This is a genomic window from Salinibacillus kushneri, from assembly GCF_900111405.1.
GTDB classification, from domain to species: domain Bacteria; phylum Bacillota; class Bacilli; order Bacillales; family Alkalibacillaceae; genus Salinibacillus; species Salinibacillus kushneri.
In genome coordinates this window covers 57,646-149,804 of the sequence record NZ_FOHJ01000008.1, presented here as the reverse complement: position 1 = coordinate 149,804, position 92,159 = coordinate 57,646, and the positions used below count along the sequence as shown (strand labels likewise).

The 92,159-nt window shown below is 35.9% G+C and carries 89 protein-coding genes, 3 pseudogenes and 1 other annotated feature; of the genes and pseudogenes, 75 read left to right on the top strand and 17 right to left on the bottom strand.

Annotation, left to right across the window (positions count from 1 at the left end):
• On the top strand, nucleotides 1-326 hold a 326-nt coding region (locus BMX63_RS12675; protein WP_143060161.1), incomplete at its 5' end, for an IS3 family transposase.
• 392 nt (nucleotides 327-718) lie between these two features.
• Here BMX63_RS12675 and BMX63_RS12670 read toward each other — a convergent pair.
• A pseudogene (locus BMX63_RS12670) lies at nucleotides 719-1,622 on the bottom strand (LysR family transcriptional regulator).
• Nucleotides 1,623-1,751: 129 nt separating this feature from the next.
• Here BMX63_RS12670 and BMX63_RS12665 point away from each other — a divergent pair.
• Together BMX63_RS12665 and BMX63_RS12660 are read left to right on the top strand one after the other, a co-directional pair.
• Nucleotides 1,752-2,262: pseudogene (locus BMX63_RS12665) on the top strand (flavodoxin family protein).
• 689 nt (nucleotides 2,263-2,951) lie between these two features.
• The gene (locus tag BMX63_RS12660) at nucleotides 2,952-4,961 is read left to right on the top strand and encodes a methyl-accepting chemotaxis protein (protein WP_093136272.1); all 2,010 of its coding nucleotides are present in this window, start codon (nucleotides 2,952-2,954) and stop codon (nucleotides 4,959-4,961) included.
• A gap of 774 nt (nucleotides 4,962-5,735) precedes the next feature.
• On the opposite strand, the gene BMX63_RS12655 is transcribed toward BMX63_RS12660, so the two are convergent.
• The gene (locus BMX63_RS12655; RefSeq protein ID WP_093136269.1) at nucleotides 5,736-8,882 is read right to left on the bottom strand and encodes a transglycosylase domain-containing protein; all 3,147 of its coding nucleotides are present in this window, start codon (nucleotides 8,880-8,882) and stop codon (nucleotides 5,736-5,738) included.
• Between the two features lie 438 nt (nucleotides 8,883-9,320).
• Nucleotides 9,321-9,534 (top strand) — a binding site (T-box leader).
• A 187-nt stretch (nucleotides 9,535-9,721) separates the two neighbouring features.
• Here BMX63_RS12655 and tyrS point away from each other — a divergent pair.
• From tyrS to BMX63_RS12640, 3 genes are all read left to right on the top strand, one after another.
• On the top strand, nucleotides 9,722-10,993 hold the full coding sequence (gene tyrS / locus BMX63_RS12650; RefSeq protein ID WP_093136267.1) for a tyrosine--tRNA ligase: 1,272 nt from the start codon (nucleotides 9,722-9,724) through the stop codon (nucleotides 10,991-10,993).
• A gap of 162 nt (nucleotides 10,994-11,155) precedes the next feature.
• Nucleotides 11,156-12,613: a zinc ribbon domain-containing protein gene (locus tag BMX63_RS12645; RefSeq protein ID WP_177167304.1), complete on the top strand. Its 1,458-nt coding sequence runs from the start codon at nucleotides 11,156-11,158 to the stop codon at nucleotides 12,611-12,613.
• 28 nt (nucleotides 12,614-12,641) lie between these two features.
• Entirely contained in the window at nucleotides 12,642-13,445 is an 804-nt protein-coding gene (locus BMX63_RS12640; protein ID WP_177167303.1) for a zinc ribbon domain-containing protein, read from the top strand.
• 173 nt (nucleotides 13,446-13,618) lie between these two features.
• Here BMX63_RS12640 and BMX63_RS12635 read toward each other — a convergent pair whose 3' ends face one another.
• Nucleotides 13,619-14,800 carry a CynX/NimT family MFS transporter gene (locus BMX63_RS12635; protein ID WP_093136259.1) on the bottom strand — a complete coding sequence of 394 codons (1,182 nt, stop codon included), beginning with the start codon at nucleotides 14,798-14,800 and terminating at the stop codon, nucleotides 13,619-13,621.
• Between the two features lie 522 nt (nucleotides 14,801-15,322).
• On the opposite strand from BMX63_RS12635, the pseudogene BMX63_RS12630 reads away from it, so the two are divergent.
• From BMX63_RS12630 to BMX63_RS12620, 3 genes and pseudogenes are all read left to right on the top strand, one after another.
• Nucleotides 15,323-15,493: pseudogene (locus BMX63_RS12630) on the top strand (helix-turn-helix transcriptional regulator); the annotation flags it as partial.
• Nucleotides 15,494-15,527: 34 nt separating this feature from the next.
• Nucleotides 15,528-15,845 carry a hypothetical protein gene (locus BMX63_RS12625; RefSeq protein ID WP_342732897.1) on the top strand — a complete coding sequence of 106 codons (318 nt, stop codon included), beginning with the start codon at nucleotides 15,528-15,530 and terminating at the stop codon, nucleotides 15,843-15,845.
• A gap of 381 nt (nucleotides 15,846-16,226) precedes the next feature.
• Complete coding sequence (locus BMX63_RS12620; protein WP_093136254.1) at nucleotides 16,227-17,189, top strand: tRNA dihydrouridine synthase; 963 nt, start codon at nucleotides 16,227-16,229, stop codon at nucleotides 17,187-17,189.
• 204 nt (nucleotides 17,190-17,393) lie between these two features.
• Here the strand turns inward: BMX63_RS12620 and BMX63_RS18860 are convergent, their stop codons facing one another.
• On the bottom strand, nucleotides 17,394-17,762 hold the full coding sequence (locus BMX63_RS18860) for a VOC family protein (RefSeq protein ID WP_177167302.1): 369 nt from the start codon (nucleotides 17,760-17,762) through the stop codon (nucleotides 17,394-17,396).
• Between the two features lie 386 nt (nucleotides 17,763-18,148).
• Between BMX63_RS18860 and BMX63_RS12605 the strand changes: the two genes are divergently transcribed.
• The 3 genes from BMX63_RS12605 to BMX63_RS12595 all read left to right on the top strand — a co-directional run bounded on the left by BMX63_RS12605 (nucleotide 18,149) and on the right by BMX63_RS12595 (nucleotide 20,720).
• Nucleotides 18,149-18,463: a tetratricopeptide repeat protein gene (locus BMX63_RS12605; protein WP_093136246.1), complete on the top strand. Its 315-nt coding sequence runs from the start codon at nucleotides 18,149-18,151 to the stop codon at nucleotides 18,461-18,463.
• A gap of 398 nt (nucleotides 18,464-18,861) precedes the next feature.
• Nucleotides 18,862-19,470, top strand: coding sequence for an ArsR/SmtB family transcription factor (locus BMX63_RS12600; protein ID WP_093136243.1), 609 nt, complete (start codon nucleotides 18,862-18,864; stop codon nucleotides 19,468-19,470).
• Entirely contained in the window at nucleotides 19,470-20,720 is a 1,251-nt protein-coding gene (locus tag BMX63_RS12595; protein ID WP_245732827.1) for an MFS transporter, read from the top strand. Before BMX63_RS12600 ends, BMX63_RS12595 begins: the two co-directional genes overlap by 1 nt.
• Nucleotides 20,721-21,063: 343 nt before the next feature.
• Here BMX63_RS12595 and BMX63_RS18110 read toward each other — a convergent pair whose 3' ends face one another.
• Nucleotides 21,064-21,210, bottom strand: coding sequence for a hypothetical protein (locus BMX63_RS18110; RefSeq protein WP_177167300.1), 147 nt, complete (start codon nucleotides 21,208-21,210; stop codon nucleotides 21,064-21,066).
• 95 nt (nucleotides 21,211-21,305) lie between these two features.
• The gene (locus BMX63_RS12590) at nucleotides 21,306-21,491 is read right to left on the bottom strand and encodes a hypothetical protein (protein ID WP_093136241.1); all 186 of its coding nucleotides are present in this window, start codon (nucleotides 21,489-21,491) and stop codon (nucleotides 21,306-21,308) included.
• 675 nt (nucleotides 21,492-22,166) lie between these two features.
• Between BMX63_RS12590 and BMX63_RS18105 the strand changes: the two genes are divergently transcribed.
• The 6 genes from BMX63_RS18105 (at nucleotide 22,167) to BMX63_RS12560 (ending at nucleotide 27,269) form a co-directional block, all read left to right on the top strand.
• The gene (locus tag BMX63_RS18105; RefSeq protein WP_093136239.1) at nucleotides 22,167-22,475 is read left to right on the top strand and encodes a hypothetical protein; all 309 of its coding nucleotides are present in this window, start codon (nucleotides 22,167-22,169) and stop codon (nucleotides 22,473-22,475) included.
• Nucleotides 22,476-22,569: 94 nt separating this feature from the next.
• A complete protein-coding gene (locus BMX63_RS12580; RefSeq protein WP_177167299.1) occupies nucleotides 22,570-24,429 on the top strand; it encodes an NACHT domain-containing protein in 1,860 nt (619 codons plus the stop codon).
• A gap of 161 nt (nucleotides 24,430-24,590) precedes the next feature.
• Nucleotides 24,591-24,788 (top strand): hypothetical protein, encoded by a 198-nt coding sequence (locus BMX63_RS12575; RefSeq protein WP_093136234.1) that lies wholly within the window; start codon nucleotides 24,591-24,593, stop codon nucleotides 24,786-24,788.
• Nucleotides 24,788-24,973, top strand: coding sequence for an antitoxin VbhA family protein (locus tag BMX63_RS12570; RefSeq protein ID WP_093136231.1), 186 nt, complete (start codon nucleotides 24,788-24,790; stop codon nucleotides 24,971-24,973). The genes BMX63_RS12575 and BMX63_RS12570 overlap by 1 nt, the downstream gene beginning before the upstream one ends.
• Before the next feature lie 443 nt (nucleotides 24,974-25,416).
• Nucleotides 25,417-25,884, top strand: a complete 468-nt coding sequence (locus BMX63_RS12565) for a hypothetical protein (protein WP_220083832.1) — start codon at nucleotides 25,417-25,419, stop codon at nucleotides 25,882-25,884.
• Between the two features lie 788 nt (nucleotides 25,885-26,672).
• A complete protein-coding gene (locus BMX63_RS12560) occupies nucleotides 26,673-27,269 on the top strand; it encodes a DUF1062 domain-containing protein (RefSeq protein WP_093136226.1) in 597 nt (198 codons plus the stop codon).
• A gap of 433 nt (nucleotides 27,270-27,702) precedes the next feature.
• Here BMX63_RS12560 and rpsD read toward each other — a convergent pair whose 3' ends face one another.
• The gene (gene rpsD, locus BMX63_RS12555) at nucleotides 27,703-28,305 is read right to left on the bottom strand and encodes a 30S ribosomal protein S4 (RefSeq protein ID WP_093136224.1); all 603 of its coding nucleotides are present in this window, start codon (nucleotides 28,303-28,305) and stop codon (nucleotides 27,703-27,705) included.
• Between the two features lie 355 nt (nucleotides 28,306-28,660).
• Here rpsD and BMX63_RS12550 point away from each other — a divergent pair, with 355 nt between their 5' ends.
• A complete protein-coding gene (locus BMX63_RS12550) occupies nucleotides 28,661-30,550 on the top strand; it encodes a sensor domain-containing diguanylate cyclase (protein WP_093136221.1) in 1,890 nt (629 codons plus the stop codon).
• A gap of 40 nt (nucleotides 30,551-30,590) precedes the next feature.
• Here the strand turns inward: BMX63_RS12550 and BMX63_RS12545 are convergent, their stop codons facing one another.
• Complete coding sequence (locus BMX63_RS12545; RefSeq protein ID WP_093136218.1) at nucleotides 30,591-31,070, bottom strand: GAF domain-containing protein; 480 nt, start codon at nucleotides 31,068-31,070, stop codon at nucleotides 30,591-30,593.
• Nucleotides 31,071-31,186: 116 nt separating this feature from the next.
• On the opposite strand from BMX63_RS12545, the gene refZ reads away from it, so the two are divergent.
• From refZ to BMX63_RS12500, 9 genes are all read left to right on the top strand, one after another.
• Complete coding sequence (gene refZ, locus BMX63_RS12540) at nucleotides 31,187-31,804, top strand: forespore capture DNA-binding protein RefZ (RefSeq protein ID WP_093136215.1); 618 nt, start codon at nucleotides 31,187-31,189, stop codon at nucleotides 31,802-31,804.
• 223 nt (nucleotides 31,805-32,027) lie between these two features.
• Nucleotides 32,028-33,734: a septation ring formation regulator EzrA gene (gene ezrA, locus BMX63_RS12535; RefSeq protein WP_177167297.1), complete on the top strand. Its 1,707-nt coding sequence runs from the start codon at nucleotides 32,028-32,030 to the stop codon at nucleotides 33,732-33,734.
• The gene (locus tag BMX63_RS12530) at nucleotides 33,731-34,042 is read left to right on the top strand and encodes a hypothetical protein (protein ID WP_177167296.1); all 312 of its coding nucleotides are present in this window, start codon (nucleotides 33,731-33,733) and stop codon (nucleotides 34,040-34,042) included. The genes ezrA and BMX63_RS12530 overlap by 4 nt, the downstream gene beginning before the upstream one ends.
• Before the next feature lie 245 nt (nucleotides 34,043-34,287).
• The gene (locus tag BMX63_RS12525; protein WP_093136206.1) at nucleotides 34,288-35,427 is read left to right on the top strand and encodes a cysteine desulfurase family protein; all 1,140 of its coding nucleotides are present in this window, start codon (nucleotides 34,288-34,290) and stop codon (nucleotides 35,425-35,427) included.
• A 5-nt stretch (nucleotides 35,428-35,432) separates the two neighbouring features.
• Nucleotides 35,433-36,635 carry a tRNA uracil 4-sulfurtransferase ThiI gene (thiI, locus tag BMX63_RS12520; RefSeq protein WP_093136203.1) on the top strand — a complete coding sequence of 401 codons (1,203 nt, stop codon included), beginning with the start codon at nucleotides 35,433-35,435 and terminating at the stop codon, nucleotides 36,633-36,635.
• Between the two features lie 121 nt (nucleotides 36,636-36,756).
• Nucleotides 36,757-36,969, top strand: a complete 213-nt coding sequence (locus BMX63_RS12515; RefSeq protein WP_093136201.1) for an alpha/beta-type small acid-soluble spore protein — start codon at nucleotides 36,757-36,759, stop codon at nucleotides 36,967-36,969.
• Nucleotides 36,970-37,225: 256 nt separating this feature from the next.
• Nucleotides 37,226-38,830 carry an amidohydrolase gene (locus BMX63_RS12510; protein WP_093136198.1) on the top strand — a complete coding sequence of 535 codons (1,605 nt, stop codon included), beginning with the start codon at nucleotides 37,226-37,228 and terminating at the stop codon, nucleotides 38,828-38,830.
• A 425-nt stretch (nucleotides 38,831-39,255) separates the two neighbouring features.
• Nucleotides 39,256-39,693, top strand: coding sequence for a GNAT family N-acetyltransferase (locus BMX63_RS12505; RefSeq protein ID WP_093136195.1), 438 nt, complete (start codon nucleotides 39,256-39,258; stop codon nucleotides 39,691-39,693).
• Between the two features lie 128 nt (nucleotides 39,694-39,821).
• Nucleotides 39,822-40,589: a class I SAM-dependent methyltransferase gene (locus BMX63_RS12500; RefSeq protein ID WP_093136191.1), complete on the top strand. Its 768-nt coding sequence runs from the start codon at nucleotides 39,822-39,824 to the stop codon at nucleotides 40,587-40,589.
• Nucleotides 40,590-40,593: 4 nt separating this feature from the next.
• Here the strand turns inward: BMX63_RS12500 and BMX63_RS18100 are convergent, their stop codons facing one another.
• On the bottom strand, nucleotides 40,594-40,755 hold the full coding sequence (locus BMX63_RS18100) for a hypothetical protein (RefSeq protein ID WP_177167295.1): 162 nt from the start codon (nucleotides 40,753-40,755) through the stop codon (nucleotides 40,594-40,596).
• A 564-nt stretch (nucleotides 40,756-41,319) separates the two neighbouring features.
• On the opposite strand from BMX63_RS18100, the gene BMX63_RS12495 reads away from it, so the two are divergent.
• From BMX63_RS12495 to BMX63_RS12470, 7 genes are all read left to right on the top strand, one after another.
• Entirely contained in the window at nucleotides 41,320-41,883 is a 564-nt protein-coding gene (locus BMX63_RS12495) for a hypothetical protein (protein ID WP_093136189.1), read from the top strand.
• Nucleotides 41,884-42,197: 314 nt separating this feature from the next.
• Nucleotides 42,198-42,665, top strand: a complete 468-nt coding sequence (locus tag BMX63_RS12490; protein WP_093136186.1) for a hypothetical protein — start codon at nucleotides 42,198-42,200, stop codon at nucleotides 42,663-42,665.
• A 181-nt stretch (nucleotides 42,666-42,846) separates the two neighbouring features.
• A complete protein-coding gene (locus BMX63_RS18770) occupies nucleotides 42,847-43,035 on the top strand; it encodes a hypothetical protein (RefSeq protein ID WP_342732875.1) in 189 nt (62 codons plus the stop codon).
• Complete coding sequence (locus BMX63_RS18765; protein ID WP_342732872.1) at nucleotides 43,026-43,301, top strand: GNAT family N-acetyltransferase; 276 nt, start codon at nucleotides 43,026-43,028, stop codon at nucleotides 43,299-43,301. The genes BMX63_RS18770 and BMX63_RS18765 overlap by 10 nt, the downstream gene beginning before the upstream one ends.
• A gap of 127 nt (nucleotides 43,302-43,428) precedes the next feature.
• On the top strand, nucleotides 43,429-43,680 hold the full coding sequence (locus tag BMX63_RS12480) for a hypothetical protein (RefSeq protein WP_093136184.1): 252 nt from the start codon (nucleotides 43,429-43,431) through the stop codon (nucleotides 43,678-43,680).
• Entirely contained in the window at nucleotides 43,681-43,956 is a 276-nt protein-coding gene (locus BMX63_RS12475) for a type II toxin-antitoxin system RelE/ParE family toxin (RefSeq protein WP_093136181.1), read from the top strand.
• A 196-nt stretch (nucleotides 43,957-44,152) separates the two neighbouring features.
• Nucleotides 44,153-44,701 (top strand): hypothetical protein, encoded by a 549-nt coding sequence (locus tag BMX63_RS12470; protein WP_093136178.1) that lies wholly within the window; start codon nucleotides 44,153-44,155, stop codon nucleotides 44,699-44,701.
• Nucleotides 44,702-44,943: 242 nt separating this feature from the next.
• Here BMX63_RS12470 and BMX63_RS18095 read toward each other — a convergent pair whose 3' ends face one another.
• Both BMX63_RS18095 and BMX63_RS12465 read right to left on the bottom strand, forming a co-directional pair.
• Nucleotides 44,944-45,270: a diacylglycerol kinase catalytic domain-containing protein gene (locus tag BMX63_RS18095; protein ID WP_177167294.1), complete on the bottom strand. Its 327-nt coding sequence runs from the start codon at nucleotides 45,268-45,270 to the stop codon at nucleotides 44,944-44,946.
• Nucleotides 45,267-45,524: a diacylglycerol kinase catalytic domain-containing protein gene (locus BMX63_RS12465; protein ID WP_093136175.1), complete on the bottom strand. Its 258-nt coding sequence runs from the start codon at nucleotides 45,522-45,524 to the stop codon at nucleotides 45,267-45,269. The genes BMX63_RS18095 and BMX63_RS12465 overlap by 4 nt, the downstream gene beginning before the upstream one ends.
• 139 nt (nucleotides 45,525-45,663) lie before the next feature.
• Here BMX63_RS12465 and BMX63_RS12460 point away from each other — a divergent pair, with 139 nt between their 5' ends.
• The 8 genes from BMX63_RS12460 (at nucleotide 45,664) to ald (ending at nucleotide 52,493) form a co-directional block, all read left to right on the top strand.
• Nucleotides 45,664-46,269 carry a DUF2953 domain-containing protein gene (locus BMX63_RS12460; RefSeq protein ID WP_177167293.1) on the top strand — a complete coding sequence of 202 codons (606 nt, stop codon included), beginning with the start codon at nucleotides 45,664-45,666 and terminating at the stop codon, nucleotides 46,267-46,269.
• Between the two features lie 40 nt (nucleotides 46,270-46,309).
• Nucleotides 46,310-46,876, top strand: coding sequence for a GerW family sporulation protein (gene ytfJ, locus BMX63_RS12455; protein WP_093136170.1), 567 nt, complete (start codon nucleotides 46,310-46,312; stop codon nucleotides 46,874-46,876).
• 74 nt (nucleotides 46,877-46,950) lie between these two features.
• Complete coding sequence (tpx, locus tag BMX63_RS12450) at nucleotides 46,951-47,445, top strand: thiol peroxidase (RefSeq protein WP_093136167.1); 495 nt, start codon at nucleotides 46,951-46,953, stop codon at nucleotides 47,443-47,445.
• Between the two features lie 83 nt (nucleotides 47,446-47,528).
• Complete coding sequence (locus tag BMX63_RS12445; protein ID WP_093136164.1) at nucleotides 47,529-48,515, top strand: class I SAM-dependent methyltransferase; 987 nt, start codon at nucleotides 47,529-47,531, stop codon at nucleotides 48,513-48,515.
• 180 nt (nucleotides 48,516-48,695) lie between these two features.
• Nucleotides 48,696-49,886 (top strand): acetate kinase, encoded by a 1,191-nt coding sequence (locus tag BMX63_RS12440; RefSeq protein WP_093136161.1) that lies wholly within the window; start codon nucleotides 48,696-48,698, stop codon nucleotides 49,884-49,886.
• 310 nt (nucleotides 49,887-50,196) lie between these two features.
• On the top strand, nucleotides 50,197-50,346 hold the full coding sequence (locus tag BMX63_RS18090) for a hypothetical protein (RefSeq protein ID WP_177167292.1): 150 nt from the start codon (nucleotides 50,197-50,199) through the stop codon (nucleotides 50,344-50,346).
• A 129-nt stretch (nucleotides 50,347-50,475) separates the two neighbouring features.
• Nucleotides 50,476-51,240, top strand: coding sequence for an SDR family oxidoreductase (locus BMX63_RS12435; protein WP_342732858.1), 765 nt, complete (start codon nucleotides 50,476-50,478; stop codon nucleotides 51,238-51,240).
• 137 nt (nucleotides 51,241-51,377) lie between these two features.
• Nucleotides 51,378-52,493 (top strand): alanine dehydrogenase, encoded by a 1,116-nt coding sequence (gene ald, locus BMX63_RS12430; protein ID WP_093136284.1) that lies wholly within the window; start codon nucleotides 51,378-51,380, stop codon nucleotides 52,491-52,493.
• Between the two features lie 73 nt (nucleotides 52,494-52,566).
• On the opposite strand, the gene BMX63_RS12425 is transcribed toward ald, so the two are convergent.
• A complete protein-coding gene (locus BMX63_RS12425) occupies nucleotides 52,567-53,664 on the bottom strand; it encodes a M24 family metallopeptidase (RefSeq protein WP_093136156.1) in 1,098 nt (365 codons plus the stop codon).
• A 207-nt stretch (nucleotides 53,665-53,871) separates the two neighbouring features.
• Here BMX63_RS12425 and BMX63_RS12420 point away from each other — a divergent pair, with 207 nt between their 5' ends.
• From BMX63_RS12420 to BMX63_RS12385, 8 genes are all read left to right on the top strand, one after another.
• Entirely contained in the window at nucleotides 53,872-54,381 is a 510-nt protein-coding gene (locus BMX63_RS12420; RefSeq protein ID WP_093136153.1) for a DUF4178 domain-containing protein, read from the top strand.
• Between the two features lie 31 nt (nucleotides 54,382-54,412).
• Nucleotides 54,413-55,084 (top strand): PspA/IM30 family protein, encoded by a 672-nt coding sequence (locus tag BMX63_RS12415; protein ID WP_093136150.1) that lies wholly within the window; start codon nucleotides 54,413-54,415, stop codon nucleotides 55,082-55,084.
• Between the two features lie 147 nt (nucleotides 55,085-55,231).
• Nucleotides 55,232-55,867 carry a DUF4247 domain-containing protein gene (locus BMX63_RS12410; protein WP_093136147.1) on the top strand — a complete coding sequence of 212 codons (636 nt, stop codon included), beginning with the start codon at nucleotides 55,232-55,234 and terminating at the stop codon, nucleotides 55,865-55,867.
• Between the two features lie 18 nt (nucleotides 55,868-55,885).
• On the top strand, nucleotides 55,886-56,278 hold the full coding sequence (locus tag BMX63_RS12405) for a DUF350 domain-containing protein (RefSeq protein WP_093136144.1): 393 nt from the start codon (nucleotides 55,886-55,888) through the stop codon (nucleotides 56,276-56,278).
• A gap of 40 nt (nucleotides 56,279-56,318) precedes the next feature.
• Nucleotides 56,319-57,836 carry a polyamine aminopropyltransferase gene (locus tag BMX63_RS12400; protein ID WP_093136282.1) on the top strand — a complete coding sequence of 506 codons (1,518 nt, stop codon included), beginning with the start codon at nucleotides 56,319-56,321 and terminating at the stop codon, nucleotides 57,834-57,836.
• Nucleotides 57,837-57,877: 41 nt separating this feature from the next.
• Nucleotides 57,878-58,558, top strand: coding sequence for a metal-dependent hydrolase (locus BMX63_RS12395; protein WP_093136142.1), 681 nt, complete (start codon nucleotides 57,878-57,880; stop codon nucleotides 58,556-58,558).
• A 132-nt stretch (nucleotides 58,559-58,690) separates the two neighbouring features.
• Nucleotides 58,691-58,921: a hypothetical protein gene (locus BMX63_RS12390; protein ID WP_425441487.1), complete on the top strand. Its 231-nt coding sequence runs from the start codon at nucleotides 58,691-58,693 to the stop codon at nucleotides 58,919-58,921.
• Nucleotides 58,922-58,991: 70 nt separating this feature from the next.
• The gene (locus BMX63_RS12385; protein ID WP_093136139.1) at nucleotides 58,992-60,302 is read left to right on the top strand and encodes a DRTGG domain-containing protein; all 1,311 of its coding nucleotides are present in this window, start codon (nucleotides 58,992-58,994) and stop codon (nucleotides 60,300-60,302) included.
• 175 nt (nucleotides 60,303-60,477) lie between these two features.
• Here the strand turns inward: BMX63_RS12385 and BMX63_RS12380 are convergent, their stop codons facing one another.
• A complete protein-coding gene (locus BMX63_RS12380; protein ID WP_093136136.1) occupies nucleotides 60,478-60,777 on the bottom strand; it encodes a YtpI family protein in 300 nt (99 codons plus the stop codon).
• A gap of 157 nt (nucleotides 60,778-60,934) precedes the next feature.
• Here BMX63_RS12380 and BMX63_RS12375 point away from each other — a divergent pair, with 157 nt between their 5' ends.
• Nucleotides 60,935-61,894 (top strand): DHH family phosphoesterase, encoded by a 960-nt coding sequence (locus tag BMX63_RS12375; protein WP_093136134.1) that lies wholly within the window; start codon nucleotides 60,935-60,937, stop codon nucleotides 61,892-61,894.
• Nucleotides 61,895-61,967: 73 nt separating this feature from the next.
• On the opposite strand, the gene BMX63_RS12370 is transcribed toward BMX63_RS12375, so the two are convergent.
• From BMX63_RS12370 to ytrH, 3 genes are all read right to left on the bottom strand, one after another.
• Complete coding sequence (locus BMX63_RS12370) at nucleotides 61,968-62,150, bottom strand: YtzJ family protein (RefSeq protein ID WP_093136131.1); 183 nt, start codon at nucleotides 62,148-62,150, stop codon at nucleotides 61,968-61,970.
• 134 nt (nucleotides 62,151-62,284) lie between these two features.
• The gene (gene ytrI, locus BMX63_RS12365; RefSeq protein ID WP_093136128.1) at nucleotides 62,285-62,791 is read right to left on the bottom strand and encodes a sporulation membrane protein YtrI; all 507 of its coding nucleotides are present in this window, start codon (nucleotides 62,789-62,791) and stop codon (nucleotides 62,285-62,287) included.
• Nucleotides 62,791-63,123 carry a sporulation membrane protein YtrH gene (ytrH, locus tag BMX63_RS12360; protein ID WP_093136125.1) on the bottom strand — a complete coding sequence of 111 codons (333 nt, stop codon included), beginning with the start codon at nucleotides 63,121-63,123 and terminating at the stop codon, nucleotides 62,791-62,793. Before ytrH ends, ytrI begins: the two co-directional genes overlap by 1 nt.
• Nucleotides 63,124-63,270: 147 nt before the next feature.
• Here ytrH and dnaE point away from each other — a divergent pair, with 147 nt between their 5' ends.
• The 8 genes from dnaE to BMX63_RS12320 all read left to right on the top strand — a co-directional run bounded on the left by dnaE (nucleotide 63,271) and on the right by BMX63_RS12320 (nucleotide 74,247).
• Nucleotides 63,271-66,624, top strand: coding sequence for a DNA polymerase III subunit alpha (dnaE, locus tag BMX63_RS12355; RefSeq protein ID WP_093136122.1), 3,354 nt, complete (start codon nucleotides 63,271-63,273; stop codon nucleotides 66,622-66,624).
• A gap of 165 nt (nucleotides 66,625-66,789) precedes the next feature.
• Nucleotides 66,790-67,992, top strand: coding sequence for an NADP-dependent malic enzyme (gene ystJ / locus BMX63_RS12350; protein WP_177167305.1), 1,203 nt, complete (start codon nucleotides 66,790-66,792; stop codon nucleotides 67,990-67,992).
• Between the two features lie 40 nt (nucleotides 67,993-68,032).
• The gene (locus BMX63_RS12345; protein ID WP_093136117.1) at nucleotides 68,033-68,647 is read left to right on the top strand and encodes a FadR/GntR family transcriptional regulator; all 615 of its coding nucleotides are present in this window, start codon (nucleotides 68,033-68,035) and stop codon (nucleotides 68,645-68,647) included.
• 219 nt (nucleotides 68,648-68,866) lie between these two features.
• Nucleotides 68,867-69,727, top strand: a complete 861-nt coding sequence (gene accD / locus BMX63_RS12340) for an acetyl-CoA carboxylase, carboxyltransferase subunit beta (RefSeq protein WP_093136114.1) — start codon at nucleotides 68,867-68,869, stop codon at nucleotides 69,725-69,727.
• The gene (gene accA / locus BMX63_RS12335; RefSeq protein ID WP_093136112.1) at nucleotides 69,724-70,686 is read left to right on the top strand and encodes an acetyl-CoA carboxylase carboxyl transferase subunit alpha; all 963 of its coding nucleotides are present in this window, start codon (nucleotides 69,724-69,726) and stop codon (nucleotides 70,684-70,686) included. The genes accD and accA overlap by 4 nt, the downstream gene beginning before the upstream one ends.
• 338 nt (nucleotides 70,687-71,024) lie before the next feature.
• Nucleotides 71,025-71,984 (top strand): 6-phosphofructokinase, encoded by a 960-nt coding sequence (gene pfkA / locus BMX63_RS12330; protein ID WP_093136109.1) that lies wholly within the window; start codon nucleotides 71,025-71,027, stop codon nucleotides 71,982-71,984.
• Between the two features lie 43 nt (nucleotides 71,985-72,027).
• Nucleotides 72,028-73,788, top strand: a complete 1,761-nt coding sequence (pyk, locus tag BMX63_RS12325) for a pyruvate kinase (RefSeq protein WP_093136107.1) — start codon at nucleotides 72,028-72,030, stop codon at nucleotides 73,786-73,788.
• A gap of 60 nt (nucleotides 73,789-73,848) precedes the next feature.
• Nucleotides 73,849-74,247 (top strand): FxsA family protein, encoded by a 399-nt coding sequence (locus BMX63_RS12320; protein ID WP_093136277.1) that lies wholly within the window; start codon nucleotides 73,849-73,851, stop codon nucleotides 74,245-74,247.
• 63 nt (nucleotides 74,248-74,310) lie between these two features.
• Here the strand turns inward: BMX63_RS12320 and ytvI are convergent, their stop codons facing one another.
• The gene (gene ytvI, locus BMX63_RS12315; RefSeq protein ID WP_093136104.1) at nucleotides 74,311-75,420 is read right to left on the bottom strand and encodes a sporulation integral membrane protein YtvI; all 1,110 of its coding nucleotides are present in this window, start codon (nucleotides 75,418-75,420) and stop codon (nucleotides 74,311-74,313) included.
• Nucleotides 75,421-75,534: 114 nt separating this feature from the next.
• On the opposite strand from ytvI, the gene BMX63_RS12310 reads away from it, so the two are divergent.
• The 15 genes from BMX63_RS12310 to speD all read left to right on the top strand — a co-directional run bounded on the left by BMX63_RS12310 (nucleotide 75,535) and on the right by speD (nucleotide 92,052).
• Entirely contained in the window at nucleotides 75,535-76,008 is a 474-nt protein-coding gene (locus tag BMX63_RS12310) for a DUF441 domain-containing protein (RefSeq protein ID WP_093136101.1), read from the top strand.
• A 377-nt stretch (nucleotides 76,009-76,385) separates the two neighbouring features.
• Nucleotides 76,386-77,501, top strand: a complete 1,116-nt coding sequence (citZ, locus tag BMX63_RS12305; protein ID WP_093136098.1) for a citrate synthase — start codon at nucleotides 76,386-76,388, stop codon at nucleotides 77,499-77,501.
• A 226-nt stretch (nucleotides 77,502-77,727) separates the two neighbouring features.
• On the top strand, nucleotides 77,728-78,993 hold the full coding sequence (gene icd, locus BMX63_RS12300) for an NADP-dependent isocitrate dehydrogenase (protein WP_093136095.1): 1,266 nt from the start codon (nucleotides 77,728-77,730) through the stop codon (nucleotides 78,991-78,993).
• A 26-nt stretch (nucleotides 78,994-79,019) separates the two neighbouring features.
• The gene (mdh, locus tag BMX63_RS12295) at nucleotides 79,020-79,958 is read left to right on the top strand and encodes a malate dehydrogenase (protein WP_093136092.1); all 939 of its coding nucleotides are present in this window, start codon (nucleotides 79,020-79,022) and stop codon (nucleotides 79,956-79,958) included.
• A gap of 85 nt (nucleotides 79,959-80,043) precedes the next feature.
• The gene (locus BMX63_RS12290) at nucleotides 80,044-80,520 is read left to right on the top strand and encodes a MaoC/PaaZ C-terminal domain-containing protein (protein ID WP_093136088.1); all 477 of its coding nucleotides are present in this window, start codon (nucleotides 80,044-80,046) and stop codon (nucleotides 80,518-80,520) included.
• A 110-nt stretch (nucleotides 80,521-80,630) separates the two neighbouring features.
• Nucleotides 80,631-81,326 (top strand): response regulator transcription factor, encoded by a 696-nt coding sequence (locus tag BMX63_RS12285; RefSeq protein ID WP_093136085.1) that lies wholly within the window; start codon nucleotides 80,631-80,633, stop codon nucleotides 81,324-81,326.
• Nucleotides 81,327-83,081, top strand: coding sequence for a two-component system histidine kinase PnpS (pnpS, locus tag BMX63_RS12280; RefSeq protein WP_093136082.1), 1,755 nt, complete (start codon nucleotides 81,327-81,329; stop codon nucleotides 83,079-83,081).
• 176 nt (nucleotides 83,082-83,257) lie between these two features.
• Nucleotides 83,258-84,256 carry an FtsH protease activity modulator HflK gene (hflK, locus tag BMX63_RS12275; RefSeq protein WP_093136079.1) on the top strand — a complete coding sequence of 333 codons (999 nt, stop codon included), beginning with the start codon at nucleotides 83,258-83,260 and terminating at the stop codon, nucleotides 84,254-84,256.
• Nucleotides 84,249-85,178: a protease modulator HflC gene (hflC, locus tag BMX63_RS12270; RefSeq protein ID WP_093136076.1), complete on the top strand. Its 930-nt coding sequence runs from the start codon at nucleotides 84,249-84,251 to the stop codon at nucleotides 85,176-85,178. Before hflK ends, hflC begins: the two co-directional genes overlap by 8 nt.
• Nucleotides 85,179-85,271: 93 nt before the next feature.
• On the top strand, nucleotides 85,272-87,911 hold the full coding sequence (gene polA / locus BMX63_RS12265; RefSeq protein WP_093136073.1) for a DNA polymerase I: 2,640 nt from the start codon (nucleotides 85,272-85,274) through the stop codon (nucleotides 87,909-87,911).
• Nucleotides 87,912-87,928: 17 nt separating this feature from the next.
• Nucleotides 87,929-88,759 (top strand): DNA-formamidopyrimidine glycosylase, encoded by an 831-nt coding sequence (gene mutM / locus BMX63_RS12260; RefSeq protein ID WP_093136070.1) that lies wholly within the window; start codon nucleotides 87,929-87,931, stop codon nucleotides 88,757-88,759.
• Between the two features lie 71 nt (nucleotides 88,760-88,830).
• Complete coding sequence (gene ytaF / locus BMX63_RS12255) at nucleotides 88,831-89,466, top strand: sporulation membrane protein YtaF (protein ID WP_093136067.1); 636 nt, start codon at nucleotides 88,831-88,833, stop codon at nucleotides 89,464-89,466.
• Between the two features lie 17 nt (nucleotides 89,467-89,483).
• Nucleotides 89,484-90,092 (top strand): dephospho-CoA kinase, encoded by a 609-nt coding sequence (gene coaE, locus BMX63_RS12250; RefSeq protein WP_093136064.1) that lies wholly within the window; start codon nucleotides 89,484-89,486, stop codon nucleotides 90,090-90,092.
• 211 nt (nucleotides 90,093-90,303) lie between these two features.
• Nucleotides 90,304-91,344 (top strand): glyceraldehyde-3-phosphate dehydrogenase, encoded by a 1,041-nt coding sequence (locus BMX63_RS12245; protein ID WP_093136062.1) that lies wholly within the window; start codon nucleotides 90,304-90,306, stop codon nucleotides 91,342-91,344.
• Between the two features lie 333 nt (nucleotides 91,345-91,677).
• Nucleotides 91,678-92,052 (top strand): adenosylmethionine decarboxylase, encoded by a 375-nt coding sequence (speD, locus tag BMX63_RS12240; protein ID WP_093136058.1) that lies wholly within the window; start codon nucleotides 91,678-91,680, stop codon nucleotides 92,050-92,052.
• The last annotated feature ends 107 nt before the right edge of the window (nucleotides 92,053-92,159 follow it).

The window sequence follows — 92,159 nt, the reverse complement described above, 5'->3', positions numbered from 1 at the left end:
CAAAAGATTGCCCCTATCGAACTACTATACACTCTGATCAAGGCTGGGGTTATCAAATGAAGAGGTATGTAAAGAAACTAAAAGATAATGGTATCTTTCAAAGTATGTCCCGAAAAGGAAACTGTCTAGATAATTCACCAATGGAGAATTTCTTTGGGCTAATGAAACAGGAAATGTATTACGGTAAAGTTTATAAATCATTTGAAGAGCTTAAGCAAGCAGTAACTGATTATATTTTTTACTATAACAATGAACGGATAAAAGCAAAATTGACTGGCATGAGCCCGGTGGAATACCGTCTGCATACCAGTCAACTAGCTGCTTAAATATTTTGGTCTAACTTTTAGGGTTCAGCACAATCTAAGACATCTTTTTTGTCATTCATACTGATACACCTCTTATATTTTTAGATTTGTATGTAACAGTATATGACAGGAATTTTAGAAAGAGTAGTCTATAAATAATTTATCATTAGTAGTATAATATAAGTAGAGAGAATGATGTGGCACGACCATTACCTTTTTACGTTTTAATAAGTATGGTTGCTGGGGATTTTATGGAAAGTATTATATTCAAAGAGTTGAGTTATTCCACAAACGGGGGCGTTTGTGGAATAAGAAACTAAACAAAAGGCATGGAAAAATTTCTTTCCATGCTTTTTTCAATACGAAATACCCTACGATTTCTCTTTGTATGTTTTCATCGGACCCTTTTAAACTTAAGATATATCTTTATCTTTTAACATTTGACGTGATAAATCTATAAATGATTGTAAAGGAATACTCATTGATTTGTCTTTGTGCCAGGCAATTTGTGTGAAAATAGGAGGGGTATAATGTTTCCAATTGAGGGCTTTTAATCTACCTGATTCAATTTCATCTTTCACGACCATAGAGGGTAATTTTGCTATGCCCATTCCCGTTAAAACGCATTGCTTAATGGCTTCTATACTAACAAACTCGATTTTATTGGAAGGAAATATTTCTGATTCACGTAGGGTGTTTTCAAAAATTGTACGGTATGAACAGCCTTTCTCAGTTAATAAAAGTGTTTCATCTTTTAAATCTTGAGGATTCACTTCAGGTTTATTGGCCAATCGATGATTAGGTGATGCGACAATCTTCATTTTATCTTTTACCAAAGCTTCTACTTCTAATGAATCCTTATACCGGACTTCATCCATAATGAAAGCAACATCCAGGTTTCCTTTAAGCAATTGTTCTTTAGCCATTTCATCTGAATGAGCAGGTTTAAATATTAATTTCACATTAGGAAATTGGTTTTGGAATTCCTTCAGTAACGGAGGAAGCCTATATGTACATTGACTTTCTTGTGCCCCAATCACTAGTGTACCAGATGGTTCATCCCCCCCCTGTTGCTATTAATCTTGCTTCGTCAGTTAAGGCTAATAACCTATCTGCATATGATTTGAATTGCTCGCCCGCATCCGTTAAATATAATTTCTTTCCCAATCTTTCAAATAACTTAGTATCAAGTTCATCTTCAAGAGATTTAATTTTAGCCGTGACACTAGATTGTGCAAAATTTAAGATTTTTGCTGTTTGAGTAAAATTCAAATTTTCCGCAGCTGTTTTAAAGGTTAGTAACTGTTTTGTATCCATATTTACCCCCCCATAATCGATTTTTTCGATTGAATGCATCAAATTATTCGTCTTTATTAATTGATATATACATTTTATGATAATTACAACCTTTAAATCAAGGTAATAAAATAGTAAGGAGTGTTTAAAGTGAGTATAGCAGTTGTTTACGGGGGAACACGTGAAAATGGAAACACCGAGATACTTACCGAACATGCCATTAAGGGGATTCAAGTAGAAAAAATTTATTTAAAGGATTTTTATATACGTCCAATCGAGGACTTACGACATGATAAAGAAGGTTTTAAGGATGATCATGATGATTACAATTCAGTTATCAAACGATTAATGGTCCATGACACCATCATTTTCTCCACCCCTATATATTGGTTTGGTATGACAGGGCAAATGAAAAATTTCATTGATAGGTGGTCACAAACATTCAGGGATTCAAATGCGATCTAAAACTGCCTTCGTAATAGCTGTAGGTGGAGATAACCCACATATTAAAGGGCTACCCCTAATCCAGCAATTTCAATATATCTTTGAATTTGCAGGTGTTTCATTTGAAGGATATGTAATTGGGGAAGGTAATAAACCCGGGGAAATACGACATGATAAGCAGGCGTTACACTTGGCAAATAAACTTTTGTATGATTAATTTTTCTCCTGTTTTGGGTATGTTAATCGATTATTACTCCGCGGATGTAGGATTTGTTATAGTAGGCATTTTAATGATTAATGGCCTATTATTATTTGGAATAATAATAGGTTTAAGGAAAACAAATTTAGTATTAACTAAGATAAAGTGAGATTAACATCCAAAGAAGCCATTCAAAAACTTCATAAATATGGTATTGAAAATAACGTGATGCTAACTGCTAACAAGAGAGAATAAAAAAATCTAAAACCATGTTGGTGTTGGTACAAGAGAAGATATCCTATTTTTACCTAGTGATATAATCTAACAGTAACACCAAAAAGAAATGTTATTAACAAATTCACATCACTCCTTGGAACGGATGTAAATAGAAGATTTGAAGATATGTGCGGGGATGATAAAAGTTTCGATATAATAGAAAACAGTCCTTCCATATTTAATGGTACAAATAGATTATTACTGATAAAAAATTATGATATATTCACATAGCTACAATGTGACAATTATGTGACGAAATATCAAGAATCATTGAAAAATGCTGAAAATTATCGTATTTTTGTTTGTAAATCAAAAGTCACACTACAAAAGGACCAATAAAATACGTTGTAGTCGGTTGTGAAGGGAAAGGTGATGTAAAAAAGGTAGTTAAAATTGGCAATAGACATTCTAATGAAATGAGGTCGTAGAACATGAAATTAAACAAAATTTTTAAGAAACGAAAGAAGACCATCCAAACACGTATTCTTTTTCCTTTTCTTTTACTTATTATTATAGCTGGGGGAATAATCGCTTTTGTCAGTTATACTTACAGCGTGAAGAATACAACGAATGAGCTGACTAAAAATGTAGAGAGCCAAGTAGGAGGTTTAAATGATACCTTTACCTTATTTTTTGAAAACATTGATAGCTCATTAACCAGGTTAACTTCTAATGAACTAATAACCCATTATCAAAAGGATAATTCAGATGCATTATTTCAATATTTAAAAGAGACCGCAGATTCGAATGATTATATAAAAAGTTTGTATACAGGATTTGATGAAACCGGTAATGTTGTTATTTATCCAAAAGCTGATTTAAGTGAAGATTTTAACGCAAAAGAAAGACCTTGGTATCAAAAAGCTGTAGAAGCCAAGAATTCAACCATTTGGACAGAACCTTATGTTGACGAGGCAACGAATGAGACAGTTGTTACAGCTGCAAAGGCGTATTATAGAAACGATGAATTACAAGGCGTTGTTGGAATTGATTTATCCATAAATTCGTTACTTGAGATGCTAAATAAAACAAAAATTGGCGATACAGGGTATGCGGTTTTGTTTGACCAATCAGGGAGCTTTTTGGCACATCCAGATAAAAGTTACATAGGGAAAGATCAATCTAATCGAAATTACTATCAAAAAATTACGGAGTCGGGAAAGCAAGGAACGTTTGATTATCAGTCTGAGGGACAGAATAAAATCATGGGTTTTGCTAAAAACGATACAACTGGATGGGTAATCGGTGGAACAGTTAACAAGGCAGAGTTTGAAAATAAGGCAAAAGGCATATTAATCCCAATATCCATTACGCTTGTAGTTGTATTAGCTTTAGCAGTAATTATTTCGTTAATCACAACACGTAAAATTACTAAACCAATTTTTGTTGTACTTGAAAGAATGAAGTCTATTGCTAATGGTGATTTAAGTCAGGAACCGCTTCAAACCAAATCAAATGATGAAGTCGGTCAGCTCGTTTCGGCAACAAATACCATGAACAATAGTATGAGGGATTTACTGCAACAAATTAACGACGTTTCCGAAACTGTAAGTAATCAAAGTGAGGAATTAAATAAGTCTGCTAATGAAGTGATGCAAGGTTCTGAGCAGATTGCTAGTACGATGCAAGAGATTTCTTCTGGAACGGAATCTCAAGCTAATAATGCAAGTGAATTGTCCTCAAATGCTCAAACATTTACCGAAAATGTACAAGAAGCAAATTCAAAAGGAGAACTTATTTATCAAAAATCTCATAATGTACTGCAACTAACAGATAAAGGAAGTCAACTTATGAACACATCTGTCAACCAAATGGACTTTATCGATCAGATGGTTCAAGATACAGTCAAGAAAGTAAAAGAACTGGACGAGCAATCCAAAGATATTTCAAAATTAGTGAATGTAATCGAGGATATTGCGGACCAAACCAGTCTGTTGGCTATTAATGCAGCAATAGAAGCTGCCCGTGCTGGGGAGCAGGGTAAAGGTTTTGCTGTTGTAGCTGATAGCGTGAAAAATCTTGCTGAACAAGTAGCCAATTCTGTATCGGATATTACCGGAATCGTTGAGAACATCCAAAAAGAGACAAACACCGTTGTCAATGCATTAGAGAATGGTTATTCCGAAGTGGAAAAAGGTACGGAGCAAGTTCAAACAACTGGTGAAACCTTCGATCAAATCAATAGTGCTGTTCAACAAATGGCTAATGACATTGAAACGGTAACACAATATCTATCAACAATGTCGTCTACGAGCCAAGAAATGTCTGGTTCTATTGATGAGATCGCATCAGCATCAGAAGAAGCATCAGCAGGTATAGAGCAAACATCAGCATCTACACAACAAACGAATAGCTCTATGGAAGAAGTTGCTTCAAGTTCAGAAGAGCTAGCCAAACTAGCAGAAAGATTAAATGGTTTAGTACGAAAATTCAGCTTATAAATGTGTGAAAAGATAGTTAGGAATCCCTAGGCTATCTTCGGGGTTGGGAAATAACAAAAACGATCAACTCCAAAGGAGAACAATGAACGATTTTAGAGGAGGAACGATATGTACACTCCTCATAAAATGTATGTATATCGGGTGATGTAAAGGCCTTGTAGCTTTCCTTGTCCTGCATAGGTCAGACCCAGCACTGAAAAGCGGAGGCGACCGTTTAGGCCCGACAGCATAGGCAGAATTTACGGAGTGACATCCTTTTGGTCACGTAGTGGATTCTGCTTAGTCTGTTTTGGACCTGGGAGTGGAAACTAGACTAAAATGTAGCGATTTATCATGAACGAAACTAGCCGCAATTTCGTAGATTAATTTGGTAAGAATGTTTATTAATGGAAAATTCCGTCTGTAGTTATCGATATCTACCTGCAGTAAAAGGAGCGTTAGAAACGACGAAACGATCTATCACAAAATAAATTCAAGCTAGATCGTGAAAGGCATAAAATCTGTTATACAAAAAGTATTTTCGATTATTATCCAGAGGAAAAGAAAGTGGAAAAGCAATCCATGCAGTAGCAGGAGAATTTGGTTTTATTTTGGCAATTACGCTGGAGGTAGAAGATATTTCAACAGAATAACTTCCAATAGATACCTTAAAATGAAGTAGAATAATGTGGGAGCCTTGACAGTTTCGTTCCTATCAGGAGACTCAGTCCTAACCCGCGGCAGGCGAAGTGTTATTTTAGGGGGTTCTCTACAAGCGGAGTGAGCTATTATAGCTCACTCCTCTTCTGTCTCATTTGTTCCATTGTCTTCCTCATCCGAAGAATTGATTTTCGTTTCAATCGTTATGGTTTGACCTTTGCTCTCATCATTGTCTGTATCAACAGGTATAACGGTATATGAATAAGACTGGTTTGGTTTAATATTTTTATCTACAAATGAATTACTATTGATGTTCTTTCCAACGACTTTTGATCCCCGTAAAACTTTCACATGTGAGAACTCATCAGAATTTGGTTTATTCCAGGTCAATCGTACACCATCCTTAATTGCTGAAGCGGATAAGTCCTTTAGACTTAAGGAATTTTTATGAATTTCTCCATGTATAGCTGTTTCAGATAATGATGATTCTCGTCCGTAATAATCAATAGCGGTAACATAATAAGCCTGATTATTATTTGGCAGCGTGAATTTAGTATTTTTGGTATTTCCGATGGTTTCACCAGGCTCACCTGGTTCGTTGGCCATATGAACACGATACCCTATCACATCTTTATCAGATGGAGCATTCCAAGTTAGCGTTTTTCCGGATATTGAGACATTTGATGGTGAAGAAGGTGCCTTCCCATCATCCGGAAGCTCCTCGATTTCTGGAATTTGAATCTTCGACCATTTTTCATTATCAGGTATAATTTTTTTAAGGTTCTCTACATCATCCCAACCTTGTTCTTCCAGATATTCAGGATTTAACATAAATCCTTCCTCCGTAAATTCTTCCGGTGTCCCTTCAACAGCAGGATAGAACTTATTATCAACTTTGACATAATCGCCTTTTATTAAGCTATTGTCTTCCTCTGATGGTACATATTTTGCATTAAATATATCTGTTGTAACCAATCCTGCTTCTTTACAGGCTTCACTTGGGAGTAAACCTGATACAGCACAAACACTTCTTGTAACAATTCCTCCGGGATTATCAAACTTTTGTTCCGGTGCCATTATATCAGGGCGAATTTTTGTTGCTGCATTAACGAGTTCTCCCCAGAAGCGAATATTTCTGTTACTATAGCTTAATCCAGAACCCGTATTATAATTTAAATGGATGAGGCGATCAGGATCACTGTTTTTATTGTCACTAGGATGTCCATACCCATCACCATCTCCATCTTTATCATAGGTATCATAACCGATCCATGTGCCAATCGTTACATTCGGATTTGTTGCAACAAACCATGCATCCTGTATATTTTCGGTTGAACCTGTTTTACCTGCCCAATCAACACTTGGATTGTTTAATATACTGTTCACATAGGTTGCTGTCCCTGAAGAAATAACGTCTCTCATTAAATCAAGTGTTAAATAGGATGTTTGCGGACTGAACACTTCCTGTTCTTCTGTTTCATGTTCATAAAGAATTTCTCCATCCTTTGTTTCAATCTTTTCAATCATGTAGGCATCCACAAATTTCCCCATATTGCCAAAGGTAGCAAAGGCATTCACATTTTCTTCCACAGAGACACCGTATGACATACTGCCAATGGACATAGACGGATTTTCGTAGTCACTGGTTCGCTCATTATCAATAAGAGTCGTGTACCCCATGCGATCCAAATAGGTTGCAGGAGGTGGTTGATCTCCAAGCATTTTTTTGTAAATTCTTGCTGCTGGAATATTTAAGGATTTCGCAAGTGCTGTACGCGCATCTGTAATCCCTGATTCAGAGCTGGCTACATAGTTGCTTGGATACCAGCCGTTTTTACCTTTTACATCCAGGACAGGACTCGCTGGCTGAATAATTCCTTTTTCCATCGCCGGTGCATAATCTAATAAAGGCTTCATTGTACTTCCATTCGGTCGTGCCCTATCAAACGCGTGGTTATTTTGATTTTCTTTATAATTCTGTCCACCGACAAAAGAAAGAATTTTTCCAGTCTTATTTTCTAGTAACACAGCACCTGGCTGTACTTGAATTTCCTTCTCTTCCTTTTCTCCCGTTTCAGGGTTTTCAACGATTACTGTTTGGGATGGTTTAAAGTGTTCATATTTCTTAGCCAGTTTTTGATGTGCATCATAAATTTCTTTATCGATGGTGGTATGAATTTTATAGCCATTTTGCTGTAAATTGCGCTTAGCAATTATATTATATTCTTCTCGAAGCTTATCGTTGTTCTCCAGATCCTCTTTTGTATAACCATCTTGTTCAGCTAAATGTTCAGCTACAATACTGGATGCCTTTTGTTCAATTTCAAAGGTTAAATATGGATAATTCTGAATCGGAGAAGGTTTTGGTTCAATAAAGTCTTTAGTTAAATCGTAGTTGAGTGCATCTTCATACTGTTTATCATTTATATAGCCATTTTCGTGCATCCGGTCTAATACAGTTTTCATTCTGTTAAAGCCAGGTTCTAAGCCTTCTTTACTTTTTATCTCCCCACCATTTGTAAATGGTGCATAACCAAATGGACTTTGGGGTAATCCAGCTATGAATGCTGCTTGAGGAATATTTAAGTCTTTGGCATCAACACCAAAAATTCCTTGTGCAGCTGTTTGAATACCGGCAATATTGCGTCCTGAAGAATCACGTCCATAAGGGACTACGTTTAAATAAGCTTCTAAAATTTCCTCTTTCTTAAAAAAGTTTTCCAGTCTTAAAGCAAGAAGTAGTTCCTTTGCTTTACGTTCGAAAGATACCTCATTGGTTAATATTTGATTTTTAATAAGTTGTTGCGTCAAGGTACTTCCGCCTGACTGTGTTTCAGAATTTGTGAATTCTTGAAATAAAGCTCTTAATATAGCTTTCGGTACCACACCTTTATGGTTGTAAAACAATTCGTCTTCCGTAGCAATTACAGCATTAATGGCATGTTCGGATACATTTTCAATATCAACTTCTTCACGATGTAAATTAGCCCGCAATTCGCCTAAATGTTTATTATTAGAAAAATAAAGGTCCGTTGTTTCCTCATAGTTATAAATATTCTGTCTCATGTCGGCATAGCTGCGAATGGGCTCTTCTTTTACTAATGAAGCAAAATACCCAACACCAATGCCTCCAACAAAAAATGCACCGATTAAACCTAACACTAAAAAGATAAGAATTATATTCCAAGTTACATCACTAGTGATACGCGAAAACTTCTGTAGTTTTCCAGTCTGCCACCATGATTTCACATTATGTACAAATTGGCGAAGCTTCTCGTTCATAATATACCCCCTAAAAATACCATCAATATTATATCATAATGTTGCAATCAAAAGGGAGGAAAATGTGCTGGTTTTGTCGATTTCCAGGGTCAGATTCAGCTTAAAAATGAAATGGTTTAACAGTAAGCAGATGATCGGATTCTGTCCAGTAAAGAAGGATAGGAGAAAGTCCATATGAAGCAAACTTTGTTCCCTTGTTCTTAATTATAATATTTGTGAATAAATAGCATTTTACTATTTACAATTCCTTGATTATAAGCATAAGGTTATTACGAAAGTTAGGTTTAATAGGTCATTTGTTAACAGCCGGGTCTAATGAAATTTGGAAAACTACATAGAATCATAGCTGCAGAATCCTGTTTTGTAAGCATTCTTTATTTTTATACTTGCGTTATTCTTTTTTTTGTGCTATATATTAATAATTAACAACAATAAAATCGTAATGCTGAGAAAGGATGCAGTAGTGGTCTGTTTACTGTTTTAGAGAGCTGGCGGTTGGTGGAAGTCAGTACAGGACAGATTGACGAATTACGTCTGGGAGCAATTTCTGTTTATAGCAGAAACGGTTCACCAAACCGTTATGAATTGGAAAGCGGCAGTTTATATATTTGACTGCAATCAGGGTGGTACCGCGGGTGACCTCGTCCCTATCATTTAGATAGGAACGAGGTTTTTTTATGGTATAGGAAATGAGATTATGAGAGCTCTGTGGATAAAAATTCAGAAATGATTTTGTCCAGCTCCTGCGCGTAGTGACTTGCGTGACTTCCTTCACCTTCATATGTCGCTAAACAGAATTGTTTCATTGAATCTGAAAAAATTGAAGAGGAGGATACATCGTGGATATTATACAGGATCTAAAAGATAGAGGGCTTGTGAATCAAATAACCGATGAAGAAGGATTAAAAAAGCATTTAGAGGAGAACACCATAACCTTATACTGTGGCTTTGATCCCACAGCGGACAGTCTTCATATTGGACACCTTGTTCCATTATTAATGCTGAAAAGATTTCAGAGGGCGGGGCATCGTCCTATAGCACTTGTAGGTGGCGGAACAGGAATGATTGGAGACCCAAGCGGACGAAATACCGAAAGACAGCTAAACGAGGAAAACACAGTAAGAGCATGGAGTGAAGGTCTTAAAAACCAGGTGGCCGGGGTGTTAAATACGAATGAAGAGGAAGCTGATGTCATACCGGCTGATAACTATGACTGGTTATCCAGCATGAATATTATTGAGTTCTTACGGGATATTGGAAAGCATTTTGGGGTTAATTATATGCTTGCAAAGGATTCGGTTGAATCAAGAATTGAAAACGGCATTTCTTTTACTGAATTTAGTTACATGATCCTTCAATCTCTTGACTTTTTAAACTTATATAAAGATAAAGGCTGTACCTTGCAAATTGGCGGTAGTGATCAATGGGGCAATATTACAGCAGGATTAGAATTAATCCGTCGTACATCAGAGGAAGGAGAGGACGCAAAGGCGTTTGGATTAACCGTTCCGCTTATTACAAAAGCAGATGGAACGAAATTCGGGAAAACAGCAGGTGGGGCTGTATGGTTAGACCCGGAAAAAACATCTCCTTATGAATTCTACCAATTTTGGATTAATACAGATGATCGTGATGTTATAAAATTTATCAAGTACTTTACATTTTTAGAAAAAGATGAAGTAGCTGTGCTTGAGAAAGAGGTTGAAACACAGCCTGAGAAACGTATTGCCCAAACGAGATTAGCAGAAGAAATGACAATACTCATTCACGGTAAAGAGGCTTTAGCACAGGCTCAAAAAATCTCAAAAGCTCTATTCAGCGGTGATATCGCCTCGCTTAACGGGACTGAAATTGAACAAGGCTTTAAAGATGTACCATCCTTTACGCTTAATGAACAGGAAAAAGGCCTTATTGATTTATTGGTAGAGGCAAAAATATCATCATCGAAACGCCAGGCACGTGAGGATATTGGAAATGGGGCCATTTATATTAATGGCGAACGTCAAAAGGACCTTAAATACACGATTACAGATACAGACAAAATTGATGATAAATTTACCGTTATAAGAAGAGGGAAGAAGAAATACTTCTTAATTCGTCATAGCTCATAATGTACAAGGAAGTTATTCCATTGGGATAACTTCCTTTTTTAATGGTTAATCGACTTGTCAAAATAAATCCTGATTTTTTGACAATTTTTGATGAATTCATGGGTATTTTGTAATATAATTGTAAAGTTACATGAAATTTTAAGAAAAGGAGTGAAAAAATGGATGGGATACTGTAAAGAATGTGGGCATCCTTTGAAAGCTGATGCTCGATTTTGTTCTGAATGTGGCACAGAGGTTTCTGCTTCTCAACCTGCATATGATTTTCCCCAACAGAACAAAAAATCAATCCAATCTCAAAGTAAACCTAAGAAACCATGGACCAAAAGGCAAAAATTAGTTTCTCTGGGTATAGGGATTGTTGTGTTACTTCTGGTTATTGGATATCAGGCAGGAACAGCATTAACCGATAAGGATAGGTTGATTGAGAAATTTGATGAAGCCATTAGTGAACAAGACCAAAGTCAACTGGCAAAATTACTTTATAGTAACGATTCCGAGCTATCTATTACAGAAGAGAATGTTGAACCGCTCATGACCTATTTTAGTGAAAATCCAGATTATCACGAATCAGTTATTCATTCTTTAAAAGAACAAGCAGAAGCCTTAAATCAGGGACAGGATGAGCAAGGTCATAATGGTGTTTTTAAATTAGAACAGAATGGAAAAACTGCATTTCTATTTGATCGCTATGAAATTACCATTACACCATTCTATTTTACTGTTGCTACAAACTTAGTCGATACAGCTATTTATTTAGAAGATGAAGAGGTTGCCATGTCGGATTCAGATAACTTTGAACAGGAAGTTGGTCCTGTATTACCCGGTATATATCAATTAAAAGCTGAGTATGAAAATGATTTTGTCCAATTGGAAAATAGTAATCAAATCGAACTCATAAATGTGTCTGATCAAAATTTATATACTGAAGTCTATTTAGAAGCTGGGGATGTTTATTTAAATACTGGCTATGATCAATTAGCTTCTCAGGTAAATTATTATATTAATGAAGAAGAGATAGAATCTAGTGAAGACGGCGCGCAATTTGGCCCTATATCATTAAATGGTTCAGCAACAGCCCACGCAGAACTTGAGTTTCCCTGGGGTAAAGTAGAGACGGAAAAAGCTAAAATTGATAAAAAAACGATTAATCTAGCAGTGGATTCACCTTTTTCCGAAGACGTAAAAACAGATATGATGAATGCTATTCACACATATGCGCAAGATAGAGCAAAAGCTTATCGTGAATTAGATGAATCAAATTTTTCCCATATATCAAATAATCTATTAGAAGTCCATACTGAGGAAATCTCCGATATGAAAGAAGATGAAGTAGAGTGGATAGGGACTTACCAAAAGTCCTCGTTTGATTTAGACAGTTTTGACATACAGTATACGGACAATACTTATACGGCCTCTGTAGAAGCACGTTTGCAATACGATTCTACTACCGCAAATACCAATGAGGAAGAAGTTGAAACAGAGGAAACGGAATATGATAGGGGATATGAACTCATCTATGATGAGGAAAATGATGAATGGATAGTGAATGATTACTATAACTTATTTTGGGGATTTAGTGCTGATAATGTAAAAGAACTGACCCCTTCAGAAGAAGAATAAGAAATAAATTTATAAAGGAGAGATGGTTATGCACTGCCCACAATGTGGCACACCAAATGATCAGGATGCGAAATTTTGTATAAGCTGTGGAACCAAGTTGGAGCAAGCAGCAATGAATATTGAGAGGAATTCACAAGAGGATACATATCCACAAGAAGAACCAAACATACAAACACAAGCGAACACGCAATCTAATCAATATGTAACACAAGGAAAAGAAATTGGAAGAAATTATTTACATTTCATTCCAGATGCTATAAAACATCCTTTCGAAACGAGTAAAAAAGTTCATGAGTCCGATCAAGTAAATGCCATCATTACTGTCATTCTATTCGCTTTATTATTACCGTTATATTTTTACACTGCAACCAATAAAATGACCGGTGGGTATATTCAGGTTCCATTTTTTGATGTTGTTCTGAAACCATTTTTAATATTGCTAATCTTTTTTGCGGCATTAATAGCAGTTATATTTGCCATTTCTAAACTCATGAAAGTAGAATTACCATTTTTGAAAGTTTTGACACAATTTGGAACCTTAATGGTAGTACCAACTGCTTTGTTACTACTTTCTTTATTATTCCTTTTATTATCTATTAATATGTTTAGTACGATTATATTATTTTTATCACTTGCATTGTTCAGTATTTCAATGACGGCTACATTATTTACGGTTAAATCATACCAATATGAAGAAGGTGGACTTGATGTAGTTTATGGAATTTTACTCACGAATATCGCGGTTGTCATCATAATGATGATTATAGGCGATAGTATTATAGGAAATCTTATGGAACAGTTAAATGGTGGTCCGAGCTTTTATGGATTTTAAATCTTATTAAATATGGATAATTAAATGGTTAAAAGAACAGGAGCTCTTTATAGCTTCTGTTCTTTTATTTTTTCTTAAAAGTAATAGGAAATTAGGCAAGCAACACGTGATACGGATGAACTGGTTAAATCCATATACATTGTTGGGAAGGATAAACTCTTGCTCGATTAGAGCTAAACATACTTATCTCTTCCTGCCCCGATTCCGAATCCAGTTAAAACGAGTACAACTATTAACATCACAAGTAATGGGACCGTCCATGTTTTGGTAATATCAAACAGTAATCCGATAAGCAAAGGCCCTATCGCTGCAAGTAAATAACCAAAGGATTGTGCCATTCCGGATAGGTTTGCAGCTTGTTTAGCATCAATGCTACGCATACCTAGAAAGGCTAAAGCAAGACTAATACAGGCTCCTAAGGCAAAACCAATTAATGTAACCGAAATAATAGTTATGAATAATGATCCATCAAATAGTAATCCACCGTAACCTAATAGCCCCAATAATCCAATTCCAATGCTAATTCCTTGTTGATTGTTAAATCGGCTGGCTAAAATCGGTGTATAAAATGTTACAGGTAAACTAATAAATTGCATATATGACAAAAGCCAGCCAGCTGTTTCAATTGAAATGCCTGAGTGGTGCAGCAATTCTGGTAACCAGGAGATGGTGACATAAAAAAGAAATGATTGAAGTCCCATAAATAAGGTTACCTGCCAAGCCATAGCAGATCGAAATAATTGACTACTATTGGTCTCAAAATATTGTTGGTCGGGTGTGTCATTATTTTTGTGATTAATGATTACCCAAATGGTAATTCCGATTAGAGCAAACAAAGCCCAAATAAGTAATGACATTTGCCATCCAAGTGCTGTAGCTAACGGAACACTTAAGCCAGAAGCAATTGCGGCAAATACAGACATAATCGTTGTATAAGCTCCTGTCATTAGTCCAACTTTATCAGGAAATTTTTCTTTGATTACACCAGGTAATAAAACATTACAGACAGCAATACCTAAGCCGACAAACGTTGTTCCAATATATAATGCTGGAACCAAAGCTAGTGAACGAATACCAATACCTGATAGTAATAAGATTAATCCCAATAATAACGCTTTTTCATTGCCCAATCGATTGGCTATTTTGGGAGCAACTGGAGACATGATCGCAAAGGCAAGCAGTGGGAGGCTTGTAATAAGTCCTGTATTCCAATTCGCTAGACCAATATCATCACGAATAGTCCCCATTAAAGGTCCGACAGAAGTTATCGCAGGTCTTAGGTTAATGGCTATCAATACAATGCCCGTCAGCAGCAGGATGGTTGATAAGGTTGATTTACTGTTCATGTGTTTCATAAAAGAATCTCCTTTTAAATGGTGTTTTGCAATTATAATGAATAGGATTCACCTGATTTTGGACAAATAGCAATAGATTCTAGCTATAATTAAGCTTAGTAAAGTGATAGCAATATTTGGTGTTATTCCAATCCACCCAGCTTTTCCATGTCAGATAAAATCGTAAATAAATCCTTTAACACAACTCTAATGGGGGAAATAAAAAGCCCTGAATTTCATTGTATATCTGGAAATTCAGGGCTTTTAAATAATGAGGTTGGGCACAATCTCATTAACGAGTTTAGTAATCAGTTATTATAACCCTTGATATAAGAGTTAGAGGTTATTTTCCAAAAATTCACCTGATTTTGGCCCCAATTGATACAGATGTTTGAAATCTTTGCCAAAAAATTTTCTGTTATTCATTATACAGCAAGGATTCTAAAAAATCATTTATCTTAAATAAGCTGATTATATTGTATCACAACGTTGGATGTATTTAGTCTAATACTGTATTAAACACAGTGTAAGAAAAATGAGGTGATTAATTTGGGGGATGTTTTGCAATCACTCGAACTAAGACGTGGAGTGCTGACTTTGGGCGTGCTAAGCAAACGGAAGCAACCGCAATATGGGTACTCTCTAGTTCAAAGCTTAGATAAATATGGACTGAAAATCGACCAAAGCACGCTTTATCCACTACTACGTCGATTATGAAACTTTTACGTAAAGGACTGGAGTGAGGTTTATGAAAAGGAATGTGCGTCTTTCTGAGAAAATATTACTCGCTGGTTATGCTTTTATACTGCTATTCATGATTGTACAAGATTGGGTTCCGCTGGGTAGTCTTAACGATATTGCAGCTACTAATTCTGCTAAATCATCCCAAGAAATACGGGTTGTTACCCTGATTGGCGTGGGTCAAATTGTGCTCTTGATCCGAGTAAAGATATCCCATTTGGGTAAGGATTTGGTTAATCGTTCACCCAACTTGTATTTTTACAGGAGCCCTGTTTGCATGGTGAATTCCTTATTTTTGGGGAATTGGGGCAGAGGAACAGGTTGAAAGCTATAATGAAATGTTTGGGAACACACATGCCTTCTTGCCTGTCATGAACGGAATCGTACCAAATACCCTTCATACAATTTTCCATTTGGCACTTCTTAGTTGTATTATTTTAACGGTTTATATTTGTTTTACCATGCGTGGTGAGAGGAAGGAGATTAGAAAGTAAGATTGAATAGCGAGTGGTTCGTTATATAATGTTATCCGGCACCTGTCACTTCCCGGTTTTGGGCGAATATGATTCGACTGATTTCGGGAAGTGACAGGTACCGGTTTCTTATGATATAAATGTAAAATAAGCAGAGATACCTTTGCTTTTTATTTTTGGGTTCACATCAGGTTTGTCCTGATGCCCCGTATCATGAGAGGATTTGAAATTCTATGACAGATAATTTTTGGCGCGATTTACCACGACCGTTTTTTATACTAGCACCAATGGAAGAAGTGACGGATGTTGTGTTTCGACATGTCGTAAGTGATGCTGCGAGACCTGATGTGTTTTTTACAGAATTTACAAACACGGAAAGTTATTGTCATCCAAAAGGGCAGCATAGTGTGCGTGGGCGTTTGACTTTTACAGAAGATGAACAACCAATTGTAGCCCATATATGGGGGGATAAACCCGAATATTTTCGGCAAATGAGTATTGGAATGGCGAAAGAAGGTTTTAGCGGTGTGGATATTAATATGGGTTGTCCTGTACCTAATGTGGTTTCAAATGGGAAGGGGTGCGGTCTGATTCGTCGTCCAGAAGTTGCTGCAGAGCTCATACAAGCAGCAAAAGCGGGAGGATTGCCTGTAAGTGTGAAGACAAGGATTGGTTACACGAAAGTAGACGAATGGCGTGACTGGCTTACACACCTATTGAAGCAAGACATCGTTAATCTATCTATTCATCTACGTACCAAAAAGGAAATGAGTGATGTGGACGCTCATTGGGAACTGATTCCGGAGATCAAGAAGCTTCGTGATGAGGTGGCACCTGATACACTTTTGACGATTAATGGCGATATTCCGGATCGTCAAACTGGCTTGGAACTCGCTCATAGATACGGTGTTGATGGGGTTATGATTGGACGGGGTATTTTTAAAAATCCATTCGCCTTTGAAAAGGAGTCGAAAGACCATGGTAGTAAGGAATTGCTTAATCTTTTAAGGTTACACCTTGACCTATATGATCAATATTCAGAAGAACTTGAAACCCGTCCATTTACATCTCTTCAGCGTTTCTTTAAGATATATGTCCGTGAGTTTCCAGGGGCAAGTCAATTAAGAAATCAATTGATGAACACAAAGTCAACAGATGAAGTGCGTGAAATGCTAGATAACTTTGGGGGAAATTGATAGTACTATAAATGAAAAAGTTGTGCTTGAAGTGCTTAAGGCAATAGGTGATTGGGAGAAGCTGACGGGTGCTTAAAAGTGACCGTCTTTCTTTTTTGACTGATACCTTGCAGCTTGATGAATATACACGTACTTAAGTCTTAGTAGACCATTAATACTCAATAAAAAAGCCGGCTATTACCAGCTCTATTAAGTAAAAATGAGTTATACAATTGTATCCCAATTTGGATTCCAAACTACTTCCCATAAGTGACCATCTGGGTCTTGGAAGTGACCAGAGTATCCACCCCAAAAAGTATCATGAGTGGGATTGGTTATAGTTGCTTCTGCCTGTTTTGCCTGAACCATCACTTTATCGACTTCGGCATTCCTATTACCGTTGTGTCCTAAACGATCCATAATCTCCTCAATGTCCACTTCAGCTTCAGCAAGAAGGGAAGTCTGTGTATGACGGAGAGAGTAGGGTTTATATTTCTTTGCCTCTAATCCTGAAAATTTTAATATTCTTTTCATCCTAGTTCCTACAAGCTTTGTTAGGATTGGATAACCTGGATACTTAACGGTACAAACCAAGAGCAAAATGAAGCTTTAGAAATGATAGATGATCTTTTAAATTATACATTTGAAAAAACGATTGTGGGTACTTTAATTCTTAATAAACTAGAGATTTTATATTCAAAAGATGACTATGAACTTATGCAGCATGTTATAGATGAGTATAAAAGTCTTTTTTCACTTCTAAATGAAACTAAATTGAAAACCAAATTTTTCTTAATTGAAGGGAATATGCATTCAGTTTAGAAAACTTCAGTTACTCTAAAAAATCCTATGAAAAAAGTGCTTTTTATGGTAGCCAATTATCAAGAACTACAAAAGATTATTTGTATGCTTTATCGTTTCTGGGCACATTCTGTTTAAGTTTGGGACAATTGGATGAATCTATATCAAATTATTCCCGAGTGATAAAGCTTGCTGAAGAAACTAATATGTTAGACATAAAAGCCTCTTCTCTTATGGGCAAAGGTAAAGTTCTATTTAAAAAAGAGCTTTATAACGAAAGCCTTTTATTAACTCAAGAGTCTTACGAAATTTTCTTAAGTATCGGCAGTGATGATTACCATTTACTTTTGCATAATATTGCATCTATAAAAATGAAGATTGGTGATATCAGAGAAAGTCTGAAATTTTTTAATAAGTGTTTAGAATATTATGAAAAGCATGATATGTACTTTAACAAAGCCTCATTACAAGTCATGAACTATACAAAAAACTAGGAGTCCAAGATAAATTAGATATAATAACCATTTATTTGAAGAAAAATAATAACAAAGAAATGATACATTTTTGGATTTAAGTAGTTTCTTCAGAATTTTTTGGTGTGGGATCATTTAAATCAGCTAATTTTTTAACTATGATCCCCCACATTGAGTATTAAACAAGTAAAGATAATAAGACCTAGAAAAACTTTTTTCATCATATTGCCCCCTTCATCATTTAAAAATATTTACTTAACCTTACAATAAATCCCTGTGTCAATATAGAGGTAAATAACTATTTACCCAGGTAAATGAACCTAAATACCTAAATTACGTTCTATCTTCTACTATTGCATTATTTCTTTTTTTTGGTATAGTTAGTTAAAAATATTTAACTGGTTAAAAAGGAGAATTTCATGAAACAAAAACCTATTTCGACAATTACTTCATATGAACAATTAAAAATTATTAGTGATCCCTTACGCATTAAAATTTTGAGTTATTTGATTGAAAAACCCCATACTGGTCATCAATTAGCTGAAAACCTCAATTTATCAAGAGCTAAAATACTTTACCATTTAAGGGAACTTGAAAAATATGAATTTATTAAACTAGTCAAAAAAATTGAAAGAGGAGGAAATATTCTTAAGTACTATCAAGCTATTGCAAAAGGTTTTATTCCTGATGACTCACTTTTAGTTTTCAGTGAGTCAGAAGAGGCTACCAGGCAATCTTACTTAGAAGTTCTTGACAGAGCTAAATCTAGGGTTATAACTGCTCCTAGTTCTTCTTTCTCTCCAGAGTCGGCAGATGTGGAAAAATGGAATAGTTTATCACTCCAACAGGAAGTATCTGTTAGCAAAGAAAAATTCTTAGAATTTGCTAATAAGTATAGAGAGTTAATTAATGAGCTTTCTTGTAATAACGAAACCAAAGATAAAGACGATAAAGATAAGTATTATATTATGACTACTGCTTTTAAGATAGATGAATTCTTATTTTCTAATTCAGAGGAGGATAAATAGTGGAGTTTGATGCCGTTAAGGTAAAGAAACAAGAAGAGAAAAAAAGTATCCAATTACTAAAAAATAAATCTTTCCTTTTCTTATGGCTTTCAAGTACATTCTCATTCCTTGCTTTGTCTACATACTTATTCACAGAACAATGGTATATTATCACAGTTCTGGATCAAGAAGCTGCTCTCGGTATTGTAATGATGATTACAATGATCCCTCGTGTAATCCTTATGACTGTAGGTGGGGTATGGGCTGATAGAATTAAAAGATCAAAAATCATGATAGTCTCAAGTTTAATTCGATGTTTACTAGTATTAGCTATGGTCCTCTTTTTACAGTTAGATTGGTTGCTACTGTGGCCATTAATTATGTTCGCATTTTCATTTGGTGTAGTTGATGCATTCTTCTCTCCTGCAAACACTTCACTTACACCTATGGTAGTTTCAAAAGAAGACTTAACCAGAGCTAATTCCTTCATACAGAGTTCAAATCAAAGTGCAATGTTTTTGGGTCCAATGATTGGGGGGTGGATTTTAACAATAGGCACTTTTAATATTCTATTTTTAACAATTTCTCTTTTCTTGTTTTTAACTTTCATATTCTCATTATTTATAAATGAAAATGAAAATGAAACTAATAATAGTGATGATTCTACATTTATTCAACTTAAAGAAGGATTTTCTTACGTATTAGAAATGCCTTTTTTGAAAAATATTATTTTTCTTTTGATTGTTATTAACTTTTTCTTTTTCGGACCTTTATTAATGGGAATTCCACTCCTTGTAGAAAATGTTATACAAGGAGAAGCATTAGATTTAAGTTTCTTACAAAGCTCATACCAAGGAGGAATGTTATTTGGGGCAATTTTAGTAGGAATCTTAAATTTGAACAGAAATAGGGGTCATATTATACTTTATGTAATTGGTTGCGTAGGGTTCTTACTATCTTTCCTAGGTTATATACCTAATATTTGGACCGGAATAATTCTTCTTTTACTAATGGGAATTTCTTCTTCATTTATAAATGTATTACTAATTTCATCCATACAAGAAAAAACTCATGTTGATAAAATTGGAAGAGTTATGAGTCTCGTTAATGCTTCTTCAAATGGATTAGTTCCATTATCATATGCATTTGTCTCTTTATCATTATACTTTACCCTTTCAATATCAACGATTATGCTATTATGCGGAATTGTTATATTAATTATCTCAATGCTTTATATAGTAAATAAAAATCCTATAAAGCAGAGCAGTTAAATCATCTTATCAATCTTCTCGGTATATTCTTGAAGCTCTCTTTCTTCAGCTTTATCAGATTCAGATTTTTCTAAGAGAACCATAGGGATATGACAACAATAATAACTAACTAACTAATCCTATCCATTTCTTTTCTTACTTAAACCTCATTAAACCTCATTAAACCTCAACTTGCTACTGCTATAAATTTGGTTATTAACTACAACCACAATGACTAGATGGACCAATTGGTGAGCCACAAGAGTTACATGTTTTCTTTCTAGGCATATCCTTAGTTTTTTGCGCTTGAATTTCTCTATTTCTTTTCCTTGCTTCTGAATTTGCCTGTAGTCTTATGTATTTATTATCTTTTTGCTTCTTTTTTCCTTTTCTCTTCATTCTCTTTATTTAATTCATTCCGTTGTTTTCCCTGTTTTTTATATTTAGATTCTAGAATTCCTACTCGACGTGTGTTTTTTCTTCTTTTGGTTTTTGGCGTTTTTTTCTTCAATAAGAAGTTGCTTTTTCTTTAAACGTTTCTTGTCTTCATCAATATTAAATTTTTTATATTTACCTCTATATTTTTCTTAATATTATCTTGAGATTTTAAAAATTTGTTACTTCATTGAAGGTAGTAAAGAGGTCAATTTCGTAGGTTCTTGTTACGATAAGTGAGTTGTGAGTTAAATCATTTAGAATAATTTGTACTTCTCCATTCCCTAAGAACCAACTAATTTCACCCTTACAAAATTGATTATTTTCAACCACGAATACGGTTTGTCCTTTTTGCATACAATCACCTTCCTTCAATAACTATTATCAGAATAACACTAAATAATGGAAAGTATTCTAGAAGCAAACAATGAGATAAACGCTTTTAAATTCTTAAATAAAACAAGCCAAACCAATTGAATAAAAGAAAGATAAAGTGTTGAAAACAAGCTGTATTTTTTGTAATTATGTTCAATTATAAGGGAGTAACGTAGAAGAAAGACGAAAAACATTGTCATTTATATGCTGTACAATGATATTACGCAATAGAAGCTGATAGTCAACAATATGGCGCGATTGCGGACAGCTTATAAGCCTAATCCCTTGGTAAAATAGGAGGATTAGGCTTTTTCAATTCAATATCTCTAAAGAGTTTTTCTATGGTAAATGCGTTGACAATAAGTGGGAAACCCGTGGAACTAATGGTAAAGGTGGTACATTCTTGTGGCTATAATCACATTATTCAATTAAACAACTTATTTTGAACAATAAGAAGTACTATAATTACAACATTATATTTTGTTCATTTTATGTGTACCCTAAAAGGATATTTAATATAGTATACTTTATATATTATTATAAATAGCTGTTTTTAGGATATTTGGGAGGTAGTTCAATGGAAATTTACTTTATGAAAATGCTTACGGATTTTTGTATGAGCTTGAAAGCATACTACGCCATACCATATTCCAAACAATGAAACAAGAATATGGTGTTGATTGGTTTATTAAAGCGCCTTTAACCATGAATTATAAATCATATACTAAGGGTTTTTCTTCTTTCCATTTCCATGAATTAATCTCTCTTTTAATAGGATATCCCTGCCTAACGAATAAATTTACTTTACAAGTAATTATACAGTTACAAGAGACAATTCCTATCAGAAATAAGATAGCTCATTGTAAAATTATAACTTATCATGATTATGAAAAACTACAAGAAGTAAATAAGTTGGTACGTGATACAATTGAATATTGCGATAGGATAGAGCCACCTCTTTCATAAAATACTCTGTCATAAAATAGAGTAACTTCTTTTTGTCTTAATATTCAAAAACAGGTATAATCAGTAGAGTATAAAATATATGGGTGGGAATAAAATGAATGATTTGGATTTTAATAAAATTATTAGTGACTTAGTGCAGAAAAATATTAAAAGCATAGGTAATAATGTATTTAATAAAAGCAAGGATGTTTATCAAAATTTTATAACACAATCTAGCATTGCATTTAAAAATTATCTTGAGTTTTCTGTAAAAAAGTATAGTTATATTAAAACTATTCTTTACAAGGACTCGCCGGTTTTTCTTTATGATTTTTATGTACATACAAATTTGAAGTATAAAAACGAAATTTTGAAGGTAGAAAATATTGATGAACTTCTTGATGAAAATAGATTTTTAGTGATCACCGGTACGGCAGGCGCAGGAAAGTCTACATTAATGAAATTTTTATTTTTAAATACTATTAAAACAAAATACAGTATACCCCTCTTTATTGAACTTAGAAACTTTAATAATTCAGACTTGAGTTTTGAAGATTCTATATATAATATTTTAAAAACAAGTGGGTTTGATTTAGAGAAAAAATTTTTTTTAGAGGCACTAAAAAGTGGTAAGTTCACCTTTTTCTTTGATGGCTTTGATGAGTTAGACTATCACGTAAAAGATAGAATAACTAAAGAATTACATGATTTATGTGACGAATATCATGAAAATAACTTTATAGTTTCATCCAGACCAGATAGTTCATTTATTTCTTGGAATTATTTTAGTGAAATGAAAATATTACCTTTAAATAAAGAGCAGTCTATTCAATTAGTTTCAAAACTAGATTATGATAAAAAAACAAAAGACAAATTTATTAGCGAATTAGGTATCAAATTATACAAGGAACACTCATCATTTGTATCAAATCCCTTATTATTAACAATTATGCTTATGACGTATAATCAATTTGCTGAAATTCCTGATAAAATGCATTTATTTTATGAGCAAGCCTTTGACACACTTTATAGCAAGCATGATGCAACAAAAACAGGATATAAACGACTAATGAATAGCAGGTTGGCAAAAGATGATTTCGAAAAAGTTTTATCCTGTTTTTCCTGTATTAGTTATTTAAAAGGAGACTATAGTTTTGATATATCCAAACTAAATAATTATTTGTCACAAGCTAAGGAAATAACAGGAATAGAATTTGATCAACAAGGATATATAACTGATTTGACTAAATCGGTTTGTTTATTACTTAAAGATGGATTCATCTATACCTTTAGTCATAAAACATTTCAGGAATACTTTACCGCAAAATTTATAATATCATTGGAAGATGAAGTATTGAATAGTTTCTCGTCAGAAGTTCTAAAAAAGTCGAATACTGATAAGGTATTGGAATTAATGTTTGATTTAAATCAAGATAAAGTTGAAAAAAATTTTATCATTCCAATTTTAGAAGAGATTGAAAGAGATTTTGACTATAAAAATAATACTAAGTTGGAAAATTACAGAAATTATTTAATGCTTATTTTTAAAAGCTTTGATGTTCACCTGTACCCTATATCTCCAGAGGATGATAGTAAGGTATCATTAAGTTTTATTGACAATAAAGAAAGTAACTATGATAAAGCAAGAAGCTTTAAGAATGCATTGGAGTTTATATATAAGCAATATCCTGATATAAGTTTAAGAATTAACAAGTCAAATAATGAAAACACTAATAAATATGCTACTCCAAATAATTATATTATTGAAAAGTATAAAGAATATATTATTGAATCTGAAGGACCAATTACTACTTACGACATTGGAATATTGAAGTACGATGAAGTATTTTATGACCTATTTAGTGAGTCCGATGGTCTTGCTATTCCTTTTTACAAATCAATGGAGTATTTAACAATAATTAAAAGCCAACTTAATAAAAAGAAAGTTGATATAATAGAGTTATTGAAAAAGTAAATAAGAATTTAAAACACTAAATGAGGAAGTTGGCAAAATGGTCATAAATAATTTGTTTAGGGGATTGAGTATGGCACACATAAAAGGTTATCATCAGTTAAAGGATTGGCAGAAAGATATGTTCAATGTTCGATACTATATACAAAAGGCACTTAATGAGCATGGAAGAAGATTTTAGAAAAAAATATACAGAAGAACATATAAAAGAAGTAAAGTCAATTGAGCTTGGTAATTTAAGAGTTTATTTTGATAATGAGGAATGGTTCAAGTATTCGAAAGATGGATCCTGGAAAAGAATTATGAATATAGATAAAGCATTTGGAAAAACAAAAGCGATATATGAACAGGAGGTTGAATAATGACAAGAAGAGGTGAACCGATAACAGATCCCGACAAATTAGAAAAGGCTTTTCAATACGCAAAACATGATTTAGAAATTGAAGGGTTTACACTAACAAAAGAAGATGAAAAAAACATGAAGGCTGTAGCCAGTGGAGAAATGACAAGGGAAGAACTTATTGAGAAGTTAAAAAGGGGTGAATAAGATGACAGAGCTTTCTATAACGCTATCCAGTATTGCAATTGGACTTAATCTTATCACAATAACACTTTTAATAAATTTAATCAGGAAAGTTAATAACTGATAAGCAAAGGCTATATATAGCATATTTCAATGTTTGCAATTAAGAAAACCTTTTTTGTTAAAAAAAGAATCCAACTTCTGAATAAGAGAAGTTGGATTCTAAACACCAATAGGAGGTTGAGGGGATTCCCCCCTCAACCTCTATAATCACTATTAGTATAACACATATATCTAATGATTATTAGTGAAAGGTTGTAAATATGCTTAAAAGAATGAACGATATCCATAAGTATCTTCGAAAAGATGGACTCGTAATACTTAGAAATTACAGATATGACTTTGTGAATATAGAAACTACTGGGATTATGAAGGGAGGATCTATTTCAATATCTTCATACTACTTTGTGTTTATAACAGAATTAGAGTCCCCTTACACAGTTTATGTAAATATTGTACCTAATGAAATTCTAAACCCCATTCAGATTTCCTATCACCATAACTGCCATTTCCGTTATTTGAATTTAAGTAAGTTAGATGGTTGCCCACTTAATGTACATGAAAACTTACTCATTAAAATGGATAAGGGAGAAGTATACGCAACAATTTTTAATCAAAGTTACTATGATAATTACAATAAAAAGCAAGTTAATCTTAAATATATTAAGTATTTGTTATTCGTTAAACCCAGATATTATAATTGTCGCCATGAGCTATTACCACCCAACTTTTCAATACAATTAGACTTAATAAAAAAAGCATTCTTGTTAGAAAAAGAATATGATGAAAATTTGTTTGACGTTGTATGCAATTTGGAAGCGGAATTGGAAGCTATAACAAATAAGATGCAATATACTCCATTTATTGATGAGTGATTTCATTAATAAAGATGCTCATGTTTTGCTCATGTTTACACTTTATATCAGCGTTTTACGGGCGGCATGATGTGATAAGCCGTCCAAACCCTTGATATATAAGGGTTTTATATCAATTTTCTAACAAAATGTTAACATCAGGTATATAAAAAAGGCTTCTCATTAGTTGATTAAACTTTTGAGAAGCCTTTTTCTTTTGCTCATGTTAGAGGTGATGCATAGTAATAATAATCAATAAATGATCTACTCCATGATTTATTTTTATTGGCCCGATTGTTGAAATCAATCACCTATAAGTAAAACTCTTTACTCTAAATACTTTCTTTTACAAAAGGTGTTGCACAGTATTGGTCTACTACGTAATAAAAGAGTTATCCCATAGTTCGTTTGTTAAAGGTTAAAATGTAAATTTTAGTTGGGGGAGGAGTATTCTTCGGTTATAAATATCGACTTGGTAATTCGCAGTAAGTTTTGGTGATACTTATGGTATTGATATAAAGTATAATAATGGTATACTAATAATATAGGAGAAATATGGAAGGTGGAACTGGATTTGCCAACATACCTGTAATGGCCTAGCAACTAACTAAATAGTACATTTCTTTTTTGAACATTATTGTTCAATGACGGGAGAAGTGTGCCTATTTTTAGCCATTACAGGGAACGCAAGATAGTCAGTTGTTTTACTTCCAGCGGGATACCTGTAAGGTATTCCGCTTTTTTAATGGGAAATCTTTCTCCATCAACCGTTTTTTGCGTTCCTCTGAATAAATAGGAGGAACTGGTGTATGAGTTGTAATAATTTATTCACTTACGAGATCATTGCTCAGGAAACACCTTATATAAAACGAAATTGTAGTAAATGTAAAACGAACACAGAATTTTATTGTAGTGAGAAATTCAGGGTAAATGCGAATCAGAAAATAGTTGATATTTGGCTTATTTATAACTGTATACGTTGTGAGGGAACTTGGAATTACCCTATTTTATCGAGAGTAAATATTAATAAAATTGACTCTATGCTAATTCAAAAGTTTATGAATAATGATAAAGAGACAATCTGGTACTATGCTTTTCAAATCAATAAGTTAAGAAAACTATGTAATGATGTAAATACAGATATACGATACGAGTTAAGAAAAGAAAGGCTCGATTCACAATCTAACGAGGTTACTATTAAACTTTGCTATAAATATGATTTTGGTCTTAGAATAGATAAACTAATAGCAGAAATCTTTGGCATTTCAAGGTCAAAAGTAAATAAATTGTCTCAGAATGGGACTATTTTACTAAATCCAAACATGAATATGAAGAGTAAAGTTATAGATAATTTACAAATTACAGTCATAGATGATTGGTACAAAGTTGATGCTTTGACAACATAGTCCATTATCATTGTTATTTGAAGAAACTAATAGCAAAAATAAGGTGTTCTCTAAGGGGGGATTAGCCCGTTAAGAGTTTAGCATTGCGCAAGTAGATCATATTGGGCAAATTGTATCCCTAAGTAAAATGCAAGGAGCTTGGGCAGGGATTAAAGGCCAAATTCCCCGCTAAAACATGGAGGGAATTAGGTTTTTTTATCCTTCATTTATTTTAAATATTACCCCATTAGTAAATGAAGTGGCAATCACTGGTAAGAAAAGCTATGTTTGTTTTTCTTTCTATTCCTCTCCCATGCTTGTATTTTTTTGGCCCCAAATCAGTGCATTAACTTGCGTGATTTTGCAAACTGAATAAAAACAAAAAAACCTTAAAACGTTGACATAGCAACATTTTAAGGTTTTTTTGCGTGTGTTAACCTGCAAACTATATAGATTAACGAGAGTAGAACTCAACGATAAGTGCTTCGTTGATTTCAGATGGCAATTCGGAGCGCTCAGGATAGCGGTTATAAGTTCCTTCGAGTTTATCTTCATTGAAAGAAAGATATTCAGGAACAAAAGTGTTTACTTCCAGAGCTTCTTCAATGATCGCTAAGTTTTGAGATTTTTCACGAACGCCGATTACTTGACCTGGCTTTACACGGTAGGATGGAATATCTACACGTCCACCATCCACTGTGATGTGACCATGGTTTACTAATTGACGGGCTTGACTGCGAGTACGAGCCAATCCTAGACGATATACAAGGTTATCAAGGCGAGATTCTAGAAGAATCATGAAGTTTTCACCATGAACACCTTTCATTTTACCAGCTTGATCAAAAATACTGCGGAATTGACGTTCATTCAATCCATACATGAAACGAAGCTTTTGTTTTTCTTGTTGTTGCAATCCATATTCAGATTGCTTTTTACGTTGGTTTGGACCATGTTGACCTGGTGCGTATGGTCGCTTTTCTAATTCTTTACCTGTACCGCTCAAAGAAATGCCATATCTACGAGACTTTTTCCAAGTTGGACCTGTGTATCTAGACACTGGACATTCTCCTTTATATTTAAATTTGCATAAAATAAAAACTGTGTCCCTGCACGATGCTCATTTTGTTTTCATGTACCTTCGCCCCAGCAGCCGAGAGTTACGCGATACACCTCTTAGAATAGAGGAACAAAATGATAACAACGCTGGTTCACCTAAGCTACCTTTTATTTTACACAAAGAGTATTATAGAATTTATTTACAAATAAGTCAAGTTCATTCGTTATGATTCCATTTGCAACAACAATTTTTTAGTTTTTTAGAATGATTTTGAACTTTTTTCATTTTTTATCACGGGAATATGTTAAAATACAAATAGGTAATTTCTCCTAATAAAAAAGTTCAGGTGATAAATATGACAGGGGTGCAAACTGTCGAACAATTAAGAACAGTACTTAAAGAAAAATTTTACGATGTGATGATTTTTAAACCAAATCAATCTTTTGAAGGGTTTATTTCTAATATTTCAAATCAATTAAAAGAGATAATGGGAGTGAAACTAAGTAAAATTTATCTTTTGAATGAGTCGACGCAACATTATCAGTTGTTTTCAACTCAATCGGACTACCCTGTGAAAAAGGTGGCTTATACTGCACAGGAATTCGAGAAGTTAATCCAGGAGAACGGTACAGATTATCCTAATGGAGATGACCTGTTTTTTAAACCGGTAAGCTGTACTTCAACTGTTCTTATCCCTTTACATATGGAAAAAGAAAATGATGGCTTTATATTATTCCTGCTGGACGAAGAGACGCCGTATCATCATTCCTTTTTCAACGAAACAGTTGAACAAACGAGTAAAATCATTCAAAAAATGAACGAGTATTTTCAATCTATAAATGAAGAAACAAAGTATGAACGCTTATATCAAGTGACATCTAAATTCTATTCCACGATGAATATCGAGGATGTTCTTCGAGAAGTGATTCGTACGTTAAAGGATTTATACACAAAGCTTGATTTTCATTTGCTCTTAACTCAGGACAACCTGCAAATAGAAGATTTACCTATTAATGAACTTCCCTATGATAAGCACGAAAAAGACGCAGGTACTACCGCGTTTCTGACAGGACAAATACAGTTTGAAGATATGTCGGATCATATTTCATCCTTATATGCACCTTTAGTCGGCAGACAGGGAACATATGGAGTTTTACAAGTTTTAAAACCGAAGCACTTATTCTTTCAGGAAAATGATATTGAATTCATTTCCATTCTTGCGAAGACAGCTGGTAATGCTCTGGAAAATGCACAGCTGCATCAGCAATCCCGAAGACATATCACCGATTTGCAATTAATTAACCAATCATCGCAAACCTTAAACTCAAAACAGACCTTATCAGATACTTTTTCCTATTTAGAAGACCTAATGATGAGTACGTTTAAGGCTGAGGAAGTCGGGTTTATTCTTTACGATGAAAAACAGCAGGACTGGAACAAATATAGGGTTTTAAATGAAAGCACTTCCTTCTTTTTTACTGAAGAAGGAGAATGGTTTCTTTCATTTCTAAATAAGAAGATCGAACAAAAGGTTTATACTATTTTTATTGGGGATTTTAACAATAATGATGCAGATATGGATATTCCATATAAGTCGGTTATGGCAGTGCCAATGATTCATGATGAAAAAGTAATCGGCTTAGTTATGGTATTACATCCAAATGAATACTTTTTTTCCTTTGAAACCTACAAACTTCTCCAATCCCTTGTTCAGCATTCAGCGCTAACGGTAGTCAATTATAGACTTAAAGAGGAATTAGAACAATTGGTTCGCACGGACTATTTAACAAAACTGTATTCACGAAATTACTTAGATAAAATGATGAATAAACATTTAGAAGTTGGCAAACAAGGAACCTTCTTGCTTATTGACATTGATAATTTTAAACAGATTAATGATGAATATGGGCATGATGTAGGAGATGAAATCATCTGTCAGGTAGCAGAAATCATTAGAGCAAATATTCGAAGCCATGATGTCGCGGCAAGATGGGGAGGAGAAGAATTAGCGATTTATTTACCAAATACTACGATGGTGTTAGGTCAGCATGTAGCAGAACGATTAGTCAAAACAGTATCTGAAAAAACCCAGCCTAAAGTTACCATTTCCTGCGGTGTTTCTTATTGGGGCGAAAAATTTCACGGAAAATCGAAGAGTCTTTTCCTAAGAGCGGACCAAGCATTATATATAGCCAAAAAGCAAGGGAAAAACCGTGTTGTAAAACAAACCGAAATCATCATTTAATTAATGACGATTTCGGTTTGCAACAATACTAGCTAATGTTTTAAAGATGTTCACTAAGAATTTTGGCAAAAGCTTCTAAGTTTTCCTGATCGATTTCATCGAAGCGACTTAGGTTAGGGCTGTCAATATCCAATACACCAATGATTTGACCATCTTGATAAATAGGTGTTACGATTTCTGATTGACTAGCTGCATCACAAGCTATATGTCCAGGAAATTCATTAACATTTTCCACTCGAATCGTCTGTTTTTCTTTTAGAGCGGTTCCACAGACACCATTACCATATTTGATCCGAACACAGGCAGGAAGCCCTTGGAAAGGTGCTAAAACAAGTTCTCCATTTTTGTACAAATAAAATCCTACCCAATTCACATCATCTAAAAATTGGTAGAGGAGAGCTGATGCGTTGGCTAAGTTTGCAGTAATATCTGGTTCATCTTCAATTAAAGCTTTCAATTGCTTATTGACAAGCTCATAATCTTTCTCTTTTTGTCCTGAATAGTCTTCAGCTTGAAACAACACGAATACCTCCTAAAAATTTTGTTATTTGAATATGGATTCTGTCGGAATTTCTTGTAAACTCATAAAAGGAAAACCCCAATTAAGAAAGAAAAAAGTAAATAGGGGGGAAACGAATGAGTCAAAGAACAAAAGATAAGGTTGCTAATGCAGCAGTGCACTTATTTTACCTAAAAGGATTTCATGGTACTTCCGTTCGTGATATAGCATCAAACGCTAAGGTTAATGTTTCAATGATTAGCTATTATTTTAAAAATAAACAAGGTTTACTGGAGTATTTAATCATTGAATACTACGAAACGTATTTAGAAAAATTAGAAGCTGCACAGAAAGAAATGGATTCAACAGAAAATCCTAAAAATCAAATGAATCAATTAATAGATACTATTATACATTACAAACATGAGAATCATCAATTTACAGGTTTTATTCAGAGAGAACTTTCTAAAGACAATGTTTTAGTAAGAGAGCTGCTGGTCACTTATTTAGCTAAAGAAAAATTTATACTTGAGGAAGGGTTTTACCGGCTTATAAACTCATCTTCCCACTCAACTATTGAAAAAGAAATGTTATTCTTTCAATTCTACGGTCTCCTTCATATCCCTTTTAATATGTCATATGAATGGAAAAACATTGTAGGAATGAACCGTTCAACGGATCTCTATATAGAAACCTATAAACGTTCAATTAAAAACTGGATCGATACACTCATTGGATCTGAAAAGGCCCAGTGAGTGTCTTTTTTTATAATTATATTTCGACACCTTTCGAAAAAAAGTGTTTATTTTTAATAGAAGAGATAATTTTTATATAATAATTAAAGAAAATAGGATTTATGGCAAAGAAATTTGAAAAAATTTAGCAAAAATAGGCGAAGACATGATATTATAGTAACAACACAAATTTTAACCGGAACGGTAATTTAGGGAATGTGGAAATGAGATGGGAGGCTTTTTAATGGAATACATCATTGGAGCCATGCTTTTATTCATCATATTCATTATAATAGGTCTCATCCTGCGAAAAAAAGTCTATGACCGTGTTGATGATTTAGAAGAATGGAAATTGGCGGTTATGAATAAAGATGTAACAGATGAATTATCCAAAATAAAAGACTTGAACCTGTCGGGGGAAACGCAAACACGTTTTGAAAAGTGGCGTTCTGACTGGGATCATATTGTGACAAGAAAAATGCCTGACCTGGAAGAGGAATTATTTGATGCTGAAGAAGCCGCCGACCGGTATTTATTTCGAAAGGCAAAGCGGATATTAGACCATATCCATCAAACTTTAGAAAACATTGAAACATCTATTGACCATATGTTTAACGAGGTTGAGGAATTAATCAGTTCTAAAGAAGATAGTCATAAATTGGTGGAAGAGGTCCGGCCGCGTATTAAGGAAACGAGAAAATATCTTTTACAAAATCGCTACCAATTTGGGAAAGCAGATATCGTTTTTGATGTAGAATTAGATGAAATTGAAGAGGAAATTGCACAATTTGACGAATTAACGGTTGATGGAAATTACATAGAAGCCCAAAGTTTAGTACAGCAGGTAAGTGAACGTTTAGATCGTCTTAATGAAAAAATGCAGGAATTTCCTACCCTATACCATGCTTGCAAAATAAAGCTTCCCCAGCAATTAGATGAATTAACGAGTGGCTTAAAGGAAATGAAAAGCTTTGGTCACGACCTTCAACATTATGGTTATGAAAACGAAATTCAAAACTACCAGGAACGTCTTCTCTTACTTATTGACCGATTAAACAAAGGCAATCTTGAAGATGTGAATCTGGAAATTGTTGAAGTAGAAGAGCGAATCCAGGAGATTTATGACCAATTAGAACAGGAAGCATTAGCGAAGCAATTTACCGAGAAAAAAATAAAAGTGATGGAAAATGAACTATTCCAGATGGACAAAGATTTTCAGGACATGAAATCAGAAGTGAAAACACTTCAGGAAAATTATGAATTTAATGAGGAAGATCAGGAAACATTACTTTCCCTGGAAAATCAAATGAATCAGCTTAAGCTTTTGGCTGATAAAATTTACAGTGAAACTGAAAAAGATAAAAAACATTATGCGAACATTCGTGGAGACCTCGAAAACTGGCTGTCACAATGGGAAAATCTTAGACAGGAGCATGAGGGATTTGTAGAAAGAATTAATTCTCTAATGCAGGATGAACTTGAAGCTAACCAGCAAATTAATCTTTTGCTTGGAGCAATGGGACAAATTCGAAAAAGCTTACAAAAGAGTAATCTTCCTGGTGTGCCTGAATATATCTACGAGGCTATGAATGAAGTGATTACTACCATTGATCAAACTTCAAATCAATTATCTCAGCACCCGTTAAATATGGAGAAAATTAACCATTTATTAGCCAAAGCTGAAAAAGATATAGAAATGGTTAAAGAACAAACCGATTATTTAATTGAACAAGCAACATTATCTGAGTATGTCATCCAATATGCGAATCGATACAGAAGTCAATATCCATTACTTGCGGCAAAGTTATCGGAAGCTGAATCAGCTTTTCGTAATTGGGATTATGAAGTTGCACTGGAAACAGCCTCTACTGCACTAGAAGAGATTGAGCCAGGTGCTTTAAGACGATTAGAAGGCTTTTTGAATGATGATTATATGGTTTCAAGGACTTGAATAAAATGAGAAATGCACTGATATATTTATTAGCTGTTTTTGCTGCAGGTATTTGGGGACTCATCATTTTTCTAGTGTTTACTACAAATGGAGAGCATCCCAATCACTATGCCGTATTACATGAGACAATAACCGTTGAAAGCCAAGAGAAAAAGGTGATTACTGAGTATTCTCGATCTGTTTTTCAAGAATCGGATAAAGAGTCATCCTCAGCTGAGCAACGGTATATGTTAACAGACAGCTGGGTCGCTGACCATTCATTGGATCAAACAGTATCTATCGATGATTTATTGAAAAAGTTGGAATAAGAAGATAATTAAGAAGCTGTCCGTTAGTAAAGAGGGCAGCTTCTCTTTTGGGTAGAAAGATGGCTCTTCCTCTTTTTCTGCAGCTCTTAGTCCCAGACAGACATTAACGACTCCCTGACGAATAGCGAGGTACTTCGTATAATCAGATTGCGCAGTCGGGCCTGATCAGTCGCCTTCGCTTTTCTATTTCACTAACATATGGTATGATTAATGATTGCAAATTTGGTATAAAGGAGAAATGGCTCATGATTTATTTAGATAATAGTGCCACGACAAGCCCTTATCCAGAAGTTTTGGAGAGCTTTCAAAAGGTATCTGAAACCTACTATGGGAACCCTTCTTCCATTCATCAATTTGGTGGTGAGGCTGAGAAATTATTGAAAACTTCTAAAAAACAGGCCGCCGATCTGTTAAAAGTGGATGACGAGGAAATTTTCTTTACTTCAGGTGGAACAGAGAGTAATAATACAGCTATAAAAGGGATTGCCTTGCAGCACCAAAACCGGGGGCGTCATATTATTACTTCTCAAATTGAACATCCCTCTGTTCTTGAAGCATGCGCTGCTCTCGAAACACTGGGTTTTCGTGTCACTTATCTTCCTGTAAATCATGAGGGTAAGATAGATCTCGATGTGTTAGAGAAATCAATAGATAATGAAACCATATTAATTTCGATTATGCATGTGAATAATGAACTAGGTACGATTCAGCCAATAACAGAAATTGCTGATATAGCTGCGAAGTACCCGAAACTATTTTTCCATGTCGATCATGTGCAGGGTTTAGGAAAAATACCTTTAGATATGTCCCATCCTGGTATTAATTTATGCTCAATATCGAGTCATAAAATTCATGGATTAAAAGGGACTGGGGCATTATATATCCAAAAAGGAACAACCCTTTTCCCCCTTTTACATGGTGGCGGACAGGAATCTGCTAATCGGCCTGGCACAGAAAATCTGGCAGGAATTGTTGCCATGGTCAAAGCTTTGAGATTGACAATGGAAAAGCAAAAACAGTCCTTTGACCATTTGACAAACATGGCTAACATCATACGTACAGCTTTAGAGAAAGACGACCGTGTTGTTGTGAATTCACCAGAAGATGGAGCACCACATATTTTAAACTTTTCTGTACCGAATTATAAACCTGAAGTAGTGATCCATGCTTTGGGTAAGGAAAATATTTTCATTTCTACAAAATCTGCCTGTTCTTCAAAGCACTCGGACGAAAGTGCTGTTCTGGCAGCTTGTGGATGGGGAGAGGACCGTTCCCACTTTGGACTGAGGATTAGTCTTTCCTATCAAAATACAGAAGAGGAAGTTCGTGAATTTAGTAAGGTATTTATTCGTGTTTTAGATGAACTAAATGACGTAATGGGGTAGATAACATGCAATATGATCATATCGTCATTCGTTATGGCGAATTATCATTAAAAGGAAAAAACAAAAAACAATTTATTGCACAGTTAAGAGAAAATTTAAAGCATAAGCTAAAACCGTTTTCTAATGTACAGTTGATTCAATCACGTGACCGGATGTATATCAAATTAAATGGTCAGGATCACCAGCCAGTTATAGAAAAGTGTCAGGATGTATTTGGCATTCAGTCTTTAAATCTTGCCATTCGTGTAGAAAATTCAGTTGATAAAATCAAAGAAGGAGCCTTATGGGCATTAAAGGCAGAAGAACAAGTTAAAACATTTAAATTAACAACAAAACGCCCAAATAAAAGTTTTGAAATCGGCTCACAGGAAATGAACCAGATTCTGGGGGGGCACCTTTTATCCAATACTGAGGGGATAACAGTAGATGTTCATAACCCGGATGTTGAAATCCGTGTGGAAATTCGTCATGATGCTACGTATATCATGGCAGGTAAGATCTCTGCATCTGGCGGTTTACCTGTTGGTACTACAGGTAAAACTCTCTTATTACTTTCAGGCGGAATTGATAGCCCTGTTGCAGGTTATCTTGCCATGAAAAGAGGAGTTCAAGTTGAAGCGATTCATTTTCACTCTCCTCCTTATACAAGTGATCGAGCGAAGCAGAAGGTTTTAGATTTAGCTCAAGAATTAACAAAATATGGGCATGAAATTCGTGTACATGTTGTTCCTTTTACTGAGCTACAGCAAAAAATATTCCGGGAAGTTCCTGAAAATTATGGAATGACCATTATGCGCAGACAGATGCTAAGAGTTAGTGAGCGCCTGGCTGAACGGGAAAATATCCTTTCTTTAACTACTGGTGAAAGTCTAGGACAGGTAGCCAGTCAAACAATGGAAAGCATGAATTCCATTAATGAAGTTACCAATTATCCAGTTATTCGACCTTTAGTTGCTATGGATAAAGTGGATATTATTGACATTTCAAGGAAGATTGGGACGTATGAAACCTCCATTCTTCCTTATGAAGATTGTTGTACGATTTTTGTTCCAAAACAGCCGAAAACGAGACCAAGTCGGGAAAAAATTCATCAATTTGAGGATCATGTTGACTTTAGTGAAGAAATTGATAAAGCTTTAGATGGGATTGAAACCATCACCATAACAGAACATGATTTAACTAAATCAGAATTTGAAGATTTATTATAAGTATACGAAACACCCTTTCTGACTGTGGTTAGGGCTAATAAGAAACAAATACCAATAAATTTTTTGCATGATGTTCACCTTCTCTTCACACCATAATGAGTGACAAGGAGGTGATTACATCATGGCAAATAACAATAGCCAAAACTCAAACCAACTTGTTGTACCTGGCGCTGAACAAGCACTTAACCAAATGAAAACAGAGATTGCACAAGAGTTTGGTGTTCAATTAGGAGCTGATACAACTTCTCGTGCAAATGGTTCTGTTGGTGGTGAAATCACAAAGCGTCTTGTAAGTGTAGCTCAACAGCAATTCAGCGGACAACAGCCACAATAAAATATGATATAGCTTGGAAAAGGGCAGGTTTAACTGCCCTTTTCTTTTGTCTTTACTTAAAACATTGACTGTGTTAAAGCTTACTTCTACCAAGGAGCGGAAAGCGAGCGCACTGGAGTGGAAATCAACATCTATGTTTAACAGAGTCAAAACGTTAAGTATATTTGCGGTAAGACCTATTCATTTACTATACTTTAGGAAATGTTTACATTTTCAGACTAGCCAAAATAAAGGAAATCTTAGAGGAGAGATAAGCATGGGGAAATTGTGGTACGGTGGTACAATTTATACAATGCATAAACCTGGAGAAACCGTTGAAGCTGTTTTTACGGAAAATGGAAGGATTACAGATGTCGGTACGAAAGCGTTTCTTGAAAAGCAATATCAAGATAAAATAGATGGGATATACGACTTAGACGGGAATGTAATGTATCCTGGTTTTACCGACAGTCATTTACATATCATCGGATATGGAGAACGATTAATGAAATTAGATTTAACCTATACCAAATCGCCTGAAGAAGTTTTAGATTTAGTGGAAAAGGCATCAAAAGAAATTCCGGAAGATCAATGGTTAATCGGTGAAGGATTTAATGAAAACAGTTGGGATAATCCTCGTATCATTCATCGAAATGAATTAGATAAAATTTGTCCAGATCGCCCGGTTATGCTAACACGTATATGCCGACACGCTATTATTGCCAATACGAAAGCGTTAGAAATAGCTGGAATCACACCTGAAACACAATCACCAGATGGTGGAGTTATTGATCGGGATGACCATGGCATTATGACTGGATTTTTTAAGGATACGGCTCAAGAGTTGATAAAGAGTCAAATTCCTGAAGTTACAACTCAATACTTGGATAAGGCAATTCACTTGGCAGTAGATGATTTAGTAAGGCATGGAATTGTAGGTGGACATAGTGAAGATTTAAATTACTATGGTGGTTTTAAACGAACCTATGACTCATTTACGAGAACAATTGATGGAAGGAAGCACAAGTTTCGTGCTCATTTACTTGTACATAATGGTGTTATTGAAGAGATGGATCGTCATCATTTGGGGTTTAAGCAAGGTACAGATTGGATTGAGTTAGGCGCGATGAAAATATTTGCTGACGGTGCCTTTGGTGGGAGAACTGCCTTGTTGTCAGAACCTTATGCAGACCAGGAAAATGAATATGGAGTGCAAGTTCAATCTGAAGAAGAGATGAAACAATTAATGAAAAAGGCAAGAACGCGGAATATGCCAGTAGCTGTTCATGCTATTGGTGACCAGGCAGTGGAAATGGTTGTGGATATGATTGAGCAATTCCCGCCTGCTGAAGGGATTCGTGATCGAATTATACATGCTCAGTTAACGAATTCTTCTTTAATCGAACGAATGTCTAAATTACAAATTATCATTGATATTCAACCGACTTTTGTTTCATCTGATTTCCCCTGGGTTCTGGAAAGGATTGGGGATGAGAGAGAACCTTATGCTTACGCCTGGAAATCCTTTTTAGATGCTAAAATCGTTTGTGCAGGAGGCTCGGATGCGCCTATTGAAGAGATCAATCCTCTACAGGGAATTGCCTCAGCAGTAAATCGAATGTCCTTCTTAGATGGTAAGTCTTATGGTAAAGAGCAGCGTCTAACACCATTTGAAGCGGTATCCTTATATACAACAGGTGCAGCCTACGCAATTGGAAAAGAGGATAAACATGGCAAAATTGAACCTGGTTATGCAGCAGATTTCACGGTCCTGAATCAAGATTTATTTTCTATCGACCGAAGGGAAATTCCAAATGCCGAGGTCCAGCAAACGATTATTGATGAAACGATTGTTTATAATCGGGAATGGAGTCGATCGTAAAAGAAAAATAAAAAGGCTGTTGTCTAAAAGGAAGTAGTTCCGTTTCGGTGGAAAAACATACGAAATAGCATACTCAATAACAGACCAAGTCGCATATGATTTGGTCTGTTATTTTTTCCTTATCTATCAATGTTTATTGGATATTAACACTTTAATTAGCATACAACAGCGCAACCCTAATAGCATAATGTCAATAGCTGTTGTCAATGTGCTATTTCCTATGTAAATTTGAATGTTATTTGCGATGCTGATTTTTTAACCAAGAGGGTAATTGTTAATTTATGTTAAAATAAATGTAGAGTTTGTGAAAGAACATACTTAAACTACCGAAGCATAATGTTGAAAAAGGAATCCCATATTTACATAAAAGTGTATTGAATATATGTGTAATATTCTAAAAGTTATTGGAAGGGTTGAGTTGAGAAATGGACATAAGAAAACCAAATGAGGTAGAAATTGAAAAGATAATAGCACTTTCTCCACAAGCGATATTTGAGGGAACTTTAGGTGAAGCAGAACCAACGATTGAAAAAGCAAAACAACTGGTAGAACCTCTTTTGAAGAAGGGGAGTTATTATTTAATTTCAACTGAAAACAGTGTACTAACGGGTTGGATTCTTATAGGAGGAAGCAAAGACCAGTTTTCAGGTAAGGCACTCGGATTTATTTATGAATTATTTGTTTTAGAGGAATACAGAGGTAAAGGTATTTCAAAACAATTGATTAAAACAGGTGTTGAACAATTGAAACAAGAAGGATACTCCGAAATTCGTTTAAGCGTATTTGATGGAAATCAAGCAATTAAGATATATGAAAGTCTGGGCTTTAAAAACAGGACAATTACTATGAGTATTTCATTATAAATAATCTTCTTTCATTAACGGGGGCTTTAGTGGAACAAGTAGCTCCTCCTGTTGAAGTAACGAGGCAGTATCCTTCAATAAGGATTACTTGTTGAACTAAATAAAAAAATTGGCAAAGGAAGATTTTAATGGGGAATTTATTCAGTAATGTTGCTAAAGAATTTAGCAAATACCGTGGTGGATATCCAATAAAGTTTTATAAAAAATTGCAGGAAGAATTCGGGGTAGCTCTTCAAAATCAAAAGGTATTAGATATTGCTACTTCTAATGGTTTGGTAGCTACCGATTTAGCAAACGAAGGGTGCTATGTTACTGGATTGGATAATTCATTAGAGCTTTTAAATGAGGCAGAAAAAAGGAACAACCAGAGATTAAAAATTGATTACGTACTTGGTGATGTTACAAAATTACCTTTTAACAATGAAACATTTGATGTCATTACAGCGGTTCATTGTTGGAAGGTCTTACCTACGGAAATAGCAAGCAGCGAAGCCTTACGAGTTTTAAAAGATAGCGGGAAATTTATTATAGCTCAATTTGACCAACTTCCCATTGGGAATAATATAGTATCTGAAACAGAAAAACTTGTTTCTAAATATAATGGTAAGTTTAAAGGGCAAAGTAATTTTGGCTTTTATCCAGAATGGATAGAGGAGATTTACGAAGTCGGTTTTTCGAATATCGAAACCTTTACATTCGATATATTAATTACCTTTACCCACGAGGAATGGAGAGGTCGAATGAGAACTTCGACAGAAATAGGTGGAAGTTTGTCTAAGGAAGAAATACTGCAATTCGATAATGAGTTAGATAAAATTTTAAAAAGTAAATTTTCAGGAGAAAAATTGGAAATACCTCACCGAATGTTCTCTATTATTTGTGAGAAAAAAGGTTAGGTTTTTATGTGTAATTGTGAAGAAACAAAATGGTTAAGGAACCCTTTTTATCTAAGAATTGAACAACTGGTGCTTGATAATGCCAGGTTGATTCTAGTACGACAGGAGGTCGTACTTCAGTATTATTTTCAATCTCGATTAACAGTGAAGCAATATCTCTAGCCATCCAAGGTATGCGGTACTTTAAAACTAGTTTTATAAGGCTTCTTCTTATCTAGAAAACCTTGAATCTGACTTTCTCCTTTAGCTATATCCAGACCTACTACTGGATTCATTGCTTATCTCCTCCTAAGAAGTATTTGCCGGTACCCCCTAACCTTCTTGTAGTATCACAGCTTCGCTTGTTATATGGGATCTTAGTCCCAACCAGCCTCAATCATGTTTCTACAAGTAGGGGGCGAACAGTTTAGTTGACGGGATCTATCTCCCACGGGCAGGGATGTTCTAGCCCGGCTACAATGTAAATGATAAGACCAAATAAGATAAGGTCAACCAGTAATTTCTGGCTAACCTTATAATACGAACGAGGCAGGATAGTTGAACAAGGAATCATTGGAATTAGTAAAGAATTAGGTTCGAAACTTTGTATAATCAAAAAAATAGAGAGGTTATCAGATGAAAAAGGTCACATTTCTCTCTTTTATATAATTGCTCTTGAACTAACAGTCAAGTTAATTACATTGGGAGGGGTATTATTAAGAAACAAATTTTTATTGTTCTATTCATATTTTTGGTTTTTATAATTGCTATAAATATGATTACAGATGAGGAATCAATTGAGGAACCAATTGATTTAGAAAAAAATGATGAAAAAGAAATTACACCAGAACCAAAGTACAACGAAGTTGAAATAGTGATTGATACAGATATTTATTCAAACTATTTCAATAATGAACACAATGATGAAACAATTGAGAATGTAATAGAGCTAATTGAAAGAGCTGCTAAATCAGTAAGTCCATCAGGAGAAGTGAAAATTCCAAAAGACAAAAACCTCAACTCTTTCTTTACTTATAGTAATGATGAACTGTTAGGTTTGTTTCAGAAAAACAACGATAATAGCCAAGGAGAACTTATTATGGTTGTAGCAGATAAACCTTTTGCTCTACAACAAGCAGCAGATTTAATCGAAGATGAACAAATTGATAAAGATCTTAACTATCTTGCTGATGAACTATTTAAAATTGAATTTTACCAAATAAGTGACTTCGCTGAATTCAGTACAGCTTATGAAAAGTACGTTGATATTCAAAAGAAGATTTTGAAAATATACTATACTATTGAGTATATGTGAATTTTAATATCACCTAATGAGCTAGGTCTAAGAAATGTGAAGTTTTTTCACTTAGAGTAATGCGTACTTTTTAACAATAAAAATTCAAGTTAGGAGGTTCCTTATGGAAGGAATAATTAACTTATTCTTAGGAGTCGGCATAGTATTTTTAATAATATTTTTGTTTGCGGTATTTTCCAGTGTTAAAAATAGAAAGTAGTTACTTTTTTGGTTGTTAAGCTAACGGGTGCGTATCTACAACAAACAAGATACGCTTTTTAACTAACGAGCAGTAGAGTTTAATAAGGAATATAAGAAGTAAAGGAGGGGAGAAAATGTTATTATTTTTACTCTTTTATATTTTTGTTATCCCAATCTGTACCTTATTGCATGAGATAGGACATGGGATTGGTGTTATCTCTACTTCAGAATCTCATGCACATGTTTACTTAGGAAACAGAAATGAGGAGAATAAAGAAAATATCAGATTAGGAAGACTTCATTTTCATATTTATTGGTCATATATAGGTTTCGTTGATTGGGAAGGAAAATTAAATAAACGACAAAGAGCCTCTGCTTTGGCTGGTGGACCAATAATGTCTTTATTACTTATATTTTTATTCGGGTTGATAGCAATGCTAGTACCACAAGGTGATTTGCGTTCGTTTCTTTGGGGAGCAACTATATTTAACTGTTTAAATTTCGTTGCAACTATAATCCCTATCACCTACCCTAGATGGATGGGGGCATATAACGGTCATCCATCTGATGGTTTGTTACTGTTGCGATTGTTAAGAAGTTAAAGATTGTCATACCATCTTATTGCGTTATTGGGGGACTTACTGTAAAAGTGATTTACAAAAAGGGGGGGATTTGAAAGACGAAATTACAATGAAATACATTTTTGTGTCTCTTCTCTCATTGTTGACTTTAAGAAAGTTAAAAATAGTGGAGAAAATCGAATGACGTAAGGGGGAAAGAAAATTGGTTAGATTAGATAAAATGAACTCAAGTGAATTTAAACAGTATCTTGAATATGCTATTAGACACTATGCTGGTGAACACGTTAAAGCTGGAAATTGGAATGAAAAAAATCGATTAGTAAGGCGACCAATGAGTTTGAAAAGCTTTTACCCGAAGGAGAAAAAACTGTTAATAATAAGTTGTTCATAATTCGAGATGGAGACCAAGAAGTGGGCATGATTTGGCTTGCTCAACGGTCAAATGAAAAAGGATTTATTTGCGATGTAAACATCTGGGAAGGTAATCAAGGGCGTGGCTATGGGAAACAAGCAATGAAAGAACTTGAACTGGTTGCAAAGAAATTAGGTTTAAAAAGTATAGGGCTTCACGTTTTTGGTCATAACCAAATCGCACGGGGGTTATATGAAAAACTTGGATACATAGAAACAGATATTTTAATGGAGAAGAAGATTTAACGTTATTTCTTCTTCAACTAAAGGGGTGCTTTAGTGTAATTTTCAATCTAAAATGTTGCTTTCTGTGTATGTTAAATTTGTTGTATAATTAGGCTAGAGGTTTTTGGAATGGAGGTAGAATAGGAGTATGAGAAAACTTGATGGATATGAAGCAGAGCTGATAAAAGGTCTTATTCATGAAGGAGAGTCAGTTATAGAGATAGACGGTAGAAAATATCATTTAACTTTAATCGAAGAGCCAGAAACTACAGTACAAGAAGATGTTGACACTGATCCAGAATTGAAACAAAAATTACTTCAAGCAAAAAAGGATATATTAGATGGTAAAGTTTATTCAACTGATGAAGTATTAGAGATGATTGATCAAGGTGAAATATAAATGGTTATAAAATGGACCAATCAAGCATTAGGAGGGTTTCGTAATATTCAAAGTCATCACTTTACTTTTCAGGAGACAAAGGAATATAAGAGAAATTTAGTAAAAAAGATTGAAGAAAAGATTGCGCTTTTTGGTACTAGTATCCCAGCAGATAAGCCAGAATGGGAAGGCAGTTATAAGATAATTATCGATAAATATATTATTTACTATTCGCTATCTGATAACCGAACAACATGTTATATAGAATATTTTAAGCACTCAAGACAACAGCGTTAGCTAGGAATGACATTAAGTAATTTAAAAATGTCTTTTCTAGCTTATTTTTATATCGCTTCTTTCACTAACGGGTGCTTATCTACAACAAACAAGATACGCTTTTTCACTAACGAGCAGGTTAGTGAAAGAAAACTACTTGCAGAAAATTGAAACAAATTATTACCCTATTTCGTATGAATTATAAGGAGGGTGGTAAATGAAAAATTTTAAACGAATGTTGCCTTTATTTCTTTTGGTAGCGCTTTTGTTCGTAACAGCTTGCTCTAGCGATACAGGTTCAAATTCCACACCTAAAGACAAAAACATATCAACTTTAAAAACCGTTTTAGAACATACTTTTACAGGACCTGACGAAAAACTAAATGAATTGTTAGTTCCAGAAAACGTCCAAAACATTGGAGATGATGGTGAGGAAGTAAAAACTGAGGAGCCGAACGAATTAGAAAAATATGTAGAAGAACTATATAAACCTCTCTTTACAGAAGATATGTTCAATGAATACGTAGGAACTTATGCACTTTCATACAACATAACTGAAAATCAAATGAAAGTGAATGACATTACAGTAGAACAGAGTGAAACCAACAAAAACATCTATGATTTTACTGCAAAAGTAGAGTACCAAGGAACTGAGACAAAAGTGTATGACGTAGAAGGTCAAGCTAATTTTTCAGATGAAGGAAAAATTAGTGAATTAAAATTTTACACTGATAACGGTTTATCCGAAGCGCTTATCGGAAATTAGCACAGTATATTATCCCATCTTATTAAACTAACGGGTGCTTTAGTTTAACAGGAAAAAAATATATAAACGCTTGGGCATTAAAATTGATATGCTCCCCTTTGGGTAAACAGATTAAAAAATAAAAATCCAAGCGTTTTTGTTTGTTATTTGTACTGTTATTTATGGTGATAAACATAGTGTGTTTTAGTATGTTATTTCACCTGTTATTTTAGATTTTCTCCAAGGTATCGGAGCTACTTAGTCTAAAAGATTGTTGTTTTAAAAGACTCTGTTAAACATAGATGTTGATTTCCTCTAGTGTGCTCGCTTTCCGCGGGCGGTCTGGGAGCCCACTCGCTATACGTCTGCGGGATCTCCAGTATACCGCTCTCCCGGAAGGTTTCAAGGAATTGATTGTCGATTAATACATTTAAAACGAATGATTTAATGATTGATGAGCGTATGCTTAATTCGTTTAAACAGAAAAATTGTGATTCGTTATCGTTTACTGACACATTGAGAATCGGAAATCTTCGTACCTCTAAATCCTCATTCATGATGATAGGAATCATTTTATCAAAGGAATTCAATTCAAAATCACAATAAAGACCCGCCTCCGCATCGTTCTTAATCCCATATATAAACAATCCTGTCGAAAGCCGGTTTTACGAACAGCTTGTAAAAAAGCTCCGTCACCTCCAACACTTATCACAATGTTAGCATCCTTAGAATCACTTACAATGGAAAACCCCTTTTCTTTAGCGATATCAATAAGTGGACGCAGTTGCTTTTCAGTTGCTTCGTCTTTGGAATAAAACAAGTAGATATGGTTTCGAGCGTTCATTAGAAATCCCCCTTTTTTCACCGTTTCATAAATTCTCTTTCCTTCATCATACACCATTTCATCAGATTGAGCCTAAAATAAAAGGGACAAAAGTTTAAATTAACCTGGATTGGAAAAGAATAGTAAAGAGGTGAGTATGGTGAACTGGTGGGCCCTAATCCTAATTATCCTGGCAATTTTGATTTTACTCATTATGTCTTTGTTGTGTACAAGACTTTACATATCCGTTACCTATACCCATAAGCAGGATAAAGACTATTTAAACATCCATTTGCAAATATGGAAGTTCATCCGTATTCATCGTGAAATGTTACTGGAAGATATGAATCAAAGCAAAGCTATGCCATCTTTTCCGGACGAAAAACAGAATGGGGAGAGAAAAGGGTTTTTTAATCGTTTCTTACAGGCAAAAAACGGTTTTCATACCATACAGCAGTTGTTTCCTGTCATAAAAAACTTCGTAAGCAAAATAAAAGTTTCTAATTTTTATTGGGATACCCAAATAGGAATTGAAAATGATGCCAGTTTCACCGGAATGATTTCAGGCCTATTATGGAGTGTGAAAGGAAGTTTAACAGGTATAATGAACCAGCATATGAGAGTATCAACTCCCCTGCAAATTTATATTCAGCCAAACTTCCAACGAGACATGATCTATACACACCTTGAGTGCATGTTTTCATTTAGAATTGGGCAAGCTATGTACGCCATCCTGAAAATTGCTCGGAAACTAAAATCAGAGTGAAAAATGAAGGGAAAAGAATAGGTAAGAAAGGAGTCCAAATATGTCAGAACATCCAATTCAAGGCCTTATGACAACAGCGATGGAAAATTTAAAAGAGATGGTTGATGTAAACACCATCATTGGAGATCCTATACAAACGCCTGATGGAAAGACGGTCATCTTACCCGTTTCAAAGGTTGGATTTGGTTTTGCTGCAGGTGGAAGTGAATTTAATTCCAAGCAACAAAAATCTCAAGCTGATTCCGAGGATGAGAGTGACAGTGAAAGTGGTAGCAGTGGAAGTCTTCCGTTTGGTGGTGGAAGTGGTGGAGGTGTTTCGATTACGCCGATTGCTTTTGTTATTGTAAATGAAAATGGAGCGCAAATGGTACATTTAGATCAGCAAACTCACCTTTATGAACGAATTCTTGATTTAGCTCCACAAGCTGTCGATAAAATTCAAAGTTTATTAAAGTCCCAAATAAACGCTTTCGATGGTGATAAGAAAAAAGGAGACAAAAAGAAGGAGCAGGACAATAAGCAAAAAGATGAGCAACAAAAGAAACAAAGTGACGATGAAAATAAAAAGGAAGAGGGAAGCGATCAAACTCCTCCAGATACATTATAGGTTTATGATTAGACAAATGAACATCATGCCTTCATAATATTGATAGAGATATTTTTAAAGAGGAGGAGAGCTGGATGCCAAATATTACTTTTCAGAATAATCCTGTAACACTCATTGGTGAGGAAGTAAAGGCAGGAGATCAAGCTCCTGATTTTACGGTTTTAAGCAATGACCTGGAGGAGAAATCATTAAAAGACTTCGCAGGAAAAAAACTAATTACGACTGTTCCATCCCTGGATACAGGCGTATGTGATGCAGAAATCCGCCGTTTTAATGAAGAGGCAAATAATCTTGAAGATGTCACAATTCTTACGGTAAGTATGGATCTTCCATTTGCACAAAAACGCTGGTGTGGAGCAGCCGGAGTTGAAAATGTCGTAACTTTATCTGATCATCGTGATGCATCGTTAGGTCAAGCCTATGGTGTATTAATCGAAGAGCTGCGTTTATTGGCTAGGGCGGTATTTGTAGTTAACGAAAACAATGAAGTTACATACGTAGAATATGTATCTGAGGCAACGAACCATCCTGACTATGAGTCCGCTTTAAAAGCAGCCAAAGAAGCATAAGTAAAAATGACTCCCGGCTCTAAAAAGGCCGGGAGTTGGTCTGTCATCATACATAGAATTAGAAGTGAATTGAGGGATAGGATATGGATCAGGAAAAAGTAGAGAAATTATTTGCATGGTTTGACGAAACGACAACAATCATTGAAAAAGAAGAGAAAGTTCCTTATTTAGATGGTTTAGTAGAAGCATGCGGACTATTATTTAGTGAAGGTGTTGCAGATGAGATTGAGGAGCCACTAAAGCAAACTTTACTTAATCAAATCAAAGCAGCAAATTTAAATGAATATTCAAAAGAGGAAATTAGAAAGGCATTACAATTGGCGATATTAAAAGGAATGAAAGGAGCTACTCAACAGCAGCATTATATTACACCTGATGCAGTAGCTATTTTTATGGGTTATCTTGTTACTAAATTTATGGGCAATAAAAAAGAACTGCGAATTTTTGACCCTGCCTGTGGAAGTGGTAATTTGCTTACAGGTGTTATCAATCAGCTTTCACAAAAGATAGAGGCATACGGAAGTGAAGTTGATCCTACACTAGTCGAGCTTGCTTATATGAACGCAAATTTACAAGAGCATGAAATTGAGCTTTTTCATCAGGATAGCCTAAGAGACTTATTACTTGAACCTGTTGATGTGGTTGTATCTGATTTGCCTGTGGGCTATTACCCTGATGATGAGAATGCCAAATCCTATCAATTAAGTGCTGAGGGTGAACAGCATTCTTATGCTCATCATCTTTTTATTGAACAAGCCTTACACTATACTTTAGCAGGTGGACATCTCTTTTTATTAATACCTAATTTCTTGTTTGATAGTGATCAATCAGATAAACTGCATGAATTCTTAAACGAACACGCTCATATTCAAGGGATTTTACAACTACCTTTATCCATGTTCACAAATGAAAAGAATGCTAAAAGTATTTTTATCCTGCAGAAGAAAGGAATTCAAACATCTAATCCGGACAAAGTATTAATGGCTCAACTTCCATCATTTAAAGATGTACATGCGATGGACAAAACGTTGAATGAAATTGACCAATGGTTCAAAAATGACAGAAAATAAAAACATTCGGGTGAAAGCGTACTCAACAAAAGTTCTTCCTTGTGCTTAAGATTTCAGTATTTTAAAGTATGTATGGTAGATAAGTATATTAAATCTTCTGTTTAACGCGACCTTGTCAATGGAAGGAAGTTAAATGGGATGGTAATATTGACTTTTTAAATACAAGGGGAGTTGAGTACTGTGAATAAAGTGTTAGCTATTAATGCTGGCAGCTCTTCGTTAAAGTTTCAATTAATCGAAATGCCAGATGAAAACGTGTTAACAAAAGGTCTTGTGGAGAGAATCGGATTAAATGATTCCGTCTTCACAATTGAAGTAGATGGTAATAAGAATACTGAAACAAAGGATATCGCTAATCATGAAGTAGCGGTTAAAATACTATTAGAGAAACTCCTTAATACAGGTGTCATTCAATCCTATGACGAAATTCAAGCGATTGGACACCGCGTTGTACATGGGGGAGAGAAATTTAGTGATTCAGTATTGATTACGGATGAGGTTTTACAAGAGATTGAAGATGTATCAGAATTAGCTCCACTTCATAATCCGGCTAATTTAGTGGGAATAAGGGCTTTCCAGGAAATTTTACCAGAGACACCTGCTGTTGCAGTCTTTGATACAGCTTTCCATCAAACAATGCCTGAGCAATCTTACTTATATAGCTTACCTTATGAATATTATGAAAAATATGGAATTCGTAAATATGGTTTCCATGGTACATCCCATAAATACGTATCCCAAAGGGCGTCAGAGCTATTAAATATACCACTGGAAAACCTTCGCCTAATTTCCTGTCACTTAGGAAATGGTGCAAGCATAGCTGCTATCGAGGGTGGAAAATCCATCGATACATCTATGGGCTTCACACCATTAGCGGGTGTAACAATGGGTACACGTTCAGGTAATATTGACCCAGCTCTTATCCCATTTATTATGGAAAAAACAGGTAAGAGTGCTGATGAGGTTATCAATGTGTTAAATAAAGAAAGTGGTATGTTAGCTTTATCAGGATTTTCCAGTGACTTAAGAGATATTGAAGAAAAGGAAAAAGAAGGAGACCGTCGTGCCGGTTTAGCTCTTGATGTTTTTGCTGGTCGTATCCATAAATACCTTGGCTCCTATGCAGCAAGAATGTCTGGTGTAGATGCTATTATATTTACTGCTGGAGTTGGTGAAAATAGTACAACCATTCGCGAACGTGTCTTAAAGGGATTAGAATTTATGGGTGTTTATTGGGATTCAAAATTAAACAATGTGCGCGGGAAGGAAACATTTGTTAGTTATCCCCATTCTCCTGTAAAAGTTATTGTAATTCCTACCAATGAAGAGGTAATGATTGCCCGAGATACGGTTCGTTTGACAAACATTTAAGTTTCCTTACACCATAAACTTATTTCTCAGGAAATAAAACCAAAGAGTTTTAAAAAGGGATGGCTTACGTTGTGTAGGCCATTCCTTTTTATAGTATTAGAACAAAATAAAGCGGGAGCTCAGTGGATAAAATTGCAGGAAAGGCCAATGGTCTGATTAGTTTATTCATCTACAACCACCTACCTCATTTGTTTATTATCCTCCATGCAAAAAATTTTTAATGCTAACGTGGTTATAAATGGTCTGACAGAAAATGGGCTGATAGTTCTGGGTATGTTTATGAAAGGCTAAGGATAAAGGAGGTGGGAAGATGGACCAAAAAAGGGGCAGAGAAATCCAAAATGAAAAGCTTGTAACCAAACAAATAACAGAGAGCTATCAAAGTGGTTTTTTGGAACCGGAAATGGATAAACGAGCTAACGAGACACGTGAATCACAAAAGCGTACAGATCGTTTCTAACTGGTTTTAGACCGTGTACTTCCTTGTGATAAACAAGGAGGTGCACTTATTTTTCTATCTCTTATTAATGATGGTAAAATAAGAATATAAAGATGAATTTTGGAAATTGCGATTAAGGAAATATGGAGGATGAATATGAGACATGCCATTATCACAGCGGGAACAAAGGGATTAGGGAAAAAAGTAACCGAATCCCTTTTAGAAAAGGGGTACTCAGTAACGGCCACTTATCGCAGCGATAAAGCAAAAGCTGATGAATTAGCTGACCAATATAAATCCTGCCAGGACCGTCTGCAAATAGTACAAGCCGATGTTCAGGACCCAGATCAATTATCCCGAATTGTTAAGTGTGCTATGGAACGCTTTGGACGAATTGATTTGCTTATTAATAATGCAGGTCCTTATATTTTTGAACGAAAAAAGTTAGCAGATTATGAAATGGAAGAATGGAATCAAATGATAAGAGGGAATCTTGATGCTGTCTTTTACCTATTAAAACAAGTATTGCCAATTATGAGAGACCAGCATTTTGGGCGTATTATTAATTATGGATTTCAAGGAGCAGCAGATGCACCAGGATGGATTTACAGGTCTGCTTTTAGTGCTGCAAAAGTAGGACTTGTTTCCTTAACTAAAACAATTGCATATGAAGAAGCTGAACACGGAATTACATCAAATATGGTATGTCCAGGCAACATCACTGGAAAAATGAAAGAAGCTAGTATATCTGAAAGTCGGGAGTCTTTTGATGAGAACACACCGATTGGACGTTCGGGAACGGGTGAAGATATAGCCAGAACCATTTTATTTTTGTGTGAAGATTCTTCTGATATGATTACGGGTTCTATTGTGGATGTGAACGGTGGAATGGACGTTATTCATCGTCATTTATAATCTATTTATTTTTGCAGAAGAAACTGATAGACTATATATAATGTAAGGGCTTACACAAATTATTATATGTTAAGAAACAGGCCATTATGGTAAGCTAGAATGAAATAGAAGTAAGGCAAGGAGGAATGAAGGTAAATATGAAAATTGCAGTACCAAAAGAAATAAAAAATAATGAAAATCGCGTAGCCTTAACTCCAGCCGGTGTATTAGCATTACGAGATGCTGGACATCAAGTGTACATTGAAACCAATGCCGGTATGGGATCAGGTTTTACCGATGAAGAGTATGAAAAAGCAGGAGCTACCATTGTTCCGAATGCGGAAGAAGCATGGAATAAAGAAATGGTCATGAAAGTAAAAGAACCATTACCAGAAGAATATGGGTATTTTTATGAAGGCTTAATTTTATTTACATATCTTCACTTGGCTGCTGAGCCTGAATTAACAAAAGCTTTAATTGATAGTAAGGTAGTGGGAATCGCTTATGAAACGGTTCAAACAAAAAATGGTTCATTGCCTCTTCTCACACCAATGAGTGAAGTAGCAGGGAGAATGGCAGCCCAGAGTGGTGTTCAGTTTTTAGAAAAGTCCAAAGGCGGAAAGGGAATTCTGTTAGGCGGAGTTCCAGGAGTAAGCCGTGGAAAGGTGACAATTATCGGTGGTGGCGTCGTGGGAACAAATGCTGCGAAAATTTCCATTGGCTTAGGTGCAGATGTCACCATTGTTGATTTAAACCCAGAGCGTCTGCGTGAATTGGATGATATTTTTGGTAACTCGGTTCATACCTTAATGTCTAATCCACTGAATATTAAAGAAGCTGTTACTCAGTCAGATTTAGTGATTAGTTCAGTTTTAATCCCGGGCGCCAAAGCACCTCAATTAATTACAGAAGACATGGTTAAATCTATGACGGATGGATCTGTGATTGTAGATGTTGCCATTGATCAGGGAGGAAATGCAGAAACCTCTGATCGAATTACGACACATGATGACCCGACTTTTGTAAAACATGGTGTTTTACATTATACAGTGGCCAATATGCCAGGTGCAGTACCAAGGACTTCTACCATAGCATTAACCAATGTTACAGTTCCTTATGCACTACAAATTGCAAATAAAGGTTATGACCAGGCTTGTAACGATAATCAGGCCTTACTAAAAGGAATTAACACGCTTAAAGGTTATGTAACTTATGAGGCTGTAGCAGAAGCTCACCAATTAGAATACTCACATACTGATAATTTATTAAAATAAGGTCATGTTAATGTGCTAAAGGGGCTGACACCAAAAGAGTGAATCTTTTTGATGTCAGCCCCAAACTTAGTTACTAACCGATAATTTGTAATTCCTTAGGATAGGATGTGAGAATTTCTGGTCCCTTATTGGTCATGAAAATATCATCTTCTATTCGGACACCACCGACCTCAGGAATATAAATACCTGGTTCGATGGTAAAACACATGCCTTCTTCCAATGGAAGAGAATTGTTTCCGCTCATTGATGGATATTCATGAACATCAATTCCTAATCCATGACCGATACGGTGCATGAAATACTCTCCAAACCCTGCTTGATCAATCAAATTTCTCGCTGTCTTATCTAGTTCTCCTACCGGCTTTCCAACTTTACAGGCTTCAATCGCTGCTTTTTCTGCCTTTAACACCGTATTGTATATTTCCTCTTGTTTAGGGGTTATGTGCTTGTAAGCGACAGTTCTTGTGATATCAGAGCAGTACCCTTCATACACAACACCCAGATCAAATAAAACAAAATCACCAGGTTGAACGGTATTTCTGGCTGGGTTTCCATGAGGGGATGAAGTTTTATCACCTGTCAGGACAAGTGTGGAAAAGGACATTTCCCTCACACCTTCACGTTTCAAGGCATATTCAATATCTGCAACAATTTCCATTTCCGTTTTTCCTTCTTCAATGGCTTGAATACCGGTTTTTACGCCAAAATCAGCTAGCTGTGCAGCTTGTTTTAACAAATTCAGTTCCTTTTGATCCTTAATCACTCGTAGTTGATTAAGAAGCTCTGAAACATCTGTAATCTCAGAGTCAGGGAAAGATTGTCTGATTATTTCCCCGCGAGACAATGATAAGTCTCCCTTTTCAACAGCCATTTGACCTGGAACTTGTTTTGTATCTTCTACATATTTTTTAAAGAGTGTCCAAGGATTTGTATCATCGTTATATGATAATAAATCTCCAGACCATCCGGCTCTTTTTGCATCCTCTTCTTCCATCTTAGGTAGAATAAGTAAAGCATTTCCCTTTCTATCCACATATATGGCGACTAACCTTTCATGTGGGTCCGTTAAGTAATTAGAAAAATAATAAATATTAGCCTTTGATGTAATCAACGCACTCTCAATTTGATGCTGTTTCATTTGATTCAATAGATGATTGATTCTATTATTCATTATATATCCTCCTTCTAATTAGACTTTATCAATGATTAAAATAAAAATAAAGTAACCCTGTTAGCCCATCCTGGAATTTTGTTTTGTGATGATTTCGTTTTCCATGTAAAAAAATTAGTTAAGTTGAAACCTATTTATGGCTAAAATCGTACTACAAATATAAAATTCAATAAGACCCCCTTACCACAGCAAAGCGAGGTGAACGATTTGGGCATCTTTTCAAAACTCTTTGGAAAGAAGGATCAAAAACCAGAAATTAAGCAAAGAACCGTCCTAAATATGGAAGTGGGTGATATTGTTTCTTATGATCTTACAGATTATGAGGTTGTAGGAAAAATTGAATATCGTGATTCCGGATTCAAATGGACGGTATATCAACTTCTCCAGGGAAGAAATTATATTTGGTTGTCTGCTGAAATGGATGATGAATTAGAAGTAGGAGTATATAAAAAGATTCAGTTTCCTGTTTCAGATCCTTATCCTGAAACTCTAGAGTATGAAGGGGCTACTTATCACTTAAAGGAAGATGGCCACGCACAAGTCTCAGGTTTTGGAAGAAGTGAGTCATTGAGTGGTCTTAATGTACATTATGCAGACTATATTGATGAGCATGAGGAAAATTTTTTAAGTGTAGAAAATTGGGGATCAGAAGTAGAAGTGAGTAAGGGCTATCCAATAAAGGAATATGAAATAAAAATCATAGCAGGTTCATATTAGCAAGCTTTATAAAATAAAGGAGGATTTTAGAATGTTTAAATTTTTTAAGCGCATGAAAACCGTTGTTAGTTCGGAGCTGAATTCTATGCTGGATAAGGCAGAAGATCCAGTTAAGATGCTGGATCAATTTATGAGAGATATGGAAGAGGATATTCGGGAATCTGAAAGTGCTATTGCTAAGCAAATTGCAAATGAGAAGATGTTAAAAAGAAAATATGATGATGCTCAAGCTATGGTGGATAAACGTCAAGATCAAGCCGAGACAGCTATTGAAGCAGGAAATGATGATCTGGCACGTCGAGCACTTGAGGATAAGAAGAACCATGAACAGCAGGCTGAACAATTGAAGGCTTCCTGGGAACGAGCAAAACAAGATTCAGAAAATCTCCGTTCCAAGCTTGACGAGATGAAGAATGAATATCGTGAAATGAAGCTTAAAAAAGATACACTGAAAGCTCGCGCAGAATCAGCTAAAACCCGTACGAAAATGAATCGAACGATGTCTTCAATTGGTAATGATGAGTCCAAGCAAGGATTTGAGCGAATGGAAGAAAAGGTTTTGAAATATGAAGCTGAAGCAGAAACTAGCGAGGACTTATCCTCTGAGAGCCGTTCACTGGATGACGAATTTAATGAGCTTGAGAAATCCAGTAATGTAGATGATGAATTATCTGATTTGAAAAAGAAATTAGGTAAAGAATAGACTATTTAAAAACGAATAGCCATGACTACCTGAAGGTGGTCTGGCTATTCTGTTATCTTTATGGTACTTTCTAAATAGATACATTTTTACATAAACACGATTCATAAAAACATCAATTTGAGCTTTCTGTGGGAAGGAGGGGATGTTTTGAAGCGATATGTCTTTTTATTCATGTTTGGACTCCTGTTTCTTTCCGGATGCGGTGGCTTTGGATCTGAACGGGGGATGTCCGGGTCTAATCTGGACCCTGAATCAAAAGAACAGGTTACCGAAAATATAGAAGGACAAACCTATTCAACCATCGAAAATTTATTAGAGGATAATTTTACATTAGTTGACGTCATTTCGGAAGGAACGAATGAAACCACAAGAATCTATGGAACAAGACAGTTTTCGCTGGATGAGCTTGCAAATTTACTCGAACAAGGAACAAATCCCGAAGAAGTAAGTGACGTTCAAAATCAAAAACAAGTATTGATTTACTCCGATGATATTTTAACGTTACAAATGGATGAAAATGAAGATGGTTTACTCCTTATTGAATTGGCAACAACAGAATTTGTAAGGAATCATTATTCTCCTAACTATTTCAACGGCTTTTTTGCATTATGGTTACTTGATGATGTATTAGATGTTGACGATTGGGCAAAGAAACGGTCGAATCGCTGTGCAGGCGGAGATTGTTATGGTGGTTACATGAATACCCAAAAATATCGTTCCGGAAGTGCTGGATCATTTCGAGGGTTTTCTTCTAGAGGAGGAGGACCTGGTGTAGGTAAATAAAAGGAGGAGAGTTATAACATGGGTCCATTTTTATACACATTTTTATATTTTGTGATTGCGATATTGGTAGTTATCGTAGGATTAGTTATTTTTGAACTGGTAACGAAATACAAGGACTGGGAAGAAATACAGCAGGGAAATACAGCAGTAGCTTTAGCGATTTCAGGTAAAATCATTGGAATCTGTATCATTTTAGCCTTTGCCATTTATCACAGTATTAATATAGCGGAAACCGTAATATGGGGAGCATTTGGTGTGCTGCTGCAACTAATTGCTTACTTTGTTTTTGAAGGATTAACCAGAAAGTTTTCTGTTGAAGAGAAACTGAAAGAAGGCAACCTGGCTGTAGGTATTGTTTCTTTAGCTGTATCTATTGGACTTGGATTTACTATCGGAGCGTCGATTACATAATAGAGTGGTGTAACTATTGAATGCAGAACAGAAAAGTAAAATGATCTATTGGGCATCAGGTATTGTTTCGATTTGCGGTATTATTTTCGAAGTCATATTTGGTGCCTTAGGTTCTTATATATTAGGCGACGGTGTAAAGCAATACACCCTTACGATTTCGTTGTTTTTAACGGGTATGGGAATTGGAGCAAGTTTGAGTGAAAAAGTAACGACAAATTTAATTATCTCCTTTGTATGGATTGAATTTATGGTCGCCATCTTTGGAGGTTTTTCCAGTTTTACCATGTTTGGTGTTACAGCCTTTTTGCCAGCTGGTACGGAGTCTCTTTATTTGTATATGATAACCCTTATTGTAGGGGGATTAACAGGAGTTGAACTGCCTGTCTTAATTCGAAAGGCAAATAATTTAGGGGTTACATTAAATAAGAGTACGGCACGAGTATTATTTTCCGATTATGCAGGTGGGCTTATCGGCGGGCTCTTATTTGTTTTTTTGCTGCGTCCTGAGTTAGGGATGGTCAAAAGCGCCTTTTTTGTGGGCTGTATCAACTTAAGTGTAGCTTTATATATTCTCTGGCTGTTTAGGGATGAAATACAGGACTGGAAGAAACATGGATTAGTCGGGGTTATAATCGGTATATTTCTTGTAGCTGGATTGTTTTTGGGTGAAAAGATAGCCTTTTCGTTTGAACAACAAATGTATAAAGATCCTATTATTTATATGGAAGATACCCAATACCAAAAGATTGTATTAACGAAGGAAAAGGGCGATACCCGATTATATTTAGATGGCGGCTTACAGTTTAGTTCAACAGATGAATATCGTTATCATGAAGTTCTTGTTCACCCTGTTATGTCTCAAGTAGAAAGTCACGATCGCATTCTGGTTTTAGGCGGTGGAGACGGCTTAGCAATAAGAGAGCTATTAAAGTATGAAGATACAGGTGAAATCACGCTGGTAGATTTGGATCCTGCCGTAGTAGAATTAGCCAGCAAAAGCTATCACTTAGTGAAGTTAAATGAAGGTGCTTTACAGGATGAAAAGGTGAATATCAAACACCAGGACGCGTTTGAATACCTTGAAGGTTCAAACCAGTTTTATGATGTCATTCTGGTAGATTTACCTGATCCCAACAATGAAAGCTTAAACAAATTATATACAAAGGAATTTTACTCTCTTGTACGGAACCATTTAAAGCCTGATGGCGCTATGATGGTACAATCAACAAGTCCGGTTTTCGCTCCACAAGTTTATTGGACGATTTCTGAAACTATTTCAGATACAGGGCTTAATGTAGAAAACTTTCATGTTGATGTGCCGAGCTTTGGAAATTGGGGATTTGTGATGGCAAGCTGTGAAAATATTGATGTAAATCAATTGGAAGTAAAAGCAGAAACTCGCTTTTTGACAACGGACATGCTTTTAAGTCTTACCGAATTTGGCAAGGATGAGGATAGTGAAATTGTCGAAAATGGACACGTAATTCCTATTGAACCCAATACCCTAATAAACCCTCATCTACTTGAAAAATATGAGGAGGCATGGATAAACTATTAATAGGGTATAGGTTTATATAATTAAAGAGGAGGAATGGTAAAATGAAAATTTCTTATCATGGACATTCAGTAGTAAAACTGGAAATTGGGAGTCAGACGATTCTAATTGATCCATTCATCTCAGGAAATGAACAATGTGATTTAAACGCAGATAGCGTGAACACTGATGTAATCTTATTGACACACGGGCATAATGATCATGTAGGGGATACAGTTTCCATTGCAAAACGTAATAATGCTTTAGTGGTAGCTCCGGTTGAACTGGCCGACTACTTAAGCTCACAGGGTTTAAACACACATCCTATTAATTTAGGAGGCAGTCAATCATTTGATTTTGGCACTATTAAATTAACTAAAGCTTTCCATAGCTCGAGTTATACAGATGAAAATGGTACAGTCCATTACACCGGAATGCCTGCCGGGATCTTATTATTTGCAGAAGGAAAAACCATCTATCATGCCGGGGATACGGGCTTATTTTCTGATTTGAAATTGATTGGTGAACAAAATAACATCGATTTAGCCTTTTTGCCAATTGGAGATAATTTTACAATGGGACCTGATGATGCAGCTATTGCATCCGAGTGGGTTCAGGCCAAACAAGTAGTCCCTGTCCATTACAATACTTTTCCTGTAATTCAACAAGATCCAAACGCTTTTGTAGAAAAATTGAAGCAAGGTACCGGAAAGGTAATGCATGCAGGAGATTCATTAGAACTCTAAAAGACAAGATTGAAGGATTTTTCCCTTGCTTTGGCAAGGGGATTTTTTGTGCAACCATAGGCCAACCTTCCTATACATTTACATAAGTACTTGTACATATAATGATAAAAACGATATGAGGGAGTGATGGATGTGATGAAGCGAAATGCCTTATTAAAATTGCTTATTGCCTGCTATTTTTTATATTTAGCATTGCCTTCAATACGAGAGATGACTACGTCGGCCAGTTCATTATTTTGGGCAGCCTGGATTGTATTTTTTGTGCTTGTCGCAGGTGCTAACTTGGGGGTTCTATTAGATATTAAATCAGGAAAATCCGTAGAACATAGTGAAAATAAAAGAATTTTTGTAAAACAAAATTGAAGGTGACAACTTTCACAGGTATAATATTACTAGACATGTAAATTGATATCGAAAGTTTGGTGAACCCCACATGGCGACTAAACACGAGCAAATATTAGAGTATATCGAATCATTATCCATTGGCAGTAAAATATCTGTAAGAAGAATTGCTAAGGAATTGAATGTAAGTGAAGGTACGGCCTATCGTGCGATTAAAGAAGCAGAAAACATTGGCTATGTAAGTACCATTGAACGTGTTGGAACCATACGAATTGAAACAAAAAAGAAAGATAACATTGAACAATTAACGTTCGCTGAAATTATTAATATTGTTGATGGACAAGTTTTAGGGGGACGAGAGGGCCTTTATAAAACCTTGAATAAGTTTGTCATTGGTGCGATGAAATTAGAAGCGATGATGAGGTATACAGAGGCGGATTCACTTTTGATTGTGGGAAATCGTATCAATGCACAGGAACTAGCATTAAAAGCTGGTGCGGCCGTTTTAATTACAGGAGGTTTTGATACCGAGGATCATGTTAAAGAACTTGCGGATGAAAAAGACCTTCCAATTATTTCAACTACCTATGATACATTTACTGTTGCTACTATGATTAACCGTGCTATATACGACCAGTTGATAAAAAAAGAAATCATAATTGTAGATGATATCTTCACTACGCTCGAACAATCTCAGTACCTCAAGTCAACTGACATTGTAGAAAAATGGTACGAGTTAAATGAAAGGACCGGTCATAGCCGTTACCCTGTTATTGATGATGATCAACGTGTTGTAGGAATGGTTACCTCAAAGGATGTTATCGGGAAAGATCAGAATTCACCTATACATAAAGTCATGACAAAAAATCCTATGACCGTTCAAACGAAAACTTCATTGGCCAATACCGCTCATTCCATGGTATGGGAAGGAATAGAGTTAATTCCAGTTGTTGATCTTCAGGGGCATTTTCAAGGTATCATCACCCGTCAGGATGTTATTAAAGGCCTCCAGCAGCTTCAAAGACAGCCCCAGGTAGGTGAAACAATAGACGATCTGGTTTCCAATCAAATGGAGTTACTAGAGGACGGAACGAACACGACCTACTTTTCAGAAGTAACACCACAAATGACAAACCATTTAGGTACTCTATCGTATGGTGTCTTTACCTCCTTTTTAACAGAGGCTTCTTCACGTATGCTAAGGCAGTATAAAAAAGGAGATTTAGTCGTAGAAAATTTGTCCATTTATTATATGAAACCAGTACAGCTTGGAAGTATGTTAGAAATTAAACCTCATCCATTAGAAATCGGACGGAAATTTACGAAAATTGATATTGAAATTTATTCTGATGAAGTTCTGATGGGAAAAGCACTTCTAATGGCCCAATTTATTGACCGCTAATAAAAAAGCAATCTCTTAATATAAAAGAGATTGCTTTTATCATTAAGGGACCTAACCAGTCGCCTCCGCTTTTCTTTGTCCAGCTGCGGCTCCTAGGTCCGGAGCAGACATAAGCATAATCCCCTACGTGGCAAAAAAGCGTGCCACTTCGTGTATTCTGCTTATGCTGTCGGACCTAACCAGTCGCCTCCGCTTTTCTTAGAATTTCTTTACGAAAGTATTTGAATAGTTTAAATCCGTATTGGGCTTGGATGAAGCCAAAGAATACGAATATGATTCCTATAAATAATGAGAGTCTTGTTTCATAAAATAAATATTGGTTAATCCCGAAGAAGAAGAGGAGTATTCCCAGGCATATACGTGCTTTTGCATTTGTATAGCGCATGGTGAGTTCATCTTTTACACTTAAAATTCTTACTTTGAAAAAGATATACAACACTAATGACAGAACAATTACAATGGGAAAAAATATCATAGTTCGACGCTCCTATAGTTATGTATAATGATTAAGGTCATAACAATAAAATATTTGTTATACTCTTTATTGTAAAGGTTAGAGATAGATTTTGCTACTATCTTGTAGTATGATATGGTAAATATAAGAAAATCGTTAAAAGTGAGGAATCATTCCATTGACCAAAAGAGAAATCATTTCCGCAATCAAACAATATGATCGAATTATTATTCATCGTCATGTAAGACCTGACCCTGATGCTTATGGATCACAAGCAGGTCTTTCTGAACTTATAAAGGAAAGCTTTCCTCAAAAAGCCGTTTATATCACAGGTAAAGAGGATCCTTCCTTACGTTTTTTAGCTGAGCTTGATGAAATCGAGGATGATAAATATGAAAATTCTCTAGTTATCGTATGTGATACAGCTAATCAGGAACGTATCTGTGACCAGCGTTATGCGAAGGGGGATCAATTAATTAAGATTGATCATCACCCTGTCGTTGACTCCTATGGGGATATTGAATGGGTGGATACAGATGCATCCTCCACAAGTGAAATGATATATGAATTGTTTTTAGAAGGGAAAGAGGAAGGATTTAAGCTGAACGCAGAATCAGCTCGGTTAATATATGCAGGTATAGTAGGAGATACAGGACGCTTTTTATTCCCAAGTTCTACACCAAAAACGTTTCAAATCGTTTCTGAGCTCGTACAGTACCCATTTGATCGTACGAAACTTTATGATGACTTATATAATACTAAGCATAATATTGCTCGTTTAAAAGGATATATATTGCAAAATTTTACGGTGTCTGAAAGCGGTCTTAGTACCATTAAAATTACTGCTGATATTCTTGAGGAATTTGGTCTTACGGTTGCTGAAACTTCCCAGTTAGTAGGGATTTTAGGCGATATTGAAGGAATTATTGCCTGGGTATTCTTTATTGAAGAACCGGAAGAAATTCGAGTGCGATTACGATCAAGAGGACCTGTCATCAATAATGTGGCAGCTAAATATAATGGGGGTGGGCACCCTTTGGCCTCTGGTGCATCTGTAGATTCATGGGAAGAAACAGCGAATGTGATTCAAGATTTAGAAGCGGTATGTAAGCAATATCATCTAGAGGATAAAAATTAATTTGAAATGAATAATCAATCCATATAAGGAGTGCCATTGGTAAAATGGCCTCCTCAGGTAACATATAGCCTCCTTAATTTTTAGGGATAAACCAGCAGCCAATATCTGTTTTATCGCAAAAAACGTCTAAATTATGTCTTGTGATATTACGTTTAAGCAGTCGGATGAGTTCATCATTATCAGAATAAGCGGAATAACCGCTTAATAATTGGTTGGTTTTTTCTTCCACAAGTTTTTTTCTGCTTAAAACGAGCATATTTTACTCACCCTTTCTTCAAAAATTTTTTTCTTATTATTATATTCCCCAAAATGAGTAAAAAATGAATGAAATGACAAATTTTTTCAGGAAAACGTCATTTTTTTAACAATAATGACTAAGCAGAAAGAGTATTACGAACTTGACATACTTAATTTCACCTTTACGTAAAAGGTTTTGGAAATGATTAATCGGGTAATGGCAGCGTCATAGCTAAAGTCAGACACATGATAGGTTTTGTTTTCAATGGTTGACTCTATGAATGAAAGGTTTTCCTGCATCGTTTCAATATTCCTGCCTTTTAACGAACTAATTTCATCCTTTATTTTTTCTTTTAAATCATGCTGGATAAAGCGATCAAGCTTTAACTGTTCAGCATTCTCTAACTCAATTTGTATTTCCTGAATCGTTAAATTTTCCTCATTTTGCCTGGATAAATCTTCCTTATCTTTCGTAATGTTCTCCAAATCCTGTTCTAATTCTGCAATTTGGTCACGCAGCTGTATATTTTCCTCTATACGCATTTCGGTATATTTACCAAAAAAATAAAGGAATAATAGATAAGCAATAACAGCACCTGTAATAATCCCTACAAAAAAATACTGAAAGCCCCTTCGTTTATAATATGGAGGTATATGCATTATGTGATTTCCTCCTGAATAAACCATTCAATACAAGTGATAGCTGACTGGACACCTGCCATGGCTGAAATAATATAGGCAATTTGTCTTACAATATCAATGGTTGATCCCTGTAGTAATCCTTTCTCTAAAGTTTCAATGGTTGCAAAGGTTCCCCCAATAGCAGCCACAATTGCCCAGATTCTCAAGCTTTTAGCCAGTCTTGCCATAATGGTTAAAGGAGGTTCTCCAACTAAATAAGCTCCGATACTGCCAATCAAAGATCCTCCAGCTAATACTCCAAAGGCGATAAAATAACATTGGACTAACGTTGGTATAAATCGTTCTTCCATTTTTCATCATCCCCATAATTGGTAATAGACGCTCTCTTACCTCATTTTATGGACGAACCATTTGTAGTATGATTAGATTTATTGGTCCCAACGTTTGCGATATAATAGAATGAGAATGTGAGAAGACATTAAAGGTGTGACGGAATAATGGATATAATCCATCTCGAAGTACATAGTGGATATAGCTTTATGGAAAGTCTATTGTCTATAGAAAAGATTGTTAAAAATGCGAACAATAAGGGTTTTTCGGCTATTGCGTTAACCGACAATCATGTATTGCATGGAGCTGTACAGTTCTATCAATCGTGTTTAAAAGAAGGAATTAAACCTATCATAGGTATGAAAACCAATATAAACAAAGATGGAACGCTGTATGAAGCGGTTTTACTCGCTAAAAACACGGAGGGCTATAAGCACCTTATAAAGATTTCATCTGATTTGTCAAAGCAGGAGTCAAAGTCCATTTCTCTTTTCGACTATCAAAACGTTGCTAGCCATCTCATTATGGTTTTACCCTCAAATCAACCGGCGCTCTACCATTTGCTGTTTGCCCAGCAGAATGATGAGTTCAAAGCGATTCTAAAGGACTTTTCAGAATCCTTGCCTCATTCCTCGTTCTACATCGGCGTACGTCCACACCATACAATAGATGAAAGACGAATGAACGAAACCTTAAAGAGTATTTGTAATGAAAATAATTTTGCTGCTGTAGCCTTGCAGGATATTCGTTATGAACATCAGGACGATTACATTGATTTTGACTGTTTACAAGCTATGAAAGAAGGGAAAAAGTGGACTCCCCAGTCTGATAAGCTAGCAGATCCAGGGAAACATATGATGTCATACGATGAAATGATGCTAGCCTTTAATCAGGATTGGCCGGAAGCATTAAAGAACATGAAACGAATCTCTGATCAGTGTGAAGTACACATTTCTTCAGGCCAAACATTACTGCCAAACTATCCGACTCCAGATGGCATAACGTCAGCAGGATATTTACGCAGGCTATGTTTTGAACGGTTGCCGGATAAATACGATATGAACGATAAAGAAGTTCAGCAAAGAATGGAGCATGAATTAAGTACTATTGAGGATATGAAGTTTAGTGATTACTTTTTGATTGTTTGGGATTTTATTCAATTTGCCCGCTCTCAGGAGATTATGGTAGGCCCTGGCCGGGGATCTGCTGCAGGGTCCATTGTTGCCTATCTGCTGGATATTACAGAAGTTGACCCCATTCAATACGGATTGCTGTTTGAAAGGTTTTTAAATCCAGAACGAAGAAATATGCCGGATATTGATATTGACTTCTCAGATCATCGAAGGGATGAAGTGATTCAGTATGTTCAAGAAAAATACGGCAGTCATCGTGTTGCACAAATTATTACTTTTGGAACCTTTGGACCAAGGTCGGTATTACGGGAATTAATAAAAACAATGGGGATTGATGAACAGGATGAAAACTTTTTATTAAAGCATATCCCTCAGCAATCTGCTTCTCTGGCAAAAATATTAAATAATAAACCGGAACTGACTGATTATGTAAAGCAATCAGACAAGCTAAAACGCTTGTTTAAAATTGCTCATAAGCTTGAGGGCTTGCCTCGCCATCATTCCACTCATGCAGCTGGAGTTGTACTAAGTGACCGAAATCTGACGGAAATGGTCCCTCTTCTCCAAGAAGATGGAAAAATAGCTCTAACCCAGTATCCAATGGGAGATTTAGAGTTAATCGGTTTATTAAAAATGGACTTTTTAGGTCTTAGAAATCTATCGCTTATGGAACAAATTGTTAATCGTATACGAAAAGGGGAAAACAAGGCTTTTTCCCTTGAAGAGATACCTTTAGAAGATGAACAAAGCTACAAATTATTACAGTCGGGTCGGACTTCAGGGATCTTTCAGCTTGAATCATCTGGTATGCGAAAGGTTTTAAAGGAACTAAAACCTACTGAATTTGAAGATGTGGTAGCTGTAAATGCTTTATATCGACCTGGTCCAATGGATTTTATATCCACATTTATTAACCGGAAACATGGAAATGAAAAAGTAATTTATCCGCACGATGATTTAAAACCGATTTTAGAAAAAACCTATGGCGTTCTTGTTTATCAAGAACAAATTATGCAAATAGCTCACCAAGTTGCCGGTTATTCTCTGGGAGAAGCTGATTTATTGCGAAGAGCGGTAAGTAAGAAGAAAAAGGAAATATTAGATGCAGAACGGGAAAGATTTATATCCGGATGTTTAGAAAATGGATATGCGCAAAAAGTTGCAGAGGAAATTTATCAGTGGATTGTTGCCTTTGCCAATTATGGTTTTAACCGCAGTCATGCGGTAGCTTATAGTATGATTTCGTATCGATTAGCTTATTTAAAGTCTCACTATCCGTCATACTTTTTTGCCAGTATCCTGAGCTCCGTATCTTTTGATCAGAACAAGGTGGAACAGTATATTCGTGAAGCCAGAAATTTCTCGATTCAGATATTACCCCCTTCTATTAATCGGAGTTATGGAAGCTTTTCTGTAGAAGGAAAAAATAGAATGCGAATGGCGTTATCCGTGATTAAAGGTGTTGGAAAACAGGCTATTCAGGCTATTTTAGATGCGCGTAAAAACGCAAACTTCCATTCTCTATTTGATTTTTGTCAGCGTGTTCCGTTGCGGATGGTTAACCGTTCTGTTATTGAGGCCCTTATTTTAGCTGGAGCCTTTGATGAGACGGGGAAGAATCGATCGACTTTACTTGCTTCCATTGATCAGGCAATGGAACAAGGAGAATTGTTTGGCGGGATGTCAAATCAGGCGTCTTTCTTTGAAGATGAATTACATATTGAGCCTGCCTATACCGAAACCGAAGACTTCCCGATGTTAAAGCAATTGTCTTTAGAAAAGGAAGTACTGGGTATGTATGTTACCAGTCACCCCTTAGATTCCTATCGTGACCAATTAAGACAACATGGGATGTTACCTATTGAAAGACTTAAGAATACACAGGTCGGTAAACGGGTCAAAGGCGTTGTGGCTGTACAGTCTTTAAAGGTGATTCGTACGAAACGGGGAGATCAAATGGCATTTGCTACCTTTGGAGATGAAACGGATGAAATGGAAGGTGTTATTTTCCCAAATGTGTATCGGGAAATAAATCCATGGCTCGAGGAAGAAATCCTTATATTTATAAAAGGGAAAATAGAGGTTCGTAATCATCAGCTTCAGTGGGTGGTCGATGAAGTCAGACAATTTAATCCGAATCGCTTAGAGGAAGAAAAAGCGAGTAAACGTATGTATATCCAATTATTAGACAAGGATGAACGTAAACAACTGCAATTTTTAAAACAGGTTTCAAATGAATATCCAGGAGATATTCCTGTTTTGGTTTATTCCAGCCGTAAACAAGAAGCTTATCTTCTATCAAATGAATACCGTATCAGTCCTGAAAATGGCTGCTTAAAAAAATTAAAAAATTTTTTCGGGTACCAATCTGTCGTCTTAAAACGGTAGGTGAAGATGGGAGGGGGGTGTAAAATAGATAATTCTTATGCTTTACACCCATTTCCGATTTGTTATAATGTGAATATCCAGTGGTCAGACCATTCTTGAACTTATAGGTTATTTTTTATAAAAGGAGCGATTTTGGTGGCTAATTTTAAGGAAGAAGCACTACATATGCATCGAGCAAATCAAGGTAAACTTGCAACATATTCAAAAGTACCAATCAAAAACAAACAGGACCTTAGCTTAGCATATTCACCATGGGTAGCAGAGCCATGTAAATCTATTTATGATAAAAAAGAAGATGTCTACGAATATACAATGAAGGGAAATATGGTGGCTGTCGTAAGTGATGGTTCTGCTGTATTAGGATTAGGAAATATAGGGCCTGAAGCTTCTCTTCCCGTTATGGAAGGGAAAGCAGCGTTATTTAAAAGTTTTGCTGGTGTAGATGCCTTTCCTATTTGTTTAGATACTCACGATATTAATCAAATTGTTCAAACGGTTAAGACTATGGAACCAACTTTTGGTGGAGTAAACCTTGAAGATATTGCGGCACCGAATTGCTTTATTATTGAAGAAAGATTAAAGAAAGAAACCAACATTCCGATTTTTCATGATGACCAACATGGAACAGCTATTGTAACCATTGCTGGTTTAATCAATGCACTGAAGCTTGTGAATAAATCTTTTTCAAATATTAAAGTTGTGGCTAATGGTGCTGGTGCAGCTGGAATTGCAATTATTAAATTACTCTATCATTTTGGAGTTCGTGATATTATCATGTGTGATTCCAGAGGTGCTATCTATGAAGGGCGAACCAATGGTATGAATGAGGTTAAAGACGAAATTGCAAAGATTACGAATAAAGATAAGGCTGACGGATCTCTTGAAGAAGTAATTCAAGATGCTGATGTTTTCATAGGAGTGTCTGTTGGAGGACTATTAACAAAAGAGATGGTCAAAACAATGAAAGATGATGCTATTATATTTGCGATGGCAAATCCTGAACCAGAAATCATGCCTGAAGATGCAAAAGAAGCAGGAGCACGTGTGATTGGGACAGGGCGTTCAGACTTTCCAAATCAGGTTAATAATGTGTTAGCATTCCCTGGTATTTTTAGAGGTGCTCTTGATATTCGTGCAACGCGAATAAATGAACGAATGAAAATTGCTGCAGCAGAAGCGATTGCTTCCTTAATAGATGATAATGAGCTAAATCCGGACTATGTCATTCCGGCTCCTTTTGATTCACGAGTGGCTCCAGCAGTCGCAGCGAGTGTAGCCAATGCTGGAATGGAATCTGGAGTTGCCAGAATGGAAGTAGACCCTGATGAGGTAGCGGAAAAAACAAGACAACTTTCCTTAATTAAATAATATGTAATGATGGTTTTGACGAAGTTGGAGGGGAATCTAGGTGACAAACGCAGAAAAGGCAAAAGTCTATCAGGAAGTGTTAGAGCATATTCGCTTATTTATTGAAGAGCACCGGCTTTCACCTGGTGACCGCCTGCCTTCTGAAAGGGATTTATCTGAGGAGTTAAACGCAAGTCGATCCTCTATTCGTGAGGCACTTAGAGCCATAGAACTGTTAGGATTAATTGAGACAAAACATGGTGAAGGGACCTTTTTAAAAAACTATCGTCCCTACCATACGGTTTCGCTATTATCCACTTTTATTTTAAATGAAACAAGAACAAAGAATGAATTATTTGAAGTCAAAATGCTGCTGGAACAAAATGCTGCCAAGCTTGCAATGGAGCACATAGATCAAACCTCCATTACAAGATTAAAGGAAATTGTTACGGAACAGCATTCAAGGAATAATCGACACTTTCACTTTTTTAAAACATTATTTCGATTGTGTGACAATGATTTATTATTAAAGATTTGGCAATTAATAGAGGAATTTTCCAGAACTGTTGATATAGCGGAATATCATAAAGAAGCTTATTTAGAATTAATAGAGGGTATACAGGATAAAGATAATCAAAAAATCCAATATATTATAGGGCAATTATATCATTTATAAAATTTTATGGAGAAAATAGACAAGCTTTTACAAAATTTATATCTGGTTTTCTTTATGATGAAAGTACTTTAACATGTCATGTGCTATGGAGTCTTAGGTTCGTGATGATATAAGCAACATCCACTCCGTGGCGAAACCTGTGCCACTCTGTGAATGTTGCTTATGCGGTGGGACCTAAACAGTCGCCTACGCTTTTCTAACTACAAAGGAGGTATTGGCTTGCTTGGGAATTTTTTTGGCAAGAAGAAGAGATATGCTACTATACCCAGAGAGGAAGCGAAACAGGATATTCCTGAAGGGTTAATGAAGAAATGTCCGCAATGTAAACAAATATTCTATCGTAAAGAGTTGGACAATCAATTACAGGTCTGCCCCAATTGTGGACACCATCATCAATTGTCCTCATGGGAACGTATAGAAATGCTGTTTGACCAGGATTCGTTTGCAGAATGGGATAAAGATATGATTTCAACGAATCCGCTGGAATTTCCTGGTTATCAGGAAAAGCTGGAAAAGGATCGATTGAAAACCCAAATTAATGAAGCTGTTGTAACAGGGAAGGGAACCATTAATGGATATGAAACAGCTGTAGCCGTTATGGACGCCAGATTTCGTATGGGAAGCATGGGCTCAGTTGTGGGTGAAAAAATTGCCAGGGCGGTTGAGTATGCCAAAGGTGAAGGGATTCCTATCATCATATTCACAGCATCTGGTGGTGCACGTATGCAAGAAGGGGTACTTAGTTTGATGCAAATGACGAAGACCTCGGTTGCTCTTGAACGTTTTAGTCGCGCAGGTGGATTGATGATTTCGATTATGACTCATCCAACTACAGGTGGTGTTTCAGCAAGCTTTGCATCACTTGGTGACTATAATTTTGCTGAACCTGGTGCACTGATTGGATTTGCGGGGAGACGTATTATTGAGCAAACAATACGGGAAAAGCTTCCAGATGACTTTCAATCGGCTGAATTTTTACTTAAACACGGTCAATTAGATCAAGTCATACATCGCCATGACCTTAAAAATACATTAACCACAATTCTTGATATTCATCAGTCAGGAGGTGACACAGAATGAATGAGCAAGTTCTCCCGTTTGAAGAGCCTGTAGTGGAACTGAAGAATAAAATTGCGGAGTTAAAAAAATATACAAATGAAAGTGATGTCGATTTAAGTCAAGAGATTGAACAGCTTGAAAATCGCCTGGAAAAACTAGAATCTGAAGTATATGGTAATATGCAGCCTTGGGACCGGGTTCAAATGGCGCGCCATGCAAACCGCCCTACCACATTAGATTTTATTCATGAAATCTTTGACGATTTTTTAGAAATGCATGGAGATCGGGTGTACGGTGATGATGAAGCGATTGTTGGCGGTATTGCTAAGTATAGAGGCAAGCCCGTAACCGTTATTGGTCATCAACGTGGAAAAGATACCAAGGAAAATATTCGCAGAAACTTTGGAATGCCTCATCCTGAAGGCTACCGTAAGGCACTTCGCTTAATGAAACAGGCAGATAAATTTAATCGGCCTATTATATGCTTTATCGATACGAAAGGAGCATATCCTGGTAAGGCAGCAGAAGAACGGGGCCAAAGTGAAGCAATCGCCCGGAATTTAATGGAGATGGCAGGATTAACGGTACCTATAATTTGTATTGTGATTGGTGAAGGTGGAAGTGGAGGTGCTCTTGGATTAGGTGTTGGTGATCGTATACATATGCTTGAGAATTCAACTTATTCGGTAATCTCACCTGAAGGAGCAGCTGCGTTATTGTGGAAGGATTCCAATCTGGCCCAAAAAGCTGCCGAATCCATGAAAATTACATCCTATGATTTAAAGGATCTTGATATAATAGATAACATAATACCTGAAATTAGAGGTGGAGCACACCGGGATGTATCGGAGCAAGCGGAAAAGATTGACGAAGTTCTCCATCAATCTTTAGAAAGTTTATCAAAATTATCCCAGGAGGAATTATTAGAGAAACGCTGGGAAAAATATAAAAGAATTGGAACGTACACATTTTCCTCTTAATAAAAGAAATACGAGGTTGGGACATAACAAAGACGATCAATCCAAAGAAGAAGCATGAACGATTTTAGCGAAGTATATTTCTGGAGTGGGTTCAGGCAGAATCCATCATTTCGGTTTCGTTCGAATTTTTTCTTTGATATAAAAACGTTTGTCCCAGCCTCGCTATTTTTTTTACCAGATTCTATGGAAATAATTTAGAAACACATAAAATATTTGACAAAAATAAGTTTTTTAAAGGCTTTTCCTTCAAATTTACGCAAAAATTGTTTATAGTATCCGTTGGGAATAATTTTAGAATAACATTCTTTACTCCTTAAACTTTAGTAGAGGTGATCAACATGAAAAAAATTGGTGTATTAACTAGTGGGGGGGACGCACCAGGGATGAATGCTGCAATTCGCGCTGTTACGCGAAAGGCACTTTATCATAATATAGAAGTTTATGGCATTTATTATGGCTATCAAGGATTAATGGATGGCAGTATAAAAAAATTAGAGCTGGGGTCGGTTGGCGATATCATCCAACGAGGAGGAACCAAGTTATATTCTTCTCGTAGTGAAGAGTTTAAAACCGACGAAGGACAGCAAAAGGGCATAGAGCAGTTGAAAAAATTAGGTATAGAAGGTCTTGTCGTTATCGGTGGAGATGGTTCCTTCCGTGGTGCAAAAAAACTTACTGAAAAAGGTTTTCCATGTATAGGAGTTCCAGGTACAATAGATAATGATATTCCGGGAACAGACTTCACTATAGGATTTGACACTGCCTTAAATACTGTTATTGAAGCGGTGGACAAGATTCGGGACACCGCTACGTCACATGAGCGTACATACGTTGTGGAAGTAATGGGGAGAGATGCTGGTGATTTGGCACTTTGGGCAGGAGTTTCTGCTGGTGCAGAAAGTGTCCTCATTCCGGAGAAAACTGAAGACTTTGATGATATTGTTGAGCGTATAAAACGTGGACACGAAAGAGGAAAACGCCATAGTATCATTTTGGTTGCTGAAGGTGTAGGAAGTGCAGTGGAATATAGTGAAAAAATTAAAAAAGCTATGAATATGGAAACAAGAGTAACTGTACTTGGTCATACGCAAAGAGGAGGATCTCCAACAGCTAATGATCGGGTTTTAGCAAGTCGTTTAGGTGCTAAGGCAGTTGATCTCTTAATTGAAGGCAAAGGTGGAAGAATGGTTGGCATTCAAAATAACCAGGTTGTAGATCACGATATTCTGGAAGTATTAGACGCAAAACGTGTTCCTGAGCTATCTATGTATCAGTTATCTAAGGAACTTTCGATTTAAACATCTATTTGTAATTTGGCTTCAATGAAAGAGGAGGATATGAATGAAAAAAACGAAAATAGTTTGTACGATAGGACCTGCATCTGAATCAATAGAACAGCTTGAACAGCTAATTGATGCTGGAATGAATGTTGCCCGTTTGAACTTTTCACACGGTGATCACGAAGAACATCGAAATCGTATTAAAAATATTCGTAAAGCAGCGGCTAATAAAAATCAAACTGTAGCTATTCTTTTAGATACAAAGGGCCCTGAAATTCGGACAGGTAATATGAAAACAGAAGAAGTATATCTAAACCAGGGTGAGCGTGTTAATGTCTCAATGAATGAAGTAGAGGGAGATGAAAATCGTTTCTCTGTAACTTATGAAGGTCTTATTGATGATGTTCATCCCGGTTCAAAAATTTTGCTTGATGACGGTTTAATTGAACTTGAGGTTGAGGAAATCAATAAAGAGGCGGGAGAAATTGTCACAAGAATTTTAAACTCTGGTGTACTCAAAAACAAAAAAGGTGTAAATGTGCCAAATGTTAGTGTTAATCTTCCGGGTATAACAGAGAAGGATGCCAAGGATATTGTTTTTGGTATTGAAGAAGGAATTGACTTCATTGCCGCTTCTTTTGTTAGAAGAACATCAGATGTCCTGGAAATCCGTGAGCTTTTGGAAGAACACAAGGCTGAAAATATTCATATTGTCCCTAAAATTGAAAATCGTGAAGGCGTGGATAATATTGAGTCTATTTTAGAAGTAAGTGATGGTTTAATGGTTGCCCGGGGAGACTTAGGTGTTGAAATTCCTGCAGAGGAAGTTCCATTAGTGCAAAAGAACCTGATTAGGCAATGTAATAAGGCTGGAAAACCTGTTATTACTGCTACTCAAATGCTTGACTCTATGCAACGCAATCCTCGTCCAACCAGAGCGGAGGCAAGCGATGTTGCTAATGCTATTTTTGATGGTACAGATGCAATTATGCTATCAGGTGAAACTGCAGCTGGCCTTTATCCAGTGGAAGCTGTACAAACTATGTACAATATCGCGGTACATGTTGAAAATTCTCTGGACCATGAAAAAATTTCAGAGAAGCGTGCAAAAGAAGTTGATGTCACCATTACAGATGTGATTAGTCAATCTGTTTCCTTTGCAGCTGAAAGTCTTAAAGCAGGTGCTATTATCACACCAACCGAAAGTGGACATACGGCTCGAATGATTTCAAAATATCGACCAAAAGCTTCTATAATAGCCGTTACTGCTCATGAAACGGTTCAACGTCAGCTAGCTCTTTCATGGGGAGTCCATGCCATTCCTGGCTACTCGGTTTCAAGCACTGATGAAATGCTTGACAGTGCCATTGACAGAGGTTTGAAAACAGGTCTCTTTAAGCGGGGAGATAAGGTTGTTATTACTGCTGGAGTCCCTGTTGGTGAAAGTGGTACAACCAATCTGATGAAGATTCATATTGTAGGAGATGTTATGGCAAAAGGACAAGGTGTAGGGAAGAAAAACACGTTTGGAAGAGCCTTTGTGACCAATAGTACTGCTGAAGGCAAAAATAATCTTCAAGAGGGAGATGTCTTAGTTACAAACAGTACGGATAAAGAAATGATGCCTGCCCTGGAAAAAGCAGCAGGTATTATCACCGAAGAGGGTGGATTGACTTCACATGCTGCAGTTGTTGGATTGAGCTTAGGAATTCCTGTTATTGTAGGTGTGAATGATGCTACTAAATTAATTCAAACTGGAGATGAAATCACGATCGATGCTTCTCGTGGGGATATCTACCGGGGACATGCGAGTGTCTTGTAATGTATTGTAGAGGAGGAATAGTCATTCCTCCTCTATTCTAAATAAAGGATGATGATAGTTATGTTCCGTTTTGTCTTCTTATTTATTGTCATTATGTCAGCTTTAGAAATTGGTGTCTTTATGTGGCTTGGTCATGTATTTAGTATATGGTTTGTTGTACTAGGTATAATTCTTACAGGGATTATAGGTGCATTTCTTGCCAAACAGCAAGGGTTGGAAACTTTAAGCCGAGCCAGAGATCATATGGAATATGGACGATTTCCCAAAGAAGAGATTTTTGATGGCCTGGCCATTCTTATCGGAGCCATCTTACTTTTTACGCCAGGTTTTATTACTGACATCATCGGATTTATTTTGTTGTTTCCAATAACACGAAAACCGATCAAAAAATGGATGAAAGATATTTTTCGAAATATGATTAATAAAGGTACGATTACTGTATTTGGCAGGTGGAGGTAATCTTTGTGATGCAGGTGTATGGGTATGACTTATTTTCCACTAAACCTCATCAACCTCTCCTTTTTAGCCTTTAACATACTCCCACACTTCTTTAAAAACCCCTGTCTGATAGAGTGTATTAATGATTACGAGTGTTACAGGACCTAATATTAGACCTAGAAATCCCAGGATTTGAAATCCAACAAATAAGGAAATAAGGGTTGCCAATGGATCTAATCCGATGTTAGAGGATAAGACTTTTGGTTCCATAAGCTGACGCTGTATAATCACAATTCCATAAATAATGGATATTCCGATGGTGAGAAAATAATTTCCTGTAAAAAACATATATAATATCCATGGAACAAATACAAGCCCTGTTCCTAAATATGGAAACAAATCAACAGCTCCAATAATTAAGGCCAGTGTAATGGCATAATCAATTCCCAGGATTAAAAAACCAGTAAGGACAATCACAGCTGTTATCGATATTAAAATAAATTGGGCCCGGATAAACCCAAATAAAGCCTGTTGTAGTCCACTGGTGACATTCCGCGTAGAAACTGCCACACGATTTGGTGTTATTTTTTTAATCATATCCGTTAACTTATTCCAATCTTTACTAATAAAAAACGTTCCTAATAGTGAAAAGATTAATATGGTTGCAAGATTAGGAATTCCGGCAATCTGATTAGGGATCCATGTCAAAATGCTTCTAATGATCTGCTGGCCTGTATTTGAAATACTTGACCCCATATTACTAATTTGTAGCATAATTTCGGCACGATAGGATTCGTCAAGATTATCCAGCATTGAACTTAACTGCTCATAAATTGGAATTACTTGAGCTGTTATGAATTGCTGGAAATAGGTAATGAGTTCGTCAAAATATTTTGGAACCTCCTTTGCCAAGTATGTAAAACCACTAATAAGCTCTACAACTAAGACTGTAATGATAGAAACAATGATACCTAAAATCACAATAATCACAAAAAATACAGCTAGTGGCCGAGGAACTTTCATTTTGTTTTCTAAATAATTCACAAACGGATTCATCAAACATGCAAATAGTAAAGCGAATAAGAAAGGATATGTATATTTGGATAAAAACAGAAAAAAGAAACAAACTCCTATGATTGTCCCAATTACAAGCAAGAGCCGCAGTATTCTTTGTACATATACATTCTGAAGCAATCTCTTTCCCCCTTTATGTTAATAAGGTTGTCTTATTTACGTAATTGACGCTTATGATAAAATTTTTTTGCAAGGGCAAAACAAGTGTTTTAAGTGAAAGGAAGTTATAAAGACATGCTATCCCAATCTACTATATTTTTATTTATATTATTGCTATTAGGATTTATTGCAAAAAATCAGGCAATTATGGTTGCCGTTTATATTTTATTAGGGATTAAATTATTTAACATCGAGGATAAAGTGCTTCCCTACTTAGAGGCAAAAGGAATTAGTATCGGAGTGATTGTAATTACCGTGGCGGTACTAGCCCCAATAGCATCCGGAGATATAGGGTTTAAGGATTTACTCGAAAGTATTAAAACATATTATGCATGGATATGTTTAGCTGCAGGTATTTTTGTAGCCTATGTAGCAAAAGACGGTCTTACCCTTTTATCCAGTGATCCCCATTTAACAACAGCTTTGGTTATCGGTACCATTTTAGGTGTTGTACTATTCAATGGTGTTGCAGTTGGCCCTTTAATTGGTGCAGGAATTTCATTTTTAGTCATAAAAGGAGTAGACTTCTTCGTCCAATTATTAGCATAAGTGGAAAATATGGGATTTTTCAGAAGGATAAAAGAGCGGGTACCCTGATTCATCATAACGGGCATCCGTTCTTTTTTATTTGACTTTGGACTTCATTACTAAAAAATTAAATAGTGATTGATGCTAAAAAATTCTGATTTAATTGTATAAAATAATTTCACATTCTCCTGAATTTTGTTTATAATTGAATATGGATGTAGCTATAAGGATTCATCCGTAAATTTTATTTAAAAGCGTTTTCTTTTATTATACTTTTTTAAAATCTTAAAAGGTTTTGAAAGTGTAGCAAAAACCAACTTCCGTCATTTTTTTATGACGTACTTATTATTTTTATCAAAACAAGTGGGGAAATTTTTTACGTAAAGGAGAGAGTTTACATGGCAGGAACTAAAGGACTTGAAGGTATCGTCGCAACAGAATCCTCAATAAGTTCTATCATTGATGACCAACTTACATATGTTGGCTATTCCATTGATGATTTGGCTGAGAATTCAAGTTTTGAGGAAGTCATATTTCTTTTATGGAACAAACGACTGCCAAAATTAGACGAGTTACAAAATTTTAAAAAAGATTTAGCGAACAATATGGAACTTCCAAAAGAGGTCATTGATCACTTAAAGTCCTATGATTTAAACTCCGTACATCCAATGGCTGCTCTGCGAACTTCAGTATCAATGTTAGGATTATATGATGAAGAAGCAGATGAAATGGAAGAAGAGGCTAATCGCAGAAAGGCTGTTCGCTTGCAGGCTAAATTGCCAGCTGTTGTTGCAGCATTTGCACGAATTCGTCAAGGAGATAAGCCTGTTTCACCACGAAAAGACTTAAGTTTTGCTGCGAACTTCTTATATATGTTAAATGGGAAGGAAGCAGAAGACATTGAAGTGGAAGCGATTAACAAAGCTTTAATCTTGCATGCTGATCATGAGCTGAATGCATCGACATTTACTGCTCGAGTATGTGTGGCGACCTTATCTGATATTTATTCCGGAATTACCTCTGCTATTGGAGCCCTGAAAGGACCGCTTCATGGCGGGGCAAATGAGCGAGTAATGAAGATGTTAACCGAAATCGGTGAACCAGAAAATGCAATAGATTATATTGAACAAAAGCTCGCAAACAAAGAAAAAATTATGGGAATGGGGCATCGTGTATATCGTCAGGGTGATCCGCGTGCAAAACATTTGCGTAAAATGTCAGAGCATCTAACACACTTAACAGGTCAATCCAAATGGTATGACATGTCTGTGAAAATTGAAAACTACATGAAAGAAGAAAAAGGTCTTCCAGCAAATGTGGACTTCTATTCAGCTTCTGTTTATCATAGTTTAGGCATTGATCATGACTTATTTACACCAATTTTTGCTGTAAGTCGTGTATCAGGCTGGTTAGCTCATATTCTAGAACAATATGAAAACAACCGTCTCATTCGTCCACGTGCGGAATATGTAGGCCCTAAAAAGCAAGTTTATGTGTCTGTTGACAATCGATAGGATCTATTTATTTCGGCAATAGTTAAAAGCGTTCTTCATTTTCAGGTTTTACACAAGAAGCCAAATACATTTGGCTTCTTGTCATGAAGGAAGAGTGAATTATAGTTTGATAATGGGGTAATCCTGCTTCAGTGCCAAGTGCTATTTGTAACTTTTTGCATTGAAGTATGATGTAACATATGATTAGAGTTGGACATCAAAGTACACATTATAGGAGGTATAAAACATGAGTGAAAGAATTACAGTTGAAAATGGAAAAATGAATGTACCGAATCACCCAGTTATTCCCTTTATTGAAGGAGATGGAACTGGTCCGGATATTTGGGCTTCTGCCTCCCGTGTTATAGAAGCAGCTGTAGAAAAAGCTTATAATGGGGAGAAAAAGATTGAATGGAAAGAAGTATTAGCTGGACAAAAAGCCTATGATCAAACTGGAGAATGGCTTCCAGATGAAACATTAGAAACGATTCGTGATTATAAAATCGCTATTAAAGGACCATTAACCACTCCTATTGGCGGAGGAATTCGTTCTCTTAACGTGGCACTCAGACAAGAATTAGATTTATTCACTTGTCTTCGTCCAGTACGTTACTTTGAAGGGGTACCTTCCCCAGTAAAGAGACCTGAAGATACAGATATGGCGATTTTCCGTGAAAACACTGAAGACATTTATGCAGGGATTGAATGGCAGGAAGGCAGTCCTGAAGTGAAAAAAGTGATTGAATTCCTTCAAAATGAAATGGGAGTACATAAAATTCGTTTCCCTGAAACATCAGGTATTGGGGTTAAACCGGTTTCTGAGGAAGGAACTAAACGTTTAGTCCGAGCAGCAATTGACTATGCTTTAAAAGAAGGACGTAAGAGTGTAACACTTGTTCATAAGGGAAATATTATGAAATTCACTGAAGGATCCTTCAAAAACTGGGGTTATGAAGTAGCAGAACAAGAATACGGTGACAAAGTATTTACCTGGGCTAAATATGACCGTATTGTAGAGGAGAAAGGAAAAGAAGCTGCTAATCAGGCACAGGATGAAGCAGAAAAAGCAGGAAAAATTATTGTGAAGGATGCCATTGCAGATATTTTCCTACAACAAATTTTGACGCGTCCAAAAGAATTTGATGTTGTAGCTACGATGAATCTAAATGGTGATTACATTTCCGATGCACTTGCAGCTCAAGTAGGTGGAATTGGTATTGCACCTGGAGCCAATATCAACTTTGAAACAGGCCATGCGATTTTTGAAGCGACTCATGGTACAGCACCTAAGTATGCGGGCCTTGACAAAGTAAACCCTTCCTCCATTATTCTTTCTGGTGTGTTAATGCTTGAGCATATTGGATGGAGAGATGCTGCAAACCTCGTCACAAAAGCAATGGAAAAAACCATTGCAAGTAAAGTTGTTACTTATGACTTTGCCCGCTTAATGGATGGTGCTACTGAAGTGAAATGTTCCGAATTTGGTGATGAACTCATTAAAAATATGGAATAGTAGAAAAAAGTAAGGAGGAAAACATCATGGCAATTCAACGGAAGAAGGTTTCGGTTATTGGCGCTGGTTTTACGGGAGCTACAACTGCACTTATGATTGCTCAAAAAGAGCTTGCAGATGTCGTGTTAGTGGATGTTCCGGATATGGAGGACCCAACGAAAGGGAAAGCTTTGGATATGTTAGAGGCAAGCCCTGTGCAAGGTTTTGATTCCCATATTATCGGAACGTCCAATTATGAAGATACTAAAGATTCTGACCTTGTCATCATTACTGCAGGTATTGCTCGTAAACCAGGTATGAGCCGTGATGATTTAGTAAGTACCAACGCCAAAATTATGAAAACTGTAACGAAAGATATCGTGAAATATTCACCTGATTGCCTCATTGTAGTATTAACAAATCCTGTTGATGCAATGACGTATGCAGTATTTAAAGAATCAGGATTTCCTAAAAACAGAGTCATTGGTCAATCAGGTGTACTGGATACAGCTCGTTTCCGTACCTTCGTTGCTCAGGAGTTAAATCTTTCTGTGAAGGATATTACAGGTTTTGTTTTAGGTGGGCACGGAGATGATATGGTTCCCCTCATTAGATATTCCTATGCTGGCGGAATCCCATTAGAAAAACTCCTTTCACAAGATCGTATCGAGGCAATCATAGAACGTACTCGTAAAGGCGGAGGGGAGATTGTAGGACTATTAGGAAACGGAAGTGCCTACTATGCACCTGCTGCATCTTTAACTCAAATGACAGAAGCCATTCTGAAAGACCAACGCAGAATATTACCTTCCATCGCTTATCTTGAAGGTGAATATGGATACGAAGGAATCTATTTAGGTGTACCAACTATTCTGGGTGGTAATGGGATCGAAGAAGTCATTGAGCTGGATTTAACAGATGATGAAAAAGCGGCACTGGATAAATCTGCTGACTCTGTCAAAAATGTATTAAAAGTATTATCATAAAGTTAAGGTAAAAGAATTCGGGAATGTTCCCGGATTCTTTTTACAAACTTTAGGGAAAACGCTTACATAAAGAGGGGTGGAATGTATGTTATTTAAGAAAAGAAAACTTGGACGGCTAATCCATGATTTACAGATAGGTGAGCAATATGAAAAAAAGGTAAAGATATACGATAAGGATTTATTACTGTATTTAGGCTTAACAGACGATTCGAATCCGTTGTATATTCAACATGATTATGCTTCTCAAACCCCATACAAACGACCTCTTGTGCCTTCTGTAATGCTATATGGATTTATTTCAACGATTGTTACAACCCATTTACCTGGACCAGGCAGTCATATAACCGGAAATCAACTCTCTTATCCCAAACCAGTCTATCATGATGATGAAATTCACTTAAAGCTGGAAATCATAAAGATAGATGAATCCAATCATCGTGTAAGTCTTCAAGTCTATGCAACTGATTCGGTTGAGGATATAGTAATAGAAGGGGAAATGGAAGTATGTCCACCTTATCAGGCAGAATCGATTATTAGCCGCTCTCTTGAAAACTTCCACTAATATTTTCGGCTAGAGGATTGTAAATATCGTGTAAATTTTTTAACACACTGGTTTTTATTTTTACATGTTCATTATATGATGGAGATAAAATATACGGTTGAGGTGGTTAAATGGGGAAACGAATTTTGATAGTAGATGATGAAGAATCTATTGTAACGCTGTTAAAGTACAATATCGAACAATCTGGTTTTGAAACAGAAGCGGTATACGATGGGGAACAGGCATTAAATATGGCTGAACAGAAATATTTTGATTTAATTATTTTGGATTTAATGCTGCCAAAACTAGATGGGATGGAAGTGTGCAGACAGCTGCGTCACAAAGGTATTGAAGTACCAATCTTAATGTTAACTGCGAAGGATGAAGAGCTCGACCGAGTACTCGGCTTGGAAATAGGAGCAGATGATTATTTAACCAAACCTTTTAGCCCGCGTGAAGTTGTAGCACGTATAAAAGCCATTTTAAGACGTTTTAAAAAACAGGATGATGAAGATAAAAGTGAAGAAATCGTCATTAAAGAATTGGTCATATACCCTGATCAATATGAAACTTATATGAATGGTCAGCTATTAGAATTTACACCAAAAGAATTTGAACTTCTTCTGTATCTTGCCCGGCATTTTGGCAAAGTACTTTCCAGAGACCAGCTTCTAAGTGCTGTATGGAATTATGATTTTGTTGGTGATACAAGAATTGTAGATGTTCATATAAGTCATTTACGGGAAAAAATCGAACCAGATACGAAGAAACCGGTTTATATAAAAACGATCAGAGGGCTTGGCTATAAATTGGAGGGGCCGAAGTAAATGAGTAGATCTTCCTCTCGTACTTTTCTGACATATGCCATTTTACTTATTGCAAGTATGGTTCTTATTGGATTTTTGCTCGTTCAAATTACGAAAAAATTCACTCTTGATGCTGTTGATGAAAGGGTATCATCAGAAGGTTCTTATATCGTAAATTTACTTAATGAAACCGATAATCTGTCACAAAGTAAACTGGAACAAGTAGGAGGTGTGAGTGACCAGCTTGATTTAGGAGTTTTACTGTATAATCACGAAGATGAGCTGCTTTTAAATACAGCGGGACAGGTTTCTGATAATTCTCCAGCTGAAATCAATCGGGTTATTCAAAACAATGTAACCGAACTGGACAATGATAAGCGTATATTACATGAAGGTTTGTTTTATACAAAAGAATGGCTAGTTAATCATGAAGGTTACATCGTATTTGTTTTACCGACGGATTCTGTTACGGGAATGACTGCAAATATCTGGTTATTTATCAGTGTTGTCTTATTAATGGTCCTTATCGTGATTTTTATTATTGGATATCATTTTATGGATAAATATGTACGGCCAATACGAAGTGCATCACAGGTAGCCCGTCAGTTGGCAGAAGGCAATTATAACGCTCGCACTTATGAAACACAGTATGGTGAAACAGGACAATTAACCAATTCCATCAACCTGCTTGCCCGTAATTTATATGAGATGAATCTGCAGCGGGAAATCCAGAATGATCGTTTAATGGCTGTTGTAGAGAATATGGATAGTGGGTTAATTTTAATTAATGAAAAAGGATATATCCAATTAGTGAATCGAGCATTTCTAAATACTTTTAAAGGGGAATCATCCTCCTATTTGGGATATTTATATTATGAGGCTCTTTCTTATGAAGATGTACATGATACGGTCAGAGATGTTTTTATGTTTGAAAAGAATATCCAAAAGACAATGGTTGTATCACTGGACATTGAAAGACGCTTTTTTATGATTTCTGGAGCACCTATTTTTAATCACTCAAAAGAATGGAAAGGTGTCGTTCTCGTCTTCCATGATATTACGGACTTAAAGCGCCTTGAAGAAATGAGAAAAGATTTTGTTGCTAATGTTTCCCATGAGCTGAAGACTCCCATTACGTCCATTAAAGGCTTTGCCGAAACTTTACTAGGTGGGGCACAGGAGGATCCTGAAGTACGAGAGCAATTTTTATCGATTATTTATAAAGAAAGCGGAAGACTGCAACTATTAATCAGTGACCTTTTAGAACTATCCAAATTAGAAAAAGAAGATTTACAATTAAACATTCAAAAAGTAACGATAAGAAGTTTGATTGATGATGTGCTTTCTCTGGTGCGTCACTCTGCTGAAGAAAAAGAAATTGAAATTAACGTGGATGTTGATCCAGATTTAAAACTGGAAGTTGATTCAAGCCGCTTCACCCAGCTTTTATTGAATTTAGTTACGAATGCGATACATTATACACCCGAGGGAGAACATATTTATATCAATATGGATGAACACGAGAATGATATAAAATTAACTGTAAGAGATACCGGTATTGGAATACCAAGTGAACATCTGCCCAGGATTTTTGAGCGTTTTTATCGTGTAGATAAAGCAAGGAGCAGGAATTCCGGTGGAACAGGATTAGGACTTGCGATTGTGAAACATATCGTTGAGGCACATAATGGAAAAATTGAAGTAGAAAGTGAAGTAAATAAAGGTACAACATTTTCTGTTATTTTACCAAAGGAATTTACAAATCCTTCATCATGAATTAACAGCAGATAAATAATTCCCTGATATTCTAAACATGAATCCCTTTCATCTTAATTTTCACTTTGATAGAGACAAAAGTCTCTATCTTTTTTTATTGGATTGAAACATTTTACAGTTTTATTCGTAGATACAACTGTAAAAAAGATGAAACAAATACATGGGGAGGGCACCACATGAGCTTACGTCGGATATATATGTGGATTGGATTCGCAATTATCATTATTATTTTAGGGATATCAGTTGCAACAAGCTGGTATACAGTAGATGAATCAGAACAAGCTGTAGTGGTTACACTTGGAGAAGCCGAGGAAACCAATACAGAGCCGGGTCTTCATTTTAAATTACCATGGCCGATTCAAACGGTAGAGACCTTATCACAGGAAACTTTTAGCTTAGACTTTGGTTATGATCCTGAAAATCAGGATGATGCTGATGTGATTAGGATGATTACTGGTGATGAAAATATTGTTCTAGCTGATTTAGTTGTGCAATGGAGAATTACAGAACCAGAAAAATACTTGTTTAACTCTACGGATCCAAAGGGAGTTTTAGAGAATGCTACTTCAGCTTCCTTAAGAGGAATTATTGGGTCATCTGAGATTGATGATGCCTTAACTTCTGGAAAAGCGGAAATTGAAAATGATGTTCGGGATGTACTTACTAATTTAATAACAGATTATGATATCGGCATTTCGATTGTTGATGTTAAACTACAAGAAGTTGACTTACCGAATGAGGATGTTCGTAAAGCTTTCACAAAAGTAACAGATGCTAGAGAAACGAAGAATACAAAGAAAAATGAAGCAGAAAAATATAAAAATCAGCAACTGGAAGAGGCATCAGGGGAAAAGGATGCCATAATTTCCCGAGCTGAAGGTGACAAAGTAGAACGAGTTGAAAAGGCAAGAGGGGATGTAGCAAAATTCAATGCATTATATGAAGAATATATGAATTCCCCAAATGTTACGAGAGATCGCCTTGTAATTGAGACCCTTGAAGAAGTTCTGCCGGATGCTAAGGTCTATATTTTAAATGAAGATGGAAATACACTTCAATATTTGCCGTTAAATAATAATACAAATAATACGCAAACCATTCGCCCAGGAGAGGAACAAACGGACCAGAATTCGGACAATACAGAGACAGAAGAAGGGGGCAATGATAATGAGTGATGAAAAGGTCTTTGATATGAAAAAATCCAAACCAGTAAATTTTAGAAAGTATATAAAAGTTGGCCTTTCTATTCTCATACTGATTCTCGCATTGATTACGGTGTTTAACAGTATGATGATCACTAAAGAGGGAGAATATAAAGTTGTTCGTCAGTTTGGAGAAGTTGTTCGTGTGGAAGAAGAACCAGGTCTGCATTTTAAAGTTCCTTTTATTCAAACAACGACAACATTGCCGAATAAAAATCTAAGTTATGATATGGAAGAACAGGAGATTAATACATTAGATAAAAAACGGATTATCATAGATAACTATGCGGTGTGGCATATTACCGATCCAACGCAGATGATAAATACAGCAAAAACGGTGGTCGGTGCCCAGTCCCGTATGGGAGAATTTATATTTTCAACAGTTCGAACGGAATTAGGTCAAATGAATTATGAGGAAATTGTTAATGATGAGAAGTCCTCAAGAAGTAATCTGAATACCAGAATCACAGAAAGGGTAAATGAACTGTTAAGTGATTACGGTGCTAAAGTAAGGGACGTCCGGATTAAACGAACCGATTTACCTACAGATAACGAGCAAACCGTTTATACGAGAATGATTTCAGAAAGAGAATCAAAAGCACAGGAGTACTTATCTCAGGGAGAGGCTGAAAAGAGCCGTATCATGGCTGAGACAGATCGTGAAGTACAGGAAATGTTATCAACAGCAAGCGCGGATGCAGAAAAAATTCGTGCAGAAGGAGAACAGGAAGCAGCACAGATTTATAATAAGGCATTTTCTAAAGATCCCGAATTCTACCGTTTATATCGCACGCTTGAATCCTATAAGTCAACGGTTGATGATCAAACCACAATCATTCTCCCCCATGACTCGCCTTATGCAAGAGCATTGTTAGGTTATTTTGGTGAAGAATAAATAGATGAGACGTTTTTTTCCTTCTTATTCAATACATGATAAAATAGAAGGAAAGAAACGTCTTTTATTTGAGTTGATATGAGGAGTGGGAAAATGTCTGAAAAACTAGTTTTGGTTGATGGCAATAGTATATTATATCGTGCCTTTTTTGCCTTACCATTATTGAACAATGAAAAAGGTGTATATACGAATGCCGTATATGGCTTTACGACAATGCTTTTACGAATTTTAGAGGAAGAAAAACCATCTCATTTGTTAGTTGCTTTTGATGCAGGGAAAACAACCTTTCGACATAAAACCTACACAGAGTATAAAGGTGGACGTCAAAAAACACCTTCTGAGCTTTCAGAGCAATTTCCACTGGTAAAAGAGTTACTTGGAGCTTTTGATATTTCTCATTATGAATTGGATCAATATGAAGCAGATGATATTATCGGAACCATGTCCAACGAAGCAAAACAGGACGACATGGACGTTAAAGTTATCTCGGGAGACCGTGACCTTCTGCAATTAGTGGACAAGGGTGTGAATGTCTCTTTAACTAAAAAGGGAGTAACCAATATTGAAAATTACACCCCTGAATTTTTAGAAGAGAAGGTAGGCATTCGTCCAGATCAAGTAGTAGATATGAAGGCTCTAATGGGGGATAGCTCTGATAATATCCCTGGTATCCCTGGTGTAGGTGAAAAGACAGCAGTCAAATTGTTAAAACAATTTGGTACTTTAGAGGCTATATATGAAAACCTGGATCAGATTAATGGTAAAAAATTAAAAGAAAAACTGGAAAATCATAAAGATGATGCCTTTATGAGTAAAGAGCTGGCTACGATTAATCGGGAATCTCCTATTAAAGTTAAGCTGAATGACATTACATATAATGGCTATAAGCCCCAAAGAGTACTGGAGCTCTTTAAAGAATTAGGCTTTCATTCATTACTTAATCGGATTGAAGGTGGAGATTATGAAACGGAGCAGGAGACCAACTCTCTTGAAGAAATCGAATATCGTCTTATAGAAGACGTTAAATCAGATTTATTTAGTGGCAAGGACGCTCTGTTTCTTGAAATGCTTGAGGAGCATTATTATTATGGAACTGTTTTAGGTTTCGCAGTCGTAAACCATAAGGGAAACTATTTTATACCTACAGAGGTCGCTCTGAACTCGGAAGCATTCAAAGCTTGGGCGGAAGACGAAAAGCAGGAGAAGTTTGTGTTTGATGCTAAGCGTGTGACGGTAGCACTTAAAAGACAGGAGATAGATATTAAAGGGATAAGCTTTGATATGTTGCTTGCCTCTTATATTATAAATCCAGCAGAAAACCATCATGATGTTCCTTCCATCAGCCAACGAATGGATTTTTATAATCTTTCTTATGATGAAGAAGTATATGGCAAAGGAGCTAAGCAGAAGGTTCCTGAAGAGGAAGTAATGTCCGAACATGTGGTAAGAAAAGCTAATGCAATTTTTCAATTAAAAGATTCGATAGTCGATAAGCTTAAGGAAAATGACCAATATCATTTATATACCGATTTGGAGCTTCCGTTAGCAGCCGTTTTAGGTGAAATGGAGTATTATGGTGTACAAGTCGATACAGATCGCTTAAATGAAATGGGTGCAGAATTAAAGGAGCGGTTAAATACATTAGAACAGGAAATTTATGAATTAGCAGGAGAAAGCTTTAATATTAATTCTCCTAAACAGCTTGGGCATATTCTCTTTGAAAAATTGGAGCTTCCAGTTATTAAAAAGACTAAAACAGGCTACTCTACAGCAGCTGATGTCCTGGAGCAATTAAAGGATAAGCATGAGATCATGCCGAAAATATTATTATATCGTCAGTTAGGAAAATTACAATCAACATATATAGAAGGTTTATTAAAAGTAGTAGACGAAGGAGAACAAAAAATCCATACAAGGTTTAACCAGGCTTTGACGCAGACCGGGCGACTAAGCTCTACAGAACCAAATTTACAAAACATCCCGATTCGACTGGAGGAAGGACGGAAAATTCGCCAGGCCTTTATTCCATCAAAAGAAGATTGGGTGATTTTTGCAGGTGATTATTCACAAATTGAGTTGAGAGTGCTTGCCCATATTGCTGGAGATGAAAAGTTAATCGATGCCTTTCAAAATAATTTGGATATTCATACCAAAACAGCCATGGATGTTTTTAAAGTGGATGACGATAAGGTGACCTCTAATATGCGTCGCCAGGCGAAAGCCGTAAATTTTGGGATTGTATATGGAATCAGTGATTATGGCCTAAGCCAAAGTTTAGGAATTACCAGAAAAGAAGCAAAGGCGTTTATTGAAACCTATTTTGAAAGCTTTCCTGGTGTAAAAGCTTATATGGATCAAATCGTAAAAGAAGCAAAGCAAAATGGTTATGTAACAACGATTATGAACCGTCGTCGTTATTTACCTGAAATTACAAGCCGCAACTTTAATCGCCGCAGCTTTGCAGAACGCACGGCAATGAATACTCCTATACAAGGCAGTGCTGCTGATATTATTAAAAAGGCCATGATTGATTTAGCAGCTCGACTTGAAGAAGAGAATTTTGAAGCAAAATTACTGCTTCAGGTTCATGATGAGCTTATTTTAGAAGCACCTAAGCACGAAATTGAAAGGCTACAACAAACGCTGTTGGAGGTTATGGAAAATACCGTACAATTGGATGTACCTTTAAAAGTAGACTTTGCCTGTGGAGATACATGGTTTGATGCGAAGTAACTAGGGAGCGAAGCAAAATGCCAGAACTACCTGAGGTTGAAACCGTTAAAAAGACATTAAAACAAATTGTGTTAGGTAAAACGATTCAGGATGTAACGATACGATGGGAAAATATCATTCAATATCCGAAAGAACCAGAGGTTTTTCAAGAAGAAATAAAGGGACAGACTATTTCCAATCTGGGACGAAAAGGGAAATTTCTGCTTTTTTATTTGGATCATCATGTCCTTATTTCGCACTTAAGAATGGAAGGAAAATATGCCATCCATGAGCAAAACGATTCTATCGATAAACATACACATGTCATTTTCCATTTTACCGATGGAACGGAGCTTAGATATAAAGATGTAAGAAAATTTGGCACCATGCACTTGTACCAAAAGGGTGAGGAATATTCTCTTCCACCGCTCAGTAAGTTAGGACCTGAGCCCTTTGATGATACATTTACAGCAAATTATCTATTTCAAAAATGCCAGAGAACCACTCGAAATATAAAAAATGTATTGTTAGATCAGACGGTTGTTGCAGGATTAGGCAATATTTATGTTGATGAAGCATTATTCAGAAGTAAGATTCATCCATTAACCATGGCCTCAAATCTTACAAAACCTGAATGCTCTGTGTTAGCAAAGGAAGTGGAAAGCACCCTTAATGATGCCATTGCTGCGGGTGGCACCACCATTCGTTCCTATTTAAATAGTCTGGGAGAAATAGGCTTATTTCAATTACAGCTATTTGCTTATGGTCGCGAGGGTCAAAAATGCAAGCGCTGTGGTCATATGATTGAAAAGATAAAAGTAGGTGGCAGAGGTACCCATATTTGCCCAAATTGTCAGAAGCAAAAATAATTGTGGAATGGCACGAAGAAAAGGTTCTCTCCATATAATAGTCTAGACTTTTGCAGGAGGGAGCCGTTCATATGGCAGAATGGATAACGTTATGCTTACTTAGTTTTGCCGTTAGTTTAGATAGTTTTACCGCTGGATTTACATTTGGTCTTCGCAAAGTCAGAATTCCAATGAAATCTCTACTATATATTGGTTTGGTTACGGCTATTGTATTTTCATTCGCAATGTTTATTGGAAAACAGGTTGTTGGGCTTTTTTCTCCTGCCATTGCGGATATTATAGGGGGCATCCTTTTTATCGGAATTGGTCTTTGGGTAATTTATCAATTTTTTCGTGATCAAAGTGATGTCAAACCTAATGAAAAATCATTTCTATTTAAATGGGAAATCAAATCTCTTGGCGTTGTCATTCAGATTTTAAAGGATCCGAATCGGGCTGATATCGATTCCTCAGGGGATATTAAAGGATTTGAGGCTTTCGTTTTAGGTACAGCTCTATCCCTGGATGCTTTTGGTGCTGGTATTGGTGCGGCTATATTTGGTTTTTCTGCCTTATTCACTGCAAGTTGTATCGCTGTAATGTCCAGCCTTTTTTTATTTATAGGTACAAAAAGCGGCTACTTTTTATCCAAATGGAATTGGGTTGAAAAATTTGCTTTCCTTCCTGGTATTATTTTAATTTTGCTTGGATTTCTTAAATTATCTTAGTATAAAGGGGTTAAAACATGGCACTAGTCATAGGTTTAACTGGCAGTATTGCAACGGGAAAAAGTACAGTTTCAAGAATTTTACAAGAAGAAGGATTACCTATTGTAGATGCAGATCAAATCTCAAGAAAAGTTGTTGAGCCTGGGGAAAGGGCTTATCAAACGATTGTAAAAACCTTTGGAGAAAAAATTTTGTATGAAGATGGGACCATTAACCGAAAAAAATTAGGTTCTATCGTATTTACAGATAATACTAAACGAAAGCAATTAAACAACATTGTACATCCAGAAGTGCGCAGAAAAATGCTTGAAGATCGTGATCGTTACGTAAACGAAGGTCATCGTGCTGTTGTTTTGGATATTCCTTTACTTTTTGAAAGTAAACTAACCGATTTTGTTGATCGAACGGTTGTCGTTTATGTAAGTAGAGATATTCAACTTAAGCGTCTGATGGAACGAGATAATAGTACAAAAGACGAAGCATTACAGCGAATCCAGTCACAAATGTCTGTGAAGGAGAAAGCGGAGATGGCGGATGCGGTGATAAATAATGAAAGGGCCATTCAGGAGACAAGAGAACAAGTGAAAAAATTGCTACAGAAATGGGATTTATTTGAAGGTTGCTGACTCATTAAATTTGAGTCAGCATTTTTTTATGGGCTGCTTTCTTTAAGAATACTGAGTACCTAAATAATGATTTCATCTTAAGTGGAAATGATTTACCATATGCGGGCATATGTTTTATTAGGTTATATTTTCTTCACACTATTTGATTAATTATGCTATACTATTATTAAAAAGTGTAACATAAATTGGAGATGGGGAGGAAAAGGTTCTTATGGAGAAGCATCGAATAGCAATAAATGGATTTGGAAGAATCGGACGGATGGTGTTGCGACAAGCAATAATAGATAAGAGCTTTAATGTTGTGGCCATAAACGCAAGTTATCCTCCTGAAACCTTAGCACACTTAATTAAGTATGACAGCATTCACGGCCGTTTTGAAAAGGAAGTAAAAGCACATTTGGATGGAATTGAAGTCGATGGACAATTTGTAAAGCTCGTTTCTCAACGTAACCCTGAACTTCTTCCCTGGAAGGAGTTAGGGGTAGATATTGTCATTGAAGCAACCGGGAAATTTAAAACGAAAGATAAAGCCTCATTGCATTTAGAGGCAGGAGCTCAAAAAGTGATTATTACAGCTCCAGGAAAAGAAATTGATGGAACATTTGTAATCGGTGTCAATGAGAATCGATATGAGGCTGATTGTCATCATATTATTTCTAATGCTTCCTGTACAACAAATTGCTTGGCACCGGTAGTAAAAGTATTAGATGATTATTTTGGGATTAAAAATGGTATGATGACGACAGTTCATGCCTTTACGAACGATCAAAATAATATGGATAATCCTCATAATGATTTACGCAGAGCACGTTCCTGCACTCAATCCATTATTCCTACATCTACTGGAGCTGCTAAGGCGATTGGTGAGGTATTACCACACTTAAAGGGAAAGCTTCATGGTATGGCACTAAGAGTTCCTACACCAAATGTGTCGTTAGTTGACTTAGTTGTAGATCTTAATCAAAATGTAACGGCTGAAGAGATTAACAGAGCCTTTCAAAAGGATGCTGAAGGTCGTCTGAAAGGGATTCTTGATTATAGTGAAGAGCCTTTGGTATCCATTGATTATACGACAACATCAAGCTCTTCTATCATAGATGGTTTATCCACGATTGTATTAGAAGATAAAAAGGTGAAGGTATTAGCGTGGTATGATAATGAATGGGGCTATTCCTGCCGGGTTGTTGATTTAGCAAGATTAGTCGGAAATAAATTGGTTAATGAAACCATCCCCTCGATGTCATCGTCATAGTTGTTTTATATATTATAGGGATACTATACGCGCGCGCTTTCCGCTTTCGGCCTTAAGGTGCAAGCTGTTATAAGTAAGCCCATTACGTGGTGATAAAAGGACGCTACGTTATGGGGCTTACTTATGCAGTCGAATACTCTCTGGTCCTTGTTATTCGGTCTTGCAATCCACCTAATAAAGTTATATACTATTTGGTACTTTACGAGATAGAATCAAAATGGATGATTTAATTTGAAATCTTTTCAATTAAGCTACTTGAAGGGAAAGAGTTTCTGTAAATGTTCTCCCCCGTAGTAGTTTGATAAAATAGACCTTTGTTCTGGGGGATAGGGAATGGATACGGTTGGGACACACCTAATTGCTGAGCTATGGGAATGTAAAATCGAGAAATTAAATGATATGGAATATAATGAACAAATTCTTGTGGAAGCGGCATTAAAAGCTGGTGCGGAAGTAAGAGAAGTAACTTTTCATAAGTTTTCTCCACAAGGTATCAGTGGTGTTGTACTTATATCTGAGTCTCATTTAACCATTCATAGTTTTCCTGAACATGCGTATGCAAGTATTGATGTATATACGTGCGGAAAAAGAATGAATCCGAATAAAGCCATACAATATATAACCGAATCATTAGAAGCAAAATCAGTTGATAAGGTTGAAATTCCTAGAGGTAAAGCTCCAATACAAATCAATTCACAAGCTTTCTAGGATAAGCACTTGGATAGCATCAAAAGCTCCCAAGTGCTTTTCTATGTCTAGCTACGGCTCCCAGGTCCAAGCAGACATAAGCAAAATCCACTACGTGGCGAAAAGGC

What these genes read in the sequence shown, in the direction of transcription:
- BMX63_RS12660 (WP_093136272.1), top strand. Translation starts at nt 2,952, where the DNA reads ATGAAATTAAACAAAATTTTTAAGAAACGAAAGAAGACCATCCAAACA.
- BMX63_RS12655 (WP_093136269.1), bottom strand. Translation starts at nt 8,882, where the DNA reads ATGAACGAGAAGCTTCGCCAATTTGTACATAATGTGAAATCATGGTGG.
- BMX63_RS12645 (WP_177167304.1), top strand. Translation starts at nt 11,156, where the DNA reads ATGGGATACTGTAAAGAATGTGGGCATCCTTTGAAAGCTGATGCTCGA.
- BMX63_RS12640 (WP_177167303.1), top strand. Translation starts at nt 12,642, where the DNA reads ATGCACTGCCCACAATGTGGCACACCAAATGATCAGGATGCGAAATTT.
- BMX63_RS12635 (WP_093136259.1), bottom strand. Translation starts at nt 14,800, where the DNA reads ATGAAACACATGAACAGTAAATCAACCTTATCAACCATCCTGCTGCTG.
- BMX63_RS12625 (WP_342732897.1), top strand. Translation starts at nt 15,528, where the DNA reads ATGAAAAGGAATGTGCGTCTTTCTGAGAAAATATTACTCGCTGGTTAT.
- BMX63_RS12620 (WP_093136254.1), top strand. Translation starts at nt 16,227, where the DNA reads ATGACAGATAATTTTTGGCGCGATTTACCACGACCGTTTTTTATACTA.
- BMX63_RS12600 (WP_093136243.1), top strand. Translation starts at nt 18,862, where the DNA reads ATGAAACAAAAACCTATTTCGACAATTACTTCATATGAACAATTAAAA.
- BMX63_RS12590 (WP_093136241.1), bottom strand. Translation starts at nt 21,491, where the DNA reads ATGCAAAAAGGACAAACCGTATTCGTGGTTGAAAATAATCAATTTTGT.
- BMX63_RS18105 (WP_093136239.1), top strand. Translation starts at nt 22,167, where the DNA reads ATGAAACAAGAATATGGTGTTGATTGGTTTATTAAAGCGCCTTTAACC.
- BMX63_RS12580 (WP_177167299.1), top strand. Translation starts at nt 22,570, where the DNA reads ATGAATGATTTGGATTTTAATAAAATTATTAGTGACTTAGTGCAGAAA.
- BMX63_RS12575 (WP_093136234.1), top strand. Translation starts at nt 24,591, where the DNA reads ATGGAAGAAGATTTTAGAAAAAAATATACAGAAGAACATATAAAAGAA.
- BMX63_RS12570 (WP_093136231.1), top strand. Translation starts at nt 24,788, where the DNA reads ATGACAAGAAGAGGTGAACCGATAACAGATCCCGACAAATTAGAAAAG.
- BMX63_RS12560 (WP_093136226.1), top strand. Translation starts at nt 26,673, where the DNA reads ATGAGTTGTAATAATTTATTCACTTACGAGATCATTGCTCAGGAAACA.
- BMX63_RS12550 (WP_093136221.1), top strand. Translation starts at nt 28,661, where the DNA reads ATGACAGGGGTGCAAACTGTCGAACAATTAAGAACAGTACTTAAAGAA.
- refZ (WP_093136215.1), top strand. Translation starts at nt 31,187, where the DNA reads ATGAGTCAAAGAACAAAAGATAAGGTTGCTAATGCAGCAGTGCACTTA.
- ezrA (WP_177167297.1), top strand. Translation starts at nt 32,028, where the DNA reads ATGGAATACATCATTGGAGCCATGCTTTTATTCATCATATTCATTATA.
- BMX63_RS12525 (WP_093136206.1), top strand. Translation starts at nt 34,288, where the DNA reads ATGATTTATTTAGATAATAGTGCCACGACAAGCCCTTATCCAGAAGTT.
- thiI (WP_093136203.1), top strand. Translation starts at nt 35,433, where the DNA reads ATGCAATATGATCATATCGTCATTCGTTATGGCGAATTATCATTAAAA.
- BMX63_RS12515 (WP_093136201.1), top strand. Translation starts at nt 36,757, where the DNA reads ATGGCAAATAACAATAGCCAAAACTCAAACCAACTTGTTGTACCTGGC.
- BMX63_RS12510 (WP_093136198.1), top strand. Translation starts at nt 37,226, where the DNA reads ATGGGGAAATTGTGGTACGGTGGTACAATTTATACAATGCATAAACCT.
- BMX63_RS12505 (WP_093136195.1), top strand. Translation starts at nt 39,256, where the DNA reads ATGGACATAAGAAAACCAAATGAGGTAGAAATTGAAAAGATAATAGCA.
- BMX63_RS12500 (WP_093136191.1), top strand. Translation starts at nt 39,822, where the DNA reads ATGGGGAATTTATTCAGTAATGTTGCTAAAGAATTTAGCAAATACCGT.
- BMX63_RS18100 (WP_177167295.1), bottom strand. Translation starts at nt 40,755, where the DNA reads ATGGCTAGAGATATTGCTTCACTGTTAATCGAGATTGAAAATAATACT.
- BMX63_RS12490 (WP_093136186.1), top strand. Translation starts at nt 42,198, where the DNA reads ATGTTATTATTTTTACTCTTTTATATTTTTGTTATCCCAATCTGTACC.
- BMX63_RS12480 (WP_093136184.1), top strand. Translation starts at nt 43,429, where the DNA reads ATGAGAAAACTTGATGGATATGAAGCAGAGCTGATAAAAGGTCTTATT.
- BMX63_RS12475 (WP_093136181.1), top strand. Translation starts at nt 43,681, where the DNA reads ATGGTTATAAAATGGACCAATCAAGCATTAGGAGGGTTTCGTAATATT.
- BMX63_RS12470 (WP_093136178.1), top strand. Translation starts at nt 44,153, where the DNA reads ATGAAAAATTTTAAACGAATGTTGCCTTTATTTCTTTTGGTAGCGCTT.
- BMX63_RS12465 (WP_093136175.1), bottom strand. Translation starts at nt 45,524, where the DNA reads ATGAACGCTCGAAACCATATCTACTTGTTTTATTCCAAAGACGAAGCA.
- ytfJ (WP_093136170.1), top strand. Translation starts at nt 46,310, where the DNA reads ATGTCAGAACATCCAATTCAAGGCCTTATGACAACAGCGATGGAAAAT.
- tpx (WP_093136167.1), top strand. Translation starts at nt 46,951, where the DNA reads ATGCCAAATATTACTTTTCAGAATAATCCTGTAACACTCATTGGTGAG.
- BMX63_RS12445 (WP_093136164.1), top strand. Translation starts at nt 47,529, where the DNA reads ATGGATCAGGAAAAAGTAGAGAAATTATTTGCATGGTTTGACGAAACG.
- BMX63_RS18090 (WP_177167292.1), top strand. Translation starts at nt 50,197, where the DNA reads ATGGACCAAAAAAGGGGCAGAGAAATCCAAAATGAAAAGCTTGTAACC.
- BMX63_RS12435 (WP_342732858.1), top strand. Translation starts at nt 50,476, where the DNA reads ATGAATATGAGACATGCCATTATCACAGCGGGAACAAAGGGATTAGGG.
- ald (WP_093136284.1), top strand. Translation starts at nt 51,378, where the DNA reads ATGAAAATTGCAGTACCAAAAGAAATAAAAAATAATGAAAATCGCGTA.
- BMX63_RS12425 (WP_093136156.1), bottom strand. Translation starts at nt 53,664, where the DNA reads ATGAATAATAGAATCAATCATCTATTGAATCAAATGAAACAGCATCAA.
- BMX63_RS12415 (WP_093136150.1), top strand. Translation starts at nt 54,413, where the DNA reads ATGTTTAAATTTTTTAAGCGCATGAAAACCGTTGTTAGTTCGGAGCTG.
- BMX63_RS12405 (WP_093136144.1), top strand. Translation starts at nt 55,886, where the DNA reads ATGGGTCCATTTTTATACACATTTTTATATTTTGTGATTGCGATATTG.
- BMX63_RS12400 (WP_093136282.1), top strand. Translation starts at nt 56,319, where the DNA reads ATGATCTATTGGGCATCAGGTATTGTTTCGATTTGCGGTATTATTTTC.
- BMX63_RS12395 (WP_093136142.1), top strand. Translation starts at nt 57,878, where the DNA reads ATGAAAATTTCTTATCATGGACATTCAGTAGTAAAACTGGAAATTGGG.
- BMX63_RS12385 (WP_093136139.1), top strand. Translation starts at nt 58,992, where the DNA reads ATGGCGACTAAACACGAGCAAATATTAGAGTATATCGAATCATTATCC.
- BMX63_RS12380 (WP_093136136.1), bottom strand. Translation starts at nt 60,777, where the DNA reads ATGATATTTTTTCCCATTGTAATTGTTCTGTCATTAGTGTTGTATATC.
- BMX63_RS12370 (WP_093136131.1), bottom strand. Translation starts at nt 62,150, where the DNA reads ATGCTCGTTTTAAGCAGAAAAAAACTTGTGGAAGAAAAAACCAACCAA.
- ytrI (WP_093136128.1), bottom strand. Translation starts at nt 62,791, where the DNA reads ATGCATATACCTCCATATTATAAACGAAGGGGCTTTCAGTATTTTTTT.
- ytrH (WP_093136125.1), bottom strand. Translation starts at nt 63,123, where the DNA reads ATGGAAGAACGATTTATACCAACGTTAGTCCAATGTTATTTTATCGCC.
- dnaE (WP_093136122.1), top strand. Translation starts at nt 63,271, where the DNA reads ATGGATATAATCCATCTCGAAGTACATAGTGGATATAGCTTTATGGAA.
- ystJ (WP_177167305.1), top strand. Translation starts at nt 66,790, where the DNA reads ATGCATCGAGCAAATCAAGGTAAACTTGCAACATATTCAAAAGTACCA.
- accA (WP_093136112.1), top strand. Translation starts at nt 69,724, where the DNA reads ATGAATGAGCAAGTTCTCCCGTTTGAAGAGCCTGTAGTGGAACTGAAG.
- pfkA (WP_093136109.1), top strand. Translation starts at nt 71,025, where the DNA reads ATGAAAAAAATTGGTGTATTAACTAGTGGGGGGGACGCACCAGGGATG.
- pyk (WP_093136107.1), top strand. Translation starts at nt 72,028, where the DNA reads ATGAAAAAAACGAAAATAGTTTGTACGATAGGACCTGCATCTGAATCA.
- BMX63_RS12320 (WP_093136277.1), top strand. Translation starts at nt 73,849, where the DNA reads ATGTTCCGTTTTGTCTTCTTATTTATTGTCATTATGTCAGCTTTAGAA.
- BMX63_RS12310 (WP_093136101.1), top strand. Translation starts at nt 75,535, where the DNA reads ATGCTATCCCAATCTACTATATTTTTATTTATATTATTGCTATTAGGA.
- citZ (WP_093136098.1), top strand. Translation starts at nt 76,386, where the DNA reads ATGGCAGGAACTAAAGGACTTGAAGGTATCGTCGCAACAGAATCCTCA.
- icd (WP_093136095.1), top strand. Translation starts at nt 77,728, where the DNA reads ATGAGTGAAAGAATTACAGTTGAAAATGGAAAAATGAATGTACCGAAT.
- mdh (WP_093136092.1), top strand. Translation starts at nt 79,020, where the DNA reads ATGGCAATTCAACGGAAGAAGGTTTCGGTTATTGGCGCTGGTTTTACG.
- BMX63_RS12290 (WP_093136088.1), top strand. Translation starts at nt 80,044, where the DNA reads ATGTTATTTAAGAAAAGAAAACTTGGACGGCTAATCCATGATTTACAG.
- BMX63_RS12285 (WP_093136085.1), top strand. Translation starts at nt 80,631, where the DNA reads ATGGGGAAACGAATTTTGATAGTAGATGATGAAGAATCTATTGTAACG.
- pnpS (WP_093136082.1), top strand. Translation starts at nt 81,327, where the DNA reads ATGAGTAGATCTTCCTCTCGTACTTTTCTGACATATGCCATTTTACTT.
- hflK (WP_093136079.1), top strand. Translation starts at nt 83,258, where the DNA reads ATGAGCTTACGTCGGATATATATGTGGATTGGATTCGCAATTATCATT.
- hflC (WP_093136076.1), top strand. Translation starts at nt 84,249, where the DNA reads ATGAGTGATGAAAAGGTCTTTGATATGAAAAAATCCAAACCAGTAAAT.
- polA (WP_093136073.1), top strand. Translation starts at nt 85,272, where the DNA reads ATGTCTGAAAAACTAGTTTTGGTTGATGGCAATAGTATATTATATCGT.
- mutM (WP_093136070.1), top strand. Translation starts at nt 87,929, where the DNA reads ATGCCAGAACTACCTGAGGTTGAAACCGTTAAAAAGACATTAAAACAA.
- ytaF (WP_093136067.1), top strand. Translation starts at nt 88,831, where the DNA reads ATGGCAGAATGGATAACGTTATGCTTACTTAGTTTTGCCGTTAGTTTA.
- coaE (WP_093136064.1), top strand. Translation starts at nt 89,484, where the DNA reads ATGGCACTAGTCATAGGTTTAACTGGCAGTATTGCAACGGGAAAAAGT.
- BMX63_RS12245 (WP_093136062.1), top strand. Translation starts at nt 90,304, where the DNA reads ATGGAGAAGCATCGAATAGCAATAAATGGATTTGGAAGAATCGGACGG.
- speD (WP_093136058.1), top strand. Translation starts at nt 91,678, where the DNA reads ATGGATACGGTTGGGACACACCTAATTGCTGAGCTATGGGAATGTAAA.